Below are 109042 nucleotides of genomic sequence, written 5' to 3' on the forward strand. Positions count from 1 at the left end.
AGCCGTTCTGATTGAAGCCGGCCGCGTTGAAATTGCCGTTCTGGAAGGCATTGCCGCCATTGGCCGACATGCCCTGAACGACGGAAAACATGCGCAGGCCAAGACCGAGCGCCTGGGCCTGGTCGGGGTCGGAGGGCGCGAAGCCGATCGAAATCTGGCCACCGGCCATGGCAGGCGAAATGCCGATGAGAAGAGCGGTGACGGCGGCGGCGATGGTCTTGGTGAAGGTGGTGGTCATTTGTGTTTCTCCCAAAGTGTTTGGCGTTCCCGGTGCTGGTCTTCCAGCTCATGAAACGAGATTAGTCAGCGATGACTGAACCCATTCGGAGTGGCGCATTCAGACTTCGTTCACGGAAAATCCTGGGGCAAAAAAAGAGCCCCGGCCGGAGCCGGGGCAGGTCTTGGGTCAAGGGAAGGTCATCCTGACCCGCATCGTCGCGGGGCGCGACGAACTGGGATCTGCTCACGTCCGCGCTGCGGTCTGCGAACAGTCAAACGTCTTGCCATTGGCGGTCACAGTGAAATCCACGCTCACATTGGACCCGGCATTGACCATGACCTGACCGAGCGAGATTTCGGCATTCGGCGCGGCGGAAAACTGCCCGCCCTGGCTGATATTGGTCGAACCGCCGCCGCCGGCACTTTTCAGCGCAAAGCGATATTCGCCCGAAAGGGCAGTGGGGCTTTTGAGCGTTCCCTCCAGCGCGAGCATTCCGCCTTGGGTTGTGCTGATGACACCGCAAGCAAAATCGCTGCCTGCTGCATTGGCATTGGCGGCAAAACCTACGGCGGTGATGGCCGCGGCGGCCGCAAGCGTCGCTTGAATGAATGGGTGAAGCATGTCGTCCTCCTGATCAATGGAAGGGGCCGGCGGCGCCGGCCCCGTTTCGCAGAGGTTACGGGCAGGCCTGCACGAAGGCGGTCACATTGCCCGAGCCATGCTGGGTGACATTGGCGTTGCAATTATTGCCGACCTGCACGCCGGCTGCGATATTGCCGTTGCCGTCCTGGGTCACGACTGCATTGTGATTGTTGCCGAACTGGCCGACGCCGCCCTGGTTGCCCCAGCCGTTCTGATAGACGTCGCCATAGTTGTTATTGCCCTGCTGGCCGATGGCGGAGACGTTGTTGCCGCCATGCTGCTGGCTCACGGCGCTGTTCCACCAGCCGGTCTGCTTGGTGCCAAAAGTGTTGTTCCAGCCCGACTGGCTGCCACCGACCGAATTACCGAAACCGGTCTGGTCGATATAGATGCCGCCGGCCATGGCGGGGGCAGCGGAAGCCGCGATAACGGTGGCAGCGACGGCGGTGATGATGAACTTGCGGATCATTTGAAGTCTCCTGTTGCTGCGGTCCCTCCGACCGCGTCGTTGATGGAGACTGTTCTAGGCGGGTGATCCGGAACGGCATCTGAAGCAGGGATTCAGAATTCGTTCATCGGCAGGAATTTGCGGAAATGATTCCGGGGCGGGGTGTAAGTGGTTGGAAATGTTTGATTTTGATTGAACAAGAAGCCCGTGGCTCCCACACCCCCTCCCAGCCTCCCCCATCAAGGGGGAGGTGCCGGGCCGGTGGCTTTGGCAAGATTCTGCCCCAAACTCGATATGACACCTCCCCCTTGATGGGGGAGGCCGGGAGGGGGTGACGGCAGGCTCGATGTCTGCGCTTCAAACCCGCCCATACCGGCGCTTCAAATGCGCCTTGAAGAAATCAGCATTGAGAGGTTCGCCGGTAGCCCGGGTGATCAGATCCGGCGTCGAATAGCGCGAGGCGGCTTGCCAAATATTGTCCGAGCGCCACTGGTTGATCGCCCCGAATTCACCCTGCCGCATCTGCGCCCGGGCATCGGGCAAAACCTTCTCCATCGCCGCCCACTGCTGCGCCGCGATCATGGCGCCCAGCGTATAGCTCGGGAAATAACCAAAGGCGCCGCCCGGCCAGTGCACGTCCTGCATCGGCCCGTCCTTGGTGTCATTGATGGTCGAAATCCCAAGATATTCCGTCATCTTGGCGTCCCAGGCTTCCGGAATCTGGCTCGCTTCCAGCGTGCCGTTCACCAGGTCCTGTTCCAGTTCGTAGCGCAGGATCACATGCAGCGGGTAAGTGACCTCGTCGGCGTCGACGCGAATATAGCCGCGCTCGACATGGTTCACTTCATTCAGAATGTCAGCGATTTCCCAGCCGGGAATCGCATCCTCGCCCAGATGCTGGCCGACCAGTGGCAGCAGGTATTCCCAGAATTCGGGGCTGCGCGAGAGCTGCATTTCGACGAACAGGCTCTGGCTTTCATGCAGGCCCATGCCGCGCGCCTTGCCCAGCGGCCAGTGCGACCAATCCTTGGGCAGGCCTTGCTCATAAAGCGCATGGCCCGTCTCGTGCAGCACGCCCATCAGCGAAGACAGGAACTCATCCGTCCGGTAGCGCGTGGTCATGCGCACGTCCGTCGGTACGCCGCCACAGAAGGGGTGATGCGACACCGCCAGCGAGCCATGGGTGAAATCAAAGCCAACTGCGCGCATGGCGGCGAGACCCAGTTCGCGCTGCTTTTCAATGGGGTAGGGGGCATTGAGCTGCTTGCGCGGGCGCTTGGCCAGTCGCTCCTCCTGCACCGCCAGCGCCTCGGGCACGAAGTCCTTCAGGAAGCTCTTCAAATCCGCAAAGATCGGATCGATTCCGGTTACGCGATTTCCCGGATCATATTGATCCATAAGGGCATCATAGGGCGCGAGCTTGAGCACATCGGCGCGTAACTGCGCCTCTTCGCGCACCAGCGCCACGACGCCTTCGAGCGCGGGTAGAAACGTGTCCCAGTCCCCCTTGGCGCGCAGATCGCGCCAGAGTTGTTCCGAGCGCATGGTCGCCGCCGTGCGACGCTCGACGAATTCGGTCGGCAGGCACGTCGCATTGATATAGCTGCGCTCGAACTCGGCCACGGCCAGCTTCTGGTCGGCATCGAGATTTTCGCTCCGGGCCTTGGCAATCCACTCGCCGATTTCCGGCGCCGTTGCCTGCGCGTGATACATGCCGGCGAGATTCGCCATGGCCTCGGCGCGTTTGTCGCCGCCACCCACCGCCATATGGGTCGCCTCGTCGGCCCCGAGAATGGACAGCGCGTGCTCCAGCGCCTCCAGCTTGCGGCCGAGGGCGTCGAGTTTCTGGAAGGACATGGATCGGTCTCCTAAAGGTCGGGAGATGTTTTCCATAGGAGGGGCAGGGGATCAAGGTTCCCTGTGCGCACCCGAGGCCTTGCTTCAGTAGACCTCACCCTGAGGCGCGAAGCGCAGCGTAGCCTCGAAGGGCGAGGGCGTGCCCCGACGTCTCAACGCCCCGCCGTCGTGGTTCGAGGCCTTGCTCTCAAGGCACCTCACCACGAGGCTGCTGGAAGCACCTATTTGTTCCGCTGCCGAAACACCGCTCCGATCCCCGCGCCAATCGCAATTCCAATGCCAACGCCCAATGCCAGATTGTCGATCGCTATGCCGACCACGGCCCCAATACCGGTGCCGATCGCAATGCCCATGGCCATGCTCATGTCGCTCTCCTTTGGCCCTCGAAAGGTGAACCAGCCGCGTCCATCACGGTTCCCCAAAAAGGGCAGAGGCGCAGCCGGGGAGCTGCGCCTCATATAGGCCGTGTGGCTTCTGCCGATCGGCCGGGCGACCCTTCTGGGTCTGCCCGGGGGAACGGCGGCACGTAATGGGGACGACGGGCCGCCGAAGCTTTTTACTGCCTTAGAAGGGCAGGATGGCGTCGAGCACCTGCTGGCCGTAGCGCGGCTGCTGCACGTCGGTGATCTGGCCGCGGCCGCCGTAGGAAATGCGGGCTTCGGCGATCTTGGTCGAGGCGATGGTATTGTTCGCCTGGATATCCGACGGGCGCACGATGCCCGAGACGATCAGGTCGCGCACTTCGAAATTCACCCGCACTTCCTGGCGGCCTTCGATCACGAGGTTGCCGTTCGGGAGCACCTGAGTGATCACGGCGGCGATGGAGGTTTCGAGCGCTTCGGAACGGTTCACCGAGCCGGCGCCGGTATCGTTGATGCCCGAGGTCAGGTCGATTGCCTTCGAGGGGTCGATGGTGCCACCCGAGAGATTGTCCACCGCGGATCCGAAGATCCCGCCCATGCCCGCCGAATTGGTCGAGGAGCGGTTGCGGTTGCTCGAATTGCTGATCTTGGCGCGGTCATCGACGGTGACCTTGACGGTCAGAATGTCGCCGACCCGATGGGCGCGCTCGTCCTTGAAGAAGCCCCGCGCCGAGGTGCGGTAGAGCGAGTTCGACTGGTATGTGTCGGCCATGGGCTCGGGCATGGGCATGCGGACCGGCTGGTAGCCGGCGAGCGTTGTCGGATCCTGAATCTGCGTCAGCACCGGAGCATTCCCGACATTGGCGAGGCGATCCATTGTGTTGCAGGCGCCCAGGGCTGCCGTCAGCGTCAGAAGAGTGGCGATCTTGAAGGTCTTCATTTTTCGAATCCCGATTAGAGGCCGGCGAGCGACACGGGCCCACCGGTCACTTCGACCGTGCCCGGCGCTACGGCCGTCGCGCTGATCACGCGCTTGGACATGAGGTTGAGCACCTGCAGGCTGGAACCGCTGCTGGCGCTGGTGATGGCCTGGCCCTTGACCGTCAGGGTCATGGGGCCACGCCGGTAAATGATGGTCACGAGATCGTTCTTGGTGACGGCCAGCGGCGCGCTGACGTCGGAGAGACGCAGCAACATGCCTTCCCGGCTCTGGCGGTTGAGCGCCATGCCGACGAGTTGCTCGATGGGCACGAAAGCGTAAGCATTGGCCTGTCCTGCCGGCACCGGTTGCATGACGAGATGCTCGGGCAGGAGGATCGTGCCGGCCGGCAGGTTGGCTGCCAGATGCGGCATCTCGACGGTCATGTCGATCGTACCGGTCAGGTCGAGCACGCTTTTGTTGTCGGCCAGAACGAAGCGGGCCGAGAAATCGCGGCTACCGGCGGTATAGCGCAGGCCATCGAGCCGAACCGCAGGCCCATTGGTCGAAACCTGAATGGGATCGATGAAGCGCGAGAACTGCACCGTGGTGTTGACGCCGGGGCCAAGCAGGCCGCGGGCCGAAAGGTCCGCCATCACCAAGTCTTTGAGTTCGGCCTCGTCCACGATCGTGCCGGCACGGGTCACGTTCACTGCGCTAAGGCCGTTGGTGTCGAAGCTGGTGATGCCGATGCGGGACGCCGCAGCGCGGATGGCAGCAATGTCCACCTTGCCGGTCGTGCCCGGTGCCGGTGCGCTGAAGATCGCCGTCTCGGCCAGCGGGCCGGCGTCGTCGAACATGTCGGCTACGGTCACGACCTGGGTGGTCACCGTCACATTGCCGCGGAGCGCAGGCGCTGCCTCGGCAGTGGCGGCAGTGAGCGAAAGCATGCTCACCAGGGCCAGTTTGGAAAAATGGCTCATTGCGACCTCCTATCAGCGGAGCTGGCTTGTCGCCTGCATCATCTGGTCGGCGCCGGAGATGACGCGAGCGTTCATCTCGTAGGCGCGCTGAGCAGCGATCAGGTCGGCAATTTCAGTGACCGAGTTGACGTTGGCCATTTCCAGATAGTTCTGCATCAGGTTGCCATTGCCGTCGGTGTTTGCGACGCCGATCTGGGCGGGGCCGCTGGCGGGGGTTTCGAGGAACAGGTTGTCGCCCATCGATTCGAGGCCCGACTTGTTGACGAACCGTGCCATCTGGAGCTGGCCGAGCTGAACGGGCATGCCGGCAGTGCCCACAAAGGCTTCGACGGTACCATCGGGCGAGATCGACACGCCGGTCGCGTCGCCCGGAATGGTGATGCCGCCCGTGATCTCGTAGCCGCTCGAATTGACCAGCGTGCCATCGGGGCTACGCTCAAACGAGCCGTCGCGGGTATAGGCGGTGCGGCCATCCGGCAGGTTCACCATGAAGAAGCCTTCGCCGCGGATGGCGACGTCGAGCTCGCGCTCGGTCATGCTGACGCTGCCCTGGCTCATCACGCGGGGCGTTGCGACAGTGCGCACACCCGAACCGATTTCGAGGCCGGCCGGCACCAGCGTGCCCTGATCCGAGGTCTGCGACCCGGCGCGGGAAATCTGCTGGTAGAGCAGGTCTTCAAATTCGGCACGCTGGCGCTTGAAGCCCGGCGTACGCATGTTGGCGATATTGTTGGAGATGACTTCGACATTGCGTTCCTGCGCGCTCATGCCGGTCGATGCGATGTAAAGAGCTTTCATGGCGGGTCCTCAATGTCAGGCGGAAACGGAGCCGAGGCGCTTGATGGCATCGCGACGCATGTCGTCCTGCTTCTGGCCCAGCGAGGCGATGGATTCGTAGGCGCGGGTTACGCGGATCATTTCCGCCATTTCGGAGACGCCCGAGACGTTGGACTTTTCGGTAAAGCCCTGCAGCACGCGTGAATTGGTGGCCGCGATCGGTGTGCCGCCGGACATCAGGTTATTGCCTTCGCGAACGAGAGCCTGCTGCTCTTCGAATTCGACGATACGCAACCGGCCCTTGGCGCCGGCGCTGGAAGAGATCGAACCATCGGCACCGACGCGGATATCGCTCTCTTCAGGGCCAAACTGGATCTGGCCGCCTTCGCCTATGACGGGGTTGCCGGACAGGTCGACCAGCGTGCCTTCATTGTTGATCTGAAAAGCGCCACCGCGCGTCCAGCGTTCTCCGGCTGCCGTCTGCACCGCAAAGAAGCCGTCGCCGCTGATGGCGAGATCGAGGGGCGCATCGGTCTGAACCATGGCGCCGTCGGAGAAATCCTGGATGGTCGCCCAGTCCTGGACATAGGAAAGAGTACGATCGTCGCCCGAAAAATCGCCATGGGCCGCGACTGGCATCTTGTATTCTTCGAACAGAAGCTGTTCGGCCTTGAAGCCCGTCGTGTTGATGTTGGCTATGTTGTTCGCCACCATGTCCATGTGGCGCTGCAGCGCCATCTGTCGCGACAGGCCGATGAGTTGTGCGTTCTCGATCATCTCGATCCCCGGTTTCTTAAGTCCCCGAGATGGCCTGCTTCCCCAAGCCTGCCGCCTCGCTTCTCGAATTGCAGAAACCATGCCAGATGGACAATCTAAGCAAATTCAATTGGTTAGTGAGATTGCTGGGTTAATATTGCCGGGACGCATTCCGGCGTGGCGGCAATAACTGCCCGGCAGAACTTGCCGGGTTAGCCCCAAAAGTAACCAGTCGTTAACCAAGATGGCATTAGGTGGGCGTGGGGCCGGAATCGTCTGGTCTCAAGACTATCTCTTGCGGGGGCATTATGGCGACGGAAGCGGAAGTTGGCGGTGAAGCGCCAGCCAAGAAGGGCATCAACAAGCTCTTCATCATTATTGGTGCTGCGGCCCTCGTGGTACTTCTGGCAGGCGCCGGGCTCTTCTTCTTCATGTCCTCGGGTAGTTCCGCGCCAGCGGCTGATGCGCATGCCGCGCCAGCGGGTGAGCATGGTGCTGCTGCCGGTGAGCACGGGGCAGGGGCTGCCGATACCTTCATCTTCAATCTCGAACCGATGATGGTGAACCTGCAAAGCGTCGACGGCGTGCAGAATTACATGAAGCTCACCGTGGCGCTCGAAGTCGCCAATGAATCCATGATGACCGAAATCCAGCCGCGGCTCGCCAAGGTGGTCGATGCCTTCCAGGTCTATATGCGCGAATTGCGCAAATCCGATCTCGAAGGTTCGGCCGGCGTCTATCGCCTCAAGGAAGAGCTGCTGCGCCGCGTCAATCTCGCGGTCTACCCGGCGCGCATCGAAAGCATTCTCTTCAAAGAAATCCTGGTGCAGTGATGGCTGGTCCTTCCGATCAAGACAAACTCTCGGAAGACTGGGGCCTCGATACGATCGATGCCGCAACCTCTTCCTTCGATATTCCCGGCGAAGACGGCGGTGAAGAAGATTGGGCGGCCATGCTCAAGGCCAGCCAGGATGCAGCTGCCGATGGCGGTGTCGATCGTGTGCTCAATCAGGACGAGATCGACAATCTTCTCGGCTTTGATGCTGCCACATCAAGCAATGTCGAGCTGAGCGGCGTCCAGGCGCTGATCAACAACGCGCTCGTCAGCTACGAGCGTCTGCCGATGCTCGAAATCGTCTTCGACCGCCTTGTGCGTCTGGCGACGACTTCGCTGCGTAACTTTACATCCGACAATGTGGAAGTCTCGCTCGACTCTATCTCGTCGGTCCGCTTCGGCGACTATCTCAATTCCATCCCGCTGCCGGCCATTCTTTCGGTCATCAAGGCAGAGGAATGGGAGAACTATGGTCTCCTCACTGTCGACTCCAGCCTCATCTATTCGATGATCGACGTGCTGCTCGGCGGCCGTCGCAGTGGCGTCACCGTGCGCATCGAGGGCCGTCCCTATACGACCATCGAACAGGCCCTGGCCCAGCGCCTTATCGAGGTGATCCTCGAAGACACCAAGCGCGCCTTCGAGCCGGTCACGCAGATCAATTTCAAGCTCGAGCGCATGGAAACCAATCCGCGCTTCGCCGCCATTTCCCGGCCGAACAATGCCGCGATCCTGATCGAACTGCGCATCGAAATGGACGATCGCGGCGGCAAGGTCGAAATTCTTCTGCCCTACGCCACCATCGAGCCCATCCGCGAACAGCTGTTGCAGATGTTCATGGGTGAAAAATTCGGCCGCGACCCGATTTGGGAAGGGCATCTGGCGACCGAAATCTATCAGGCCGACGTCGAGATCGACGCGGTCCTCCACGAACAGGAACTGCCGCTATCGCGTCTTCTGGCGCTCAATGTCGGGGATACCGTGATGTTCGAGCGTTCGCCGAGCGATCCGGTCCTGCTGCGCTGCGGCGATGTCGAACTGACCGAGGCCATTATGGGCCATATCGGAAATTACGTTTCAGTGCGGGTCACCCGCCCCCTCAATCCGCCCAAGGTCACTATGGCGGCGTTTGAGGCTATTGATGAATCTATGGAAGGTCGATGATGTTGGGTTTGTCGATGGGATTGTTCGTTGAAGCTGCGGTCGCTGTGCTCATGGCGCTTACCCTGGGCTATTGCGTTATTCTCAACCGCCGCCTGGCACACCTTCATGCCGACCGCGAAGCACTTAAGCTGATGGTGGGCGATCTGGTGACGGCCACCAACCTTGCCAATCAGGCGATCAAGGAACTGAAGTCCACCGCCGTCGAAGCGGACATGACCCTGAGCTCCCGCCTTGAGGAAGCCGAGCGCTTCGGCATCGAGCTGGCCAACCACATCAATTCCGGCGCGGCCATGATGCAGCGCATCGTGCGCCTCACCAATGTCGCTCGCCAGCACCCTGTGCTCGCCACGCCCACTCAGGCGGCCGAGCAGGCTGACCGCATGGACGGCAAGCAACCCAACAAGGTCCGCGCCGCGCTCGAACAGCTTTCGACGCGCGTCAGTAATCGTGGAGTTGCCGCGTGAACCGGATTCGCCTGCTCCCTGTCGTCATCCTCGTGGTGGCGGCCCTTCTGGTCCTCAAGACCGTGGGTCTTGTGACCCAGGGGCACTATGCTCTCTCGGGCGTCACCCCGGCCATTGCGGCCGGTGGTGGTGGCGGCGAGGCTGCGGGCGGCCATGGCGGCGGCGCAGCAGCGCCCGCCGCAATCACAACCTTGCAGCAGCCGACGCTTTCGGATGCGGCTCCCACCATGGGCGATACGGCCCCTACAATCGGCCAACCGGCCGTAGCCGAGGCCGGAGACCACGGCGCGGCGCCCGCGCCCGCGCCCGAAGGTCAGGCTGTAGAGGTCGCCGAAGCCAATGTCGAAGGCGCTCCGTCCGGCGGCGAACATGGCGGCAGCAATAGCGTCGCCGATTTCAACGCCTGCGCGCCGCGCCCTGTTGGGGAATCCCAGGGTGGCCAACTCACAGTGGTAGGGGGCGATTGCCCGCCGCAGGTTGACGCCGTGCCGAAATTGTCGACGCCCACCGGCACTGTCGATATCGGCGGGGGCGATCCGACGCTCACCGAGCAGGTCCTCCTCGACCGTCTCGCTGCGCGCCGCACCGAACTTGAAACCTACGAGCAGGAACTGGCCCTGCGCGCTTCGCTCATCGACGCCGCCGAAAAGCGCGCCAACGAACGGACCGCCACCCTCCAGGCTCTCGAAGGTCAGATCGCCACCCTCGTCGAAGAGCGCAAGAAGCTCGAGGAGGAGCAGTTCACCTCCATCGTCTCCATGTACCAGACGATGAAGCCCAAGGACGCTGCCGGCATCTTCAACCAGCTCGAGATCGATATTCTGGTGCGCGTCGCCAAGATGATGTCGCCTCGCAAGATGGCGCCTATTCTGGCGGCCATGGACACGGCCCGGGCGCAGGAGTTGACGGTGCGACTCGCCTCCGAGACTTCGGAGAATCCCGAAGAGATGCGAGCGGCAGATATCGCGGCCCTGCCGCAGATCGTCGGGCAGTAGTTCGACCCCGAAGCCCGCAACCTTGAAATTGCGGGCTTTTTTCTTGGTCCTTGCCAAATAATCGTGGCCGTGGAGGCTCTTCCATCCCCTCCGCGTAATCGGACGTTAAGCATGCCCGATTAGGTTTGTGCCTAGTCTTTATGTCGTTGGTCTTTTCCGCATGCTGCGGGGTGCCAGCACTGCGTCGGGCAGGTGGAAGTCGTGAAAATGACCAGCAAACAGGGTTGGCTGAAGCCGCGGAATATTCTTGCCGCGGCATTGCTGTCGGTCAGCCTCTTGTCAGTTTCGGTCGCCATGGGTCAGGAACAGGCGCAGTTCTTCGCCACCCAGGAAGACGGCTACGGGCGTCTGGTCGTCAGCTTCCCCGATCGCGATACGATGCCTGCTTATGCCATGCGCATGAGCAATGGGGTCCTGTCGCTCGAATTTGAGGAGCCGGTTTCCCTCGTCCTCCCCGACGTCGCTTCGATCATGCCCGAATATCTGTCCGTGGCGCGGCTCGATCCGGCCGGCAAGGGCCTCCGCATCGGTCTTCGCACCACACTCAATTTCAACCGCACCGAAGCGGGTACCAAGCTGTTCATCGATCTCCTGCCGCCCGATTGGCAGGGCTCGCCGCCGGCCCTGCCGCAGGATGTTCTCGATGAAATGGCCGAAAAGGCCGAGCGCATCGCGCTGCGCGACGACCAGAAGCGCAAGGCGCAGGTCGTGGCCGAGCAGAAGCCTGTCGCCAGCCTCCGCATTGGTCGCAATCCGACCTTCATGCGCCTGCAATTCGACTGGACCATCCCAACTGGCGGTGCATTCGATTTCTCCGACGAGCACGGCCGCCTCGACTTCGAATGGCCGGTCAATATCGACCTGCGCGAATTACTGACCGATCTCCCCTCCGAGATCGTCTCGGTAAAAAATACCGTCACCCTTGATGGCAGCGCCGTCGAGATGGAGTTCGGCCGCGGCGTCGTCCCGCGTTTCTATTCGACCGGGCCAAACCAATATGTCCTCGATATCGACATGGACGGCGTTGGCCTGCCCGAATTTTCCGCTGCCGCGCTAGCCAGCGAAGCGCCGGCTGCCGAACCCGCCGCGACCGGAGAGGAGCCCGTCGCGCAGGCTGGCAGTGATCTGACCGCGACCGATCCTGCAAAGATCACGCCCTTCGTCACGACGCTGGGCAGCACCGTGCGCGTCGTCTTTCCCTTCGTGCAGGAAACGCCCTCGGCCATTTTCCGCCGGGGCGATTCCGTGTGGCTGGTCTTTGACACCCACAGCGCCATCCAGCTTCCCGAAGACCTCGAAAAGCTCTCGGCTGTTTCGAGCGAATTCGTCGTCACCACCGTCGATGACGCGCAGGTTGTCCGCATCGACCTAGCGCGGGATCGGCTGGCCACGGTCGGCTCGGAAGGCCAGGCCTGGGTGCTCTCGCTCGGCGACGTCATGATGGCGCCGACCGAACCCATGGAACTGACCCGCCGCCGCGACATGCGCGGCGACTTTGAAATGACTGCCAACATGATCCGTCCGGGTCGCGTTCACGACTTTCAGGATCCGCTGGTCGGCGATCATCTCAGCGTCATCACCGCCTATCCGCCCGCCCGTGGCATTACCCGCTCGCTCGACTATGTGGATTTTACCGCCATGCAGAGCGTCCATGGCCTCGTCATTCGCCCCAAGGCCGACAACCTTGACGTGGCGCTCGAAAATGCCCTCGCGGTCATTACCTCGGACGAGGGGCTTGAAGTGTCGTCCACCGACACGCTGCGGCAGGACTTGCCCCTGTCTGCGCCCACGCAGCGCGCCAGCTTCATCGATTTCGAGCCGTTGCAGCAGCCCAATTTTGCGCTCTTTGCCAAGCAGCGCGACGAGTTGCAGGCCACCGCCGCTGCCAGCGATGGACGGGCACGCGATACGGCCCGGCTCGATCTCGCCAATTTCCTGATCGCCAACGGCCTCTCCTATGAAGCGCTTGGCATCCTGCGGGTGATCAGCGAAACGCAGCGCAACGATGAAATGCTCGCCAAGGTTCAGATGAGCGAAGCTGTCGCCAATATCCTGGCCGGCCGTCCCAAAGACGCGCTGATGCGCCTCAATGGCTCGGGCATGGACCAGGATGTCGATGCGATGTTCTGGCGCGCCATTGCCCGCTCCGAGAATGGCGATTATCGCGGCGCCCGCGCCGACGCGATCCAGGCCTATTCCATCATCGGCAGCTACCCATCCTGGGCGCGCGAAACCTTCCTCCTCGCCGCCACCCGCGCTGCCGTCGAAGAGCATTATGCCGATCAGGCGCAGGAAATGATCGGCGACGTGGTTTTCGCCGCGCTCAATCCCGACCAGGTTGCCGAATTCAGCTTGCTCTCCGGCCGTATTGCCGAGGAACAGGGCCGTTTGGATGCAGCGATCGACATGTATGGCCAGACCATCGCCACCGAAATCCGCCCGGCCCGCGCCGAAGCGGTTTTCCGCACCCTCGGCATTCTCGACCAGCAGAAGCGGCTCGACGTAGTGCGTGGCGCCCAGACCCTTGCCGCCGAAGCGCTGCTCTGGCGCGGCGATGCGCTCGGGGCCAATATGCAGGGCATGCTGTCCGATCTCTATTTCCGCACCGGCGAATATCGCCAGGGTTTTGAATCGGTCATGGCCGCCGTCGCCAGCAATCCCGAAAGCCGCGATGTGCAGGCCCTCAGCGATCATGCCCAGCGCATGTTCAACGACCTGTTCCTCAATGGCCTGGCCGATTCCGTCGATCCCATCCAGGCGCTCGGGATCTACTACGATTTCCGCCAGCTGACGCCGCCGGGCGCCCGCGGCGACGAAATGATCCGCAACCTGGCGCGCCGCCTCGTGCGCGTCGATCTGCTGCCGCAGGCTGCCGAATTGCTGCAATATCAGCTCGACAATCGCCTCCGCGGCGTGGCGCGCACCGAAGTCGCCTCCGACCTCGCCGTCATTTACCTGGCCGAACACAAGCCGGCCGAGGCCATGCGCGTGCTCAACGATACGCGCCTGCCGGATCTTTCGGGCACGCTCGCCCGCCAGCGCCGCATTCTCGAAGCCCGTGCCCTCCTCGACGGCGGCCGCGACCAGCTCGCGCTCGACCTCGTGCGCGATCTCACCGGCCAGGATGTCGAACTCATGCGCATCGATGCCCACTGGCAGGCCAAGCGCTACGCCCAGGCCGGTCAGTTCATCGAGACCCTTTACGGCACCACGCCTGCCGGTGTGCCGCTCACCAAGGCCGCCCGCATGGGCATCCTGCAAGCCGGCGTCGGCTACGCCCTCTCCAACGACGCAGCCGGCCTCGCCCGTCTCCGCGCCAAATATTCCGACGCCATGGTCAACTCGCCGGAATGGCCGATGTTCGACTACATCACCGGCCCGATCGAAGTGACCAGCAACCAGTTCCGCCAGGTCGCCTCCCAAATCGCCGCCGTAGATGGCCTCGAAACCTTCCTCGCGGCCTATCGCGAAGTCTACGAAAGCCAAGGCGCCCTGACGCCGATATCGGCCACGGACGAGGGTGGCGGGTCAGTGGCATCGCTGAGCGAGTAGGGGGGGATGGTTGGCGGTGTGCGCGAGGCGTGATTTTCAGCCACGCTTTCCCAGGAAGGCCCTCGGCACGTTCTGGTGAATTTTGAACATGCCGAAGGCGACCATTCCCACCTTCCCTCTCTTTAATTAGTCAGACAGGGCAACACGTCCTCGTCAAAATACGGCTTCTGATCCACCCAAAACATGTAATTGACCTTGAGAAAGTCCGCCGCAAAAGCGTGCAGGGCCGGAACAAGGTTTTTTCGATCCTTCACGATCCGATCAGATCCGGTTTCACCGATATAGTTTCCGTCCTGAACCGCGATGCCGAGCGGCACGGCATACTGGCCTTCGTGCATCATAGCGAGGGCGTGGTTAAGCTGACCCTTTTTGGTGAACATGAGGTCCGGCGCGCCAAGGCCAACCCCGATCTCATTGCCGTATTCATAGATGCCGCGCAGGTAACCTTCGTCCTCGAATGGCAACCACTCGCCTGGCATGAAGTTGGCATAGACCATTGTCGTCGTGTCGGGAAAGGCCGCCTTGAGGGCCCGCATATTGGTCTTGATCGCATCCGCGTAGCGATCAGGGGTAAAGGTAGGATCGGTGTCCTGGGAAACGCCGATCGCCGTTTCCTGAAGATTGATACCTTCGATCGTCCCGTTGAATTCTTGGCCCAATGCCGTAAGCAGCGCCGCAAAGCGCGCCTGCACCTTGTCATTCCATCGCTTGGCGACCCAACCTTCTACTGCGCCGTCCTCGGAATATTGTTCGACCGCCCCACCACCATACTCGCCGCTTAACATATATTCGGGAACGGCCTTGTAGTTGGGCGAAAACGAAGCGTCCTGCAGCTGGACAAAGAGCTTTTTTCCGCTGGCCGCCAGGTAGTCGACATCGGCTTTGATAGCCGAAAAATCATACTGATTTTCGGCAGGTTCAAGGTCACGCCAGGAGTACATGATCTGGGCACCTGCAAATCGGGCGTTCCCCAGCAAGGCGTGACCATGGATCAACTCGCGATCGCGGCTGAAATATACAAAGTTCTTTATCTCATCGGCCGCAATCGGGCATTCAGCGGCCATGTACTGCCTGTGGGCGTCGATATAGCGGTCGGCCGGATTGTCCCACGCATGCGCAGGCGAGGAGGCGATGGCGATGGTGCTGACGAGAAAGAGTGCTAGGGCGTAGTTTGGTTTCATGGTTCCTTTTCCACCCCGAAACTGGGTAAAAATAAGGCCGCGATTTTGGAGGTCTATCTCGCTGTCCCAGCCGAACTGCGGCCCGAGATCTGCGCCCAGAAGGCGAAATCCTGCCTGCTTGCCAAAAGCACTTGTTCCAAAGCCGCCAGTCTCTTTCTCACCCTGGTCGCCCTCGCTCCTAACGCCCCGCCCTAACTCACAAAACTTCGCACCAACGACCCAACGACCAGATACCAACCATCCACAAGCACGAAGAAAATCAGCTTGAAGGGCAGGGAGATCACGACCGGTGGCAGCATCATCATGCCCATGCTCATCAGCACCGAGGCGACAACCATGTCGATGATCACAAACGGCAAAAACAGCAAGAATCCGATTTCGAAGGCGCGGCGCAGTTCGGAAATCAGGAAGGCCGGAATAAGCAGTTGCAGCGGAATGGCTTCCGGCTCGGCGGGAACTTCTGCTTCGGTCAGGTCGTAGAACAGCGACAGGTCCTGCTCGCGCACATTGGCGCGCATGAAGGCGTGGAGCGGCGCCACGGTGGGCTCGAAAGCCTCGGAAATCTCGATTTCGCCGGCCAGCAGCGGCGCGATGCCGTTATTGTAGCTCTGCTCCAGCGTCGGCTGCATGATGAAGAAGGTAAGGAACAGCGCCAGCGAGATCATCACCGAGTTGGGTGGCGCCGTCTGGAGGCCAATGGCCGTGCGGAGCAGCGAGAGCACAACCACGATGCGCGTAAAACTCGTCACCATCACAAGGATGGATGGCGCCAGCGACAGGATGGTGAGAAGGCCGATAAGCTGGATGGCGCGTTCGGCCAAGGCCGTGTCGTCGCCAAAGCCGATGGACAGTTCCTGGGCTTGGGCCACGCTGATGCCGGCAAGCGTCAGGCCTGCCGCTATCCCAAGTCCGATCAGGGCGCGCTTCTTGAGGCGCGCCCGCGCAGCACTAGTTTCGGTTGTTGTCGCCCTGCGCTTCGTGATCACGCGTTACGCTTTCGTTAACCGCTCGTTCTGCGTCTTCTGTAGCTGAGTCGGTCTCGGTCGCGGGCGAAATGTCCGGCTTATACCCGGCTGGCAGCGCCTCCTGCGCCGGGACGGGGCGCAGGAGGCCCGTGTGGCGCAGCGAGCGGCCGGGCGCCTGATCGCGCGCCTTGTTGGCCTCGCGGGCGCGGTCGATAACGGCGCCCGGGCCGGCGACGGTGGTTGCCGCGGCCGGGGCAGGCTTGGTTTCGACGGGCTTGGCATCATTGCCGGCCTTGCGGCCGATCATCGGCACGGGGCGGCGCGTCGTCTGCGCCGCGGGCGGCTCGGGCGGCACGATGCCGGATTCTACCACCAGGTCCTGATTGCCACCGGTGAGGATCAGATGCTCGACATTGTCGCGCCTGATGATGAGCAATTGGCGCTTCTGATCGACCACCAGGCTGTCCACAATGGCGAGGCGCTTGTTGCGGCCCCGCACGGCATTGCCCGATACGCGAAACAGCAGTTTTAGCAGCCACACGCCCAAGAGGATGAGGACGATGACGGCGCCGAGGGCGAAGAGTGCGGTCAGGTAGGTATTGCCGCTTCCGCCGAAGAGGCTGGTGATGAACTGCACTGATTCTAACTCCTGAGCATGCCCCCGAAAATGGTCGCCGGTTTCGGGCAAAGGCATGCGTAACAACAAAAGGGTAAAGCGTGGAGTGCGAATCGTTAGGGGATCGCGACGCGCTTTAGAGTGGCCACCCGACTCTGTCGGGCATTTTCTGCCCAGTCAAATCAGGCAATCATGCAGAATGCGAGGCATTTTAGGACAGTATGGGTGCGCTATTAACGGTTCTTTAACCCTGATTGGGCAGGTTTTGCCTATCTGACTTGGACTCGGGAGTAGTCGCGATGGGGTTGCTGGACATGCCGGTCTTTTCGGCGCTGACGGACAAGATGCGCTGGCATCAGGCCCGTCAGGGTCTATTGGCCGAAAACGTCGCCAATGCGGACAATCCTGGCTTCAAGGGACGCGACCTGAAGCAATACAATTTCGAAGACCGTTTCAGCGTCGTCCAGGCACCTGTCGTTAGCACGGCGACGACGCAGCCCCGGCACTTTTCGACCTCTATCGGCGGCGGCAACAGTTTTACCGACGATAAAATGGTCAATTTCGAGATCACGCCAAAGGGAAACGGCATCACGCTCGAAGACGAGATGATGAAGGTCACGACCAATATGATGGACTATCAGGCCGCGACCTCCCTCTACCAGAAATCGGTCAAGATATTGAAGACCGCACTCGGCAAGACCGCATAAGGGAAGGGCCCTAATCCATGGATTTCAATACCTCAATCGGCATTGCCGCCACGGGACTGCACGCACAGTCGGCCCGCATGCGCGTCATCGCCGAAAATATCGCCAACGCTGATTCCACCGCCTCGACGCCGGGCGGCGATCCCTACCGCCGCCGCGTTCCCACCTTTGAAACGGTGATGAACAACGAGCTCGGCGGCCGCGTCGTCACCATGGGCAAGCTGGCCTATGACCAGAGCGACTTCAACAATCGCTACGAGCCCGGCCATCCGGCCGCCGATGCGAAAGGTTACGTTCAATACCCCAACGTCAACACACTGATCGAGACGATGGATATGCGCGAGGCCCAGCGCAGTTATGAGGCCAATCTCAACGTCGTTTCCGTCACTCGTCAGATGCTCGGGCAAACGCTCGACATCCTGCGCGGCTAACGGTTCTGGGGGCAATTATCGTGGCGTCAACACCATTCAATATCGCAGCAGCGGCCTATGGCAATGCCAGCCGCCTCGCATCGCAGCTCAGCCGTCCCGAGGCGGAAGCCGCCATCGCCGGCGTTGCCGGCGGTCCAAACTTCGCGCAGATGCTGGCCCAGTCGGTCCAGTCCGTGACCGAAAGCGGCCGCGCCGCCGATCCAACCGCCATCGCCACGCTCAGCGACGCGGCAACCCGCATGCTGACCCAGGCCTCGATGCCGGGCGCCCAGCTCGGCACCAATCCGGGCAATGGGGGCAATGACTTCGCCGCCATGCTGGCCCAGTCGGTCCAGGGCGTCGTCGATCAGGGCAAGCATTCGGACCAGATGGCCATCGACATGGTCAACGGCAAGGCGAACGTCGTCGATATGGTCACCGCCATGTCGCAGACCGAATTTGCCATCGACAGCATCGTGACCATCCGCGACCGCGTGATCCAGTCCTATGAATCGATCATGAGCATGCCGATCTAAGGCGCCGGATACGATCTGACGCCATCCCCCTCTCGATGTCACCCCGGCGAAGGCCGGGGCCCATCTTGAGATCCGGGGATGGGCCCGGCCTTCGCCGGGGTGACATCGGTTAGTTGTGAGGCGCTCCGGCTTAGAATTCGCTGCCTATTCAGGAATCAGTTACCATTTGCGCGTGACCGCAAAGGAAATTGAGTCGTGACCGGCGCCGAAGTGCTCGACATTGCCAATCAGGGCATCTGGACGCTGATCATCGTGTCCTTGCCGATGATGCTCGTCGGCCTTATCGTCGGCGTGGTCATTGCGCTGTTTCAGGCGCTGACGCAGATTCAGGAACAGACCCTGGTCTTCGTTCCGAAAATCATCGCCATTTTCATCACCATGCTGCTGACGCTGCCGTTCCTCGGCGCAACCATGTCCACCTACATGTCGCGGGTCATCGACATGATCATCGTCGGCGGCTGATGTTGACGCTCAACCTCGACTGGGCACCCGCGGCGGCCTTTACCTATCTGATCCTCTTCGCGCGCATCGGCGCCATGCTGATGCTGCTGCCGGCCTTGGGCGAAGATACGATTCCGGCCCGCCTGCGTCTCGCGTTCGGCTTGATGTTCACCTTCGTGCTCTATCCGCTGCTTTCCACCATCATGCCCCCAATGCCCCAGGATATTCCGGGCATGGTGGCGTTGCTTTTCCATGAGCTTGCGGTCGGTCTCATCATCGGCGGCATCGTGCGCATCACCACCATGGCCACCCAGATTGCCGGCGCCGTCGTTGCCTTTCAGGCCGGTCTTTCCGGCGCCATGGCGGCCGATCCGACACAGCAGGGCATGCAGAGCGCGGTTTTTACCAGCTTCCTGTCGTTCCTCGGCATCACGCTGATCTTTGCCACCGACCTCCATCACATGGCGTTGGCGGCGATCTATGACAGTTATGACGTGTTTTCGCCGACCATGCCGATCATGTCGGAAGATGCAATGCAACTGGCGCTGAAAACGGTCGCCGGCGCCTTTTCCGTGGGCGTGCAGATGTCCGCCCCGTTCATCGTTTTCGGCCTGGTCTTCAACCTCGGCGCCGGCATTCTGTCGCGCCTGATGCCCCAATTGCAGGTCTATTTCATTCTCATGCCCGCCAATATCCTGGCCGGGCTGCTGCTGTTCGCGCTTTTGCTCATGATGATGATGGGGTGGTATCTCTCCGCCTTCGAAAATCATCTGGCCATGTGGCGGGGGTAGTCGATGTCAGAAGCCCCCGAGCAAGACAGCAAAACAGAAGACCCCTCCCAAAAGAAGCTTGAGGAAGCGCACAAGAAAGGCGACGTCGCCAAAAGCCAGGAGGTCACCACCTGGTTCATGCTGATCGGCACGACCATCGTCTTCGCCTCGATGGCACCCTGGGTGTCCTTGCAGATCAGCAATCCCCTGCAGGTCATCATGATGAATGCCGATCGCTTCGACGTTGAAGGAGCGGGCTTTTCGGCCTTTTTCAATGGCCTCGCCTTCGCCATGATCGGCGCGGTGCTTGCCCCGCTCGCCGTCCTCTATGTCTGCGGCATTCTCGCCAATCTGGTGCAGCATAAGCCGCTGTTCTCGGCCGAGCCGGTCACGCCGAAACTCTCGAAAATTTCCCCGATCGCGGGAGCAAAGCGCCTCTTTTCCACCGATGCCCTGGTCAATTTCGGCAAGGGCCTCATAAAGATCGCCGTGGTCGGCATCGTCGTCGTCATGGTGGTCTGGCCCGAGCGCGACCGCCTCGACACCATGATGACGGCCGACCCCATCATTATCCTGATGGATTTTCAGGAGCTGGGGGTGAAAATCCTCACCGCCGTGCTCATCGTCGTCACCTTCATCGCCGCCGCCGACTACTTTTACACCCGCCAGAAATGGTGGAAGCGGCAGATGATGACGGTTCAGGAAACGCGCGACGAATATAAGCAGATGGAAGGCGACCCGCATGTGAAGGGCCGCATTCGTCAGCTGCGTCAGGAAAAAGCCCGCAAGCGCATGATGCAGGCGGTGCCCGACGCCACCGTGGTCGTCACCAACCCGACGCACTATGCCGTCGCGCTCAAATACGACAAGGGCATGGGCGCCCCGCGCTGCGTCGCCAAGGGCGCCGATGCCGTCGCGTTGCGCATCCGCGCCGTCGCCAAGGAAAACGAGGTGCCGATCATCGAGAACCCGCCTTTGGCGCGCGCGCTGTTTGCCGCCGTCGATGTCGATCAGGATATTCCCGCCGATCACTACAAGGCCGTCGCCGAAATCATCGGCTTCGTCATGCGCCTCAAGCACGGCCAAAGCTGGAAGGCGCGGCAGTAAAGGCGTTTCGCAAGTGCCCGAGGTGCCCTAGCACGAAGTCGGCCCGCGCGGTGACCGACACTTTCGGCAGTTCCACCACGTCATAGCCGAGCGCGGGATAGTCCCGCAGCAGCCGCTCATATTCCTCGATCGCGGCATCGAGCCCATGCTGGCGCTCCGCGTCCTGCTGGTAGATTTCCGGCCAGGGCGGGGTCAAAAACACTTTGGTATTGAACCGCCATTGCCCGGCAAACTGCCGCAAGACCGGCTCGCCTGTTATCTCGCCCAATCCCGAAGCCGCATCGAGCAATCCCCGGTCGAAGAAAACCCGGCCGGGCAGGGCGCTCGCCCGCTCCAGATCTTCGAGCGACAGCGCGATGGCCTCGCGCAGGAATGCGTGGGCATCGATCCAGGGCAGTGCCTTGCCGTCTCCAGCGAGTTCCGCCGCGACGATGCGCCGCCCCGGCTCCTTGATTACCGAAAAGCCCCGGCGCGCCAGTTCTTCGAGCAGCGTTGATTTTCCGCCGCCCGAACAGCCTGAAATGATGGTGAAGCGATCGATTTTCCCTCTCCTCTCGTACAAATGGCGTGTGCAAGTCGCCTTCGGGCCGGTCTCGGGTGTTAAAAACCGCCTTCGCACTCCCATGGCGGCGACCCATTTGATAGACCAGTGGGAGTGTCCCGAATCGGGGCAGGTTGGGGACCCGCCGGCATTCAGTTGAATGAAGATTGGTCCCAGCGCTGGAGTTTTTCGACCCATGGCAACGACCCCGCTCGGCGAGGACAATTACCCCGATCCGCTGGTTGCTTCGCCCCGGGGCGGAGCCGGTCTCTGGCGCGTCGCCGCGCTTGGCCTCGTCATCATCGGCGCTGCCGCCACCTTTGCTCTTTTCGGCGATCGTCTGCCGCCCGAAGTGGTGATGATTTTTGTCGGCCTTCTGGCCGTGGCCGGGGTGTTTTTCCTCTTCGGTCTTGCTGCGGGCCTGTTCCGCTTCGCCGCCGCCGAAGAGCGCCGCACCATTGCCCGGGCTCTGGTCGATACGGTCGTCCGCGGCATCGTCGTTGCCGATCGCGACGGCAAGATCGCCTATGCCAATGCCCATTATGGCACGTTTGCCGGCGCGCTCAACAATGGCGTCCCCGTCAGCGTGCCGCGGCTCTTTTCCGGCCAGGCCGATGCCGGTGAGGCCATGTACCGGTTGACCCGCGCTGCCAAGGATGGCCGCAACGCCATCGAGGATGTCCGCATCGTCGGCGGCCTCGGCGGCTCGCAGACCGAAACCAACCGCGCTTTCTGGTATCGCGTCGCCGTGCGCCCGCTCCCCCAGACCGATGAAACCAGCAAGCCCGTCGTTGCCTGGACCGTCGAAGACATCACGCGTGACCGCGAAAACAACGAGACCGCCTTCCTCGATCTGCAACGCGCCATCGATTATCTCGACCATTCCCCCGCCGGCTTTTTCTCGGCCGATGCGCAGGGCCGCATTCAATATCTCAATTCGACCCTCGCCGATTGGCTGGGCTACGACCTCGCCGAATTCAATGCCGGCCACCTCAGCCTTGGCGATGTCGTGCGCGGCGATGGCGCGACCCTCCTCATGCGTGGCCGCCGCGATGGCGAGATCACCACCGAGATCATCGATATCGACCTCGTGCGCCGCAACGGCACCGCGCTGCCGGTCCGCCTGTTGCACCGCGCCGCCCGCCTTGCCGATGGCGAATTGGGCGAAACCCGCACCCTCGTCCTCGATCGCTCCAGTGCGCCCGAAAACGAGGAAGAACTGCGCGCCGCCGAAGTCCGCTTCTCGCGCTTTTTCAACGACACGCCCTTTGCCATCGCCACCCTCGACGGCGAAGGCCGCATCGTGCGCACCAATGCGCCCTTCGGCCGCATCTTCCGCTGGTCCGGCGAGGAAAAGAGCCTCGAACTCCAGCCGCTGCACGATCTCATCGGCGAAGGCAGCCGCGACAAGCTCGGCAAAGCACTCCTCGACGCCACAGCCCAGCGCACCGAGGTCGAGCCGGTCGATGCCCTCCTCAGCGTCGAAGGCGACCACGCCGTTCGCCTTTATATTTCCGCCTCCGAAGTCAGCGCCGGCTCGCCCGAGCAGGTCAATGTCTATGCTCTCGACATGACCGATCAGCGCAAACTCGAAGCCCAGTTCGCCCAGAGCCAGAAAATGCAGGCCGTCGGCCAGCTTGCCGGTGGCGTCGCGCACGATTTCAACAATCTGCTGACCGCCATCATCGGCTTCTCCGATCTCTTGTTGCTCAAGCACAAGCCGGGCGATCCCTCGTTCTCCGAGCTCATGCAGATCAAGCAGAATGCCAATCGCGCCGCTGGCCTCACCCGTCAGCTGCTGGCCTTCTCGCGCCGCCAGACCCTCCGCCCGCAGGTCCTCGAACTGCCGCTGATCGTCGATGATCTGACGGTGCTCCTCAAGCGCATGATCGGCGAGAAGAACCAGCTTTCGGTCGAACATGGCCGCAATATCTGGCCCGTCCGCGCCGACGTGGTGCAGCTCGAACAGGTCATCATCAATCTCGTCGTCAATGCCCGCGACGCCATGCCCGATGGCGGTTCGATCACCGTGCGCACCAGCAATGTCACCGAGGACGATACCCGCGAACTCAAGTTCGAGGGCATGGTCCCGGCCGACTATGTGCTGATCGACGTGCAGGATACCGGCACCGGCATGTCACCCGAAATCATGGCCAAGATTTTCGAGCCCTTCTTCACCACCAAGGAACTGGGCAAGGGCACGGGCCTCGGCCTTTCCACCGTCTACGGCATCGTCAAGCAGACCGAAGGCTTCATCTACCCGGTCTCGGTCCTCGGCGTCGGCACTACCTTCAAGATCTTCCTGCCGCGCTATGTTCCGACGGCTGAAGAAACCGCCGCCAAGACCATCGCTGCCGCCGCGCCCGCCAAGGACCTCACCGGCCACGAACGCATCCTTCTCGTTGAAGACGAGGAAAGCGTCAGGGCCTTCTCCGCCCGGGCTCTGCGCACGACCGGCTATGAAGTGTTCGAGGCCGATGGCGGCGAGGAAGCGCTCGAAGTGCTCGAAGACCTCGATTACAAGGTCGATCTCATCATTTCCGACGTGGTCATGCCCGAAATGGACGGCCCGACCATGCTCAAGGTCATTCGCGACAAGATGACGAATTTGAAGATCATCTTCGTCTCCGGCTACGCCGAAGAAAGCGTCCGCCGCGACATCGAGGACGACCAGAGCGTCGATTTCCTGCCAAAGCCCTATTCGCTCGACCAGATCAACTCCAAGGTCAAGGAAGTGCTCCAGCGCCAGGACAAGCTGGACGGGTAGGGTTTTGCCCCCTCGCTCCCAGTAGCCCTCATCCTGAGACGCGAAGCGTAGCGTAGCCTCGAAGGGCGAGGGCGTGGCACCGGGCCGCGTGGTCGGAAGCTCCACTTGCCACGTGCCTTTCCCAAGGGCTCCTGTGCTATGGTACTGGTCGATCGCAGATAATACGACTTCCCAGGAGCCTGCAGTGACCACTCAGCCCAATTTGGAAGGCTCCGAGGAATACAACGTCCTCGGCGAACTGCTGCAGCCCTGTTCCGACGATCCCCTGACCGGCTTCTTCCGCTCGGGCTATTGCGCCGCCGGTCCTGAAAACGCGGCAGTCCACATCATCTGCATCGAGGCGACGGCCGACTTCCTCGCTTTCTCGAAATCGGTCGGCAACGATCTTTCGACCCCGCGCCCGGAATTCGCCTTTCCCGGCGTCGTGCCCGGCAATCGCTGGTGCCTCGTTGCCGTCCGCTGGCTGCAAGCCCATGAAGCCGGCCGGGCCCCGCGCATCTATCTGCGCGCCACGAACCGCAAGGTTCTGGACCTGGTTCCCATTGAAATTCTAAAAGGTTACGCGCTGGACTTAAACTGACGTATCAGTCCGTTACCCGCAATTCCTCATACGACACCATCACATGCTCGCGAAACGCAACCCTCTGCGTCAGCGCCTGATAATAGCGCTCGATATTGGGCCAGTCCGGCCGCACAATGTCGATATCGAAGTAGCGATAGAGCACGTGACCGAATTGAATATCGGCAAGGCTTAGCGCCGGCCCGGCCAGAAAGGCATGCCGGTCCAGTTGCGCTTCAGCAATCGCCAGAATGGCGTTGAGCTTACCCAGCGCCGCATCGATGCCGGCCTGATCCCGCTTCGACGGCGCGGTCCGGACCACGCGCCAGAACACCGGCCCGGTGAATGACAGCGTGACATTGATCTTGGCCCATTCGGCCCATTGATCGATCGGCGCCCGCTCTGCCGGATCGCTCGGCCAGAAGTCCGGCGCCCCATAGCGCGCCGCGAGATAGCGCAGAATGGCTCCCGTTTCCCAGATCGGCTCCCCGATCCCATCCTGCAGCACCGGCACGGTGCCATTGGGGTTCATCGCCAGGAATTCCGGCGTATCATTGCCGCCAAAGCGATGGCCCACATCGTGGCGCTCATAGGCAAGCCCGAACTCGCCGATGCACCACATCAGCGCCTGAACGTTAGACGAGGTTTTGCGTCCCCAGACTGTCAGCATCGCACGCCCTAAAAGTGCCCGTTGCGGTAGTCCATGATGGTCACGGCAATCGCATAGCCGATCCAGAGCAAAAGCCCCAGCGAGATAAGCACCGCCAATTCGGACGGATTTCCGCTCTGGAACTCTTCAAACACGCTCGGCCGGCGGTTCATGAAGCGGCCCGGCCGATAGAAGAGATAGATGGCCGAACTCACCAGAACGAGCACGAGTTGAAGCGGCCCGCGCACCGGCGGATCGTACAAGTAGTGCAGGGGATCAAACAGCTTCCGCATGTCCTCGGCCTCCAGGCGCTTCATAGCATTGGAAGAGACCAGGCCTCATGCGGAATGCGTCTGAGGGTTAACGCGGCGCTGTCTGTTCGTCCGCCAGCAATCGGTCGAGGCCCTTGAAGCTGAATTCCATCCCCTCGGCCATGCCGGTCGAAACGACCAGGTCGCGATGCGCCATGGACGCGTAGGTGAGGCTGTTGACTACCAGCGTGCCGTGATCTTTCAGCCGAAATTCCAGTTCCGAACGGTAAGGCGGGCCCATCTCGCCGGCCTCGAACCGCTCCTCGGCATCGATATAGCGGATCGCATCGATGGCTGTGATATTTCCATCGACCGCCAGATACCCGCTGTCCGGTCCGTGCCATTCGAACCGATAGCCGCCGCCCGCCCGCGCGTCATAGGTGCAGACCGGCATGGTCCAGCCATCCGGCCCGGTCAACCAGCGCCGGATCAGGCTCGGTTGCGTATAGCAGGCATAAACGAGATGCGGCGGGGCGACGAAAGCCCGCGAGATCACCAATTGCGTATCGCTCGGCGAGGTCACCGAAAGCGGATCACCAAACTGCATCTTACTCTCCCTGTCTCTCACGCCTGTCCCGCAAACCGATACCCACTTTCGACGCTCGAACTGACGCAAAAGTAGACCTCATGGTGAGGTGCGAAGCGCAGCGTAGCCTCGAACCACGAGGGCGTGCCCGAATGACTTATGTCAACGGGCCCTAGTTCTTCCCCGCGAGCTTTTCGAGCTGCTGCAATTCCTCCAGCAGATCGTCGAGCCGCTCGAATTGCGCCTGCCAATATTTACGGTATTCGATCAGCCAGCCTGTCACCTCGGCCAGCGGCTGCGCTTCAAGATGCACCGGACGCTTTTGCGCATCGCGCCCGCGCGAGACGAGACCGGCCTTTTCCAGAACCTTGAGATGCTTGGAAATCGCCGGCTGGCTCATGGCGAATGGCTCGGCGAGATCCATGACCGTCACATCGCCCTCGCGCGCCAGTCGCGCCAGGATAGCCCGGCGCGTCGGATCGGAAAGGGCGTGAAAGGTTGCGTCCAGCCGCGTGGCATCGGCCATTCAAGTGCTCCTCTACAAAACTATTTGGTTATGTATAGCGGAGCTATTTGCGTCGCGTCAAGCGGTGCCGCCGGGAATAGGCGTGCCTTCCGCCAGCAGGCCCTTTGCCGCCAGGGTGGTCCAGAGTTCATCCGGAATTTTCGCGTCCCACCAGGCGAGAATGCCATCCAGCTCCTCGGGCGAGCGCGGTCCGGGCAGCACATTGCAGACTGCGGGATGGGTCAGCGGAAACTGCAAGGCCGCCGCCGGCAGCGGCACGCCGAATTCCCTGCATACCGCCTCGATGGCCCGCACGCGCGCCACCACATCATCCGGCGCCTTGGCATAGTTGAACTTGTCGCCACCAACCAGAATGCCGGAATTGAACGGCCCGCCAACCACCACCGAGGCCTTGCGCTCGATGCAGGTGGTCATGAATGGGGTCAGTGCGGTTTGTTCCAGGAGCGTATAGCGCCCGGCGAGCAGGAACACATCCCAATCACCCAACGCAAAGGCGTCCATCAACACCTGCCACTCATTGACGCCGAGACCGATAGCCCCGATCTCGCCGCTGTCGCGCAGTTCGCGCAGGGCCTTGTAGCCGCCAGCCGCCAGTTGCGCCCAGAGCGGCTTGTTGCCCTCGGCGCCATGGGTCGCGGTGCCGATATCGTGCACATAGAGAATGTCGATCTTTTCGAGCCCCAGCCGCTGCCGGCTGTCCTCGAAAGAGCGCATCACGCCATCATAGCTATAGTCATATTGCTGATCGAAGGGCAGGGGATCGACCCAATTGCCCTTGTCCTGCGTCGCCGGATCGACCGGGCGCAACAGCCGCCCCACCTTGGACGACAGCACCGGCCGCACCGGCGCCTCGCGCAGCGCGTCGCCCACCAGATGCTCGGAGCGCCCGAGACCATATTGCGGCGCCGTATCGACATAGTTGATGCCCATATCGAGTGCATGCCGCACCGTTGCCCGCGCCTGGTCTGCCGGTACGCCGGTAAAAATGCCGGCCAGCGAAGCGCAACCCAGCCCCAGCGTCGTGACCTCGAGTGCGGTCTCGCCGATCGGGCGCTTTTCGAAAGTACGGGTGGTCATGCGCGGGCTCCTCAATTCGCGGCAAACTAACTGACATGTTAGTTGCAGCGAGTAAAGGCGCCCGCGCCACCGACCTTAGTAGAGGCCGTTGATCACAACCGGCTTTTCGTCTTCCACATGCACCGGATTGCGCAGCGGCAGGCCGAACTGGCTTTCCTCGATCTCGAAAACGTCGCTTTCCCTGGTCGAAATGCCGTCGGCAAAGCTCAGCGTCGCCGTGCCGAAGCAGTGCACATGCACATCGCCCGGCTGGCAGAAGAGGTCATATTTGAAGTGGTGATATTCGAGATTGGCGATGGTGTGGCTCATATTGTCCTCGCCCGAGAGGAACGGCTTTTCCCAAAGCACTTTCCCATCGCGAACAATGCGCGACACGCCTTCGATATGGTTCGGCAGATCGCCCACGCGCAGTTCCGGTCCGAACGAACAAGCCCGCAGCTTGGAATGCGCCAGGTACAGATAATTGATCCGCTCGGTCACGTGATCGGAAAATTCATTGGCCAGCGCAAAGCCGAGGCGCCGCGGCTGTCCATTGGCATCGATCAGATAAATGCCGGCGATCTCGGGCTCTTCGCCCGCGTCGAGCGCAAAGGACGGGGAGGGGATCGGCTGGCCCGGATTGGCGACGATATGGCCGTTGCCCTTGTAGAACCATTCGGGCTGCACGCCCTTTTCGCCGCCCTTCGGCTTGCCGTTTTCCAGTCCCATGCGGAACATTTTCATGCTGTCGGTCAGTTCGCCCGCCGGCTTGTCGCCATTGGCCTTGTGCATGGCGTCACGCGTTGCGGCCGAACCAAGATGGGTCAGGCCCGTGCCGGTCACATGGAGATGGGTCGGATCGGGATGGTCGATCGGCGACAGCAGCCGTCCCTCGGCCAGCAAGGCCGCCTTGTCGACGATAGCGCCAAGCCCGCGTGCGGCAACCGCGGCAGCAAGCCCGCCGCCGCTCAGCGCTGCCTGCGCAAGCTCGTAGACGCTCGCCACGCCCTGCACCTGGCGGGTTTCCCCGTTCTGGGTCACGGCCACGGCGCGCGCGCCATTGGCGTCGAAATACTGGATAAGGTGCATGACTTTCCTTGCCTCCTGGGGCCTTCTCAGCGGCTTGGCGGCATAAAACGCAACCGGCCTCACCCTGTCCAGTCAAAAATCATACTTTTGCGAGTCGTCGTCTCCGTGTGCCGTAGAATCAGCATAAGGGAGGGAGGACGTCAATTGCAATGTTCTCTTTTTGTCCCTTGACAGGGCGAAAACAAAATGAGAACAAAATAAGCACAATGAATGGACATTGATCTCTCGACCCGCTGCGTTGCGTGGCCTTCGAGAGCGTGAAATAAGGAGAGAAATTATGGCTAGCTCGCCGCTTCGCGTTGTTGAGGGTGGATCGATGGATAAGGACAAGGCTCTTGCTGCGGCGCTGAGCCAGATTGAGCGCAATTTCGGCAAGGGCTCGATCATGCGCCTTGGCGAGGCCTCCTCGATCGAGGTGGAATCGATTTCGACGGGTTCGCTGGGCCTCGATATCGCGCTTGGCATCGGCGGCCTGCCCAAGGGCCGTATCGTTGAGATTTTCGGGCCGGAAAGCTCGGGCAAGACGACGCTGGCGCTGCATGTCATTGCCGAAGCGCAAAAGGCGGGCGGCATCTGCGCCTTTGTCGATGCCGAACATGCGCTCGACCCGATCTATGCGCGCAAGCTCGGCGTCAATGTCGATGACCTTCTTATTTCCCAGCCCGATGCTGGCGAACAGGCGCTCGAAATCACTGATACACTGGTCCGCTCTGGCGCCATCGACGTTCTTGTCGTCGACTCGGTTGCAGCGCTCACCCCGCGCGCCGAACTCGAGGGCGAAATGGGCGATGCGCTTCCAGGTCTGCAGGCACGCCTGATGAGCCAGGCCATGCGCAAGCTGACCTCGTCGATTTCCAAGTCAAAATGCCTCGTCATCTTCATCAACCAGATCCGCATGAAGATCGGCGTGATGTACGGCTCGCCGGAAACGACGACCGGCGGCAATGCGCTCAAGTTTTACGCCTCGGTCCGCCTCGACATCCGCCGCATCGGCGCGCTCAAGGATCGTGAAGAGATCGTGGGCAACCAGACCCGCGTAAAAGTGGTCAAGAACAAGCTTGCTCCGCCGTTCCGCCAGGTCGAATTCGACATCATGTATGGCGAAGGCATTTCCAAGACCGGCGAATTGCTCGATCTCGGCGTCAAATCCGGTATTGTCGATAAGTCAGGCGCCTGGTTCTCTTGGGATAGCCAGCGCCTTGGCCAGGGCCGTGAAAACGCCCGCCAGTTCCTCAAGGACAATCCCGAGATCGCCAACACGATCGAGCAAGGGGTCCGCGAAAGCTCCGGCCTCCTCGGCGAAGTCCTTCTCGTTGCCGGCGGCGGTGACGACGACGCATCCAGCGACGAATAACCTCTGCCGATCCCATGCAATCTCTCGACCCTCGCCAAAAGCGGGGGTCTTTTTGTAGATTTGGTTATGCACTGAAAGGTCGTCTAACGCCTTTCTCCCCTCTTGTGGAGAAGAGGTGAGGGTGGAGGTGTCAGTGACCATCGAACGTTCGCGGCAGCTTCGGAAATCAATGCCGGGACCGGAAGCGAAGCTTTGGTCCTTCCTCAGAGAATTGCGGACGCAAGGTCATCACTTCCGCCGGCAGGTTCAAATCGGTCCATACTACGTGGACTTCCTCTGCCACGGCTCAAAACTTGTCATTGAAGTTGATGGCGACACTCATTTTGTGGGCGGTGCCCAGGCATATGATGCGCGTCGCGATCAGCGAATTGCTGCTGATGGTTTTCGAGTTGTCAGGTTCACCAATTACGAAGTGACGGCAAATCTGGATGGAGTGATGGAAGCTATTATTTCCGCGCTTGCCGCCCCCCACCCTTGATCCCTCCCCACAAGGGGGAGGGAGACGAAAGAGCCGTTAGTCGCGCGGGGATTTCTGAGGTTGACGCGGGAAGAAAGCCCATCGCCTCCCTCCCCCTTGTGGGGAGGGATCAAGGGTGGGGGTACGGTATGCACGGTCGCTCTGGCTCCCGCCCACTTTCTCCCACCGCAATATTGCCGCAAAGCTGGACACTTCGGCGTTTTGCACGATAGAAAGCCACGTTTCTATTGGACGCGCGCCGTGTCCGTTCCGCATGAAAGCTAGTTGATGACCAGCGTAAACGATCTCCGTTCGAGCTTTGTCGATTACTTTGCCCGCAATGGCCACGAAGCCGTTGCGTCGGGCCCGCTCGTCCCGCGCAATGATCCGACGCTGATGTTCACCAATGCCGGCATGGTGCAGTTCAAGAACGTCTTTACCGGCGTCGAGAAGCGTCCCTATTCGACGGCGACCACGGCCCAAAAGTGCGTTCGCGCCGGCGGCAAGCACAATGATCTCGACAATGTTGGCTTCACCGCGCGCCACCACACCTTCTTTGAAATGCTGGGCAATTTCTCGTTCGGCGATTATTTCAAGCCGCAAGCCATCGAACTGGCCTGGAATCTTCTCACCAAGGATTGGGGCCTGCCGCGCGAAAGGCTGATGGTCACCGTCTACGAAGACGACGATGAAGCGCTCGAACTCTGGAAGAAGATCGCCGGTCTCTCCGAAGATCGCATCGTCCGCCTCGGCGCCAAGTCCAATTTCTGGCAGATGGGCGATACTGGTCCCTGCGGTCCGTGCTCTGAAATTTTCTTCGACCATGGTGACAAGGTCTGGGGCGGCCCGCCGGGTTCGGCTGACGAGGATGGCGATCGCTGGATCGAAATCTGGAACCTCGTCTTCATGCAGTTCGAACAGCATGCGGACGGCTCGCGCACTGGCTTGCCGCGCCCATCGATCGATACCGGCATGGGTCTCGAACGCGTCGCCGCCGTCATGCAGGGCGTTCACGACAATTATGACATCGATCTCTTCAAGGCTTTGATCGGGGCGGCGGCCCATGCCACCAATGCCGACGTCAACGGCCCGGGCAATCGAAGCCTGCGCGTCATTGCCGACCACCTGCGCTCGATGAGCTTCCTGATCGCCGAAGGCGTGCTGCCCTCCAATGAAGGTCGCGGCTATGTGCTGCGCCGCATCATGCGCCGCGCCATGCGCCACGCGACCCTGCTCGGCGCCAATGAGCCGACGATTTTCAAGCTGGTTCCGACCCTGGTCCGCGAAATGGGTCAGGCCTATCCCGAACTCAGCCGTGGCGAAGCCATGATCGCCGAAACCGTCCGTCTCGAAGAAGGCCGGTTTCTCAAAACGCTCGGCCGTGGTCTCCAGATTCTCGAAGCCGAAACCGCCGATCTCGGCGAGGGCGCCGTCCTCGATGGCACCACGGCCTTCATGCTGCACGACACCTATGGCTTCCCGCTCGATCTGACGCAGGACGCCCTACGCAATCGCAATATCACCGTCGATCAGGCCGGCTTTGACGCCGCCATGGCGCAGCAGAAGGCCGAGGCCCGCAAAAACTGGGCCGGTTCGGGTGAAGCCACCACCGACACGGTCTGGTACGGCCTTGCCGACAAGCTCGGCCCGACCGAATTCCTTGGCTACGAAACCGAGACCGCCGAAGGTGAAATCAAGGTTTTGCTTGTCGATGGCGCCGAAGTCGCTTCGATCGCTGCGGGCCAGGAAGGCGTCGTCGTCGTCAACCAAACCCCGTTCTATGGCGAGAGCGGCGGCCAGGTCGGCGATTCCGGCGTCATCAAGGGCGAAGGCTTTGCCGCCGAAGTTTTGGACACCGGCAAGCACCACGGCGTTTTCAGCCACAAGGTGAAGGTCACCGAGGGCACGCTCAAGCTCGGGCAAGCCGTCGAACTGATCGTCGATCACGAGCGCCGGTCCTCGATCCGCTCCAACCATTCGGCCACCCACCTGTTGCACGAAGCCCTGCGCCTCGTCCTTGGCGACCACGTCGCCCAGAAGGGGTCCATGGTTTCGGCCGATCGGCTGCGCTTCGATTTCGTGCACACCAAGCCGATGACCCCGCAGGAACTGGCTGAAGTCGAAGACATCGCCAACACCATCATCCTCCAGAACACCGCGGTCGAAACGCGGCTGATGGGTGTCGAGGAAGCCAAGGAATCGGGCGCCCGTGCGCTCTTTGGCGAAAAGTACGGCGATGAAGTCCGCGTCGTTTCCATGGGCGAGCCGACCGGCAACGGCCTTGGCTGGTCCGTCGAACTCTGCGGCGGCACCCATGTGCGCCGTACCGGCGATATTGGGTTGGTGTCCATCGTCACCGAGACGGCTTCGGCTGCCGGCGTCCGCCGCATCGAAGCCCTGACCGGCAAGGCCGCGCGCCATCGCGGCAATACCAATGTCAACATCGTTTCCGCCGCCGCGGGTCTTCTCCGTTCCGGCACCCACGAAGTGCTCGAGCGCATCGAGGCGCTGCAGAACCAGATCAAGAGCACCGAAAAGGCACTCAGCGATGCCCGCCAGAAGCTGGCGCTCGGCGGCAGCGGCGAAGGCGGCAGTGCCACCGAGACCGTCAATGGCGTCACCTTTGTCGGCCGTGTCGTCGAAGGCGTCGCTGCCAAAGACATCAAGACCGTCGTCGATGCCGAAAAGAAGCGCATCGGCTCGGGCGTCGTCGTCATCGTGCTCAAGGGCGAAGACGGTAAGGGCACCGTCGCGATCGGGGTCACCGACGATCTCACCGGCCGCTATGCTGCCGGCACGCTGATCAAATCGGCGACTGCTGCGCTTGGCGGCCAGGGTGGCGGCGGCCGTCCCGACATGGCCCAGGGCGGCGGACCCGACGCAACCAAGGCTGACGATGCCGTCGCGGCAATCCGTGCGCTGATCTAATTGGCGCACGGTGATCCGTGCGCTGATCTAGTCAGCGCCGATCGATGTTCGGATAGTGCAAGCCGCGGTCATGCCGCGGCTTTCGCATTTGGGACGCTCGATGCTAACAGTCTGCTAACCCAAGCCCGCCCTATTCGCCGATACGGAAGAAGAAAACACGCGGCTTCCAGCGGATCGGCCGCTTTTCGCTCAGCACGTTCATGAGCCCCGCGCCAACCACGATCAACATGCCGACAATGGCGATCCAGTCCGGATATTCGCCAAAGAACATTGCCCCAAAAAGGATGGCCCAGATCAGCTGGCTATATTGAACCGGGGCGATGAGATTGGCCGGCGTCTGCTTGCTTGCCTGGATCAGCAACAGGCCGCCAATGCCACCGAGAAGGCCGATCCCGAGCAGAATGACCAGTTGTTCCAGCGAGGGGATGACGAAGGTCGGGACCATCAGTATCGCATTGAAAATGCCCGAATAAAGCACCTGCAGGCCGACAAGGCTGACCTTGCGCTCCCTGGGCGCCACGTGCCGCAGAACAGTCGTCGTCACCGCGCCGAGCACGGCCGCGATCATCATCACGTAGTGCCCCAGTTCCAGCTCGCGCAGGCCCGGCCGGATCACCAGTACAACGCCCAGAAAGCTGATGAACAGCAATACCCAGCGGTGCACGGCCACGAATTCGCGCAGCAGCAGTACCGAGAGCAGCGTCACGAACAAAGGCGTTGTAAAGCCAATGGCATAGACATCGGCAAAGGGAATGTGGGTGAAGGCGAACATCACGCAAGCGGTGCCGAGAATCGCCGTCGTGCAGCGCAAATGCACCAGATAGGGGTGGTGCAGCTTGTAGATATCGCGCCAGCGCTCGCCGCGCTTGGTCAGCATGGCCGGGATGATCGAGAAGCTGGTGGTGAAAAAGGCGATCTCGAAGACCGACATGGACGGGCCCGTGGCCTTGATCAGGGCGTCGGACACGGAAAAAACGGCATAGGCCAAAAAGGCCAGAATGACGCCGACGGGCATCGCGGTACCACGAAAGTCAGAAATGGGAGCATTCGAGCGGGAATAGCGTTACCATACAAGCCATTTTCCCGTCCGTCATGACAATACGGCGCTAGTTCGCCCAGATTCCGCGCCCCAGCGCCGGCCCGATCACTTCGATGCGGTTGGTCCAGACATAGCCGGAGAAATCCCCGGGTACTTGTTCGAGTGTTATGATGTCGTCGATGCCGGCCGTGCCGGGATCGCCGGCGCCATAAGGCCCGAGCAGAATGACTTCGCTGCCGGCATCTTCGAGCCGGGCGAGAAGGAGGTTTGGCCAGCCCCAGAGGAAGGGCGCGACATTGATGGGAATCATCACCTGCGTGTTTTTGCACGCCCCCGGCACCACCCCGGCCCAGCCGAGGAGTTCGTATTGTACAAGGCAGTCGAGAAGACCGCGCCGCGACCAGACGTGGAGACCATCGATCAGCTCGGCGGCGCGAAAGGTTGGTTCATCGCCGCCATAGGCGCCCCAGACGGTGGGGCGCCATTCGGGATGATCCGTAAGCAGAGCTGCGAGGATGTCGCCCTCGCGGGCTTCCCGGCTTTTGAAATTGATGAGGAATTTTTCCTGGGGAAGGGCGGCGAAAACCTCTTTTAATTCAGGTATTTGCCCTGAGAATTTACCGCGGAACGGATAGGTTTCACCGCCGTCGGCAGTATAGCCATAGCCGATGTCGAGCGCCTTGAGTTCGGCCATGCTGTGGCCGCGGGTTTCGCCCATGCCTTCGGTGCGGCAATCGACTGCCCAGTCATGCATCACGGCAAACTGGCCGTCGATGGTTGGGTGCACGTCGAGTTCGACGATATCGGCCCCGGCGGCAAAGGCCGCCTGCATGGAAGCTATTGTATTCTCTAGATAATCATGACGCGGCGGATCGATTCTTTGGGCTGTGCAGGCGTCGTTTTCGAGGTCCGCCCGGTCAAAAGTCTGGTGCACGCCACGATGGGCGATCAGCCTGATGCCGCCGCCCTCCGGCATCGATACACGCCAACTCGCATTGAATAGATAGACTCCGGCAACCAGCGCCACCGGCAATAGCAGCCATCTTTTCCGCACGATTCTCTCTCCCCCAAAGATCAGATGCACGACATAGGCAAACTCTGGCAAGATTGCGCCGAAATCTGCCGCCTGCGGGCATGAACATCGCGTTCATTCCGCTTTCAGGCGCCAAGAGGCTAGCTGGGTTCGCGCGGCCCGAGGGCTGCAGTGTTGGAGGGCTATCACTATGCAGTTCTGGAAGAAATTTGCCTTGGGCGCCGTGGCGGCCATCGGCATGGCTTTGCCGGCCATGGCCGCAGAACGCGCCGTCATCGTGCTCGATGGATCGGGCTCGATGTGGGCGCAGATCGATGGCAAGGCGCGTATCACCATAGCGCGTGAAACCCTGGCCTCGGTGCTCGCCGATTTGCCCGATGATCTTGAGCTGGGCTTCATGACCTATGGTCATCGCGAAAAGGGCAATTGCGGCGATATCGAAATGCTGGTCGAGCCGGCGGCCGGCACCGGCCCCGCGATTGCCGCCGCTGCCGAAAAAATCAATCCCAAGGGCATGACGCCGATCTCGGACGCGGTGCGGCTGGCGGCCGAAGACCTGCGGTTCACCGAGGAAAAGGCGACGGTAATCCTGATCACCGATGGCCTCGAAACCTGCGAGGTCGATCCCTGCAAATTGGCAACCGAACTTGAAGGGCAGGGGATCGACTTTACCACCCATGTGCTCGGCTTTGGCCTCTCGGACGAGGAGGGGCAAGAGGTTGCATGCCTCGCCGAAAATACCGGCGGCCAATACCTGTCCGCCGCCGATGGTGCTGGCCTTGTTGATGCGTTGACGAGGACCGTAGCGCAGGTGGTTCAGGCCGAACCTGAGCCTAAACCGGCCCCCGAGCCCGCGCCCGAACGGGTAACGGCTTACAACCTCAAGCCAACCGTATCCTTCGCCGAGGGCGGTCCGGATATCGTTGACGAGACGCACGACATTGTCTGGAGCTGGTACAAACCAAATGCCGAAGGTGGCGAGGGCGAATATATCGGCACCGGCTACTATTCGAATTTTGAGGGCGCGCTGGAGCCCGGCAAATACATCCTCAAGGTCGAGATAGGTTCGGCGGCAACGACCCAGCCGATCACCATCCAGGATGGCAAGGTGGCCAAACCGCACTTCGTGCTCAACGCGGCGATCCTGAAGCTGCATCCGATGTCGAGCGAGGGCGCCGAAGTTTCCGAAGACGCGTCGACCGAGATCAAACTCAATGGCGAATATCTGGCCTATGACTATGGCGATGTGGACATTGTGGTCCCGGCGGGTGCGCTCGAAGCCATTGTAACCATTGGCGAAGCCTCGGTCAGCCGCACATACAATCCCAAGGCGGGCGAAACCATCGACGAGGACGTTATCCTCGGCACCGGCGTCGTGTTCTTCAGCACGGAATATGCGCCCGGTGCCAAGGTCGAGGACGACATCTTCATGGAAATTTTCGAGGCAAAGGTGGCGCTCGATGGTACCCGCAAATCTGTCGCCTATGGCTACAATGGCGAGCAGAATTACGAGCTGCCGGCCGGCGATTATGTGATGGATTACAAGCTCGGTGGCACCCGCGGGCAGGTTCCGTTCAGTGTCGCGACAGCCGAGCGCACCGATGTCCCGGTGCTGCTGGATGCCGGTGTGCTCTCGATCGTCACGCCGAGCGACGAGTATGTCGAAATCTTCAGCGCCGCCAAGGACATCGCCGGGAATCGCCAGTCCTTCGACTATGGCTATGGCCCCAATTTTCAGACCACGCTGGCGGCTGGCGACTACATGGTCCTCAGCAAGAAAGCGGATGTCGAAAGTGAAACGCCGGTGACGATCAAGGCGGGCGAACGGTTCGAGTTGACGATCGAGGCCGCGGCGGCTGGCGGGAAGAAGAAGTAGAGAAAAACCCCCACCTAACCTCCCCCTGGTAGGGGGAGGGACAGATTTGGGCTCACAGACCCTTCGGCAAACTCGATAAATCCCTCCCCCTACCAGGGGGAGGCTAGGTGGGGGTAGGCACCAAACAAAAAGGCCGGGTCTTGCGACCCGGCCTCATTCATTTCCGTCCGCTCAGAAAGGCTTACGCCATGGCCTTCTGCAGGTTCTGGTCGATGGCGTCGAGGAAGCCGATCGTCGAGAGCCAAGGCTGATCGGGGCCGACGAGCAGGGACAGGTCCTTGGTCATCTTGCCTTCTTCGATCGTGTCCACGGTGACCTTTTCCAGCGTCGAGGCAAACTTGACCAGCGCCGCATTGTCGTCGAGCTTGGCACGGTGGGCGAGGCCACGGGTCCAGGCAAAGATCGAGGCGGTCGAATTGGTCGACGTTTCCTTGCCCTGCTGGTGCTGGCGGTAGTGACGGGTCACCGTGCCGTGGGCGGCTTCCGATTCGACGATCTTGCCATCGGGCGTTGCCAGAACCGAGGTCATCAGGCCGAGCGAGCCAAAGCCCTGCGCCACGATGTCGGACTGCACGTCGCCGTCATAGTTCTTGCAAGCCCAGACATAGCCACCGGACCACTTCAGGGCCGAAGCGACCATGTCGTCGATCAGGCGGTGCTCGTACCAGATCTTCTTGGCTTCGAACTTTTCCTTGAATTCGGCGTCGTAGATTTCCTGGAAGATGTCCTTGAAGCGGCCGTCATAGACCTTGAGGATGGTGTTCTTGGTCGAGAGGTACACAGGCACGCCGCGGGCGAGGCCGTAGTTGAAGCTCGAATAGGCGAAATCGCGGATCGAGGCGTCCTGGTTGTACATGGCCATGGCCACGCCGGCGCCCGGAGCCTGGTAAACTTCGTGCTCGATGACCTTGCCGTCTTCGCCGGTGAACTTGATGGTCAGCGTGCCCTTGCCGGGGAAGGTGAAGTCGGTGGCGCGGTACTGGTCACCAAAGGCGTGACGGCCGACGATGATCGGCTGGGTCCAGCCAGGAACGAGGCGCGGTACGTTCTTGCAGATGATGGGCTCGCGGAAGATCACGCCGCCGAGAATGTTGCGGATGGTGCCGTTGGGCGACTTCCACATTTTCTTGAGGCCGAATTCCTCGACGCGCTGCTCATCGGGGGTGATGGTCGCGCACTTGATGCCGACGCCATATTCGCGAATGGCATTGGCCGAATCCACGGTCACCTGATCGTTGGTGGCGTCGCGGTTTTCAATCGAGAGATCATAATACTTGATGTCGAGATCGAGGTAGGGATGGATCAGTTTGTCCTTGATCGCCTGCCAGATGATGCGGGTCATTTCATCGCCGTCGAGGTCCACCACCGGATTGGCGACTTTGATCTTGCTCATCGGATAACTCCCTAAGATACCTTGGTTTGGCCCCTCGGCCGGTTTCGGTTGCCCCTATACCATCACCCGCGAAAAGCGCAAAGACGGGTCGGGCAAGGGGGCATGCCCGCTTGTTGCCTCTATTTTTGCGGCAGAGTTTGGACGAAGCGCAGGCAGCGTTGCAGCCATTCGCCGAGGTCGTCGTCATCCTCGAGCGCATCGCCCGAAACTACCACAAAACCGCCCATGCTGCGCCCGCCCATGTCCATGATGCTGGCGCCGGAGAGGGCCAATGCCTCGTCCATCCCGTCCTTGCCAACCCGCGCCAGCAAGCTGCCGTCCTTGAGTGGCACGACCAACATATTGCCGTGGTACATGAAGGCGATGCCGCCGAACATTCTCTTTTCAAGGCAATGAACGCGCGGCGGCAGCGCGGCCCGGATGCGCTCGGCCAGTTCTTCCGTTGCCATGCTCATGCCTTGTCCTCCTGCCGATACGTCTCGTGCCAGGGCAGGTGGTCGGCTACCAGGTCCCAGTTTTGATAGCTGCGCGAGAAAATCAGCTGGTTGGGTTTGAACCAGGCATTGTCCCCGGCAAAAATACCCACCGGCACGATGCGCAGTGCTGGGGCGCGCGAGCTTTGGGCAAAGATCGTCGTGCCGCATTCGGGGCAGAAATGGCGCGTGAAGGTGGCGCCCGAGGCGGCTGGCCGGGAGAACGCCTTGGTGGCGCCGACGACCCGCAGCGCTTCGGTGTGGAACAATGCAACTGAGGAATGGCCAGCGCCAGTGGCGCGCTGGCAGTTTTCGCAGGAGCAGTGAAACATGGACACGATGCGACCATGCGCATGCAGCACGATGGCTCCACAGTCGCAGCGGCCGCTCTGATTGAGTTCGTTCTTGGCTTGGCTGGTCATTTTATGAGGCTCGCATGCGGCCCGCGGCGCTGCAAGTCTTGCCAGAAGGCGCGTGGTCGAGGAAACTCCCGCGCCAAAACGAGGAGCCTCATGGCTTTTTTCCCCGACCTGCCGATCACCACGCCGCGCCTGACACTTCGCCCGTTTACCCGCGGCGATGTCGACGCTGTTCTGGACTATCGCAGCCGGGAAGACGTGGCGCTCTATCTCTTCGATGCGCCCCTTAGTCGCGAGGAATGTGCGCTGGCCATTCAGCAGCGCATTTTGCAGACCAGTTGGTCGGCCGAGGACGACAAGATCGTGCTGGCGGCCGTGGTGACCGAGTCGGATACGCTGATCGGAGAAATGTCGCTGATCCTACGCTCCGAGGATGCGAGACAGGGCGAAATCGGCTGGATTTTTCATCCGGATCATCACGGACGGGGTTATGCGACCGAGGCCGCCAGCGCGCTCTTTGATCTCGGCTTTCAAGGGGCTGATCTTCATCGCATTTTTGCCCGTTGCGACGCGCGTAACGACTCGTCATGGCGGCTGATGGAACGCCTGGGCATGCGACGCGAGGCACATTTTCGCGAGCACGCGCTGTTCAAGGGTGATTGGGACGAGGAATTCGTCTATGCTGTACTTCGTCGCGAATGGCGTAACGGCGGTTGAGCCGTAGTCGATTTTGTCGCGTTTTCCCTAGGTCTGTAGCGCCCGAGTCTTGCCGTTTGGCCGACCCGCGAGAGCGCTTTGTTCCCTCGCCTTTGAAATACAAATTTCATTAACGATGGCAGGAACTCCCGACCCGGCGTGCCGTTGTCTGCCTAGAGCGTTCAATCAGCTACACGGAGGGGTATTGACCATCATGACCGGACTCGAATTTCCCTTGGCCACCGAACGCCTGCAATTGCGGCACTTTGAGCGTGCCGATGTGGCGCTTGTCGGCCGCTATCACATGCTGCCGGCGGTGCAGCGCTATCTGGTGCGGCCCACGCGATATCCCGAAGATGTTGCCGCTGCGGTGGAAATCATGCGTGGCCAGGTCTGCTTGCAGCGTCCTGGCGATACGCTGACGCTCGCCATGCAGCGCAAGGGCGATAAGGCGGTGCTGGGACACGTGTCGCTGCATTGGTCTGATGCGACGGCGGGCCAGGGCGAGCTGCTTTTCGCCATTGATCCCGCCTATGCGGGCAATGGCTTTCTCACCGAAGCACTGACGGCGATGTTCGATCTGGCCTTTGGCCACTATCGTATTCACCGGGTTTTCGTGCGATGTGACGGCCGCAATCATCATTCCGCCAAGCTGATGCAAAAACTCGGCATGCGGCTTGAAGCGCATTATCGTGAACATGCGCTGTTTCAGGGCGAGTGGGACGAGGAATTGCACTTCGCCATTCTCGATCGCGAATGGCAGGCTTCGTCCAAGGTTCATCCGCTTCCCTTGCGTGAACGCGTCGCCTGATTTGCCCGAGGCGCACATTTGCGCTATGCCGCCCGCCAGTTTGGCTGGATGGCGGCAAAATGGCAGGCACCGATACTTCCGTACCCATCACGCTGGCCCCCGGGCCGGCGATTATTTTGTGCGAACCGCAACTGGGCGAGAATATCGGCACGGCGGCGCGCGCCATGGCCAATTTTGGCCTGTGGGACCTGCGCCTGGTGCGTCCGCGCGACGGTTGGCCCAATGAAAAGGCCGTAGCTGCCGCTTCGAAGGCAGACCACGTGCTTGAAAAGGTTCGCGTGTTCGAAACGCTCGAAGAGGCCATTGCCGACCTCAAGCTTGTCTACGCAACGACCGCTAGGTCGCGCGACATGCAGAAGGAAGTGCTCGGCCCCGAGGAAGCGTCCATCAATATGGCCCAGCACATTTCGGCCGGGCAGGGCGCTGGGCTGCTCTTCGGGCGCGAGCGCTGGGGGCTGCTCAATGACGAAGTCGCCATGGCCGACGCCATCGTCACCCTCCCGGTGGAGCCGGCCTTTGCCTCGCTCAATATCGCCCAGGCCGTGTTGCTGATGTCCTACGAATGGCGGCGGCATGGTGGGGCCGGCAAGGCCTTGCCGTTCAGCGAGGGTTTGGACGAAGCTGCGCCGCGCGAGGAGCTCACCGGGCTTTTCGAACATCTCGAAGGTGTGCTGGATGGATCTGGCTTTTTCACCACGCCGGACAAGCGGCCGAGCATGGTCAATAACCTGCGCACAGCCCTGACACGCGGACGCTTCACCAGCCAGGAAATCCGGACGCTGCGTGGGGTTATCTCGTCGATCGACCGGCGCCACGAGCGCCCCAATCCTAATCGACAGAAGCCGGCGACGGATAAACCTGCAACAGAGTAGGCCCTGGCGAACCGTTCGGTCCGATTCCGCCTTTGACCTTGTTGCGGCAAAGTGTCATGCCGGGGCATCATGAGCACGCCCCAGCCTACAGAGCCGTCGAAACTCGCCTTCACCTATATCGGTTTCCGCTTTTTCTGGCTCACCACGCTGCTGGTGAGTTTTGCGGTGCAGATCATGTCGGTGTCCATCGCCTGGCAGATTTATGACGTTACCGGCAATGCCTTCCTGCTCGGGCTGGTAGGACTGTGCCTCTTCCTGCCCGCGCTGCTGCTCATGCTGGTGACCGGGCTGACGGCGGATCGCTTCAATCGCCGCGGCATCATGGCGATCTGTCTCTGCATTGAACTCATCTGTGCGCTGGCGTTCCTGACCCTGGTCAATGCCGAAGCGCATGAAGTCTGGCCGATTTTCGTCGTGCTGATTTTCCTCGGCACTGCCCGGGCCTTCTGGGGACCCGCCGCGCAGTCGCTGGCGCCCAACTTGGTGCCGCCGCAAGCTCTCTCCAATGCCATCACCGTCAATGCCTCGGCCTGGCAGTTTGCCTCGATCACCGGCCCGGCCGCGGGCGGCCTGCTCTATGGCATCTCGCCGACCTTCGCCTTCGGCACAGGCGCCGTGCTGCTGCTCTGCGCCGTCGTAACCGTATTGCTGATCCCAAAGCCCTTGCAGCGCCAGTCGCATCAGGCGACGAGCCTTGAAACCATTTTCGGCGGCTTCCGCTATATTTTCTCCAACAAGGTCGTGCTCGGGGCCATCTCGCTCGACATGTTCGCCGTGTTGATGGGCGGCGCCGTGGCGCTGCTTCCGGTCTATGTGAAGGACATCCTCCACGCCGGTCCGGTCGAACTTGGTCTGCTGCGTGCCGCGCCGGGGATCGGCGCCATCCTCATGGCGCTTTACCTGACCCGCTTCCCCGTGCGCGATCATGCCGGCAAGATTCTCTTCCTTTTTGTCGGCCTCTTCGGCGCCTTCACCGTGATCTTCGGGTTTTCGACCACGGTCTGGGTTTCCATTCCGGCGCTGGCGCTGGTTGGTGCCTCCGACATGGTCAGCGTCACTATTCGCGAAACCATCATGCAGCTCTGGACGCCCGAAGAGGTGCGCGGTCGCGTCAATGCGGTCAATTCGGTATTCATCGGTGCTTCGAACGAACTAGGCGAATTCCGCGCCGGAACCGTGGCCCATCTCCTTGGGCCCGTGCCTGCGGTGGTCATCGGCGGCTTCGGTGCCATGATCGTTGCCGTCGTCTGGAGCCGCATCTTCCCGCAGCTGCGCGAACAGCGGCATATCGACAAGCGAATGGCTTGATCCGGCGGGTAAAAACCCCCGGAATGCTTGACACATTCGGTCGTCCCCACTATCAAGCGGCCACCTATCCGGCCTTCGGGTCTATAGGCGCACCCGGGATCTCCTGAATTTTTAGGAATCTGTCGGCTCTTGGCGACAAGGGCAAAGGAGGGCGCGATCCATTCTAACAAAGAAAGGGATACGCGATGTCGAAGCGTCATTCTGTAAAGTACAAGATTGACCGCCGTCTTGGCGAGAACATCTGGGGCCGTCCGAAGTCCCCTCTCAACGCACGTGCCTATGGCCCCGGCCAGCACGGTCAGCGTCGTAAGGGCAAGCTCTCGGACTACGGTCTGCAGCTGCGCGCCAAGCAGAAGCTGAAGGGCTACTATGGCTCGATCACCGAAAAGGGTTTCCGTCGTCTTTATGACGAAGCCAACCGCCGTAAGGGCGACACTGGCGAAAACCTGATCGGTCTGCTCGAAAGCCGCCTGGACGCCATCGTCTACCGTGCAAAGTTCGTTGCCACCGTCTTCGCCGCCCGTCAGTTCGTGTCCCATGGCCACGTTCTCGTCAACGGCAAGCGCGTGAACATTCCGTCCTATCAGGTCAAGGTCGGCGACAAGATTGAAGTGCGTGAACGCTCCAAGCAGCTCACCGTCGTTCTCGAAGCCGTCCAGCTCGCCGAACGCGACGTGCCGGATTACGTGGAAGTCGACCATAACAAGTTGACCGCCACCTACGCCCGCGTGCCCGCTCTGTCGGACGTGCCGTACCCGGTCCAGATGGAACCGAACCTCGTCGTCGAATTCTATTCGCGTTAAGCGAGACGGATTTGAAATTGAAAGGCCGCCCCTCGGGGCGGCCTTTTTTGTTTGGCATTAGCAGAGCAGAAGACCGCCATCGCCGCCCGGTTTTCCAGGCGGCGACGACATTGTTCTAAAGTCCTGCCGGTACGCCTTCCTTGCCGCCGTCGTTGTCTGTCGGCAGCGGAGCGAATTCGGCATCTGTTGCCAGATAGCGCGGATCGTCATAGTCGACGCCCGAAATGGCGTCCGGCGGGATATTGGCTTCAAAGGTCCGCAGGCGCTTATAGACCGAGATCAGCGAAATGATCGTGGTCCACGAGTTAGCGAGGAACCGGAACGAATCCTCCACCTGGCTGAAAGCGTTGCTCACCTGCTGGAAGAGGCCGAATGTCAGGGCCCCGGCCGCGATGGATGGAGCCATGGCGATCAGCGGCACGAAATTGGCGCCCTGCAGGTAAACGTAGCGGGCCACGTTGAAATAGAGGTAGTGCCCATAGAGCCGGAAGTAATTCCGCTGCACGCCGAGGAAGAATTCCTTGGTGTCGAGCGGTCGGGCCCGCTCATGATGGTCTTCACCGTAAACCAGCTCCTTGCGGAGTGCCGCCTCGACGCGCTGGTTCTGGAATTCGAGCCCCGGCAGCTTGATACCGACAAGACCGAGCAGCACCGTGCCCGCGGCGGCGGAAATCAGCGCGACCCAGACGAGGCTGCCATTCACCTGCCCGACGATCGGCAGTTCAGTGATGTGCTGCGACAGCTCCCACAGCAGCGGCAGGAAAACCAGCAGGGTCATGACCGACCCGACCAGCGAAACGGCGAGGCCTTCGACGATATTGGCAAAGCGCTGGGTGTCTTCCTGAACGCGCTGGGAGGCGCCTTCGACGCCGCGGAGCCTCGGCCAGTGGCTCATGTAGAAGAAGGTCATGGCCCGGCGCCAGCGGAAGAGGTAGTGCGCAATGAAGAAGGCATTGAGCACTAACACCGCGATGCGGGGCAGGAGCACGTAGAGCACGGTCCAGAGTTCGCCGTAGATCTGGTCTAGCGTAATGGTACCGGGTGCGGTCAACGCGCCCTGGATCATATTGAAGAAGTCGCCGTACCAGGCGTTCATCCAGGCGCCGATCTGCACGTCGAAGAACACGACTTCGATGATCGTGACCGAGCCTACGACCGACCACCAATACCAGCGACGATTATTGCCGATCCAGTACCAGGGGATGCAGAACAGATATCCCGCCATAAGCACGTATTGGTAGAGCCAGACCTTGTCGGGCGTAAGGAACACGTCCGGATTGGCCTCGGTAGGGACCTGACCCAGGATCGGGCCGAGGCTGATGAGGTTTGCCAGCGTTGGTCCGGCCACGAACCAGATGGCCATGGCGAGCGCCGTCCAGGCCAGGGCGGATGTAAAGAAGAGCTTGGGCTCGGGGAAAAAGGAGCGAAACACCGGGAGACTCCAGGGTGCCAGGAAGATGTGTCATCTAACTGTGGCAATAGGCGTAAAACAAGGACGCGAAGTTAAGGTTTGGTAAGGTTGGCCTTGGTCGCTTTCGCTTCCCCTCGCGGCCATGAGGCGTTATCAGCTACGGAAAGATTTCAGAGAAAGTTTCGCCATGACCGCGGTGATGGAAGCCCCCGCCACGCCGGATGATGACAGCGTTGTCGGCGCACACCCGATCTACGCGAATGCGCCCCGTTCGGTCGAATTCAACAAGCTGCGCAAGCGCCTGATCCGCAATACGCGCGAGGCCCTCGAAAAGTTCGCCATGGTGCGTCCGGGCGAGAAGTGGCTGGTCGCGCTCTCTGGCGGCAAGGATAGCTATGGCCTCCTGGCGCTGCTGCTGGACCTCAAATGGCGTGGCCTGCTGCCGGTGGAACTGCTCGCCTGCAATCTCGATCAGGGCCAGCCGAATTTTCCAAAACACATCCTGCCTGAATTTCTCACCGGCCTCGGCATAGAGCACCGCATCGAATATCAGGACACCTATTCGATCGTGACCGACAAGCTGCCGGCCGGCGCGACCTATTGTTCGCTCTGCTCGCGCCTCCGCCGCGGCAATCTCTATCGCATCGCCCGCGAAGAGGGCTGCACCGCCTTGGTGCTCGGCCATCATCGCGACGACAGCCTCGAAACCTTCTTCATGAACATGTTCCACGGCGGCAAGCTGGCGGCCATGCCGGCAAAGCTGGTCAATGACGAAGGCGATCTCGCGGTGCTACGGCCGCTGATCTACTGCGCCGAGGAAGACCTGCAGAAATTCTCCGATGCCATGCAGTTTCCGATCATTCCGTGCGACCTCTGCGGCTCGCAGGATGGCCTCGAGCGCAATGCGATGAAGGCCATGCTCACCGATATCGAAAAGCGCATGCCCGGTCGCAAGGACGTCATGATCCGCGCGCTCGGCAACATCAATGCCAGCCATATGCTCGACCCGAAACTTTTCGATTTTGCGGGCCTGACACTGAACCAAAAGGAAGCAGACGTATGAATATCGAACGCTTGGCCGCCATTCTCCGTCAGGCCGCCAAGGACGAAATCGTGCCGCGCTTCCGCCGGCTCGATGACGGCATGGTGCGCTCGAAAGCCAATGCCTTCGATCTCGTGACCGAAGCCGACGAAAGCGCCGAACGCGCCATTACCGCTGCGATATCAGCTCATTCGCCCAATACGGTCGTGATCGGCGAAGAGGCCGTCTCGGCCAATCCGAACCTGCTCAACGTTCAGTTCGAAGATCGCACCGTGATCTATGTCGATCCGGTGGATGGCACCTATAATTTCGCCTCCGGTCTGCCGCTCTTTGCGGTCATGGCGGCGGTGGTCGAAAATGGCGAGACGGTTGCCGGCGTCATCTACGATCCGATGGGCGACGATTTCCTGATGACGGAACGTGGCTGCGGCACCTGGCAGGTTTTTCCCGACGGCCGCCGCGTGCGCCAGAAATTTGCGGAGCCAACGGCGCTTGCCGAAATGGGCGGTCTCGCCTCTGTTTCTTATTTGCCCACTGAAGTTCGCAGCAAGGTTCTGGGCAATCTCGCCAAGGTGAAAATGTTCGCCAACTATCGTTGCGCTGGCCACGAATACCGCATGGCCGCCGGCGGCCACGCGCATTTCCTGATGTATAACAAGCTCATGCCCTGGGATCACGTCGCCGGGGCACTGATGATGCGCGAGGCCGGTGCCCATGTCGCCCGCTTCGATGGTTCGGAATACAAGGCAAGCCACATCGATGGCGGGCTGCTCATAGCTCCGAACAAGGAGAATTGGGACGAACTGCGGCGCGAGGTTTTTGCCGTCTAGGCCTTTCCAAAAGTCTTCGCCGCGGCTTCGACCGCTCCGGCGCCATGAGGGATGTCGAGCGCCGTCAAACCGGCCTCGATACTCGCCAACACACCAAGGACCATATGGGCATTCACATGTCCCATATGGCCGATACGGAAGAAGTCGCCATAGGCGGGCTCGTGCGACATGGCCATGCCAAGGCCAACGCCAAGTGTCACGCCTGCCTCGGTCTCCAACCAGATCCGGAGCCGCTTGGCGCCGCCATTTGCGAGGCGCGCGGCGGTCACCGAGTGGCCGCGCGCGTTTGGCACGGCAATGTTAAGCCCGATATCGGCATTGCCGGCGCTCCAGGTGTCCATGGCGGTCCAAACCGAGCGGGCGAGGCGCGCGTGCCGGGTCCAGACCTTTTCGAGGCCTTCCTCGTCCAGAATCATCGTCAGCGCCTCGCGCATGCCGAAGAGGTGATGCGTCGGCGCGGTGCCACCGAAATAAAGCCAGAATTCGGCGCCGGCGGTGCGCGGCTCCCAATCCCAGTAAGGCGTCTTGAGGTCACCCGTGGCGCAGCGCTGCCGCGCCTTGTCCGAGAACCACAGGAAGGCCATCCCCGGCGGCATCATCAGACCCTTCTGGCTGGCGCCGACCAGGAGATCGATGCCCCATTCGTCCATGCGCAGCTCGTCGCAACCAAGGCTGGCGACGGCGTCAACGGCCAGGAGGGCAGGGTGGTCCGCGTCGTCCAGCGCCTTGCGCATGGCGGGCACATCGTTCTTTGCGGATGAGGCCGTATCGACGTGGGTCACCATCAGCACCTTGATGCTATGCTCCTTGTCGTCACGGAGCCGCTGCGCCACGAGCGCGGGGTCAGCAGCGCCGGATTTGCCGCAGTCGAGCACTTCCACGTCCACGCCCATGCGCTGGGCGGAACCAGCCCAGCCCCAACCGAACGTGCCCGTTGCCACCTGCAGGGCCTTGTCGCCGCGCGAAAAGAGGTTGGCATTGGCTGCCTCCCAGGCGCCATGGCCATTGGCGATATAGATGGCCGCATTGTGCCGCGTTAGCGCCACCCGGCGCAGGTCGGCCATCAGCGTGTCCATCATCTCGACCACCTCGCCCTCATAGATATTGGGCGAGGCGCGATGCATGGCGTTGAGCACACGTTCAGGAACGACCGAAGGGCCGGGAATAGCGAGATAGGTGCGACCAGTCATGGGAGAATCCGGAAGGAAGGTGCACCCAGCCTAACGTCAGTCCCGCCGCCCGCAACCCTCTTGTCACGACTCATAAGTCCGTGCTTATGTATGTGCATGAACGAAGCAGAGATTTTCAAAGTCCTGGCCGATCCGACGCGCCGCGCGATTCTCGAGCGGCTGTCGGGTGACGAGTTGACGGCAACCGACCTGCGCGAAGGCTTTGCCATTTCGCAGCCCGCACTGTCGCAGCATATCGCCGTGCTCAAGGGCGCGGGATTGATCAGCGAGCGCCGCGAGGGGCGGTTCGCGCATTACCGCGTCGATGCCAGTGGCTTTGCGCCTCTGCACGGCTGGCTGGCGCGCTACCGCGACTTCTGGCCGAGCCGTATCGATAGTTTGAAGGACCTGCTCAGGGAGATGGATCAATGAAGGACGAGGCCGATACGCTGGTGTTCGAAACCGCGCTCGATGCACCGCCTGAAAAGGTGTGGCGCGCGCTTTCCATTCCCGAATATCTCGAACGCTGGCTACAGCCGCCGGCCGACGCGGAAATTTCCGTTGTCGCGGCGGACGAGAATCGGAGCCTGACCTATCGCTGGCGCGAGCCAGGCGAGTCGCCCGAAGAAAGCCTCGTCACCTTCGAGATTTCGCCGCGCGAAGATGGCGGCACCTGGTTTCGGCTGACGCATGCGCCGATGGCTCTGCCAGCTCCAGCTAATAGCAACGAACCGGTCATGATGCTGGCCGCCTGAGGCCCGCGCCCCGCCGAACAATTCCAAAATTCCAACAGAACGGAGGTCGCCTATGCGCGACATGATGCAACTCGTCCCTATGGTCGTGGAACAATCGAGCCGCGGCGAACGATCCTTCGATATTTATTCCCGGCTCCTGCGGGAGCGGGTCATTTTCGTCAATGGCGAGGTCGAGGACACCATGGCTTCGCTTGTCTGCGCCCAGTTGCTTTTCCTCGAAGCAGAGGCGCCGACCAAACCGATCTACATGTACATCAACTCGCCCGGTGGCGTCGTGACCTCGGCGCTTTCGATGTATGACACGATGCAATTCATCAAGGCGCCGGTCGGAACACTCTGCATGGGCATGGCCGCGTCTGCCGCGACACTGATCCTCGCCGCGGGTGAAGCGGGCCATCGAGCCAGTCTTCCAAGCACATCAATCATGCTGCACCAGCCGTCGGGTGGCTATCAGGGCAAGGTCACGGACATCATGATCCATGCCGAAGAGAGCCTCCGGCTCAAGCGGCTGACCAACAACATTTATGCGAAACATTGCGGACGGAGCTACGAAGAGGTCGAGGCGGCCCTTGAGCGTGATCGTTACATGGCCCCGGAAGACGCAAGGGCCTGGGGTCTCGTGGATCACGTCTATTCCGACCGTAGCCAGCTGGAAATACCAACGGCCAATCCGACGGATTAGCTCAACAAAAAAGCCACCCGGCGGACCGGGTGGCTCCAAACTCAGTGCGCGTCCATCACGGGTTCGCTGCTTGGGTGCGCATATTGCTCACCGACCCCAAAGAGCCGGCCTTTTTCGGCAATGAGAATGCAGATCAGTGCGAGCGCGCCCATGGCCAGATAGCCCGACGCGGCCGGCACCGTGGTGCCATCGAAGTGCTGGCCGGTATAGCCGCCGATCAGCGCGCCGCCGACGGTCTGGATGAAGCCGAAGACCGAGGCGGCCGTGCCGGCGACCTTGCCCAGCGGCTCCATCGAAAGCGAATTCATGTTCGACGAGGCCCAGCCGAACGAGAACATGATGATCGCGAGCAGGCTGAAGAACAGCCAAAGCGGCATGAAGCCCATCAGCGCCAGGGCCAGCCAGATGCCGGAACCGATGGTGAAGACCAGAATGGCGCCATGCGACAGGCGACGCATGCCAAGCCGGCGAACTACGCGCGAATTGGTGAACGACGACACGGCCATCAGACCCGCCATGGCGGCGAAGGCCACGGGGAAATAGACGCCGAGCCCATAGATATCGACGTAGATCTGCTGGGACGAGGTGATGAACCCAAAGAGAGCGCCGAAGAGGAACATGCCGGCGAGGCCGTAGAAGAATGCCACGCGATTGGTGCAGACGATGCGGAAGCTCTCGATGATACCTGTGAAGCTCAGGGGCCGGCGCTGGTCGACCGGAAGCGTTTCGGGCAGGCGATAGTAGGTCCAGAGCCAGAGCGCCAGGGCCAGCACACCCATGAAGATGAAAATGGTCTGCCATGGCCCCGTCAACAGCAGGACCTGGCCAATGCCCGGCGCGATAATCGGCACGGCCATGAAAACCATGAAGGTCAGCGACATGACTTCGGCCATTTCGCGGCCAGAATACCGGTCACGCACCACGGCGGTGGCGATAACGCGTACGCTGGCAGCGCCCATGCCCTGGATAAAGCGCAGAAGAAGGAGCGTTTCGAAATTGGGGGCAAAGGCGGCGAGCACCGTTGCGACCACATAGACCCCGACACCTGCGAGAAGCGGCGCGCGGCGGCCAAAACGGTCCGTCAGCGGGCCGAATCCGAGCACGGCAATGCCCATGCCCAGCATATAGGAGGAGACGACGAACTGACGTTCGTTCTCGTTAGCGATACCCAGAGCCTCGCCCATATAGGGCAGGGCCGGCAGCATGACGTCGATGGCAAGGGCATTGAGCGCCATCAGCGCCGCCATTAGGGCAATGAATTCGGGGCGCGAAAGCACCCGAGTGAAATGGTCTGACATGATTATTGCTCAGTATAAGGGCGCCCAGGGGGAAGGGGCGGCAGAATTACGGCCGGACCATGAACCTGTCCGGCCGCATTGGCAAGTCTCTATCGGCAAATGCCGATAATTGGAAATTTATCCTCAGGCCGCTTTGAGAGAAAAATTCGGAACGCTGCGCTCATTGATAGGAATATGGAGCGCGGCCGAGGCAAGGCCGAGCGCAATGCCCAGATACCAGACAAGACTATAGTCTCCCGTCGCATCAAAAACGAACCCGCCGAGCCACACGCCGACAAAGGAGCCGACCTGGTGGCTGAAAAAGGCGATGCCGTAAAGCATGCCCAAATAGCGGGCGCCGAAGAACAAACTCACCAGACCGGCGGTCAACGGTACCGTGGAGAGCCATAGGAGGCCCATGGCAGCGCCAAAAATGTAAGTCGTCGTGGGGTTGGGCTCCGTAAAGACAAACGCTGCGATAGCGATGGCTCGCAGAAAGTAGATAGACGCCAGCAGCATTTGCTTGGGCAGGCGAGAACCGAGGTAGCCGGCCAGCAAAGACCCCGCGATGTTGAACAGGCCAATGATCGCGATTGCCCAGGACCCGACTTCGGGAGACATCCCGCAGAGCACCAGATACGCAGGCAGGTGCACGTTGATGAAGGCCAGGTGAAAGCCACACACAAAAAAGCCGATGACCAGCAGTCGATATGACCCATGGCCCCAGGCCTTTGCCAATGCCTCCATGAAAGGCAGGTCAGCGTGGCCGACAGGGTTTTCCGTGCGACCGCGCAGGGCGTAGCTGAGCGGAATGATCAGCAACAGCGCCATTCCAAGATAGATCAAAGCCGACTGCCAGCCGAAGGCGTTGATAAAGCCCTGGCTGATCGGCGCAAAGGCGAACTGGCCGAACGAAGACGCCGCGGTGGCGACGCCAAAGATCAGCGAGCGCTTTTCGGCCGGCACCGACCGCCCAAAGGCGGCCATGACCACGGAGAACGAACAGATGGCAATGCCAACGCCCGTAACGACGCCAGCCGTCAGGGTGAGCCAGCCGGCATCGGGCGAAAATGCCATGGTGAAAACGCCCAGCGCGTAGATGGCTGCGCCCACGGCAATCGTCCGGCCTGTACCCACACGGTCCGCGTAGGCGCCGGCGAAGGGTTGAGCAATGCCCCAGGCGAGATTCTGGATCGCCATGGCCATGCCCCAACCTTCGCGGCTGAGCCCCAGGTCACCTGTCATCGGCAGGGTGAAAAGGCCAAAGCTGGTGCGGACGCCATTGCCGATAGCGGCGATGACGCAGCCGGCGATGATCAACACGAGCAGCGGCACGGCGGGGCGAAGGGCGGAAGTATTCATGGGGAGCATCCGGACGATAGCCCCTTTTAGTACGCCCGGGCCGTCATCACGCAAAGTGATATTCTCGAATGGGCTCCATCAGTTCGAGTGATGGGTTGACGCTGGCGGCGGGGGATGGGAACAAATTGCATGAACCTTTTCGAACTTGATCCGAAAGACTACCAGCGCGTCAAAAACCTCGGGGCCGCAGCCGGCGAAATTCACCTGAGCGTTGCGGCAGTCATCGAAGGAGCTGCCGAGGGCGAGATTCACGTCGATGATGAGGAGCATCCAACTCTTTGCGTAGTCGAGGGGCCTGAAGGCACATATCTGCTCTCTGAGGGCGCGTTGTCGCCCGATGCCGCAGAGGCCTTGGCCGATCACCTCGATGACTGGGTGTATCTCCATGTCGCGGGCGGTGAGCCACCACAAACGGCTCTGCCGAATGCCTATATGCTCCGGCATTCAAGACTGGTGTTTTCGCTGCCGCTCGATGCGTCGCCGCCGCAGGCCCTGCCATCTGGCTACGCCGTGGTTCAGGAGGCAGACGATTTCGGCCATCGGATCTATTTCGGCGAACAGGAAGTCTCGCGCTGCCTGCCCGATGTCATTTCGGGAAGTCGGGCCGAAATCGGCGTCTGGACGCATGCCGATCATCGCCGTCGCGGGCTAGCCAGCCACGCCCTCGGTGCCACTCTTCGTGCTGCAGGCGCTGCCGGAATTGCCCATATGGGTTGGCACTGCCACGCATCCAATGCTGGATCGATCGCGCTTGCCAGGAGCATGGGCGCGGGAGACCCTAAATCGACCCTCGCCTACAGCGCATCGCTGCCGGCCGAAAACCAGGGCGATCTGACAGAGGGCGAGTGGCTCGACCTGGCCCAGCACTTCCTCGCCGGACGGGACGAGATCGGCTGGCTCGGATTTCACGCGGCCTGCGCGTTTGCGTGTGCGGGTGAAACGGACCTTGCGCTTGATGCTGTTGATCGCCTGGTTGACGACCGCTGGCACGGCAGTCCGTCGTGGTTGATCAACAACTGGGCTCTGGCTGGCCTTGTCACGCATCCGCGCATGCTTGCCGCCGTCGCTCGGCTCGAACGGCAAAAGGCCCCGCCGGTTTAGGGCGGGGCCTTCAAATTCTCGAAAAGCGAGCGATCAGGCGCTCTGCTTGACCTCGATGCCGGCCTGCTGGAGATGCGTCTGCAGCTCGCCCGACTGGAACATTTCGCGGGTGATATCGGCACCGCCGATGAACTCGCCCTTCACGTAGAGCTGCGGAATGGTCGGCCAGTTGGAATAGGCCTTGATGCCGTCGCGCAGTTCGGCGCTTTCGAGCACATTGGCGCTGTCGTATTCGATGCCGAGATAGCCGAGGATCTGGACGACCTGGCCAGAGAAGCCGCATTGCGGAAAATCAGGCGTGCCCTTCATGAAGAGGAACACGTCGTTGTTCTTCACCTTGTCGTCGATAAAGGCGTTGATATCGGTCATGGGGAGGAGCCTTTCAGTAAACCGGGGTCAAGGCCCGGGGGAACTCGCACATTAAATAGGACAGGACTGTGGCGCTGTCGAGATCAGCCATCGGCGTCTGACGATGTTTGTTACTGCGTGGCGTCAAGGCGTTCGGCGATCCAGGGGTGGGTCCGGAAATCTGTGATGTCGTTATAGAGCACCGTCTCCCAACCATAGGCGCGGCTACCCTCAACGACCGCGGGGGTGTCATCAAAGAAAAGTGGCATCTCGGTCAGTTTGCCCATCCGGGCCTCGGCAAAATCGAAGAAGGCCTTTTGCGGCTTCCTGACGCCGGCGCGCGCCGAGTAGAATATGTCCTCGAAAATCTCGTTGAGACCCAGCGTGAACCAGAGCCATTGCGCCCGCATATGGTCCTGATTGGTCGCGATAAAGAGACGAATATCGGCAGAAGCCTTCAACCGTCTGATGTCTTCGAGCAGTTCGGTGTTGAGCTGGCTGTCGTGGCTCAGCCAATAATGAGCAAAGGCCATGGAAGAGCCCTTGTAACCAAGGGAGGGAAGCCGCCGGTCGAGCGCATCAACCAGTGCGGTTTTTCCGATAACGACCTTCTTGATGAAGATGTCGTAGACGAATTCGTCCCGAAACCTGTCGGGATCGACGCCAAGATCCTGGAGCAGGTTTACGTCCCAGCGCTGCTGCAGCTCGGGCCTTGCGTGATAGCCGTGGACCAGCACGCCGTCGACATCGAAGATCACGGCACGCGTCATGCTTGTCGCGCCGGCTTGGCTCCGAGGCCCACGAGAACGTCGCCTGGAATGGCGAGTGCTTGTATGACGTCTGTGTGCCGGCGGAAGCCGACCAGTTCGCGCTGCACGAAATAGGACCACACGGCATCGCGCGCATCGTCGAGCGCGACCTCTCGATTGGACGCTGCTTCAGCCAGCGCCTGCAACGTGTTGATGACGCGGGCTTCTGCCGCGCCGAGCGAACTGGCTCGCTCGGCCGCGATTTCATGGTCGAGCGCGGTTGTGCCGGCCTCCGGCCGAACCATGCGGATGAGGTCGAGCGACTCGCGAAGGCCCGGCATTGCGCTTATTCGGGGACGCTGGTCTGGAGGGCCAGCGCGTGCAGCGCCCCGCCCATATCGCCCTGCAGGCTGTCATAGACCATCTTGTGCTGCTGCACGCGGGTCTTGCCCCGGAAACTCTCCGATTTTACGGCGGCCGCCCAGTGGTCGCCGTCGCCGGCAAGGTCGCGAATTTCGATTTCGGCATCGGGCAGGGCAGCCTTGATGCGGCGCTCGATCTCGTTGGCGTCCATTGGCATGTGCAGTCTCCCGTGCTCGTTTCTGCCGTTTCCGGCGCATGTCCTTGATATGGCACGCGAGTGCGGCAGCTTCAATATCGGGCGGTGCTATTGCGCGGGGGCTGGCTCCGTTTCGGCGGTGGCACCGATACAGCATTCCGCGTCGGAACGCGTGGCGAAATTCGCCACGATGAAATCGACGACCGGGCGAATCTCTTCGGCAACGGAGGTGGCGTAGATGCAGTCGAGCGCATAGCCGCGGCCCGAGGCGACCGTCTCGGTGTGCATCAGCGTGACCGGCACATTCATGGGCGAGCTTTCGCTCGTGCCTTCATAAAAGAGCGCGGTGGCGTCCTGATATTGCGTCGTGCCGCTCTGGCCAAGCGCGAAGCCCGGGAAGGTTTCGGCCCACGAAGCGGTCACTGCCGCCGCATCGATTTGCGAGAGAGCCGCCTCCGCGGTCCATTGCGTGTCTTCCACCGGCACGATGGAGAGATCGCATTGCAGCGGCGCGTTTGGATGGTTGATGACCAGTGGTTCGCCCGCGCCGCCGCTGGCGGTCATGACGTCTGGATAGATCAGGGTATAGGGCTGATCTGCGAAAATGGAGCGGGTGACGCTGACGCTCTGTCCAAGCGCTGCAACTGGCATGGCCGCTGCGCCCAATCCCACCACGATCGCCAGAATACGCTTCGATCTCATCAGACGCTCCAGAAAAACTACGCCGCCCTTTGGGATACCAAAGAGCGGCGATCATATGGCATTGCCCGGCTAAGGGCCAATCACGCCGACATATAGTTGGGGAACCAGCTTTCGTGGGCGGAGGTGAGCGCGGCCACCGAAACCGGCTTGGCTTTGCCCAGAACAAGGTCCGTGCCGCCGGTCGTGCCGATCCATGGTGCCTCGATACCAAGCGCCTTGGCCTCTTCCCATAGCGCCGCAATCTCTGCGCCCTGCGGATCGAGATTGAGGGTCACGAGATAGCGGCCCTGGTCCTCACCGAAATATTGCAGCAGGGGATCGTGGCCTTCGATATCGACCACAGTCGCGCCAAGGCCGCCCGAAATCGCCATTTCGGCCAAGGCAACGCCGAGGCCGCCATCCGAGAGATCGTGGCAAGCCGTAACCACGCCCGAACGGATCAGCTTGCGCACGAAGTCGCCGGTTTTGCGTTCGGCCGCAAGGTCCACATGCGGCGCGTCGCCATCGCGACGATCAAAGAGATCGCGGAGATAGATCGACTGGCCAAGGTGCGTACCGCGCAGCGCCTGACCACCGACGAGCAGGATCGGCTGGTTCGCGGCGGTGAAGCCAATCCGAACACTCTTCTGCCAATCGGGCAGCAGGCCAACGCCGCCAATGGTCGGGGTCGGCAGAATGCCGCGGCCATTGGTTTCGTTGTAGAGCGAGACATTGCCCGAGACGATCGGGAAGTCGAGCGCCCGGCACGCATCGCCAATGCCGCCCACGGCCTTCACCAGCTGCCCCATGATTTCGGGGCGTTCGGGATTGCCGAAATTGAGGTTATCGGTCGCCGCCAGTGGTTCGGCACCGGTAGCGGTCAGGTTACGCCAGCATTCAGCCACGGCCTGCTTGCCGCCCTCATAGGGATTGGCTTCGCAATAGCGCGGATTGACGTCCGAGGTAAACGCAAGGCCCTTCTTATCGTGGCCGAGCACGCGGATCACGCCTGCGTCGCCACCGGGGCGCTGGATGCTGTTACCCTGGATCAGCGTGTCATATTGCTCATAGACCCAGCGGCGCGACGAGCACTGATGCCCGCCAACAAGCTTGAGCAGCGCCTCGGCCACGTCCATCTGCGGCACGTCATCGGTAGCCAGCGCCGCCGGAATTTTGGGCTCGACCCAAGGGCGATCATATTCCGGAGCTTCGTCACCCAGATCCTTGATCGGCAGATTGGCGACTTCCTCGCCCTGCCAGAGCACGCGGAACCGCAGGTCGTCAGTAGTCTTGCCGACGGTGGCAAAATCGAGTTCCCACTTTTCGAAGACCGCACGGGCTTCCGGCTCTTTTTCCGGGTGCAGCACCATGAGCATGCGCTCCTGGCTTTCCGACAGCATCATTTCATAGGCCGTCATGTTCTCTTCGCGCACCGGCACCTTATCGAGATTCAGCTCGATGCCGAGGTCGCCCTTGGCGCCCATTTCGACAGCGGAGCAGGTGAGGCCCGCCGCGCCCATATCCTGAATGGCAATGACGGCGCCGGTCGCCATCAGCTCAAGGCAGGCTTCGAGCAGGCGCTTTTCGGTGAAGGGGTCGCCAACCTGCACGGTCGGACGCTTTTCCTCGATATCGTCGCCGAATTCGGCCGAGGCCATTGTGGCGCCACCAACGCCATCGCGGCCGGTCTTGGCGCCGAGATAGACGACAGGCAGGCCGACGCCTTCGGCCTTGGAATAGAAAATCTTGTCAGTGTCGGCGAGGCCCGCGGCGAACGCGTTGACGAGGTTATTGCCATTGTAGCGCGCGTCGAATTCGACTTCGCCGGCCACGGTCGGCACGCCGAAGGAATTGCCATAGCCGCCAACGCCGGCTACGACGCCGTGCACCAGATGCCGGGTCTTTTCGTGCTCGGGCGCGCCAAAACGCAGCGCGTTCATCGCCGCAACCGGACGCGCGCCCATGGTGAAAACGTCGCGCAGAATGCCGCCAACGCCTGTTGCCGCGCCCTGATAGGGCTCGATGAAGCTCGGGTGGTTGTGCGATTCCATCTTGAAGACGACCGCCTGGCCATCGCCGATATCGACAACGCCGGCATTTTCGCCCGGACCCTGGATGACGCGCGGGCCTGTCGTTGGCAGCGTGCGCAGCCACTTCTTCGAACTCTTGTACGAGCAGTGCTCGTTCCACATCGCTGAGAAAATGCCGAGCTCGGTATAGGTCGGCTCGCGACCGATCAGGTCGAGAATCTTCTGATATTCATCCGCCTTGAGCCCATGGTCGGCGACCAGCTGCGGGGTGATTTCGATGTCGTTACGAAGGGTCATCGGGTCGTTCCGTAGGGGGGCTCGGGGTAGTATTCCATGGCGCGCTGCGTTTCGTGCGCAAGGTCGTGACCGAAGAGGTGGCCGACGAACCACAGCGACATGTCAATGCCGGCGGAGACGCCGCCGCTGGTCACGACGCTGCCATGGCGCACATAGCGCTCATCGGCCGTGAAGTAGGCTTTGGGGGCCATGCTGCGCACCCAGTCCATGGCGGCGTGATTGGTCGTCGCGCGCTTGCCGTCGAGAAAGCCGGTCTGCCCCAAGAGGGCCGCGCCGGTGCAGACCGACGCCTGCCATTTGGCCGCCGCGAGGTAGTCGCGCAGCGTGTTGATGAAAGCGTCATCCATGATGACGGTGCGCGTGCCCTGGCCGCCGGGCACGATTACCAGATCGGCGCGCGGAGCATCGGAAAAATCATAGTCTGCCTCGATGCGCAGGCCCTTGGCGCAGCGCAAGGCCTTTTCGGGCCAGGCGAGCGTGAAGGCATTCAGCGGCGCGTCGAGCTTGGCGGCCATGGTGAAAACTTCCCATGGGCCAACAAAGTCTAGTTCCTCGACACCGGGGAAGACGACGATGCCGATATTGAGCGGGTTGTTCGCGTCAACCATGGTTCACTCCTGCCTCATAGTGAGGCCGCGCGGTTCAGGCTGCCTTGTCGAGAAGGGCGGCAAACAGCGCCCGTCCATCCACGCCGCCATGGGCGCTCTCGATGAGGTTTTCAGGGTGTGGCATCAGGCCGAGCACGTTCTTTTCCGCGTTCAGAATCCCGGCGATATTATTGATCGAGCCATTGGGATTGGTGCTCTCGGCATAGCGGAACGCGACGCGGCCATCGCCTTCGAGCGCAGCCAGCGTTTCGGCATCGGCGAAATAATTGCCGTCGTGATGCGCGACCGGGCAGCGGATGATCTGGCCCTTGGCATAGCCGGAAGTGAAGACGTTATCAGTATTGGTGACTTCGAGCTTCACTTCGCGGCAGACGAATTTCAGCGAGGTATTGCGCATCAAGGCGCCGGGCAAGAGGCCCGCTTCGATCAGAATCTGGAAGCCATTGCAGACGCCCAAGACCTTGGTGCCCCTGGCGGCGCGTTCGCGCACCTTGTCCATCATGGGCGAGCGGGCGGCGATGGCGCCGCAGCGCAGATAGTCGCCGTAGGAGAAACCGCCGGGGATGACGATCAGGTCGACATCGGGAATGTCGGCATCCTGGTGCCAAACCACGGCAGGCGCCACGCCCCCGATCTTGGTCAGCGCCGCGATCATGTCGCGGTCGCGATTGAGTCCGGGAAACACGATGACGGCGGCCTTCATCGGGCGATCCTTGCTGTGTCTGAACTGATGCGAGGCCCTTGTGATCAGTCTTGCTCGAAAAGGCAAGGGGGCAGGGCGCTTCCCCATGATTTTGTGACAGCCTAGTCACCATCGAGGACCACCGTCCGTCGCTTTCTCCACCCACGATGTCATTCCCGCGGAAGCGGGAATCCCCGTTCAGATGCTGGAAACAGAGATCCCCGCTTTCGCGGGGATGACGTCGTGCATGTGGATGGGAGTACTATTCGGCTGGAGCGGCCACGGGTCTCGCCGCTTGGGACCCCGGCAGATGTGCCCAGGCGGGCCGTTCGAACAGGAACTTGCCGAAGCCGACCTTCTCCGTGATCCACCACAGCACCAGCGGCGAGCCAATCGCCACGACCATGATGATCAGGCTCACAAGGTTGGGCTCCTCGATGCCAAGGGCCAGCAGCAGTGTGCGGGCAATGCCCATAGGCAGCACGAAGGCGACATAGACAACGAGCGACTTGCCGCCCATCCAGCGCAGCCAGTTCATCCAGGGCAGCCGCACCAGAAGGGCCGAGGCAATGCAGATCGCCACGGCGCCGGCCAAAGCCGCAAGAAGGTGCACGCCGGGCAGGGCGCCCCAACCCATCTGGATGTGTACAGGATCGAGCCGGAAGCCCGGCGAAAAGACAAGAACGGCATTGACCACGGCCCATACCGCCAGCACGCCAAGCGCCGCGCCGACATTGCCAGCCGACCAATCCGCAATCCGGAAGATCTGCGGCGCGAAGACGTAACCAGCGTAGAAATAGACGAAATAGGCGCAGAACTGATCGATGAGATAGCTCCCGGTATGAACCGCCGCCATCTGCAACACCGCGCCAACCAGCAGCGCCGCCCAATGCGGCACCTTGAACTGGTGCAGAACCTTGCTGATGAGCCCAAAAATGCCGAGCATGTAGATGAACCACAGCACGCCATAGGGTTCCACCACGGCCCAGGCGAGATAACTCAGTGCGCCAACGGGATCGCGGCCAACCAGCGCCACCTTGAAGACGATGTGGATCACCGCCCAGAGCGCGTAGAAATAGAAGTAATGCAGCACACGCCGGTCGGCATAGGCGCGCCATGGACGATCGATCACCTGGCTCAGGAAAAGTCCCGAAATCAGAAAGAACTCGGGCATGCGGAAGGGCATGGCGAACGCGATCGTCCAGTGCAGGAAACCGGTCTGCCCGGTATCCTCGCCCACGCTCGATGCGCAATACATGATAACGACCAGAAAAATGGACAGGCCCTTGGCCATGTCCACCCAATCGAGTCTTTGCTTGCCCACAATCATTGTCGCGCTCCCATGCGATTTGGACGCACGATAGCAAAAGCCTGACACCAGCCCGTTAAGGTCTGCGATCAGCTTCTAGACAATTGCAGGCTTGGTAAGAAATGCCCTAAGGGCGCTTACACCGGCACCGACGCATAGGCTGCGAACAGCAGGCCGAGCGAGGCGAAAAACATTACGGAGAGAGCAATCTGGGTCTTACGCATATGCATACGGTCCTGCGCCATGTTGGCGCGTAAGCAGTTATCGCAATTAAGCGTTAATTAGAGATTTCGATCTGGTAGTTTTCGATCACAGTGTTCGCCAGCAGCTTTTCGCACATGCCGGTCAGCTGTGTCCGGGCGGCTTCAACATCGGTGCCGTCGAGAACCAGATCAAAAACCTTGCCCTGGCGGACGCCTTTGACGCCGCCAAAGCCGAGGGAAGCCAGCGAGCCTTCGATGGCCTGGCCCTGAGGATCGAGAACGCCAGCCTTGAGCGTGACGGTAACGCGCGCTTTCATGGTGTCTTCCCGAATTTTTACTGAACGAGACGCGGACCGGTGGTCAGCGCATTGTCGTTTTCAACGAGGATGCCGAGGCGCTGGGCCACTTCGCGATAGCTTTCGACGAGACCGCCGAGGTTTTCGCGGAAGCGATCCTTGTCCATCTTGTTGCGGGTCTTGATGTCCCACAGGCGGCAATTGTCGGGGCTGATTTCGTCAGCCAGCACGATGCGCATCAGGTCGCCCTCATAGAGACGGCCGCATTCGATCTTGAAGTCGATCAGCTGAATGCCGACGCCCATGAACAGTCCGGTCAGGAAGTCATTGACGCGGATGGCAAGGCTCATGATGTCGTCGAGCTCGGCCGGGGTAGCCCAGCCAAAGGCCGTAATGTGCTCTTCCGAAACCATCGGGTCCTTGAGCGCATCGTCCTTGTAGTAGAATTCGATGATCGAGCGGGGCAGTTGCGTGCCCGCTTCGAGTCCAAGGCGCTTGCAGAGCGAGCCGGCGGCATAATTGCGCACGACCACTTCGAGCGGGATGATCTCGACTTCCTTGATCAACTGCTCGCGCATGTTGATACGGCGAAGGAAGTGAGTCGGGATGCCCATGGTGTTGAGCTTGGTGAACACGAATTCGGAGATTCGGTTGTTCAGCACGCCCTTGCCGTCGATGATTTCAAGGCGAGCGCCGTCGCCGGCCGTGGTGTCATCCTTGAAATACTGGACCAGAGTACCGGGTTCAGGACCCTCGAAAAGGATCTTGCCCTTGCCCTCATAGATTTTACGTCGACGATTCATGGGGGTTCCGCTGCCGTGAAAAAGTGCACCGTTTAGGCGCGCTTCATGCGCCAGAATGGCACGGAATAGCAAGCTCTTTCGTGTCGGCCCCATTGGCGCCGCACCTGATTGTGGTAACCGCCACACAAGGTCGCATGTCAGCCGCTTGCCGTTGATTTGCGTGGCTCAACCGCCTATGTCGGTGGAGAACGGCCGGGCGACCGGCAGGCAAGCCAAATGGGAGAGACCATGAGCGGGTTCGACGATCGTCAGAAGGGCCAGGAAGCCAAGTTTGCTTTCGATTCTGAGAAGAAATTCAAGGCCGAAGCACGGCGCAACAAGCTGCTCGGCATCTGGGCGGCCGAACTGATGAGCCTTTCGGGCGACGACGCCAAGGCCTATGCGGCCGAAGTGGTTGCTGCCGATTTCGAGGAAGCGGGCGACGAGGACGTGTTCCGCAAGGTGTCAGGCGATCTCAAGGCCAAGGGCATTTCCGTCGGCGAAGACGTGATTCGCCAGAAGATGGCGACTTTGGTTGCCGTCGCCAATGAGCAGATCGCCTCCGAAGGCTGATCTGACTGCGCGTGGAAATTGAAAGGGAGCCGGCTTTGCCGGCTCCCTTTTTTATTTATCCGATAGTGACGTTGCTCGCCTGATAGGCGCTCCCGTTCATCTTCCAGTGCACGGTTACCTTCTCACCGGCCTTGAGGCCTGGGTCCTTGAAAGTGGCTGGCAGCTGGTAAATCTTCCCGTCCGCCAGGGTCAGGGTATGTCCCTTGAGGTCGAACGCTTTGACCGTGCCCGAAATGGACTGGTCGGCCTGCGAGGTTACCGCGGGTTTTGGCGCGGGGGCTGCAGTCGTGGCCGCAAAAGCGGCGCCAGGTGCAGCGGCAACAAGAGCGATGAGAAGGGGAGCGACGAACTTACGCATGATTTTCTCCATGCGAACGTTGGGCGAAATGCCCAGATAGCTGGTTTTCCGGAGACGTCGCGTCGCGAATGTTTTCGTCATTCGCCGGCGTTTCCAAACCAACGAGGACTGGTTTAGGTCCGCGCCAATGCCTTCTCAAGTTAAGAAGATTTAATTCGGATAGGCGTTTTTCGGTCTTTCTTTCAGTGAGTTAGGCAAAATGTGGGCCGATTTCCGGCGCCCCTGCCAAAGTCGCGCCACTATGGCCTGATGATGCGTTTTGCCATGCCGATCGAGGCCGGCATGACGGGCTCGAAGCCATATTTGGCATAAAGGTGCCGCGCATCGCCGTCGGCGATAAGGCTGACATATGCGCCATCAGGAGCCTCGCCGTTCAGCTTGTCCATCAATGCCGCCATGATCCGCTTGCCGAGGCCCTTGCCCTGATGCGCCGGCTCCACGGCAATATCGACGATCTGAAACGCCGTGCCGCCGTCGCCGATGATTCTGCCCATGCCGATGGCGCGGCCATCGAACATCAGGGTGACGCCGAACCAGCTATTTGGCAGGCCAATGCTGGCGCCTTCGCGGGTTTTGGGGCTGAGACCGGCCACAACGCGCAGGCGGAGATAGTCATCGACGGCCGGTATTTCGGCCACAAGGCGATAGGCGTCGGTCATAGTCGCTGCATCAGGCGCGTGAACATAAGCAGGCCTTCGGGCCAGGGGCCGTGGCCCGATTGAACATTGATATGTCCCGCCTCGCCGGCCTGATGAAAATCCGAACCCCAGCAATTGGCGAATTCCACTGCGCGTTCGAGGCTCACATAGGGATCGTTGCTTGAAGCCACGACCATGGATGGGAAAGGCAGGGGATCGCGCGGAATCGGCCGGAAGACATGCGTCGCCTCGGGCGCTGCCGGGCTCAATTCGACGTCGGTCGGCGCGACGAGAAATGCGCCGCGAACATTGTCCGGGAGCCGGGGCGCGGCATGCACCACGGCCGATACGGAGGTCGAATGCGCCACAAGAACGACTGGCCGTACCGTCAAGCGGCAGGCCTGGTTGATTGTCTCAACCCAGTCGTCCGCATCGGGCTCCCACCATTCCGCCTGCTCGAGAATCGCGGCGGTCGCCATCTTCTCGGCCCAGCGCATTTGCCAGTGGCCCGCCTTCGAGCCGCCGAGACCGGGAAGAATCAGAATATCGGCTTCGGCTATTCTCATGCCCCGAAAACCCGGGCAAAGATCGTGTTGACGTGCTTGAGGTGGTAAGCGTCGTCGAACATGTCGTCGATCTGCGCATCGCTCAGCGTCACATCCGCATCGGCCTTGAGGTTTTGCGCAAAAAGACCAGTCCGATCGCCCCGGTGTTCCCAGACCTTCATCGCATTGCGCTGCACTGCCGCATAGGAATCCTCGCGGCTATAGCCCGCTTGCGTCAGCGCCAGCAGCACGCGCTGCGAATTGTGCAGCCCGCCAAGCAGGTCGAGATTTCGACGCATGTTTTCGGGATAAACGACCAGCTTGTCGATGACATTGGTCAGGCGTGCCAGGGCAAAGTCGAGCGTTACCGTCGCGTCCGGCCCGATCATGCGCTCGACCGAGGAGTGCGAAATATCGCGCTCATGCCAGAGCGCCACGTTTTCGAGCGCCGGAACAACCATGCCGCGCACGAGGCGGGCAAGGCCGGTGAGATTTTCCGTAAGCACCGGGTTACGCTTGTGCGGCATGGCCGACGAGCCCTTCTGGCCCGGCGAGAAGTATTCCTCGGCCTCCAGAACTTCGGTGCGCTGCAGGTGGCGGATTTCCACGGCCACGCGCTCGATCGACGAAGCGATCACGCCCAGCGTCGCAAAGAACATGGCGTGGCGATCGCGCGGGATCACCTGTGTCGAGACGGGCTCGATCGAAAGCCCGAGCTTTTCGGCGACATATTCTTCGACCTGCGGGTCGATATTGGCAAAGGTGCCGATCGCGCCCGAGATCGCGCAGGTGGCGATTTCATCGCGTGCCGCGACGAGACGCGCGCGGTTGCGGCTGAATTCGGCATAGGCTTCAGCCAGCTTCACGCCAAAAGTCGTCGGCTCGGCATGGATGCCGTGGCTGCGGCCGATGGTGATGGTATTCTTGTGCTCAAGCGCGCGGCGCTTCAAAGCGGCCAGCAGCGCGTCGATATCGGAGAGCAGGATATCGGCGGCCCGCTTCATCTGCACCGAAAGCGTGGTGTCCAGAATATCCGACGAGGTCATGCCCTGGTGCACGAACCGCGCATCGGGCCCGACGATTTCCGACAGGTGCGTCAGGAAGGCAATGACGTCGTGCTTGGTGGTGCGCTCGATCTCGTCGATGCGCTCGACGTCAAAGCCATAGTCACCCTTTTCCGCCTTGCGGGCGTTCATCACGTCCCAAATCTTGTCAGCGCTTTCCTTGGGCACGACGCCCAGTTCGGCCAGTTTGCTCGTCGCGTGCGCTTCGATTTCGAACCAGATGGCAAAGCGGGTCTCGGCCGACCAGTTGGCAACCATTTCGGGACGGGAATAGCGCGGAATCATGGGCTTAGCCTCGGCAGTTCAAAAGTGGAGTCAGGCGACACGACCGGTGGCCGCATCACGAATGGCCGCAATGCGGCTGGCATAGGTTTTGGGATCATTGCCGCCATAGACGGCAGAACCAGCAACGAGCACGTTGGCCCCGGCATCGACAATGGCGCGGGCGTTCTCGGCGCTCACGCCGCCATCGACCTCAAGATCGATATCGCGCCCGCCGATCAGCGCTTTGGCTTGGCGGATCTTGCTGATCGCTTCAGGAATAAAGCTCTGCCCGCCAAAGCCGGGATTGACACTCATGATCAGCACGAGGTCGACATCGCCGATCACATGCTGGATTGCCGAAACCGGCGTTGCCGGATTAAGCGCCACGCCGGCTTTCTTGCCCAGGCCCCGAATGGCCTGCAGCGAACGGTGAAGATGTGGCCCGGCCTCAGCGTGGACGGTAATGATATCCGCGCCACCTTTGGCGAAATCCGCCAGATAGGCATCGGTCGGCGAGATCATCAGATGGCAGTCGAAAACCTTGTCCGTTATCCCACGGATCGACTTCATGATCGGTGCGCCAAAGCTGATATTGGGCACGAAATGGCCGTCCATCACGTCGATATGGATATAATCAGCGCCGCCGGCGACAATGGCTGCCACCTCGTCTCCAAGCCGCGAGAAATCGGCGGAGAGGATCGAAGGGGCGATGCGAAGAGGACGGGCCGACATCAGGAGGCACCTCAGCGACAGAGCGTTTTCAGGCAATCGGTCTGGCTATAGGGCGGCAGGCGCGCTTGGGCAAGAGAACTCTGGCTAGCCTTTGGTGGCAGTGCCGGTTCCGGGCCTTTGCGAGCCCATAGCTGTTGAAAAGGCGGAGCTTCGGCAGGACTCCGGCGCCGTTGGCGGTTCATATCCATACTTGCCTGCCCGCGTGAGGACCGATCATGGAATGGAACCGCCTGATTTCCGAGGAACGCCTTGGCGACAAGACGCCTGCATCCGGGGTCAGCCGGTCGATTTTTGTGCAGGATCACGACCGCATCATCTTTTCCGCGCCTTTCCGTCGCCTCGCCAACAAGACCCAGGTTCAGCCGCTCTACGAGCATGATCATGTCCATCACCGCCTGATCCACTCGATAGAGGTGAGCAGCGTCGGCCGGTCGCTCGCCATGCGCATCGGGCACTGGCTGGCCGAACAGCACCTCATCAAGCCCGGCGAAGAGCACAACCTCGCCAATATCGTGCAGGCCGCGAGCGTTGCTCACGACATCGGCAATCCGCCCTTCGGCCATTCCGGCGAAGACGCCATGGGCGCCTGGTTCGCCGAGCAGTTTGCCGCGGGCAGGGGGCTTGCCGGTGATGTCGAAACGGAGCTGCAATCGGAATTCACCGCCTTTGAAGGCAATGCCCAGGGTTTCCGCATCCTCGCCCGCCTCGAAATGCGCCGCAATGACGGCGGCATGCGCCTGTCCAAGGCGACGCTCGGCGCCTTCATGAAATATCCCGTGACGGCCAAGACCCGCGCCGCAGTCAAGGCGAGCGGCGATGCCGGCTATGTCGGCCTCAAGAAGTTCGGCGTGTTCAGCAGTGAGTTTTCGCTCTTCGAGGACGTCGCAACCTCGCTCGGCCTTCCCCAGGAAAATGTCGGCCCCGAAAAGTGGTGGCGCCGCCATCCGCTGGTGTTCGTCGTCGAGGCCGCAGACGACATCTGCTACAATATCGTCGACATCGAAGATGCCTTCACCACCGGCGAGCTATCCTACAAGGAGGTCGTCGAAATTCTGGTAGCGGCCGCCAAACCGCGTGACGCGAGCGCCGGAGACAGAAGCCAGGCCGAGCATGTTGCTATGCTGCGGGCCATGGCCATCGGCAAGGCCATCGATAGCTGCGTCGAGGCCTTTCAGATCCACCACGAGGCGATATTGGCGGGCACCTTCTCCGGCGCGCTGACTGAAGTTTGTGAAATGGCGCCGATCTTTGACAACATGCGCAAACTCTCCTCGGACCATATCTTCACCGCCCGGCGCAAAACCGAACTCGAAATCTCGGGCCGCCGGATCATCAACAACGTCATGTCCGGCATTCTGCCAGTCTTTGAGGACCTCGCCGCAGTGGGTTGGAACGCCGATCGTCTCGGTTCGCGGTCGCAGCAACTGGTGCGCGCCCTTGATCTCGACCTGCGCAATCTATCCACCCCAGCAGAGGCCCTCCACTCCCTGGCCGACTACACATCGGGCATGACCGATCGCTACGCCCTGCGCATCTCGAAAATGCTGTCGGGGCACTGAAGCCGTCTCGATCTCAGGCGCCCGGGTCTTATTTTCGACGCGCGGTCACTGTGCCGCTGCGAACACCGGGGGAGGCGCGCGGTCGGCCGCGCTTCTGTCCGGCAAAGCCAGGGACTGAAAGCCCAACTTTTCCCCTTGCCATTGGGCGACTTCCCGCCGGCAATGCGAGCATCCAAGAACTGTGCCCACCGGTAGAGTATCTGTCGTAATCGAATTGATATGGCCGCAATGCGGGCAATTGATCGTCAAAACGGAAAATGAGCTCACGACGCCACCTTCGGTTGCGTGGCGGCAGCTTGATCCTCTTGGGGGCGCTTGACTGTCGTCGCTGAAGCCACGTTAGGGGCAGCGACTGTTGAACCCTATTCCTCGAGATATAGTGTGTCATCCACAATCTGAAAATCGATGCGAACCGGTCCGCTCACTTCCCTGCGATGCGACCGGAAGGCTCATTGCTTTATGCCGCTGCCGCGCTACACAGGGCGCCAAGTAAGGAGCGTCGCCTTGGAATTTTCTCTGCCTCTGGTGATCGGTGCGGGTATTTTGAGCTTTCTCAGCCCCTGCGTCCTGCCGCTTGTGCCGCCCTATCTCACCTATATGAGCGGGGCCAGTTACGACCAGTTGCGGGCCGATGCCGATACCGGCGCGGGCAAGCTGACCTTCAAGGTCGCGATCACCTCGCTCTTCTTCATTCTCGGCTTTTCGGTCGTCTTCATTGCCCTCGGCGCCACTGCGACCGCCTTCGGCCAGGTTTTCCGCCAGCTCCTGCCGATCATGACCCCGGTTGCCGGCGTCATCATCATTGCCATGGGCCTCCATTTCCTCGGGGTCTACCGCATCGGTTTTCTTGACCGGCAGATGCGGCACAATGGTCCCGGCGTCGCTTCCGGCCCGCTCGGCGGTTTCCTTCTCGGCCTTGCCTTCGCCATCGGCTGGACGCCGTGCATCGGCCCGGTGCTCGCTGCCATTCTTTCGGTTGCCGCCAGCCGCGAAACCGCGTGGGAAGGCGCCTCGTTGCTCGGGCTCTATTCGCTCGGCCTCGGCATTCCGTTTTTCCTCGCCGGCATCGCCATCGGCCCGTTCTTGACCTTCTTCCAGTCCTTCAAGCGCCACCTGCACACGGTGGAAAAGGTCATGGGCGGTCTGCTGGTGGTCACCGGCATCCTGTTCCTCACCGGCAACTTCACCCGTATTTCCTTCTGGTTCCTCGAAACCTTTCCAGTCCTCGCGAACTTCGGCTGAAACAGGGTTTCATTAACCGTCGAAAACTTTCCGCAGGTATGAGAACAATTTCTGCGTGATCTTCAGGCCCGATTTACTCCATTAGGCCAAGACTGGTGGAGTCATTTGGACGGGGAAGATGGACACGGCCAACGTGGGAAACCAGCCATTGTTGCGCGCGCTCGCCGAAAACGGTGAAGCAGCCGGTCTTCCGGCCGGCGTTTTTGTGCGTCCGGGCACCGTCATGACGGCTCGCCGCACCCATGATATTGGTGAGGTTGAAGCGGTCTGGCGTGCGCTCACTGCCGAGCGCATCGAATCCCCCGGCCAGAGCTTTGATTTCATCCGCCTTTGGATCGCCGATCGCGGCATTGCGCCCAAGGATCAGTGCTTCGTCATCGGCGAGGTCGATGGCGAGCCGGTGGCGCTCTTGCCGCTACACCGCCGCCGGCATTTCGGCGTCACCGTCTACACGTGGTTCCCGCGCTCGCAGGTCGGCTGCTACGCGCCGATTTCCGACTATAACAAGCTGGCATTGCTCGGCCCCGAAGGCCGCGTGCAGCTCTGGCAGACCATGATCGCCCAACTCGACGATGCCGACGCAGTCTATCTGCGGTCCATCCCCGGGGAGATCACCGGGTTCGGCGGCCTTTTCGATGAACTGGGCAACCCGCTCGCGGTGGACACGCTTTACCGCTCCGAATTCTCCTCCTGGGAAGACTGCGACAAGCTCCAGCGCAGCCGTAGCCGCCGCAAGCATGATCGCCAGCAGGGCGACCGCCTCGCGGCGCTTGGTGAAACCGGTTTCGAACTGGTTACCGAACCCGTGGCCGGTAAAGCCGCGATCGACGTCATGTTCCACCAGCGCTCCGCCCGTTTTCGGGCACAGGGCATTCGCGACACGTTCGTTTGCGATAATCTCGTCGCGTTCTACCACAAGGCCATGCAGCCCGGTTCCGGCCTCGACATCCGGCTCCACGTCCTGCGGCTCAACGGCGATATCGTCGCCGTGCGCTACAATGTGGTCCATGGCGAGCGCATGTTCTGCCTCATCTCCTCGATGAGCGATGATCCAGCCATTCAGGCGGGCTCACCGGGCAAGCAATGCCTGCTGCGCGTCATGCAGACGGTGTTTGATTCGGGCTTTGCCATGTTCGACATGGGCTCGGGCTTTACCGACGAAAAGCGCCACTGGTGCAATGTGCAGACCCCGCTCCGTCAGCATTATATCGGCCTCACCATGAAGGGGCGGCTTTCGGTTGGCGTCCACCAGCAATTCCAGAAGCTGCGTGCCCAGGCCAAGGCCAGCCCGAAGGTGAAGTCGGCGCTGCGCCACTTCCGCCAGTTCACCGACAAGCTTTTCGGCCGCAACCAGCAGCAGCAACCGTCAGAATAGCTTCAGCCCCCGCATCGAGGCGTGCCCGGCGCGCCCGATGATAATGTGGTCGTGGAGCGTAATCCCCATCTGCTTGGCAATCTCGGCGATTTCCCGCGTCATCCGTACGTCGGCCGCCGATGGCGAGGGATCGCCGGAGGGATGGTTATGCACGAGGATCAGCGCCGAGGCCGACAGCTCCAGCGTCCGCCGGATCACTTCGCGCGGATAGACCGGCGTATGATCCACCGTCCCCACCTGCTGCACCTCGTCGGCAATCAGCCTGTTTTTCTTGTCGAGAAAGAGAATGCGAAATTGCTCGACGCTTTCATAAGCCATGGCGCTGCGGCAATAGTCGATCAGCTCGGACCATGATGAGAGGATCGGCTTTTCGATATCGATCTGATCGCGCCCATAGCGCTGCGCCACGGCCTGCACGACCTTGAGGTGTGTAATCGAGGTTTCGCCAAGGCCCTTGACCTCGGCGAGCCGGGCAGGGGACGCCCCCAGCACTTCGGAAACCGACCCGAAGCGCCCGAGGAGGTCCTTGGCCAATGCCTTTGTGTCGCGCTGCGGCAGGATCATGTGGAGCAGCAATTCAAGCAGTTCGTAGTCGGCCAGCGCATCGCCGCCCACAGTATTGAACCGGTCGCGCGCCCGCTCGCGATGCCCCAGATAATGCGGCTTTATAGGCGCTTCCGCCATGCCATTGGGTCTGCTCTCGGGCTTGTCGCTCAAGACTACTTCCGCGTTGCGAGTGGATTGAAGAGACCGCCCGGCGAAAGCGTAAACACCTCGTTCCCGGTTTCGGTAATGCCGATGGAATGTTCGCACTGCGACGATAGCGTCCGATCGCGTGTAACCGCCGTCCAGCCATCCGCCAAAATCTTCACATGCGGCTTGCCGAGATTGATCATCGGCTCGATGGTAAAAATCATGCCCGGCTTGATCGGAACCCCCGTACCCGGCGTACCAAAGTGCAAAATATTCGGCTCGTCATGAAACAGCCGCCCGACGCCGTGCCCGACGAAATCGCGCACCACGCTCATGCGTTCGCCTTCCGCCACGGCCTGGATAGCCGCGCCGATATCGCCCGTCGTATTGCCCGGCTTGGCCGCAGCAAGTCCCGCTTCGAGCCCGGCATAGGTAACTTCGATCAGCCGCTCGGCCTTTCGCGAGATTTCGCCCACCGGATACATGCGGCTCGAATCGCCATACCAGCCATCGACGATCAGCGTCAGGTCGACATTAACGATATCGCCCTCGCGCAGCCCGCGCTCATCGGGAATGCCATGGCACACCACGTGGTTGATCGAGGTGCAGACCGAATGCCGATAGCCCTTGTAAAACAGCGTCGCCGGCACCGCGCCATTGTCACGGGCAAATTCATAGGCGATCTGGTCGAGCTTTGCTGTCGGCACGCCCGGCTCGACATATTCGGTCAGAATATCGAGCGCCTGCGCCGTCAGCGCCCCGGCCTTGCGCATGCCCGCAAAGCCTTCCTCGCCATGCAGCGGGATAACTCCGGGGGTACGGCGAGATTTGGCGGATGCGTCGACGTAGGTAACCATCAAGGACTCCAAGGGATCGCATCAAACCTAGTCAGTTGCTCGCCCGATTGAAAGAGCTTCGCCAGCTTGACGGCAGACAATGCCGGGGGCATTCCTCTTCGTTCATAGAACCGGAAAAATCCATGTCGACCCAAACTCGTGTGACAGCCGGCCTTTTGGTGATCGGCGATGAAATCCTGTCCGGCCGGACCAAGGACGTGAATATCGGCGCCGTCGCCGATTTTTGCACCGATCTCGGCATCGACCTGACCGAAGTGCGCGTCGTCAGCGACGTTGAGGAGTCGATCGTCGAAGCCGTCAACGCCCTGCGCCAGCGCTACACCTATGTCTTCACCACCGGCGGCATCGGCCCGACGCATGATGACATCACTGCCGACGCTATCGCCAAGGCATTTGGCGTCGCCCTGCCGATCAACGCCCAGGCCCGCGCCATGCTCGAGGCGCGCTGGAAGGAAACCGGCACCGAGGTCAACGAAGCGCGCCTGCGCATGGCGCGCATTCCCGAGGGCGCCGACCTCATCGTCAATTCCGTCAGCGCTGCGCCCGGTTTCCGCATCGGCAATGTGCATGTCATGGCCGGCGTCCCCGTCATCATGCGCGCCATGCTCGAAGCCCTGACTCCCACGCTCAAGGGCAGCAAGAAGGTGCTCTCCGTCACGGTCAAAGCCGCCGTCGGCGAAGGCACGCTCGGCGGTCCGCTCGGCGCGCTGCAAAACGAATACCCCGACGTGAAAATGGGCTCCTATCCACAGATGGGCCACGGCCGGATCATGACCGAACTGGTTCTGCGCTCCTCCGACGAAGCCTTATTGGCCGAAGCTGGGGAAAAGGTCCGCGCCATGGTCGCCGCGGCCCATGCAAAGGCGGGAATCGCGCCTCCCGACGGGGAATGATTGGCGTCGGGCTCGTCCTTTGATAAGGACGGTGCCTCACAAAGAATTCGGCGCCCGCCGCCCCTCCGGAGATCAATGCGTTGAGCAATCCCAACCAGAAGTCGTTTCCCGTCACCTGGGACCAGTTTCACCGCGATAGCCGCGCGCTCGCCTGGCGCCTCGCCGGCATGGGCACTTTCGACGCCGTCGTCGCCATCGCCCGCGGTGGCCTCGTCCCTGCGGCCATTGTCGCCCGCGAACTCAATATCCGCACGGTCGAAACCGTCGCGGTAAAAAGTTACGATCACCAGAGCCAGAGCGGCATCAAGGTTCTCAAAGAGATCAGCCAGCCCGTCCTCGACCTCGCGAAAAATGGCGGCAAGGTGCTTATTGTCGATGATCTCGTCGACACCGGCGCCACCGCCCGCGTCGTCCGCGAAATGCTCCCCGGCGCCCATTTCGCCACCGTCTACGCCAAGCCCAAGGGCCGCGAACTGGTCGACACGTTTATCACCGAAGTCAGCCAGGACACATGGATTTTCTTCCCCTGGGACCTCGACGTAGCCTACGTCGCCCCGATCTCCGGCGGCACCGACTGATCTATCCCGCTTATCCCCGCCCCAAGCGGCCATGAGACCCTGCCTCCGCATCAAAGCGGGGGCAGGATATGGCTGGACTTTCGAAGAAACTCGAAGAGAAGCGAGCTGAGCTCGCCAGACTGATCGAGCGCAAGGCGTTCGACGCTTATGTCAGGCATGGCGCCGTGCCCGACGATCTCCATAGGCTCGCCGAGACCGCAGCCGACAGCCATAAATTCCTCGACCTCTACGCCGGGCTCTCCATCAAGGCTCTCCCGAACGGTCGTCCAACCACTCATTACACCTGGCGCACGGCCGCCGACGATCGCGTCCGCCACGCACACGCTGCCCTCGAAGGGCAGGTCTTCGCCTGGACCAACGCTCCATCACAAGGCCATCCCGGCTCCGCACCCAACTGCCGTTGCTGGGCCGAGCCCTACTATGGCAATCCGGCACTGCCGGATGCATTTCTGACATTGCAGTCCGAGCGGCGAGTGTCGAGCAATCCAACCGAACTCTGGGCCAGCATCGACACGCTGAGCAGGCCGGACGGGAGTGTGGCGGCTTCTCACATCCGGATGACGGACGGAACATCAGTACAGTCGACGTTTTCAGGAACTAACACCTCGCAGGTGGTTAGCTTGCCTGATGGTGGCTTCTATCAATTAGACAGTGCTGGCGCCTCAAGGCAGATTGCCGTGGGGCAGAACGGTCAAGCCGCGATCAAAGTCGCCTGGCTCCGCCAAAGCCTTGTTCCGCGCCTGATTGCCCCGCCTCCTGCCGGAACGATCATACTACCGGACTACGACCCGAACGTTCAGTGGGACGTGCTCGTTACACCGGCCGCCTTGGTTCTGCGTGGTGCGGCTGTTCTCTACAACCTGGCAGTCGCGGCGCCCAAACCCCTGGGTTTGGGCGAGGACGATCTGCCGGTCCTCGCCTTCAAGGTTTGGAGCGGTAAAAACCGGGGCGACACAAGTACGTTCGCTCTGGAAACGCTTACTGCGGAGCAGGTGGCACAAACCTGCAAGTCTCTGCTGGATGTTCAGACGTGGACCACTCAGGCGGCCGCTATTTTGTTGCCGCAGCGGCCTACAATGTCAGCTTCCGCCTGGGGAACCGCCGTGCACTTCAGTGTTCATGGCCAAGTGGAGGCGCATAAGGAGATGTTCCCAGAGAAGTACGCAAACGTTTTCTCGGAACTGACAGTACTGGATGGACGCGATGGCCGAGATGACGATGGCCCGTACTATGGACAAAGCGGCAGTAGCCGGTTGGATGTTGTTGAAAAGGTCAGCTCAAATTTGTTCTGTGTGATAGATGTAAAGACGGGACGATCCGGACTGACGACAAGTCGCATACGTGAAATTCTATCGAAATTGCCCAAGGATGTGCAGGTTTTTATCTTGGAGGTGAGGCCCTTCTTATGACGACAATTGCTCAGGTTAAGTCATTCTCGCAACCTTTCCTCTCGCGCAACCCAGACTTCGCCATGGTTGGGCGCAAACTGATCCGCTTACCCATCGGCCACGTCATCACGGGCTTCAACCTGCAGCGAACCTCGCTTGTCACTCATATACGCACCACCTGGTTTTCCGGGCCGATGTTCACTCCCCCCTTCTGTAGTGCCGGCATGGGGAGCGAAAACGGTATCATGTCGGGGGACATCGATGATCCGCTCTATCCCTCCAAGTTTCTGTCCGAACTCGAGCGCACGAACAGCGACCTTCTCGACAAGATAGGCACCATTCAAGGGATACTCGATCACCCCCACGAGCCATTTTATACTTTCGGTATCAGACCGGAAGCTGAGGCGGTGTTGTTGACTGGTCTTGGTCGTTTCTCCCAGGCACGCGCCTCACTGGAGGAGCTTTTCGCGTCCGAGCGCAGGGCGTCCGACGCCCATCGCAGGGAGATAGAGCAGATGCAAAGGGATGGCAGGAAAGTTTGGGTGTGGGCAAACGTCGCGGGAGGCTGGCATGAGAAGCGAGTAGCGCATTTGAAAGAACTTCTGGCCGTTCTCACCCATGGAGCGCCGGGACCAATTTCCGCCCTCCTGCATCAGTGGGAAGCCATCAAGGCTAAAGAACTGAAGCTCGAAAAATTATGGACGCCGACTCCATTTGCCTTCGAAAATTAGGTGGAGCGCTAACCCCGCTTCTCGCCCAGCCAGATCACATGGCGCGCGCCCTTGCCGCCGCTGCGCGCCCGCACCTTCACTTCATCCACCGCAAAACCCGCAGCAGCCAGTCGCTTGGTGAACGGCTCGCTCGGATGCGCCGACCAAACCGCCAGCACGCCACCCGGCCGCAGCGCCGCCCATGATTTCCTGAGCGCCGCCAGCCCATAGAGCTTATCGTTCTGTTCCCGGCTCACGCCATCCGGCCCATTGTCGACATCGAGCAGGATGGCATCGTAAGCCTCTTTGCCCGCCGCGATCACCTTGCCGACATCGTCATTGATGATTTTTACCCGCGGATCATCAAGGCAGCTGCCGAAAACCGGAGTCAGCGGTCCGCGTGCCCAGGCGATGATCTCGGGCACCAGTTCGGCCACGACAAGCTCGCTGTCCGCTCCAAAGCAGTCCTGCGCCGCGCGCAGGGTAAACCCCATGCCGAGCCCGCCGATCAGCACCCGCGCCTTGGCCCTGCCGCCGATGCGTTCGGCGCTGAGCGTTGCCAATGCTTCTTCCGAACCGCTGAGGCGGCTGTTCATCAGCTCGTTGGTGCCGAGCATGATGGAGAATTCATCCCCACGCTGCATCAGTTTCAGCTGGGTTTTGTCGCCCGGAACATTTGCCGTATCGAGATGGATCCACGGTCTCATGAGCGTCTCGAACGTTGCTTGGGGGAATGGTGCGGGCGACGGGAATCGAACCCGTACAGCGTTAGCCGAGGGATTTTAAGTCCCTTGTGTCTACCAGTTTCACCACGCCCGCTTGGCTCGGTGGCCCGTGTTTGTCACAAGGCGGTGCGCAAGACAATTGCGCCCAGACGATTCTCAACTCCGGAGACGAGATGATCGAACGCATCGAAACCGGCATCGCGCCATCCTCCGCGCCGATCAATGACGCCGTGCGCGCCGGCAAGCATGTTTGGCTCGTCGCCATCGCCGAAGATCCGGTTACCGGCGATATCGTCGAAGGTGGCATCGAAGCGCAGGCGCGCCGCTGCATCCAGAACCTCGAGATCGGCGTCAAAGCCGCCGGGGGCACGCTCGCTAATCTCGTCATGGTGCAGATTTTCCTTGTCGACAGCGCCGATGCGGCGGGCATGAACGCGGTCTATCGCGAATTCTTCACCCAGCAGCCGTTCCCGGTGCGCGCGACCATCGTCGTCAAGGAATTGCTTGCAGCAGGCCTCAAAATCGAAATCACAGCCACGGCGGTTCTGGACTAATGCTGCTCAAACTTTCGCTTCTCGAAGACATCAAGGCCGGCAAGGTCGACGTCATTTTCCGCCGCTGGAATCGGCCTACAGTGAAGTCAGGCGGCACGCTCAAGACCAAGCTCGGCCCGCTCTCGATCCTGTCGGTCACCGACATGAGTGCCGACGACGTTACCGATGCGGACGCAAAACGCGCCGGCTTCAAGGATGTGGCTGATTTCCGCAAATGGCTCGACACGATGAAGGAAGGCAGCATTTTTCAGCGCATCCAGGTCGCGTTCGAGGGCGAGTGAGGTTCGTGCCACGCCCTTGTGGTTCGAGGCTTTGCTTGCGCAAAGCACCTCACCATGAGGGCTGTTTGGAAAAGCTGATACCCCAGTAGACCTCACCCTGAGGCGCGAAGCGTAGCGGAGCCTCGAAGGGCGAGGGCGTGTTGCTAGAACGGCGTCGGCGCCACGAAGGTCATGAATTCATTGGTGGTCGGATGGGTAAAACCCAACTCCGCCGCATGTAGCTGCAGCCGGTCCGCCGCCTTGAAGTCTGCCTCTTCGGCATAGAATGCGTCGCCGAGGATGACGTGGCCAATCGCCAGCATGTGCACGCGCAACTGGTGCGTGCGCCCGGTCAGTGGCACGAGTTTGACCCGCGTCGCACTGGCCTCGCGCTCGATCACTTCCCATTCGGTCTTGGCGTGGCGGCCATTCTCGAAATCGACCCGCTGGCGCGGCTTGTTTTCCCAGTCCGTCGCCAGCGGCAGGTCGATGACGCCCCTGTCTTCCGCGATAATCCCCGAAACGCGCGCGATATAGCTCTTGGTCGTCTGCCGGTGCTCGAACTGGCTGCCGATGCGGCCATGCGCGCGCTTATTGAGCGCCAACGTCAGAACGCCCGAAGTGTCCTTGTCGAGCCGATGGCACATGCCCGCCGTCGGCCAGGTTTGCCGCGCGCGATATTCGATGCAGTCCCAAAGGCTCGGGTCCTTGCCGGGCACACTCAGCAGCCCGCTCTGCTTGTCGACCACCAGAATATCGTCGTCCACGTGGAGCACGTTGAGATAGGGATCGGTGGGCGGGAAATAGTCGAGCAAAGTGGGCATGGGACCGGGCATATCAGCCCTCTAGCAGAGGTTTTGCCATTTGACCAAGCGTTTGCCGCGCCCCGGCCCGCGCGCTATGATGGCGCCATGTACAGCACCACCTTCGCAACGGCGCTCGGCGAATTTGCCCTGGTCTGGACGGACCGCGGCATCAAGCGCGTCTTCCTGCCCGGCGGCGAAGCTGCGGAAGTTGAACAGCGTCTTGCCAAACTGGGCGCCGCGCCCAGTGTCCCCGATCGCGCCATCGCCGCCATTCTCGACCAGATCGAAGACTATGCCGAAGGCCAGCAGATCGATTTTTCCGCTATTGCCCTCGATCTCGACGGCGTGCCGGATTTCCATCGGCGCTGCTACGACATTCTTCTTACAATCGGCTGGGGCGCAACCAGCACCTATGGCGATATAGCCCGCCAGCTTGGCGATGTCGGCCTGTCGCGCGCCGTCGGCCAGGCCATGGGCGCCAATCCGATCCCGCTCATCATTCCATGCCATCGCGTCCTGGCCGCCGGGGGCAGGGCAGGTGGCTTTTCCGCTCCGGGCGGAACGTCGGCCAAACGCACCATGCTGGCGCTCGAAGGGGTCAGCATGGGCGCCGCTCCCGGCCAGATGCAGTTCGCGTTCTGAGCAGCCATGAGCTTCTCCTTCCGCCAACGCCGCCGGGTGGCCCATCAGGTGCGCGAAAACGCGGCGAGGCAAGTCGAAGCCGCGCTGGCGGAAAGCCGGGCAGGCGGCGATTTCGACAAAACGGTCCATAAGCTGCGCCGCCGCTGCAAGAAAATCCGTGGCCTCCTGCGCCTGGTCGAGCCCAATTTCCGTCATTTCGAGAAGGAGGATGCCGCGTTCCATGACGCCGCCGACGCGCTCTCCGCCTCCCGCGATGCTACGGTTATTCTCGAAACGTTCGACAGGCTTGAGAAGCAAAACGTGCCGCCGGAAACCACGCAGCGATTGCGCCGCGACCTCGAAGAAAACGCCCGCCATGTGGCCCGAGCGGAGGATCGCGCGGCGCTGCTCATCGGCTTTGGCGATGCCATGGTGGCGGCGCAGGTGCGTGTCGAGGGCTGGACCTTCAAGGCGAAGGGTTTCGCCCTCCTCGAACCCGGCCTGGGCGATACCTATGCGCGCCTCCGCGAACGCATGAGACACGCGCGGCACACAGGCGGCGACGAGGCCTTTCACGATTGGCGCAAGGTCACCAAGAGCCACTGGTTTCATGTTGCCCTGTTCAAAGCCGCCGCCCCAGAAAGACTCGGCGCGCGAAAAGATCAGTTCGACGCCATGGGTGAGTTTCTCGGCGATCATCATAACCTCGCCGTGCTGAGCGAGCGGCTTGTGGCGCTCGGTGGCCCGCTTGACGAAACGCTGGCAAAGGTGATCGAGGAGCGTAAAGCCAGCCTCGCCGCCAAGGCCTTCGCCCTGGGCCGGCAACTGACCGTCGAAAGCCCCGCTGAACTCGTCGCTCAGTTCAAGAAATTCTGGCAGCTGCTTCCAAAGGATACCTGACTATGGCCCAGGAAATCGAGCGCAAGTTCCTCATATCCGGCGATGGCTGGCGGTCGAACGTGCAAAGCTCCTCCCGCCTGCAGCAGGGCTATCTGTCGACCAGCGCCAAGGCCACTGTCCGCGTGCGCATCTATGACGACCGCGAGGCGGTTCTTACTCTCAAGGGAAAGCCCGAAGGCATTGCCCGCGCCGAGTTCGAATATGCCATTCCGCTCGAAGACGCGCGCGAACTGATGGAAATGGCGCGGCCAAACGTCATCGAAAAGCGCCGCTACAAAGTGCCGTTCGAGGCCCATACCTGGGAGGTCGATGTCTTCGAGGGCCACCACGCTGGCCTGATCCTCGCCGAGGTGGAGATGGCCTCGACCGACGAGCATGTCCATCTGCCCGATTGGCTTGGCCGCGAAGTGTCGGACGACGATCGCTACGCCAATGCCAGCCTGTCGCGAAATCCCGGCATTCCCTCCTGAATCCCGGATCGCACTTGCGGGGCAGGGTGCGCGCGCTTAGACAGGGCACACCCTCCGCCTTGTGACCCCGCCTCATGCCCAAGCAGAATATCGCGGCCGCCCTCTGGCTATCGACGGGCGGCCTTGCCGTCATGTCCGCCATGTCGGCCGCCATCCACGAAGTTGCCGGCGAAGTGCCAACCGGCCAGATCATCTTCTGGCGCAGTTTTGTCGCCCTGTTGCCGACCCTGACCTATCTCGCCGTTCGCCGCGAACTCGGTCAGTCGATCCGCACGCGCTATCCGCACAAGCATCTGGTGCGTGGCCTTTTGGGCTGTGCGGTGATGTTCTTTTCCTTTGTGTCACTGCGCTATCTTTCCGTCGGCCTGGCGACAGCGCTCACCTATCTGGCGCCGATCCTCTCGATTGCCGCCGCTATGCTTTTCCTGCGCGAGCGGCCGGGGGCAACCATATTTCTCGGCGTCGTCCTCGGCTTTGCCGGCATCGTGCTCATGCTGTTCCCGGCTCTGGTCGGCACCGAGCTGCGCGATGGTACGCTGACCGGTGTTGGCGCCGGCATCGCCATGGCGGCCACCAATGCGCTCTCCCGCGTGCAGGTCAAAGATCTCACCCGCACCGAACCGCCCGCCAGCATAGCGCTCTCCTTCGCGCTGATCTGCTCGCTGGTTGGCCTTGCCTCCTCGCTCCTCGGCTGGGTCGAGTTGACCTCGACCCAGTTTGCGCTCCTCGCGGGAGCGGGCCTCTTGGGCGGCCTCGGCCACGTGCTGATGATGGAATCGGTCGCCCGTGCGCCGGTTTCCGTGCTCGCGCCCTATGAATATACCGGCATCATCTGGGCCTTCGGCTTTGACCTCGTGCTGCTCGGCATCGTGCCGTCGGCCTGGGCGCTGGCCGGCGCATTGGTCGTCGTCGCGGCGGCCGCATTGGTTGCCTATGGCCAGGGCCGTTTTGGACGAAAGGCTATTGCCAGCGCTTGAAACTTTTCAGGTGGCTGAGTGAGCCGGTTACCGTGGTGACGATGCGGTTCACCGGGTCCGTAACCGGCACCAGAAGCACATTCTCACTTGCCGGGTCCGGCACTTCCAGCGTCGCGAACTGGCTGTCGAGCAGGCTCGTCGGCATATATTCGTGGCTGCGCTTGGCCATGCGCTCGGCGATCACTTCCCGGCTGCCGTCGAGATAGACGAACAACACCGGCTCGCCGGCCTTCTCGGTGATGAAATCGCGATAGGCCTTCTTCAAAGCCGAGCAAGCGCCAACCGCCACGCCCTTCTTCTTCTCCGCCGCTTCTTTCAGCGCCGCTGCCAACGCTTCGAGCCAGGGCCAGCGATCTTCATCGGTCAGCGGTGTGCCGGCGCGCATTTTTTCGACATTGGCTTGCGGATGATACTTGTCGCCATCGAGAAACGGCGCATGCAGCGCCCGGCCCAACTCGGCGCCCACGGTCGATTTTCCCGACGAGCTGACGCCCATCACGATGATGATTCTGGCCGGTTCAAACGACTGCGGTAAAGGCGCCATCGACATAAAGAATGTGTCCGTTCACAAAACTGGAGGCATCGGATGCGAGGAAAATAGCGGCGGGCCCCAATTCCTCTACCTCACCCCAACGCCCCATTGGAGTACGCTGTTCCACCCAGGCATTGAAGGCCGGATCGGCGATCAGTGCCTCGTTGAGGTCGGTCTTGAAATAGCCCGGTGCGATGGCGTTGACGTTGAGGCCCTTGCGCGCCCAGTCCGCCGCCATGCCGCGCGTCAGGTTGGCAATAGCTGCCTTGGCCGCGCCATAGGGGGCTGCGGTCGGCCGTGCATGATCGGTCAGGATCGAGCAAATATTGATGATCTTGCCGCGCCCGCGCTCGATCATGCCCTGCACCACGGCCTGGCTGACCGAAAAGGTCGCGGTCACATGCGTCGCCATGATCTTTTCGAAATCGTCGTGCCGGAAGGTTTCGAGCGGCCCGCGAATCTGCATGCCGGCATTGTTGACCAGAATATCGATCGGCCCGATTTCGCCCTCGCAGTGGCGCACAGCCTCGCCGACGCTTTCCGGGCTCGTCACATCGAAGGCGAGGGCGGTTACATCCGCCCCGGTTTCCGCCAGGTCCGCTGCCGCCGCGCCGAGCGCCACCTCGTCGCGCGCATTGAGCACAATCCTGGCGCCCGCACCCGCCAGCGCCTTGGCCATGGCAAAGCCCAGTCCGCGGCTCGATCCTGTCACCAAGGCGCGCCGTCCCGTCAGGTCGAATGGCGAACGTTCGCCCATGGTCATTTCCTCCGCGCTTCCTGCCTTCTTAGCCAACCGTCGCGCCGCAAGGCAAGTCGGGATGAAATCTTCCATACAAGAACTTGAAATGGTCGAAATTTGCGCGATCCGCACTTTCATCATCTGTCGCTTTGTGGTCATTGTCGCCTCCGAGTGCTATGCACCCTGCGCATGGCCCAAAACGCCTTTAGTGGCGACGAAGACCTCGGAAGGAATGCTTCATGGCAACTGCGGATATCGGGCTGATCGGCCTGGCCGTTATGGGTTCGAACCTGGCGCTCAACATCGCCGAAAAAGGCTACACCGTTGCCGTGCATAACCGCTCGGCTGGCCGCATCGACGAGTTCGTCGCGGAAGCCAAGGCGCAGGGCCTCGACCAGAATACCATCCCGAAATACGATCTTGCCGATTTCGTGCAGACGGTGAAGGCACCGCGCTCGATCATCATCATGGTCAAGGCCGGCAAGCCGGTCGACGAAATGATCGAACAGTTGCTGCCGCATCTCGAAGCCGGCGACGCGATCATCGAATGCGGCAATTCGCTGTTCACCGACACGCAACGCCGCTTCGACTATCTCAAGCCCAAGAATATCGGCTATCTCGGCGTCGGCGTTTCCGGCGGTGAAGAAGGCGCCCGCCATGGCCCCTCGATCATGGTCGGCGGCTCCAAGGAACAGTGGCACAATGCCGAGGCGGTCCTGACCGCCATCGCGGCAAAATTCAACGGCGAAAGCTGCTGCGCCTATCTCGGCGAAGGCGGCGCCGGCCACTTCGTGAAAACCATCCACAATGGCATCGAATACGGCGACATGCAGATGATCGCCGAAGTCTATGGCGTGATGCGCGATGGCCTCGGCATGAATGCCGCCCAGTGCGCCGACGTCTTCAAGGAATGGAACAAGGGCCCGCTCAATTCCTACCTTATCGAGATCACCGGCCACGTCCTCGCCGCTGTCGATCCCGAAACCAATTCGCCGCTCGTCGATCTCATCCTCGACAAGGCCGGCCAGAAGGGTACCGGCGTGTGGTCCGCCATCGTCGCCCAGCAGATGGGTGTGCCCGCGACCGCCATCGAAGGCGCCGTCGCTGCCCGCTCGATCTCCTCGCGAAAATCCGAACGCGTTGCCGCTGAAGCCATCTATGGCAAGCCGAACCGCGCCAAGACCGATGTGACCCTCGCCGATCTTGAAAAGGCGCTGCTCGCTGGCAAGATCGTTTCCTATGCCCAGGGCTTTGCCGTCATCGCCAAGGCTTCGGAAGAAAACGGCTGGGCCCTGCCGCTCGCCACGATCGCAAAAATCTGGCGCGCCGGCTGCATCATCCGCTCGCGCTTCCTCGATCAGATGTCCTCAGCCTATGCCAAGGGCGAAGCCACCAACCTGCTGGTCGTTCCCGACTTCGTCGCGATCATGAAGGACGCCCACCCGAGCCTTCGCAAGGTCGTCGCGGGCGCCGCCATCGGCGAATTCCCCATGGTCTGCCTCTCGGCTGCCCTCAGCTATTTCGACAGCTACCGCCAGGCCAAAGGCACAGCCAACCTGATCCAGGGCCAGCGCGACTTCTTCGGCGCCCACGGCTTCGAAATCGAAGGCCGCGGCGGTGACCTCCACGGCACCTGGCCGAGCACTCTCGGCAAGTAAGAAAAAGAAAGCCCCGCTTCGGCGGGGCTTTTTTTTATGGTCTTTCCTCAGACTCGCCAGCACCCACTGGATGTCAGCGCTGGTGAATCACGCCGGCTGCCGGGAGCGTCTAAACCAGCATCTTGAACATCACAAAACTGTCCACATACCCATGGACCGGATGCTTGAACGCCTTGGGCAGCGTGCCGACAATTTCAAATCCCAACCGCTGCCATAGCGCCACGGCCCGCACATTCGCCGAAACCACGTGGTTGAATTGCATCGCCCGGAAACCGTGTTCTTTGGCCACCACTTGCGAATGCTCACACATAGCGGCTGCAACGCCTTTGCCCTGCGCCTTGTCCGAAACCATATAGCCGCAATTGGCCACATGCGCCCCGCCACCGCGCTGGTTGGCTTGCAGATAATAGGTCCCGAGGATGCCGCCCGCGTCCTCGGCCACGAAAACCGCATGCGCGGGCAGAAACCAGTAGTCCCGCATTGCTGCGTCGCTGAGGTCGCTGTCCACGGCATAGGTTTCGCCCGCCCGCAAAACCGGCGTCACGATTGCCATGATGGCGGTCTCGTCGGCCTCAGCGGCGGGGCGGATTATCATCGGGATCATCCTCGATCGGCGCGACGCGCAATTGTCCCGGCGGTGGCAGATCCGGCGCCACCGGATGATCGGCGACGGACGGACGATGCGTCAGTTCGAACTTCCACGCCGCAATGCCGAAGACCAGCAGCGCGACGAGCACGGCAATGCCGCAGGCAACGAACGGCGCGCCGGGGAAGTAATGCGCAGTTTCGGGCGCGCTGTAATAGGAGAATATCTGCGTCGCCCCGAGCGGCCCGATGATCGTCGCCAGCGAACTCGCCGCATTCACCGCGCCCTGCAATTCGCCCTGGCTATTGTCCGGCACCTGACGCGACAGCACGCCATTGATCGCGGGCGGCGCGAGGCCACTCACAGTGCCGACCGCAATGAACAGGTAAAGCTGGTAGACGTCGGCCGAAAAAGCGATGCCAGCAAAAGCCGTCGCCGCAAACAACAGACCCACGATCCCCACGGCCGGTTCGCCGATGCCCTTGGAGAGCGGACCCGCCAGCACCGCCTGACTGAACGCAAAACCGATGCCGAAGGCGCCGAGCGTCCGGCCGATGGTCGAGGAGGTGAAACTGAACACTTCCACCGTGAAATAGCTGAAGATCGTCGGTAGGGCCTGCGTCGCGAGCTGCAGAAAAAACAGCACCGCCAGCAGCCACAGCACCGACGGATATCGCTGGAGCGCCATCACGGCACCCAGAGGATTGGCCCGCTTGATGTTGAACTTGCGCCTGTTAGCCTTGGGCAGGCTTTCGGGCAGCACCAGCAGCCCGAACAGGAAATTGGCAAAGGCGAGACCGGCCGCTGCAAAGAAGGGCACGCGCGGCCCCAGTTCACCCAATTCACCGCCAATGACCGGCCCGATGATAAAGCCCAGCCCGAACGCCGCGCCGATCAAGCCAAACCGATGCGTGCGCTTATGCGGCGGGGTGATGTCGGCCATATAGGCCGTGGCCGTCGCCAGCGCCGCGCCCGCGATACCGGCGATGATGCGGCCGATGAACAGGTACCAGACGAAGGGCGCGATCGACATCATCAGATAATCGAATGTCAGCCCCAGCAGCGAAGCCAGCAAGACAGGCCGCCGCCCGAACCGATCCGAGAGATTGCCCAAAATGGGCGAGAAGACAAACTGCATGAACGCATAGGCAAAGACGAGATAACCGCCGATAACAGCCGCGTCCGCAACTCCCCCGCCCGTCAGCTCCTCCAAAAGCTCGGGCAGTACGGGCACGATGATGCCCACGCCGATCATGTCGAGCAGAATGGTGGTGAGGATGCAGGCAAGGGTCAGTCGGGAGCGTGTCGCAGCTTGCATGCGGTATTCCGTTCCCTTTCAACCAGTCAGCCCTTGTGCGCGCAATTGACACGGGCCGCCCCCGCAACGCAAGGGCGTTGGGATCTATTGCTTTTGCTCTTCCGGCGCCACGTCGTAGCCGTAAACCCAGCCCAGCCGATCGAGATGCGCGCGCGGCCCCTGTAGCCGCATGACAGCGTCCCGCGCGAGTGATAGCGGCCATCCCATATGAAAAATACGGCCATTGCTGGCCGAAAGTTTTGCGACCCGGGCTACGCGATTTTGCCGGACAGCCGCGTAACGCGCGAAAGCGGCTTCGGGTTCGGCATGTTCGGCCAACAATGGCCCGAGCACCGCGGCATCCTCGATGCCCATGGCGGCGCCCTGCGCCTGGAACGGCACCATGGCATGCGCCGCGTCCCCGATGAGGCCGATATTGCCTTTGTGCCAAAGAGCCGTCGTTACCGTATAAAGCGGCCAGGGCGTCCAGCTGTCGCCCGCCGCAGCCAGAATCACACCCAGCGCGCCCCTGCCTTTAAGTTTTGGCGTCCTTGGATTGTCGCCGGCCTTGCCCGGCAAAAACAGCGCAAGATTGACCTGTTTCCGATGCGGCAGCGGATAGCAGACGAGGTGATGTCCTCTGCCGAAAAACACCGACGCGCGGTCCATGGCAATCTGGCTTGCGACCGAGTCGGCCGGCACCAGCGTCCGCCAGGCCACCCGCCCGCCAAATTGCGCGTCCGGCCCCTCCAGCACGCGTCGGCGCGTATGGGAGTGGACACCATCGGCGCCGATGAAGGCATTGGCGCGCGTCGTCCGCGTCTGGCCATTGGCCTCGTCCACCACAACGGTCACGCCACGGGCGTGCGAAACCACGTCCCAATTGCGAACCCCGAAAATGATGTCGATATTGGCAAAGCGTCGCGACGCCTTGTAGAGCGCATCAGCCAGATCGGCCCGGTGCATCACGGCATAGGGCGCGCCAAAGCGCTGCTCCATGATCGCGCCGAATTCCATGCTGAAAAACGGCTTTGATTGGCCGTGCCGATAGGTATCGAGAGCCGCCGGCTCGAGCGCAGTTCGGGCGAGAGAATCGGAAAGCCCGAGCCGGTCGAGAATACGGCGCGCATTGGGACTGATCTGGAGGCCGGCTCCGGCCTCCTCCATCGTCGCATGGCGTTCGAGCACAACGACCGTCGCCCCGAACTTGGCGAGGGTCAGCGCCAGCGTAAGGCCGGAAATACCTGCCCCGGCAATGACATAGTTACGGCCCGTAGCGGGCATGGTCAAACTCAGGCAGCGTGCGCCGTAAAGATCGCGGAAGCCGGGTTGGCGTTACCTTCGCCGAGCTCGGGCTTATAGATGTAAAGCGTCGAGCAATAGGGGCAGACCGCTTCGCTGTCCTTGCCCATGTCGATAAAAATATGCGGATGGTCAAATGGGGGCAGGGCGCCGACGCACTGGAACTCCTTGGAGCCAACCTCGATGCTGCGGAGGCCTTCAGTGTTGTGGAAATGGGGCGTCGTGCCGTGTGCCATGGTCAAACCTGTGGGGTCGATATTTTGCGCCGGACCATAGCCAAGAGAGGCTGGGAAGGAAAGAGGCGGTCGGCCGCAGGAGCACGAGAAGTGTGTTGGCCCAAAGCTCAGCCCCCTCCTAGTAGCCCTCATGGTGAGGCGGGAGGCGTAGCCGACCCTCGAACCACGGGGGCGTGCCCCAGTGCTGCAACGCCACGCCCCCGTGGTTCGAGGCTTTGCTTGCGCAAAGCACCTCACCATGAGGGCTACTGCGGGACGGCTCCTGAGCACTGGCCTCATCCGATTGGTCGGGCTAAACACTCCCCAAAAGGAAGCCGCCATGCCCCAATTTCAATCCAGTGGATATTCCCTCGCTTACGAATCCGCCGGCGAAGGTCCCGCAGTCCTCTGCATCCACGGCTTCGCCTCAAGCGGCAAGGTCAACTGGATCGACACCGGCTGGGTCGAAACCCTCACCGGGGCCGGGTACCGCGCCATCACTTTCGATCATCGCGGCCATGGCCAATCAGACAAGCCGCACGACCCTGAAGCCTATTATCCCGAGCGGATGATGGACGATTCCATCGCGCTTCTCGATCATCTCGGCGAGAAGCGCGTCGCCGTGCTGGGCTATTCCATGGGCGCCCGCGTCGCCGCCTTCCTCGCCTTCCACTATCCCGAGCGGGTGGCATCAGCCATTTTCGGCGGCATGGGCATGAACCTGATCAATGGCCTGACCGACGGCAATGACATCATTGCCGGGCTGCGCGCCCCGCGCCTCGCCGATCTGACCCATCCGACGGCCCGCCAGTTCCGCATCTTTGCCGATCATACCGGCTCCGATCGCGAGGCGCTGGCTGCCTGTATGGAAACCTCGCGCCAGCCCATGGCCCGGGCTGATGTCAGGCGAATCGAGGTTCCGGCGCTCGTCGCCGTGGGCGAAGCCGACGAAATGGCTGGCCCCCCGGAGCCGCTGGCCGAATTACTCCCCAAAGGCGAAGCCTTCACCATTCCCAAGCGCGATCACATGCGCGCCACGGGTGACGCCAAATTCAAGGCCGCGGCCCTCGAATTCCTCAGCAGAACTTTTCCCGTTTCCGCGAAACCGTGAACCAAAGTGCTTGCGAGGGCTTTGTGTTGAACAACCAAATGCCTTATATCGGTAAGTCTCGATAAAGCGGAGTTGGACGCTATGAGCGGCAGTGCCCATAAGTCGGCGCAGATCAAATCGGTCGATCCCGTGTGGGAAGCCGTGCGCGTCGGTGCCCGCCAGATCATCGATTCCGATCCCGCCCTGGGGCAGATGGCGCTGACCACGGTACTCAATCACGATTCCTTCGAGGAAGCGCTGGCCCATCGCCTTGCCTCCCGTCTCGACCATGAAGACGTCTCGGCCGACATCATCCGCCAGACCTTCGCTGAAGTCCTCCGCGACAGCCCTTCCATCGGCGAATCCGCGCGCGTCGACCTCGCCGCGACGCTTGAGCGCGATCCGGCCTGCCATCGGGCCATCGAGCCCTTGCTCTATTTCAAGGGCTATCAGGCCATCCAGACCCATCGCTTCGCCCATGCTCTCTTCAAGGCCGGACGTCGCGATTTCGCGCTCTATCTCCAGAGCCGCGCCAGCCAGGTTTTTCAGGTCGATATCAATCCCGCCGTCGTCATGGGCAAGGGCATCATGCTCGATCATGGCACCGGCCTCGTCATCGGTGAAACCGCCGTCGTGGGCGACAATGTCTCAATGCTGCAGGGCGTCACCCTCGGCGGCACCGGCAAGGCCGATCAGGATCGCCACCCCAAGATCGGCAATGGCGTCCTTATCGGCGCGGGCGCCAAGGTTCTGGGCAATATCCGCGTCGGCGATTGCTCGCGCATCGGCGCCGGCTCGGTTGTCCTCAAGGAAGTGCCGCCACGCACCACCGTCGCCGGCGTGCCGGCCAAGGTGATCGGAGAAGCCGGCTGTGCCCAGCCCGCGCTCGTCATGGACCAGATGGTGCTGGTGCACGACAACGGCTGACCGGCGGGGCAAGTCTCTGAGGCAGGTTGTCACCGCTAAAATGACAGTGCCGGGGGTTGCCAGCAGCCCGTGACGGACTAGATTGCGCGCCAACCCAACAGCAGGACGATTGCCGTGAACCATCCCGAGATCATCAAGCTGCAGAAATTCCTGCAACGCATGTTCAACAACAAGAACATCGATGTCCGCCCGCGCGCCAAGCTCAACGACTCTGTCGAAGTGTTCGTCGGCGACGAGTCGATCGGCCTGATCCACGTCGATGACGAAGACGGCGACAAGTCCTACATGTTCTCGATGTCGATCCTCGATATCGATCTGGACGATATCGACTGACGGCGCCTAGGGCATTTCCCAGTAGCCCTCATGGTGAGGTGCGCAGCGTAGCCTCGAACCACGAGGGCGTGGCTGGATGTTTCAGCGTCCCGCCCACTAACTCGATTGTCACCCCGGCCTAAAGCCGGGATGACAATCGAAATTTCAGCAGGAGCCGTCATATCCAGGCGGCGAAGCGCCTTAATTAGCGCCGATCCTCTCCAGCCATTTCCCCATTTCCGCGTCGAAATCGCGCCAGGCCGGCAGCAGCGTCTCGTCAAAACTGTAGATGGCCGCCAGGCCGCTCGCCAGATGCACCGTGCGGACGCATTTGTCCGGCGCTTCGGCCTCGATGGCGTCTATGCACTTGGCGACAAAGGGTTTTGGCGCCAGCGCGTCATACCAGATCGTTTCCCCAGCATATCCATTGCCCTCGAGCTTCTGCCCGATAAGCCCCGGCACGCCCGTTTCCGTGCCCTTGGCGAATTGGTGCACATAAACACTGTCGAGCAGTTCGCTGCTGGACTTGGCTCGCGAGCGCGGCAGCAGCGTCACATCGACCTTGCCAAGCGGAAATTCCACCGAAAGATCGATCTGGCTGACGAAGCCGCTTTGCATCTGTTCGCCGAAGCGAAACCAATTCTTTGGAATCGTCAGTTCGCGCCCGCCAACCGTCTGCGCTAGCGCCTCGCCGTCATTGAGCGAAGGCGCCTTGCGGCCGTCCGAGCGGCCCGCTTCATCCACAAGATAGGCGATGCCCAGCGCTGCCAGCATCACCACCAGCGCAATGCCCGCAAGGTTCTGCATCAGTGCGGGGGAGCGGGGGGCGGAGCGCGGCAAAGCAGTCATGGCCAGCGTTAACCAGTTTTCTGAAGCGGAGGTGACACATCACTTCAGCCGCAATATGGTTACCAAAGAATTAACATTGCCGAGGGTCGGCGGCAGAGGAGGCAGGGATGACGCGCGAACTTTTGCTTGCGGCGTTCATCATGGGCGTGGGGCTGTGCATTGCCGGCGCCGGGACGCATCTTTATCAGGCGCTGTCCCGCCAGCAGGCCATGCTCCGCATGGATGGACGAAGCCTCGCTGGCGCTGCGGGGCATCTGGTCATGAGTATGATCTGTGGGCCCTACATCATGCTGCACATGGGCTGGCAGCGTGAAGACAGCAGCACGCTGTCGATGACGTCGGCACTGATCGGCGCGCTGGTCGGGTTTAGCTGGGCCTTCGTCACCGGCCTCTTTTTCATGAGCCTCTACGTCGTCGCCATCCGCTGACGCGCAGGCGCTTCTGAATACAACAAGGCCGGCCTCGCTGTAGCGAGAGCCGGCCTTGTTCATCAGGTCCCTATCAGGGTTTAGTCGGGGCAGGACCCGGAAAGCTTAATTGTTGGCCGCCACGATGGTCATGCGATCATCGAGCATATCGACCCACTGGCCGGCATGGGCCTGGGACTGGCGCTTGAGGTATTGATAGGGCGTCTCGTTCCAGACGCGCACCGCGCTTTCCTGGTTGTCGAGCACCAGATCGCCGCGATCGGTCCGCACCATCAGCACGGCATGGCCGCTGCCATCGCTCTGGCGCACCACGGCAATAAGCAGCGTGCTGGGGGACCAGCCGGCCTCGATCAGGGCCTGGCGCTTGGCGAGCACGAAATCCTCACAGTCGCCATAGCCGCTCGTGGGGTAGGTCCAGAACTCTTCGACCTGATAGAGTTCCTGATCCGTCACCGGAATAATGGTCTGGTTGAAATGCGCGTTGATGGAAACGAGCTGCTGCCAGTTGCTGTCCGTCAAGGTCACGGCCGCTTCGACCGTGCCATTGGCCTGGCATTCGCCGGGCCGCGACCGGCAGAAATCGAGATGCCCCACCGGAATGGACGTATTGGTGCTGGCAACCTGCACATAGGCTGCATTGGTAAAGTCGATAGCCGCACTGGGTTGAGCCCAGATTGCGAGCGTCGCTGCAGCCAGGCCGGCCACCATCAGACGCTTATTTCGGATTGCCATAACGCGATCTCCCTGATGGAGACCACGCTAAAGGCGGCCGATTGCCCCGGTCCGAAAACTACCGGGCAGTTTTTATGCGTGTTTTAGCCGGTGGAGTAAGGGTGCGTTTACGCTAACCGCGCGGGTGGCCCATCAGGCTCAGTTCATGACCCGCAGGTTCTGCTGCACGACATTGAGCATTTCCTGCGCCGCCGCGAACTCCACGGCCACCCCATTCTGGAAGTGCCGCACGACGCGGGCGCGCATGCGGCCAAGCGTGATCGGGGTTCCCATGGCGGGGCGCACATCGAGTTCGATGGCCGCGCCCGAGAGCGAAATGTCGATGATCTTGCAATTGTAGCGCCGGCCATCGTCCAAAACGACCGTCGAGTGCCTGAGATCGGGCACGACGCGTTCGTGCCGGCGATCTTCGGGCAGGTTGAGCACGTCCTTGTTGGCAAGCCAGGTGAGCTGCGCCGCCATCTTGTCGCGTTTGCGCGCCGTCGCAGCGATATCCATCAGGAAGCCACCATCCACCTGCTTGAGGATAGTGCCTTCGATACGGCCCATATGATCGAGATAGGCAATGATGCGCTCGCCCTCGATGCCCGGCACCGGCGCAATCACCACGGCATCGCCGGGCGACATTTCGAGAACCTGACAGGGAAATTCGCGCCGATCGGCCAGCATGTAGCGGCCAAGGATGGAAACCTTGACGCGCTGAAACCGCCCTTCCTGTGCCCGAGGCTGGGAAGGGGAGGGAATGCGTGCTGAATCGAGATCGTCACTGAGCATGCGTTCACCGGTCCCCGCCCGCACATAATTGTGCAAGCATCGTAACGATTCTCGGTTAACGCTTGGTTGGTGCGGAAGCGACCGGGCCGGCCGATCGCGCAAGATTTAGTTCCGGCCGCCGTCGATTACGGCGAGGTGGGCATAGCGTCGGGCGCTGCGGCCATAAATGGTCGTCTGCATCGCCATGCTGGAGGCTGCCGGGGCAAAGCCGATGTCGTTCACAACGCTGGCCGCGACTTCCGGCATCGAGTCTTCGCGCGGCATTTCATCCGGCCAGATCAGACGAAGGCCGGTGATCCGCTGCTCGGCAATCGGCTGCACGCCAAGCCAATAGGGCTCTTCCGTTGCCGTCATGCCGCCAAGAATGCGCGTGTGGCTCGAGCCGTTGTGACGCAGCGGCATCAGGATCATCTCGAAGGATGTCTTGGTGTGGAGCGCGGTCGAGCCCTGGAAAGTTACGAGCGCCACGGCATGATCTTCCGTCACGGCGCGGATCAGCGTTTCCATTGCGTCCTGGTCACGGTCGTGCCAGAGCGCGGAGAAGGAGCGGCCCTTGAGTTCACGGCAATAGCTGGTGCAAAGCTGCGAACCGGCCAGGCGGAAGGAGAATTTATCCTCGTCATTGAGTTCGAGGATGAACGTATTGGCCAGAGCCTCGCGGATGCGGGTCGGATCGATGTCCTTGCGGTCGGGCGCGCTGCGGGCACCACGAATCGTGTTCCAATAGGTATAGAGCGTATTGGTGCTCGGCATCTGCATGGTAGGACCCGCTTGTTTAGAAGCGGCATCCGATCTCCGTGAGAGAGTCTCGCCGCACCGACGACAATGACAAATCGGCAGGGCGATTGCCCGCTTAAACATTAATTAAGGTTAACGCGGCTGTCCCAATGTGGAAAAGCTTTGCGGAAGCCAGGGAATGCAGGGTTTTAGGGAGAAAACGATGAGTGAACCCGAGCAGAACCCCGGTTCCCAAGGCCGCCCGCCGCGCGAGCCGATCTTCCTCCTGCCCACGGCAGTGACGGTTCTTGTCGGTATTCTCGTTGCGATTCACCTTGCAGCAACCATGGTGCTTAACGAGGCGGGGCAGACTCAGCTCTACTTCTGGTTCGCCTTCCAGCCCCTGCGTATCGTTCTGGCACCGCAGGATATCTCGGTCGCGATTCCCTTGCTCTGGACGCCATTCTCCCATGCCTTCCTCCATGGCGGCTGGGATCATCTGTTCGTCAACGTAGCCTGGCTCGTCATCTTCGCCAGTCCCGTCGTGCGCCGTTATGGGGCAGGGCCCATGCTCGCCATCTTTCTCGTTTCGGCCGCCGCCGGCGCCGCGTTCTTCGCCGCCACCTCGCTCTATTCTGGCGCTTATCTCATCGGCGCCTCCGGCGGCATCGCGGGGCTAACGGGCGCCGCCGTCCGGTTCATCTTCCAGCCGGTGCTCTATGCGCAGCACCCCGAAACCGGCCAGCGCGTCGTTCTCGGCCGGCGCCTCGCCACCCTGCGCGAAGTCTTCGTCAATCCGCGCTCGCGATTCTTCACCCTGATCTGGCTGATCCTCAACGCCGCCGTCCCCCTCGCGCCGCTCCTCATGGGCGCCAGCCTCGGCATTGCCTGGCAAGCGCATCTGGGCGGCTTCTTCGCCGGCCTGCTGATGGTCGGGCTTTTTGAGCGCAAGCATCATCAATAGGTCTCGCATGTGACGAACTGCGGCCCTCCGGGGCGCCATTCGTCACACCACTTGCATTTGCCTGCCCGAAAATAGGCCTATATGCCTTGTCTATGAGACTGTTGGGCGGCACGGTGCAAACGCCGCCAGCAACCGGGAGAAAAACATGTCTTTGAACGTCGTCACCAGGCGCGGCCTGGCCGGGATCGCCGCAGCATGTCTGGTCAGCGTCGCGCTACCTGCTGCTCCCGCCATGGCCCAGAAGGTGAAAACCAAGCCCACTGAGCAAACGGCAACGGCCGAGCCGCCGGTATTCTCCGTTTCCATTCCCACCGTCGAAGCCGTCGATTCCAGCATCGATGCCGATACCATCAAGGCGATTCTGAGCGGCGCGCTGGTGGAAAACGCCGATGCGCTTGCCGGCCTCAACGCCACCAGTATCACGGTTCCCGAAATCATCCTGACGGTCACCTCCACCGTCGATGGAGTGAAGGAAGACGGCGTTCTTACCTTCAACAACCTGGTGCTCGAAAACGTCGTCGATGGTGTCGCGGCCAGTGCCCGTCTTGAAGGCTCGAACTTCGATGTCGAGGACGGCCATGCCGAAATGGGCAGCACCTCGGCCACCAATTTCAATATTGGCGGCATGCTCGGGGTCTATGGCCTTGTCGATGCCGGTGGCTCCACCGAGATGCAGACGCTTTACGCCGATTTCCTGATGGAAGGCGGCACGTTCGAAGCCGAAGACGTCAGCTGCGATTTCGGCCCGGTCAGCGGCGCCGAAGTGCGCGGCCGCCCCATGGAGACGTCGTTCCTCGAAATCATGACGCTGGCCCAGCAGATGGAGGACGACCCCGAAATGGCCGATCCGGTCTTCATGGGCAAGTTCATGCGCATGTATGCCGACATCCTGACGGCCTTCGAGAGCTCCGAATTCACCTTCGACGGTTTCTCCTGCGCCGGTACCGATGACGAAGGCCGCCCGATGGCCGTTGAAATCGGCAATGTCATCATGGCGGGCATGTCGCCGGGCATCTATCCGCAGATTTCCATGGATGACTTCGCGATCAAGGTCGAAGGCGACGGCTCGATCACGCTTGGCAATTTCACCATCAAGCAATTCGATCTGTCTGCAACGATCGCGGCTCTCGCCAATGCGCCCGAAGAAGTCGACGAATCCTGGCTCGAAACCAACGCCCGCGCCCTTATTCCGGCTTTTGACGGCTTCTCCTTCTCGGGCCTTGCCATCGATATTCCCGATCCGGATGCCGACGGCGAACGCATCGTCGCCGATATCGACGATTTCGATCTGTCGCTCTCCAATTATATCAACGGCATCCCCAGCGCCGTCGATACCTCGGCCAGCGGCATCCGCGCCGCACTGCCGGAAGACACTCAGGATGAGCAACTCCAGCAGCTGATCGCTCTTGGCATCACCAAGATCGATGCTGCTTTCCGCCTCGCCGCTGCCTGGAACGCTGACACCAACAGCATCGATGTGGAAGAAGTTTCCGTCTCGGGCGTTGATCTGGCGAGCGTCGTGCTCTCGGGCACCATCGCCAATGCCACCGAAGCCCTGTTCTCGCTCGATGAGAACGAAGCTCTGATGGCCGGCATGGGCGTCGCCATCAAGGCGCTCAACCTCGACGTGACCGATAGCGGCCTCTCCGACATTATCCTCGCCGTCGCAGCCGCCGATCAGGGTGCCGACCCGGCAACCCTGCGCCCGGTCTTTGCCGGCCTCGCCGAAGGCACGATCATCGGCATGATGGCCGGCGCCGCCGATGCCGCCAAGCTCGGCTCGGCCGTCAACCAGTTCGTCAGCGGCACCGCCAAGTCCCTCAATATCGGCATCGAGGCCAAGACCGATCCCGGCCTCTCCATGGTCGATTTCATGACCGCCGAAGAAGACCCGACCAGCCTCATCGGCAAGGTCAACATCACCGCCTCGGCGAAGTAATCAAACAAAAGGGGCGGCCACTGGCCGCCCCATCTTATTGCGCGTTGGATTTCCAACAAACTCGATTGTCACCCCGGCGAAGGCCGGGGCCCATCCTGAGATCTCAAGATGGATCCCGGCCTTCGCCGGGATGACAGCTGGTGGTTGGCTTACCGCACCGCCTTCTCCAACGCCGCCATCGACCACTCCAACAATTCCGTCGCCCGCTCCGCCGTCCCTGCCTCGACATAGGCCCGCAGTTCCGGCGCATTCCCCGAGGCCCGGAAATGCACCGTTTCCCCGCCCGTCAGATGAAATTGCAACCCATCGATCGCGTTGACCGCAGCGATGCCATGCTGCGCAAACACCTCAGCGGCAAAAGCCCCATCCGTCCGCAATCGCTCCAGAAACGCCGCGCTTCGCTCGCCCGGCACATCCTGCAACCGATCCGCCACAGCCACCTGTAGCGGCAGCTTCGCGACCAGTTCCGCCACCGAAATCCCGTCCTTGGCCGCCAGCCCCAGCACTGCAATCACAGGCAGAATCGCGTCCCGCGTCGGCAATGCCGTCAGCTCAAAACCGCCCCCGACAAACGTTCCGCCATTGGCCTCAAAGCCCACAACCGAATCTGCGGTCGCCATTCCCGCCACGACGAAGGGCGAACCCACGCGCGTCCGCACCACGTCCTCAAAATATCCGGTGCGCTCGATCGCCGAATTGGACGTTACCGGCGTCACCACCACCTTGGCCCCAAGAAACCGCGCCGCCAGCAGTCCCAGCGCGTCCCCGCGCACGAAATTGCCCGCGCCGTCCATCACCAGTGGCCGATCCGCATCGCCATCGGCGGACACAATCGCATCCAGCCCATGCTCGCGCACCCAAAGGGGCAGGGGCGCAAACAGCGCGTCCGAAAACGCCTCCGTATCCACAGGCACGAACACATCGCTTCGCCCCAGCGCAACAATCTCGGCGCCCAGATCCGCCAGCACCTGCCCCAGCAGATCGCGCGAAACGGTGGAGTGCTCGAAGACCCCAATTTTCCACCCACCAAGCGCCCCCTTGGGCAGCAGCGCCACGCACCGCGCGGCATAGGCCGTCATCGCCTCCGCATGCTCATCCTGCGCGCGGAACGCCGTGTCCAGCACATCCGCATCATCAAGCGCAGCAACAATCCCCGCCTCGTCGTCCTTGCTGATCTCTCCGGCCGGCTTGTAAAATTTCAGCCCATTGCGATCCGCCGGAATATGGCTCCCGGTGATCATCACCGCCGCGCTACCCGTCTTCATTGCCTGCAAGGCCAGCGCCGGCGTCGGCACCGCGCCGCAATCGACCGGCTCGAATCCCGCCGCCGCAATCGCATTGAGACAGTCGGCAGCAATCGCCGGGCTCGATGGCCTCAGGTCATAACCCACCAGTACACGCCCGCCCGCCATTTGCCCGGAAGTCTGCAAATGCCGCAAAAACGCCGCCACATAGCGCCGCGCCGGCTGCCCTTGCAGGTCCGTCACAAGCCCGCGCACGCCGCTGGTTCCGAATTTGAGGCTCATGGAAAAGTCCTTGAATAACTAGTCGTCGACCCGCGGCCGCCCACGGCCCTGCTTCACGCCCGAACGCGTCGTCTTGGCATCGAGCCGCCGCTTTTGGGAGGCGAGGGTAGGGCGCGTCGCAATCCGCGGCTTGGGCACATAGGCGCCCGCTTTCAGCAGTTCCACCAGCCGCTCCAGCGCGTCGGCGCGGTTCATCGGCTGGTCGCGGTGATTGTTGGCGACAATGACGATGACGCCATCCTTGGTCAGCCGGCTGCCCGCCAGCGTGCCCACGCGCCGCTTCATCGCATCGGAAATATTGGGGGAATTGGCGAGATCGAAGCGCAGTTGCACCGCGCTCGCGACCTTGTTGACGTTCTGCCCGCCGGCACCGGTGCCGCGGACGAACGTTTCCTCGATCTCGCTGGGATCGATGGAAACGGTGCGGGTTATGGCAATGCGTTCAGCCATCAGCCCGCACCGTTCTTAGGTCGTGTGGACAGTTGAGTCATAGCGCGACGAAAATGGTGATTTTCGAGAACCGGAGCGGAGCGTACGTTTGGGTACGTGAGCACCGGAAGCGGAGAAAATTGCCATTTGCAGACCGATATGACCAAGTGTCCGCATGACCTAGCGCTTCCAGCGCCCGGTGAAGTAGACCTCTTCATCGTGGATGATGCGGCCTTTTTCGGTCGTCCGGAATTTACCCGGCTCGGCTTCTTCCACCCATTTTTTCTTCAGCATGCCGGCAAAGGTCTTTTCGCCGATATCCTTGAAGTCATCCGGGCCGAGGACATTGTCCTCGCCCAGATGATAGAGCGCTTTCATTTCGCGGTTGGACGGACGCTGCGGCATTCTTAAGCTGCCTGCGCCTTGTCCTTCAGGTCCGGCGGGGTCGCCTCGGCCAGAAGCGATACGATCGCTTCCATCGATGGCAGAACCTGCTGGCCCTCGGTGCCGAGACGTCGCACGGAAACCGTGCCTTCCTCGGCCTCGCGCTTGCCCACGACGAACATCAGCGGCACCTTCTGTACCGAATGCTCGCGCACCTTGTAGTTGATCTTCTCGTTGCGCGTATCAAGCTCGGCGCGAATGCCCACGGCCCGCAGCTGGTTGACCAGCTTCTGACCATATTCATCCGCTTCCGACACGATGGTCGCCACGACGACCTGGATCGGGGCCAACCACATCGGCATCTTGCCGGCATGGTTTTCGATCAGAATGCCGATAAAGCGCTCGAGCGACCCGAGGATCGCGCGATGCAGCATCACGGCAAACTGCCGCGAACCATCCTCAGCCACATAAGTCGCGTTCAGGCGCTCGGGCAGCACATAGTCGAGCTGCAAGGTGCCCACCTGCCAGGACCGCCCAATAGCATCCTTGAGATGGAACTCCAGCTTCGGCGCATAAAACGCGCCTTCGCCCTCGGCGATCTCGAAGTCATAGCCGGTCGCGCGCAGGGCATCGCCCAGCGCCTTCTCAGCCGCGTCCCAACGCTCCACGGTGCCGCCGAACTTCTCCGGCCGCGTCGCGAGCTTGATGACGACATTCTCGAAGCCCAGATGCCCATAAACCGAGTAGAGCAGGTGCACGAAGTGCTCAGTCTCGCTCTGGATCTGGTCTTCGCGGCAGAAGATATGCGCGTCGTCCTGAGTCATCTGCCGCACGCGCATCAGGCCATGAAGCGCACCATGGGCCTCGTTGCGGTGACAGCAGCCAAACTCGGCCATGCGCAGCGGCAGGTCGCGGTACGACTTGATGCCCTGATTAAAAATCTGCACATGCGCCGGGCAGTTCATAGGCTTGAGCGCCAACAGGTCGCCTTCGTTTTCGAAGATCGGCTTGTCGTCTTCCGTGTTCGGCACCTGATCGGGCACGACGAACATGTTTTCGCGATACTTGCCCCAGTGGCCCGACTGCTCCCAGAATTTGGCATGCATCAGCTGCGGCGTCTTGACCTCGACATAGCCCGAATTGTTCAGGCGCCGGCGAATGTAGGCTTCCATCTGGTTGTAAATGACAAAGCCACGCGGATGCCAGAAAACCGACCCCTGCGCTTCTTCCTGGAGATGGAACAGGTCGAGGTCGCGGCCAATCTTGCGATGGTCGCGCTTTTCCGCCTCTTCCACCATGAGGAGGTAAGCGTCGAGCTCCTCTTTGGTCGGGAAAGCCGTGCCGTAGATGCGGCTCAGCACCGGGCGATTGCTGTCGCCACGCCAATAGGCGCCTGCCACCTTGGTCAGCTTGAACGCCTGGCCGACATCTCTAACGGTCCGCATGTGCGGGCCGCGGCAAAGGTCTTTCCACTGGCCCTGCGCATACATCTTGATCGACTGGTCAGCCGGAATCGCATCCACGAGCTCGACCTTGAAAGCCTCGCCCTTGGCTTCGAACCAGTCTTTCGCCTGGTCGCGCGTCCACACTTCCTTGGTGAAGGCCGCGCCACGATCGATGATTTCGCTCATCTTTTTCTCGATGACGCGCAGCTCGTCTTCCGTGAACGGCCCGGCCTGACGGTAGAAGTCGTAATAAAAGCCGTTCTCGATCACCGGACCGATGGTCACCTGCGTATCGGGCCACAGCTCCTGCACCGCCTCGGCCAAAACGTGGGCCGCGTCATGACGAATGAGTTCGAGCGCGTCCTTGGACCCAGAATCGCGCGTCACGAACTCGATCTTGCCATCGGCCTCGAGCGCATCCGAAAGGTCGGACACGACGCCGTTCCAGCGCATGGCAATGGTCTTTTTGGCCAGGCTCTTGGAGATCCCTTCGACCACGGTGGTGCCGGTGGTGCCGCGCGGATATTCGCGAGCTGCACCATCGGGGAACGTCACCTTGATCGACATTTTCAGTCTCCAGAAATTGGGATTCTGCAGCGCCAATCGCTGCAAGGCGGCTTGAATAGCACGCTTTTCGCCTCCTGCCAGCCCTTAGGAGCTCCGCAGTAAGCCTCCAATCAATTCACCGCGTCATTCCCGCGAAAGCGGGAATCCCTCTTTGGCCCGGGGAGATTCCCGCTTTCGCGGGAATGACGCCGTGCGGGAGGCCTCTACCTCCACCGCCCATAAGTCCAAGGCACATACCATCGTGCCTCGCTGGGCACCGCCTCCGGCACCGGATCGTAGCCATGCGTCCCGCCCGGCCGGCAGCGTACAAACCTTGAAAGCCCCATCCAGCCGCCCGGCCAGAACCCAAATTGCCAGATCGCGTCCCGCGTATATTCCGAACAGGTCGGCAAGTGGCGGCAGGTCCGCCCGGCAAAGGCGGAGAGCGTGTAGCGGTAAATGGTGATCAGCAGAATGGCTGCGATCTTGAATGGAAAATCCAGCACCCGCAGCGCGGTTTGCATGATGTTTTGCATCAGGAAACAGCTTTAGTGGCTTGTTCTAAAACGGCTTTACCTATCGCATCGGCCACAGCATCAAACACCAGCAGCGTCGAAGCATGCCGCGCCGGAAATTCCCGCACCGGTTCGAGATAAGCCAGGTCTGCCCATTTTCCGTCCGGCGGCGTGCCTTCGGCCTTCAACATGTCGCGCATCTGCAGCGCCAGCGCCAAAAAATCGTCAGCCCGCGTCCCGACGATTTCGCGCGCCACGATCGCCGCCGAAGTCTGTCCCAGCGCACAGGCGGAAACCTCGTGTCCATAGCCGGTGATCACGCCGTCAGTGACAACGATATCCACCTCGATCACCGAGCCGCAGATACGGCTGACCTTTCGCGCCGAAGCGTCCGGCGCCGGCAAGCGGCCAGGCTGCAACGCGTTTCCGGCAATATCGAGAATTTTGTCCGAATAAAGCTCGCTTAGCGCCATCTAGGAAATCTGACTTCTTGTTCCCGTCTTGTACGCCTTCTATATAGATGGTCCGACAGGGATCGCCAGAGACACGCACTTTGGAGTGGTCCAAATCGTCGGTGAAACCGTAGTGCCTCCGGTTTCCGAGTGAGGAGTAATCCATTGGACGCGACCGTAAAGCTACCATTTCCCGCACCTGGTTCGTCCACGGCCCTGCCGCGCCCGACCCGCGAAGAAGCCGAAGCGGCGGTTCGCACGCTGATCGCCTGGGCGGGCGATGATCCGACTCGTGAGGGTCTGCTGGAAACGCCGGCGCGCGTGGCCAAGGCCTATGGAGAGCTGTTCTCCGGCTACGCGCAGGACCCCAAGGAAGTCCTCTCAAAAATGTTCCGCGAGGTCGGCGGCTACGACGATATCGTCTTCGTGCGCGATATCCCGTTCTATGCCCATTGCGAACATCACATGGTGCCGTTCTTTGGTAAGGCGCATATCGCTTATCTGCCGCATGACGGCGTCGTGGGCCTTTCCAAGCTGGCGCGTCTCGTCGAAGTGTTCGCCCGCCGTCTGCAAACGCAGGAAACAATGACGGCGCAGATCCTAGACGCCATCAATGAAAATCTCGGTCCTCGCGGCGCTGCGGTGATGCTCGAAGCCGAACACATGTGCATGACCATGCGCGGCGTTCGCGCTCATGACGTAAAAACGATCACCCATCGCTTTACCGGCGTTTTTGCCGAGGATCGCGTCGAGCAGGACCGTTTTTTTGCAATGATTTCCCGCCGCTGATTGCTGGTTTCACCGGCAGCTATCCTCCAACCACGATTCTCACCCCGGCGTAGGCCGGGGCCCATCCTGAGATCGGGAGATGGCCCCCGGCCTTCGCCGGGGTGACAGCCGGTTGAGTCGTCTCCCGATGAAACAACGGCCGACGACAAGCGCGATCAAATGCGCTTGTCCCGGTTATGGCATAGACTACCCGTCTCAAGCGGGTACGTGCCATGTCAGTTGTCTCCAAAATGCTCTGGGTTCTCGAAAGCCGCTCGCGCGAGCCGCTGGGGCTCGATGAGCTTGCAGAGGTGACCGGGCGTTCCAAAAGCTATCTCTCTCGCCTCTTTCCCCTGGTGACCGGCTATTCGGTCACGGCCTATCTGCGGGCAAGGCGCCTGAGCGATGCGGCACGTCAATTGGCCGAGGGGGCGCCCGATATTCTGTCGGTCGCGCTCGATGCCGGCTACGGCTCGCATGAGGCATTCACCCGCGCTTTCCGCGATCAGTTCGGCGTTACGCCGCAAGTGGTTCGCCAAAGGCGCAGTCTCGAAGGGATCACCCTTGTGGAGCCTCAAAGAATGGATATTCAAGCCCAAGTCACCATCGAGCCGCCCCGGTTCGAAAACCGTCCCGCCATGTATTTCGCCGGCATTGCCGAGCGTCACAGCATGAACAATCCTGCGGGTCTTCCGGCCCAATGGCAGCGCTTTCAGCCCCATATCGGCCATATCGACGGGACCATTGCGGGTGCCGCCTACGGCATCATCGGCGAGATTGCCGATGATCGGTTCGAATATGTCGCCGCCATGGAAATGCGCGCGGGAGCCGACGCACCCTCCGATCTCGAGCTGGTTGCCGTGCCTGCGCTCAAATGGGCGCGCTTCGAGCACAAGGGCGATCTTTCCACTATACGCCAAACCATCGGCGGGGGAGAAAAGTGGCTGACCGCCAATGGCTACGAAGTGAGCGAGGCGACCTACAGCTTCCTCGAATATTACGGGCCGGCCTTCGATGGTCGCAGCGGCAGCGGCGATATTGAAATCTGGTTCGGCCTCAAGAGCTGAAGCACTGGCATTCGGACGTGATGCGCGCTAGAGGCTCAAAGCCTGAGCCAGAGGTGCGCATCATGACCACTGCTTTCGCCGACCCCAAACTGCTGAGCCACGAAGACCTCGAAGAAGGCACGATCTTCGCGCCACGCTTCGACGCTCATGGCCTCATCACCGTCGTGACCGTGGAGGAGGGCACCAAGGACGTGCTCATGGTCGCGCATATGAATACCGAAACCCTCGGCCTGACGCTCGAAACCGGCATCGCGCACTATTGGTCGCGCTCGCGAAAAGCCATCTGGAAAAAGGGCGAAACTTCAGGCGAACTCCAGGAAGTCGTCGAGCTGCGCACCGATTGCGATCAGGATTGCCTCGTCATGACCGTCCGCCAGACCGGCCGAGGCGCCGCCTGCCACACCGGCCGCAAAACCTGCTTCTATCGCAGCGTCGAAACCGAAAACGGCATCGCGCGGCTTGAGGATACCGGATTGCCGAAACTGTTCGATCCGAAGGACGTTTATCGCTAACCTCAGTAGACCTCATCCTGAGGCGCGGAGCGAAGCGAAGCCTCGAAGGGCGAGGGCGTGCCCGGATGCTTTTGTGCCACGCCCTGGTGGTTCGAGGCTTTGCTCTGCAAAGCACCTCACCATGAGGGCTACTGCTACGTCAGCTAAACCTTAAAACGCCCGAGGCGGCCATGAAGCCCTTGATTTTTCACCGTGTCATCCCCGCTTTCGCGGGAATGACGTCGTGGAGCAGTGCCCCTCAACCCCCATAAACGCTCGTCAGCACTTCGATTTCGCGCGATCCGCCCGAAACCACCTGCACTTCGCGGTTATAAACCTTCTCGCCCTGCTTGGCGAAAATCAGATATTCGCCCTCGGCCAGCACCGTCGACGGGAATGCGCCGCGATCGGTAAACACAGTGGCGCCGTCCGGCGTCTTCACGGTCCACTCGACGTCGGCAATGGCCTCGCCGCCTTCTTCCGAGACCAGTCGGAACGAAACTTCGCTCGCGTGATGATAGAGCGTCGCGTCCGTCAACTGCCCGGCCTCGACGCGCAGATCGGCCCGCACTACGGCGTTGATGGCGCCGAAATGGGAGACGATGTGGTAGGTCCCGGCATTGAGCGTCACGATGTCGTTGGGCGGCAGGTTTTCCGCGATCATCACGCGGCTGCTTTCTTCGCCGGCGGTGAAAATATCGAAGCGCAACTGGGTCGGCGCGATTGGGATATCGCCGGTCACGGCCGAGTTGAGCCGCAAGGCGCCAGCTTCGAGATCGACGACCTTTTCATTTTTTCCCGGCACCACCGAGAGAGCTTCGCTCAGTTGCGCCCGTCCATAGGCGGCGTGCACCACATATTCGCCCGGCGGCAGATCGAGCCGCGCCGTCGCGTCTTCCGATTTGGCGACCAGCGTCATATTGCCCTGCGCATCCGGCACGCTGTCGAATATCCGCCAGACGACACCTTCGGGGATCGACGGGCCTTCCTCGGTAATCCGGGCCGTCAACGTCACCGATTGCGGAACGCTCGTCACGGCCGCAATCGCGTCAGCCGCCGTACCCGTGCCCGGCACAGCCGAAGATGACGGCATATTGTCGCGATCAGGCCGCGGCCGGGGCAGGGGCGGGATCTCGGCGCTCTCTTGCGCAAAAGCCACGGGCGCTGTGCTAACTGTCACGCTCGCAAGACCGAGAATGGCACAGGCAATCAGGCGATAGACAGGCAGCATGGTTGTTCGGGCCATTAAAAAAGGTCAGGGCGCCCCGACTCTTTTCAAGTTAGAGCGCGATTAGGGAAAAGCTGTGTCACACTCGGACCGGCTTGAAAACCGGTGCCGGTTTGGGTCAAAGCATTTTCGTCAAAGCATGTCCCTCGAAAGTGAGTGCCGGTTTCGGGATAAGGACATGCATCGACAAAGCGAGCCGAAGCGCATGGAGCGGAATCTACCGCGACGCGCTTTGGCCCCGCTCGTTTCAAGACGCCTTCAAGGATAGACCATGCCCGCCAACCAAGCCTTGCTCGACCACCTTCTTACGCGCCGCTCCGTCGGTCAGGCCTTTCTTGCCGAGCCCGGTCCAACTGGCAATGATCTCCAGACGCTGCTCACCATCGCGACGCGCGTTCCCGACCATGGCAAGCTCGCGCCCTGGCGTCTGGTCCTCTTCTCCGGCGACGCTCGCGCCGCCGCTGGTGAAAAGCTCGCCGAAATCGCCAAGCGCAAGCGCCCGGAACTCGACGAAGCCGGTCTCGAAATCGAACGCCGCCAGTTCCTGCCCGCGCCCTTGGTCATCGGCGTCATCTCGACTGCCAAGCCGCATGTGAAAATCCCAGAATTCGAGCAATTGCTTTCGGCCGGTAATGTCGCGTTCAACCTCGTCCACGGCGCTTATGCACTAGGCTATGCCGCAACCTGGATCACCCGCTGGTACACTTTTGACTCCGAGGCCGCGGCCGTTCTCGGCGCCAAAGAGGGCGAGAGATTTGTCGGTTTCGTCCATATCGGAACCCCCACGACATCGATCGAAGACCGTCCGCGTCCAGATTTGGCCGAAATCGTAACAGATTGGCGTCCGTGACAATCTCGATGTTAACAGTCTGTTAGCCATAATAATGCAGAGGTTAACGCAATCATCGCGCTAACCTCAGGCTGCTAATGGGCGTCCAGTCCATCTCCGTACCGCAGAATCTGGCCACCGCATTGACCGCGGCGGGCAATCGCAGCGGCGTGGATTTCTCCTACCTGCTGCAGACTGCGATGCGCGAAAGCAGCCTCAATCCGTCTGCAAAAGCCAGCACTTCGTCGGCCGTTGGCCTCTTCCAGTTCCTCGAAGGCACCTGGCTGCAAGTGATGAAGCAGCAGGGGCCGCGGCTTGGCTACGGCAATATTGCCAATGAAATTCAACAGCGTAGCGATGGCAGCTACACCGTTGCTGACCCCGCGCGCAAAGCCGAAATTCTTAAACTCCGCGAAGATCCACAGATCGCCGCCGACCTCGCCGCCGCCTTCACCCGCTCGAATGGCGAGTATTTGAAATCCCGATTCGGCCGCAAGCCGAGCGCCGGCGAACTCTACATCGCACATTTCCTTGGGGCAGAAGGGGCCGAGCGCATGTTCAAGGCCGGCCTCGAAGATCCCGACCAACTCGCGGTCAACCTCTTCCCGCGCCAGGCCGACGCCAACCAGGCAATTTTCTACAGCAACGGCCAGCCGCGCACCATCCGTGACGTCTATCGCACCCTCGTCGCCAAGCACGAAGGTGTTGGAAATGCTGCGTTTTCTACCCAGCAGATGGCCGGGCAGGGCGCCAGCCAACCCGCGCCATTACCCGTCGTTCCGTCGCGATTCTCACAGGACAACATGTCCTTCACCGGCCTTTTCAAGACCGTTCCCGAAGAGTCCGAAGCTCCGCCAGCCGGCGGTTCCGCTTTCTTCACCCAGCTTTACGCTCGCTGAAAAGCGTTAAATTCTATGGTGAACGGTTCCTTAAATAGTCTTCGCTAGGCTGTCTTCGCTCGGGTGTGGAGAGAGTAATGATCGAGTATAGCGAGTTCGTCCGGCTGTCCCGGTCCAATGATAGCGATGAGCGCGGCCACGCGGCCCACCTCGCTGCCTTGGCCTTTCTCGACCATCAAGGTCCCGCCGACGAACATGCGGCCCTCTATGCAGCCCTGATCAATTTTCTTGACGATCCGTCGGTAAAAGTACGCGCCTCGCTCGCCTATGGGCTGCTCCATTCCTTGGATGCGCCTCGTCCGATCATGATTGCCCTGCTGCAGGACAGTCCGATCATTTCGCGCGCGATTCTGCAGTATTCTCCGATACTTATCGATGCCGACCTGCTCGGATGCGTCCGCAACGGCGATCAGTCCATCTGGCTGGCGATAGCCCAGCGCGCAACCCTCTCGCCGCGTATCGCAGCTGAACTGATCGCTCGCGGGGATCGCAATATTACCCAGCACGTGCTGCGCCGTGCAGACATTGCGATCGATGCCGGCCTTCTGGTCGAACTCGCTCGCAGCGACGGCCAGGATGCACAAATGCGGGGCGCCTTGCTGTCCCGGCCGGACCTGCCGGCGCCGGCGCGTCTGATCCTCGTTCAGCGCGTCACGGAAGCTCTCAGGGAATTGCGCCTCGTCCGCGGCGCCCTGGCGCCGGATCGTTTGGCCCGTCTGCTCCGCGATGGCTCGGATACGGCTCTGTCCTCGATCGGCGAAAACGAGGCGTGTCAGCAAAAACGTGATTTCGTACAGGGCCTTGTCGGCTCAAGCCAACTCAATTCGCGCATCCTGATCCATGCTGTCGTCACCGGCCACGTCATGTTCTTCGCCGCCTGTGTGGCAGAATTGGCCGAGGTTTCGCGCGAGAAGGTTTTTACCCTCCTCGAAAGCGGCAGCCGCGCTTCGCTATCGGCGCTTTTCATGAGGGCAGGCCTGCCGTCAGAACTCGGCAAGGTGCTGGTTCAATTGGTGCTTTATGCGCGGACTGCTGATCTGGCCGACGATATTACGGCCCGGCACTACGTCGTTACAGCGCTTACCGAAGAGCTCATCACCAGCCATGACGGCGTGATTCCGCCGGCTCTCGAAGAGACCTTTGCCTATCTTAGCGAGCAGAATATTGCGCTGGCGCGAAAGGCTGCGCGGGGCGTCATGCGGGCCTTTGCCGAAACAACCCACCTCGCGATGGCGCTTCCGCCTGCCGAGGAGTTGCTGGCACTGCCGGCTGCCTAGAACTTGAACTGTTCGCTCAGCACACGCTCTTCGAGGCTCTTGCCGGGGTCGAAGAGCAGCGTAACGCCATTCGAGCGATCCTCGCGCACCGTAACCTCGCGCACATTCTGAATTTCGATATTGTCCGCCACGGCACTGACAGGCCGTTTTTCGGCCTCGTTCAGCACGAAACGGACTTCTGCCCGATTGCTGAGTATCGCGCCGCGCCAGCGGCGGGGCCGGAAGGGCGAGATCGGGGTCAGCGCCAGCAGTGGTGCCTCGATCGGCAGAATCGGGCCGTGGGCGGAGAGATTGTAGGCGGTCGAGCCCGCGGGTGTAGACAAGAGAATGCCGTCGCAGATCAGTTCATCGAGGCGGATTTCATTGTCCACGGCGATCTGGATCTTGGCCGCCTGATGGGTCGAGCGGAAGAGCGAAACTTCGTTGAGGGCCAAGGCGATGCGGCGCTTGCCGGATGCATCGAGTACTTCCATAGACAGCGGATATATCTTCGTGCGCTGCGCCGATTGCAGGCGCTGGACGATATCGGTCTCGGAGAAGTCGTTCATCATGAAGCCGACCGAGCCGAAGTTCATGCCGTAGACCGGCGTGCCATGCGGCATGACGCGGTGAAGCGTCTGCAGCATCAGGCCATCGCCCCCAAGGGCAATGACGTAGTCCGCATCATCGATGGAAACATCGCCCAAGACGCGACGGAGGCTCGCCGCAGCGATTTCGGAGCCGGGCGTTTCATTGGTCACGACGGATACGCGAGGAAGTGCCGAACCGCTCACATTGCTCCCCAATCGAATGCAGGCAGTGCCAACCGGCACATCTTTATCACGGCTTTTCGTCCTTGGCGCATCGTTGCCACCAGGTGCGAGAAGCCGCTGGAATATGGGGCCGCTAGTAGCAAAGGCAAGACTGAAAGGCGAGCGATAGCTTGCGGACGCAAAACTTTGGGCTGCTTGTGCTACGGTCGAGGCGGAACCTCAACGACGCTTGCGGGTTGCTCTCCACAAGATGGAGGTGTCCCGCCATGGAAAAGCAAAAGTCTCCGC

General features: G+C 61.3%; 122 protein-coding genes and 1 tRNA gene (2 of these 123 cut by a window edge). 56 read left to right on the forward strand and 67 right to left on the reverse strand.

Features of this window, described 5'->3' with window-relative positions; all coding sequences use genetic code 11:
- The 9 genes from ASD83_RS01590 to flgF form a co-directional block, all read right to left on the reverse strand.
- Positions 1-238, reverse strand: partial view of a hypothetical protein gene (locus ASD83_RS01590; RefSeq protein WP_056307308.1) — the 5' portion only. 170 nt of this gene lie to the left of the window's left edge; only the first 238 of its 408 coding nucleotides appear in the window; its start codon is at positions 236-238; the stop codon falls past the left edge of the window.
- 225 nt (positions 239-463) lie between these two features.
- Positions 464-841, reverse strand: a complete 378-nt coding sequence (gene csgH, locus ASD83_RS01595; RefSeq protein ID WP_056307310.1) for a curli-like amyloid fiber formation chaperone CsgH — start codon at positions 839-841, stop codon at positions 464-466.
- 55 nt (positions 842-896) lie between these two features.
- Positions 897-1331: a curlin gene (locus ASD83_RS01600; RefSeq protein WP_056307312.1), complete on the reverse strand. Its 435-nt coding sequence runs from the start codon at positions 1329-1331 to the stop codon at positions 897-899.
- 336 nt (positions 1332-1667) lie between these two features.
- Positions 1668-3167 (reverse strand): carboxypeptidase M32, encoded by a 1500-nt coding sequence (locus ASD83_RS01605; RefSeq protein ID WP_056307314.1) that lies wholly within the window; start codon positions 3165-3167, stop codon positions 1668-1670.
- 221 nt (positions 3168-3388) lie between these two features.
- Complete coding sequence (locus ASD83_RS20840; protein WP_156385684.1) at positions 3389-3532, reverse strand: hypothetical protein; 144 nt, start codon at positions 3530-3532, stop codon at positions 3389-3391.
- A gap of 199 nt (positions 3533-3731) precedes the next feature.
- Complete coding sequence (gene flgH, locus ASD83_RS01610) at positions 3732-4469, reverse strand: flagellar basal body L-ring protein FlgH (protein ID WP_056307316.1); 738 nt, start codon at positions 4467-4469, stop codon at positions 3732-3734.
- Positions 4470-4483: 14 nt separating this feature from the next.
- Positions 4484-5431 carry a flagellar basal body P-ring formation chaperone FlgA gene (gene flgA, locus ASD83_RS01615; RefSeq protein WP_056307318.1) on the reverse strand — a complete coding sequence of 316 codons (948 nt, stop codon included), beginning with the start codon at positions 5429-5431 and terminating at the stop codon, positions 4484-4486.
- A gap of 12 nt (positions 5432-5443) precedes the next feature.
- A complete protein-coding gene (flgG, locus tag ASD83_RS01620) occupies positions 5444-6229 on the reverse strand; it encodes a flagellar basal-body rod protein FlgG (protein ID WP_056307320.1) in 786 nt (261 codons plus the stop codon).
- Positions 6230-6244: 15 nt separating this feature from the next.
- On the reverse strand, positions 6245-6985 hold the full coding sequence (gene flgF, locus ASD83_RS01625) for a flagellar basal-body rod protein FlgF (protein ID WP_244489077.1): 741 nt from the start codon (positions 6983-6985) through the stop codon (positions 6245-6247).
- A gap of 287 nt (positions 6986-7272) precedes the next feature.
- Here flgF and ASD83_RS01630 point away from each other — a divergent pair, with 287 nt between their 5' ends.
- From ASD83_RS01630 to ASD83_RS01650, 5 genes are all read left to right on the forward strand, one after another.
- Positions 7273-7797, forward strand: coding sequence for a flagellar basal body-associated FliL family protein (locus ASD83_RS01630; protein ID WP_056307323.1), 525 nt, complete (start codon positions 7273-7275; stop codon positions 7795-7797).
- Complete coding sequence (gene fliM, locus ASD83_RS01635) at positions 7797-8963, forward strand: flagellar motor switch protein FliM (RefSeq protein WP_056307325.1); 1167 nt, start codon at positions 7797-7799, stop codon at positions 8961-8963. Before ASD83_RS01630 ends, fliM begins: the two co-directional genes overlap by 1 nt.
- Complete coding sequence (locus tag ASD83_RS01640; RefSeq protein WP_056307327.1) at positions 8960-9427, forward strand: DUF6468 domain-containing protein; 468 nt, start codon at positions 8960-8962, stop codon at positions 9425-9427. Before fliM ends, ASD83_RS01640 begins: the two co-directional genes overlap by 4 nt.
- Positions 9424-10422 (forward strand): MotE family protein, encoded by a 999-nt coding sequence (locus ASD83_RS01645; RefSeq protein ID WP_056307328.1) that lies wholly within the window; start codon positions 9424-9426, stop codon positions 10420-10422. The genes ASD83_RS01640 and ASD83_RS01645 overlap by 4 nt, the downstream gene beginning before the upstream one ends.
- A 207-nt stretch (positions 10423-10629) precedes the next feature.
- Positions 10630-13974, forward strand: coding sequence for a tetratricopeptide repeat protein (locus ASD83_RS01650; RefSeq protein WP_156385685.1), 3345 nt, complete (start codon positions 10630-10632; stop codon positions 13972-13974).
- 122 nt (positions 13975-14096) lie between these two features.
- On the opposite strand, the gene ASD83_RS01655 is transcribed toward ASD83_RS01650, so the two are convergent.
- From ASD83_RS01655 to ASD83_RS01665, 3 genes are all read right to left on the reverse strand, one after another.
- Entirely contained in the window at positions 14097-15155 is a 1059-nt protein-coding gene (locus ASD83_RS01655; RefSeq protein WP_056307332.1) for a hypothetical protein, read from the reverse strand.
- 191 nt (positions 15156-15346) lie between these two features.
- Entirely contained in the window at positions 15347-16138 is a 792-nt protein-coding gene (gene fliP, locus ASD83_RS01660; protein ID WP_056309781.1) for a flagellar type III secretion system pore protein FliP, read from the reverse strand.
- Positions 16104-16757, reverse strand: coding sequence for a flagellar biosynthetic protein FliO (locus tag ASD83_RS01665; RefSeq protein ID WP_162249108.1), 654 nt, complete (start codon positions 16755-16757; stop codon positions 16104-16106). Before ASD83_RS01665 ends, fliP begins: the two co-directional genes overlap by 35 nt.
- A 278-nt stretch (positions 16758-17035) precedes the next feature.
- Here ASD83_RS01665 and ASD83_RS01670 point away from each other — a divergent pair, with 278 nt between their 5' ends.
- From ASD83_RS01670 to flhB, 6 genes are all read left to right on the forward strand, one after another.
- On the forward strand, positions 17036-17443 hold the full coding sequence (locus ASD83_RS01670; protein WP_056307336.1) for a flagellar basal body rod protein FlgB: 408 nt from the start codon (positions 17036-17038) through the stop codon (positions 17441-17443).
- Positions 17444-17460: 17 nt separating this feature from the next.
- The gene (gene flgC / locus ASD83_RS01675) at positions 17461-17871 is read left to right on the forward strand and encodes a flagellar basal body rod protein FlgC (RefSeq protein WP_056307338.1); all 411 of its coding nucleotides are present in this window, start codon (positions 17461-17463) and stop codon (positions 17869-17871) included.
- A gap of 20 nt (positions 17872-17891) precedes the next feature.
- Positions 17892-18386, forward strand: a complete 495-nt coding sequence (locus ASD83_RS01680) for a flagellar hook-basal body complex protein FliE (RefSeq protein ID WP_056307340.1) — start codon at positions 17892-17894, stop codon at positions 18384-18386.
- 195 nt (positions 18387-18581) lie between these two features.
- Positions 18582-18848 (forward strand): flagellar biosynthesis protein FliQ, encoded by a 267-nt coding sequence (gene fliQ / locus ASD83_RS01685; protein WP_056307341.1) that lies wholly within the window; start codon positions 18582-18584, stop codon positions 18846-18848.
- Positions 18848-19618, forward strand: a complete 771-nt coding sequence (gene fliR, locus ASD83_RS01690) for a flagellar biosynthetic protein FliR (protein WP_056307343.1) — start codon at positions 18848-18850, stop codon at positions 19616-19618. The genes fliQ and fliR overlap by 1 nt, the downstream gene beginning before the upstream one ends.
- A gap of 3 nt (positions 19619-19621) precedes the next feature.
- Positions 19622-20704: a flagellar biosynthesis protein FlhB gene (gene flhB / locus ASD83_RS01695; RefSeq protein ID WP_056307345.1), complete on the forward strand. Its 1083-nt coding sequence runs from the start codon at positions 19622-19624 to the stop codon at positions 20702-20704.
- On the opposite strand, the gene ASD83_RS01700 is transcribed toward flhB, so the two are convergent.
- Entirely contained in the window at positions 20670-21245 is a 576-nt protein-coding gene (locus ASD83_RS01700; RefSeq protein WP_056309783.1) for an AAA family ATPase, read from the reverse strand. The two genes, flhB and ASD83_RS01700, sit on opposite strands and share 35 nt — an antisense overlap.
- A gap of 196 nt (positions 21246-21441) precedes the next feature.
- Between ASD83_RS01700 and cckA the strand changes: the two genes are divergently transcribed.
- Complete coding sequence (gene cckA / locus ASD83_RS01705; protein WP_056307347.1) at positions 21442-24012, forward strand: cell cycle histidine kinase CckA; 2571 nt, start codon at positions 21442-21444, stop codon at positions 24010-24012.
- Positions 24013-24196: 184 nt separating this feature from the next.
- On the forward strand, positions 24197-24592 hold the full coding sequence (locus ASD83_RS01710; RefSeq protein WP_244489078.1) for a DUF2237 family protein: 396 nt from the start codon (positions 24197-24199) through the stop codon (positions 24590-24592).
- A gap of 4 nt (positions 24593-24596) precedes the next feature.
- On the opposite strand, the gene ASD83_RS01715 is transcribed toward ASD83_RS01710, so the two are convergent.
- The 6 genes from ASD83_RS01715 to araD1 form a co-directional block, all read right to left on the reverse strand.
- Positions 24597-25241: a glutathione S-transferase family protein gene (locus ASD83_RS01715; RefSeq protein ID WP_056307351.1), complete on the reverse strand. Its 645-nt coding sequence runs from the start codon at positions 25239-25241 to the stop codon at positions 24597-24599.
- A gap of 8 nt (positions 25242-25249) precedes the next feature.
- Complete coding sequence (locus ASD83_RS01720; RefSeq protein WP_156385686.1) at positions 25250-25513, reverse strand: hypothetical protein; 264 nt, start codon at positions 25511-25513, stop codon at positions 25250-25252.
- Positions 25514-25580: 67 nt separating this feature from the next.
- Complete coding sequence (locus ASD83_RS01725) at positions 25581-26078, reverse strand: SRPBCC domain-containing protein (RefSeq protein WP_056307354.1); 498 nt, start codon at positions 26076-26078, stop codon at positions 25581-25583.
- A gap of 151 nt (positions 26079-26229) precedes the next feature.
- Complete coding sequence (locus ASD83_RS01730) at positions 26230-26583, reverse strand: ArsR/SmtB family transcription factor (protein WP_056307356.1); 354 nt, start codon at positions 26581-26583, stop codon at positions 26230-26232.
- 57 nt (positions 26584-26640) lie between these two features.
- Positions 26641-27660: an aldo/keto reductase gene (locus tag ASD83_RS01735; protein ID WP_056307358.1), complete on the reverse strand. Its 1020-nt coding sequence runs from the start codon at positions 27658-27660 to the stop codon at positions 26641-26643.
- Between the two features lie 75 nt (positions 27661-27735).
- Positions 27736-28728, reverse strand: a complete 993-nt coding sequence (araD1, locus tag ASD83_RS01740; protein ID WP_056307360.1) for an AraD1 family protein — start codon at positions 28726-28728, stop codon at positions 27736-27738.
- Positions 28729-29005: 277 nt separating this feature from the next.
- Between araD1 and recA the strand changes: the two genes are divergently transcribed.
- From recA to alaS, 3 genes are all read left to right on the forward strand, one after another.
- Positions 29006-30082, forward strand: a complete 1077-nt coding sequence (recA, locus tag ASD83_RS01745; protein WP_056307363.1) for a recombinase RecA — start codon at positions 29006-29008, stop codon at positions 30080-30082.
- A gap of 133 nt (positions 30083-30215) precedes the next feature.
- Positions 30216-30560 (forward strand): endonuclease domain-containing protein, encoded by a 345-nt coding sequence (locus ASD83_RS20560; RefSeq protein WP_156385687.1) that lies wholly within the window; start codon positions 30216-30218, stop codon positions 30558-30560.
- Between the two features lie 267 nt (positions 30561-30827).
- On the forward strand, positions 30828-33467 hold the full coding sequence (alaS, locus tag ASD83_RS01755) for an alanine--tRNA ligase (RefSeq protein WP_056309785.1): 2640 nt from the start codon (positions 30828-30830) through the stop codon (positions 33465-33467).
- Between the two features lie 130 nt (positions 33468-33597).
- Here alaS and ASD83_RS01760 read toward each other — a convergent pair whose 3' ends face one another.
- Together ASD83_RS01760 and ASD83_RS01765 are read right to left on the reverse strand one after the other, a co-directional pair.
- Positions 33598-34482, reverse strand: a complete 885-nt coding sequence (locus ASD83_RS01760; RefSeq protein ID WP_056307367.1) for a DMT family transporter — start codon at positions 34480-34482, stop codon at positions 33598-33600.
- Positions 34483-34573: 91 nt separating this feature from the next.
- Positions 34574-35560 carry a glycerophosphodiester phosphodiesterase family protein gene (locus tag ASD83_RS01765; protein ID WP_056309787.1) on the reverse strand — a complete coding sequence of 329 codons (987 nt, stop codon included), beginning with the start codon at positions 35558-35560 and terminating at the stop codon, positions 34574-34576.
- Between the two features lie 169 nt (positions 35561-35729).
- Here ASD83_RS01765 and ASD83_RS01770 point away from each other — a divergent pair, with 169 nt between their 5' ends.
- Positions 35730-37415, forward strand: a complete 1686-nt coding sequence (locus ASD83_RS01770; RefSeq protein ID WP_056307369.1) for a vWA domain-containing protein — start codon at positions 35730-35732, stop codon at positions 37413-37415.
- A 181-nt stretch (positions 37416-37596) separates the two neighbouring features.
- Here the strand turns inward: ASD83_RS01770 and ASD83_RS01775 are convergent, their stop codons facing one another.
- The 3 genes from ASD83_RS01775 to ASD83_RS01785 all read right to left on the reverse strand — a co-directional run bounded on the left by ASD83_RS01775 (position 37597) and on the right by ASD83_RS01785 (position 39703).
- Complete coding sequence (locus tag ASD83_RS01775) at positions 37597-38808, reverse strand: NADP-dependent isocitrate dehydrogenase (RefSeq protein ID WP_056307371.1); 1212 nt, start codon at positions 38806-38808, stop codon at positions 37597-37599.
- A 119-nt stretch (positions 38809-38927) separates the two neighbouring features.
- Positions 38928-39263, reverse strand: a complete 336-nt coding sequence (locus ASD83_RS01780; protein ID WP_200946443.1) for a TfoX/Sxy family protein — start codon at positions 39261-39263, stop codon at positions 38928-38930.
- Complete coding sequence (locus tag ASD83_RS01785; RefSeq protein WP_056307376.1) at positions 39260-39703, reverse strand: GFA family protein; 444 nt, start codon at positions 39701-39703, stop codon at positions 39260-39262. The genes ASD83_RS01780 and ASD83_RS01785 overlap by 4 nt, the downstream gene beginning before the upstream one ends.
- Before the next feature lie 90 nt (positions 39704-39793).
- Between ASD83_RS01785 and ASD83_RS01790 the strand changes: the two genes are divergently transcribed.
- The 5 genes from ASD83_RS01790 (at position 39794) to rpsD (ending at position 44130) form a co-directional block, all read left to right on the forward strand.
- Positions 39794-40357 carry a GNAT family N-acetyltransferase gene (locus tag ASD83_RS01790; protein WP_056307378.1) on the forward strand — a complete coding sequence of 188 codons (564 nt, stop codon included), beginning with the start codon at positions 39794-39796 and terminating at the stop codon, positions 40355-40357.
- Between the two features lie 193 nt (positions 40358-40550).
- On the forward strand, positions 40551-41147 hold the full coding sequence (locus tag ASD83_RS01795; RefSeq protein ID WP_162249109.1) for a GNAT family N-acetyltransferase: 597 nt from the start codon (positions 40551-40553) through the stop codon (positions 41145-41147).
- 59 nt (positions 41148-41206) lie between these two features.
- Complete coding sequence (locus tag ASD83_RS01800; RefSeq protein ID WP_056307382.1) at positions 41207-42019, forward strand: RNA methyltransferase; 813 nt, start codon at positions 41207-41209, stop codon at positions 42017-42019.
- Positions 42020-42088: 69 nt separating this feature from the next.
- A complete protein-coding gene (locus ASD83_RS01805) occupies positions 42089-43327 on the forward strand; it encodes an MFS transporter (protein WP_056307384.1) in 1239 nt (412 codons plus the stop codon).
- Between the two features lie 185 nt (positions 43328-43512).
- Positions 43513-44130 carry a 30S ribosomal protein S4 gene (gene rpsD, locus ASD83_RS01810; protein ID WP_056307386.1) on the forward strand — a complete coding sequence of 206 codons (618 nt, stop codon included), beginning with the start codon at positions 43513-43515 and terminating at the stop codon, positions 44128-44130.
- A 115-nt stretch (positions 44131-44245) separates the two neighbouring features.
- Here rpsD and sbmA read toward each other — a convergent pair whose 3' ends face one another.
- Positions 44246-45562: a peptide antibiotic transporter SbmA gene (gene sbmA, locus ASD83_RS01815; RefSeq protein ID WP_056307388.1), complete on the reverse strand. Its 1317-nt coding sequence runs from the start codon at positions 45560-45562 to the stop codon at positions 44246-44248.
- A gap of 178 nt (positions 45563-45740) precedes the next feature.
- Here sbmA and ttcA point away from each other — a divergent pair, with 178 nt between their 5' ends.
- Together ttcA and ASD83_RS01825 are read left to right on the forward strand one after the other, a co-directional pair.
- A complete protein-coding gene (gene ttcA / locus ASD83_RS01820) occupies positions 45741-46604 on the forward strand; it encodes a tRNA 2-thiocytidine(32) synthetase TtcA (RefSeq protein ID WP_162249139.1) in 864 nt (287 codons plus the stop codon).
- Complete coding sequence (locus ASD83_RS01825) at positions 46601-47413, forward strand: inositol monophosphatase family protein (RefSeq protein WP_056307392.1); 813 nt, start codon at positions 46601-46603, stop codon at positions 47411-47413. The genes ttcA and ASD83_RS01825 overlap by 4 nt, the downstream gene beginning before the upstream one ends.
- Here ASD83_RS01825 and ASD83_RS01830 read toward each other — a convergent pair.
- A complete protein-coding gene (locus ASD83_RS01830) occupies positions 47410-48603 on the reverse strand; it encodes a pyridoxal-phosphate-dependent aminotransferase family protein (RefSeq protein ID WP_056307394.1) in 1194 nt (397 codons plus the stop codon). The two genes, ASD83_RS01825 and ASD83_RS01830, sit on opposite strands and share 4 nt — an antisense overlap.
- Positions 48604-48699: 96 nt before the next feature.
- Between ASD83_RS01830 and ASD83_RS01835 the strand changes: the two genes are divergently transcribed.
- The 3 genes from ASD83_RS01835 to ASD83_RS01845 are packed head-to-tail and all read left to right on the forward strand — an operon-like array spanning position 48700 to position 50019.
- Positions 48700-49014, forward strand: a complete 315-nt coding sequence (locus ASD83_RS01835) for an ArsR/SmtB family transcription factor (protein WP_056307396.1) — start codon at positions 48700-48702, stop codon at positions 49012-49014.
- Entirely contained in the window at positions 49011-49337 is a 327-nt protein-coding gene (locus ASD83_RS01840; protein WP_056307398.1) for an SRPBCC family protein, read from the forward strand. Before ASD83_RS01835 ends, ASD83_RS01840 begins: the two co-directional genes overlap by 4 nt.
- A 52-nt stretch (positions 49338-49389) precedes the next feature.
- Positions 49390-50019 carry an ATP-dependent Clp protease proteolytic subunit gene (locus ASD83_RS01845; RefSeq protein WP_056307400.1) on the forward strand — a complete coding sequence of 210 codons (630 nt, stop codon included), beginning with the start codon at positions 49390-49392 and terminating at the stop codon, positions 50017-50019.
- Between the two features lie 41 nt (positions 50020-50060).
- Here ASD83_RS01845 and ASD83_RS01850 read toward each other — a convergent pair whose 3' ends face one another.
- Together ASD83_RS01850 and ASD83_RS01855 are read right to left on the reverse strand one after the other, a co-directional pair.
- On the reverse strand, positions 50061-51317 hold the full coding sequence (locus tag ASD83_RS01850; RefSeq protein WP_056307402.1) for a multidrug effflux MFS transporter: 1257 nt from the start codon (positions 51315-51317) through the stop codon (positions 50061-50063).
- Between the two features lie 123 nt (positions 51318-51440).
- Positions 51441-52658, reverse strand: a complete 1218-nt coding sequence (locus ASD83_RS01855) for an MFS transporter (protein WP_244489079.1) — start codon at positions 52656-52658, stop codon at positions 51441-51443.
- Between the two features lie 129 nt (positions 52659-52787).
- On the opposite strand from ASD83_RS01855, the gene ASD83_RS01860 reads away from it, so the two are divergent.
- Entirely contained in the window at positions 52788-53759 is a 972-nt protein-coding gene (locus ASD83_RS01860; protein WP_056307406.1) for a GNAT family N-acetyltransferase, read from the forward strand.
- A 33-nt stretch (positions 53760-53792) separates the two neighbouring features.
- Here the strand turns inward: ASD83_RS01860 and grxD are convergent, their stop codons facing one another.
- From grxD to purC, 11 genes are all read right to left on the reverse strand, one after another.
- Entirely contained in the window at positions 53793-54128 is a 336-nt protein-coding gene (gene grxD / locus ASD83_RS01865) for a Grx4 family monothiol glutaredoxin (protein WP_056307408.1), read from the reverse strand.
- 110 nt (positions 54129-54238) lie between these two features.
- Positions 54239-54877: an HAD family hydrolase gene (locus tag ASD83_RS01870; protein WP_056307410.1), complete on the reverse strand. Its 639-nt coding sequence runs from the start codon at positions 54875-54877 to the stop codon at positions 54239-54241.
- Positions 54874-55197: a DUF6665 family protein gene (locus ASD83_RS01875; RefSeq protein WP_244489080.1), complete on the reverse strand. Its 324-nt coding sequence runs from the start codon at positions 55195-55197 to the stop codon at positions 54874-54876. Before ASD83_RS01875 ends, ASD83_RS01870 begins: the two co-directional genes overlap by 4 nt.
- Positions 55198-55202: 5 nt before the next feature.
- On the reverse strand, positions 55203-55436 hold the full coding sequence (locus ASD83_RS01880) for a BolA/IbaG family iron-sulfur metabolism protein (protein ID WP_056307412.1): 234 nt from the start codon (positions 55434-55436) through the stop codon (positions 55203-55205).
- Between the two features lie 87 nt (positions 55437-55523).
- Complete coding sequence (locus ASD83_RS01885) at positions 55524-56117, reverse strand: hypothetical protein (protein ID WP_056307415.1); 594 nt, start codon at positions 56115-56117, stop codon at positions 55524-55526.
- Positions 56118-56197: 80 nt separating this feature from the next.
- On the reverse strand, positions 56198-58423 hold the full coding sequence (gene purL / locus ASD83_RS01890; protein WP_056307417.1) for a phosphoribosylformylglycinamidine synthase subunit PurL: 2226 nt from the start codon (positions 58421-58423) through the stop codon (positions 56198-56200).
- Complete coding sequence (locus tag ASD83_RS01895; protein WP_056307419.1) at positions 58420-59031, reverse strand: DJ-1/PfpI family protein; 612 nt, start codon at positions 59029-59031, stop codon at positions 58420-58422. The genes purL and ASD83_RS01895 overlap by 4 nt, the downstream gene beginning before the upstream one ends.
- A gap of 34 nt (positions 59032-59065) precedes the next feature.
- Positions 59066-59734: a phosphoribosylformylglycinamidine synthase subunit PurQ gene (purQ, locus tag ASD83_RS01900; RefSeq protein ID WP_056307421.1), complete on the reverse strand. Its 669-nt coding sequence runs from the start codon at positions 59732-59734 to the stop codon at positions 59066-59068.
- Between the two features lie 241 nt (positions 59735-59975).
- Positions 59976-61043 carry an acyltransferase family protein gene (locus ASD83_RS01905; RefSeq protein ID WP_056307423.1) on the reverse strand — a complete coding sequence of 356 codons (1068 nt, stop codon included), beginning with the start codon at positions 61041-61043 and terminating at the stop codon, positions 59976-59978.
- A gap of 256 nt (positions 61044-61299) precedes the next feature.
- Positions 61300-61542 (reverse strand): phosphoribosylformylglycinamidine synthase subunit PurS, encoded by a 243-nt coding sequence (gene purS / locus ASD83_RS01910; RefSeq protein WP_056307425.1) that lies wholly within the window; start codon positions 61540-61542, stop codon positions 61300-61302.
- 17 nt (positions 61543-61559) lie between these two features.
- Positions 61560-62324: a phosphoribosylaminoimidazolesuccinocarboxamide synthase gene (gene purC / locus ASD83_RS01915; RefSeq protein ID WP_056307427.1), complete on the reverse strand. Its 765-nt coding sequence runs from the start codon at positions 62322-62324 to the stop codon at positions 61560-61562.
- 228 nt (positions 62325-62552) lie between these two features.
- Here purC and ASD83_RS01920 point away from each other — a divergent pair, with 228 nt between their 5' ends.
- A complete protein-coding gene (locus tag ASD83_RS01920) occupies positions 62553-62876 on the forward strand; it encodes a DUF1476 domain-containing protein (RefSeq protein WP_056307429.1) in 324 nt (107 codons plus the stop codon).
- Positions 62877-62931: 55 nt separating this feature from the next.
- Here ASD83_RS01920 and ASD83_RS01925 read toward each other — a convergent pair whose 3' ends face one another.
- From ASD83_RS01925 to rpe, 5 genes are all read right to left on the reverse strand, one after another.
- Entirely contained in the window at positions 62932-63315 is a 384-nt protein-coding gene (locus ASD83_RS01925; RefSeq protein WP_244489081.1) for a DUF1344 domain-containing protein, read from the reverse strand.
- Between the two features lie 158 nt (positions 63316-63473).
- On the reverse strand, positions 63474-63893 hold the full coding sequence (locus ASD83_RS01930) for a GNAT family N-acetyltransferase (RefSeq protein WP_056307432.1): 420 nt from the start codon (positions 63891-63893) through the stop codon (positions 63474-63476).
- Positions 63890-64438 carry an RBBP9/YdeN family alpha/beta hydrolase gene (locus tag ASD83_RS01935; RefSeq protein WP_056307434.1) on the reverse strand — a complete coding sequence of 183 codons (549 nt, stop codon included), beginning with the start codon at positions 64436-64438 and terminating at the stop codon, positions 63890-63892. Before ASD83_RS01935 ends, ASD83_RS01930 begins: the two co-directional genes overlap by 4 nt.
- Positions 64435-65766, reverse strand: a complete 1332-nt coding sequence (gene purB / locus ASD83_RS01940) for an adenylosuccinate lyase (RefSeq protein WP_056307436.1) — start codon at positions 65764-65766, stop codon at positions 64435-64437. Before purB ends, ASD83_RS01935 begins: the two co-directional genes overlap by 4 nt.
- Positions 65767-65796: 30 nt before the next feature.
- Positions 65797-66477: a ribulose-phosphate 3-epimerase gene (gene rpe / locus ASD83_RS01945; protein ID WP_056307438.1), complete on the reverse strand. Its 681-nt coding sequence runs from the start codon at positions 66475-66477 to the stop codon at positions 65797-65799.
- Between the two features lie 215 nt (positions 66478-66692).
- Between rpe and dgt the strand changes: the two genes are divergently transcribed.
- From dgt to ASD83_RS01960, 3 genes are all read left to right on the forward strand, one after another.
- Entirely contained in the window at positions 66693-68036 is a 1344-nt protein-coding gene (dgt, locus tag ASD83_RS01950; RefSeq protein ID WP_056307439.1) for a dGTP triphosphohydrolase, read from the forward strand.
- A gap of 504 nt (positions 68037-68540) precedes the next feature.
- Complete coding sequence (locus ASD83_RS01955; RefSeq protein ID WP_244489082.1) at positions 68541-69278, forward strand: cytochrome c biogenesis CcdA family protein; 738 nt, start codon at positions 68541-68543, stop codon at positions 69276-69278.
- A 118-nt stretch (positions 69279-69396) separates the two neighbouring features.
- On the forward strand, positions 69397-70653 hold the full coding sequence (locus ASD83_RS01960) for a GNAT family N-acetyltransferase (protein ID WP_056307443.1): 1257 nt from the start codon (positions 69397-69399) through the stop codon (positions 70651-70653).
- Here ASD83_RS01960 and radC read toward each other — a convergent pair.
- Positions 70645-71337 (reverse strand): RadC family protein, encoded by a 693-nt coding sequence (gene radC / locus ASD83_RS01965; protein WP_082561047.1) that lies wholly within the window; start codon positions 71335-71337, stop codon positions 70645-70647. The two genes, ASD83_RS01960 and radC, sit on opposite strands and share 9 nt — an antisense overlap.
- Positions 71338-71372: 35 nt before the next feature.
- Positions 71373-72203, reverse strand: coding sequence for a type I methionyl aminopeptidase (gene map, locus ASD83_RS01970; protein WP_056307447.1), 831 nt, complete (start codon positions 72201-72203; stop codon positions 71373-71375).
- A gap of 122 nt (positions 72204-72325) precedes the next feature.
- On the opposite strand from map, the gene ASD83_RS01975 reads away from it, so the two are divergent.
- The 4 genes from ASD83_RS01975 to ASD83_RS01990 all read left to right on the forward strand — a co-directional run bounded on the left by ASD83_RS01975 (position 72326) and on the right by ASD83_RS01990 (position 75793).
- Complete coding sequence (locus tag ASD83_RS01975; protein WP_056307449.1) at positions 72326-73096, forward strand: competence/damage-inducible protein A; 771 nt, start codon at positions 72326-72328, stop codon at positions 73094-73096.
- A gap of 71 nt (positions 73097-73167) precedes the next feature.
- The gene (gpt, locus tag ASD83_RS01980) at positions 73168-73674 is read left to right on the forward strand and encodes a xanthine phosphoribosyltransferase (RefSeq protein ID WP_156385688.1); all 507 of its coding nucleotides are present in this window, start codon (positions 73168-73170) and stop codon (positions 73672-73674) included.
- Between the two features lie 68 nt (positions 73675-73742).
- A complete protein-coding gene (locus tag ASD83_RS01985; RefSeq protein ID WP_056307452.1) occupies positions 73743-75083 on the forward strand; it encodes a phage minor head protein in 1341 nt (446 codons plus the stop codon).
- Positions 75080-75793, forward strand: a complete 714-nt coding sequence (locus ASD83_RS01990) for a hypothetical protein (protein ID WP_056307454.1) — start codon at positions 75080-75082, stop codon at positions 75791-75793. The genes ASD83_RS01985 and ASD83_RS01990 overlap by 4 nt, the downstream gene beginning before the upstream one ends.
- 8 nt (positions 75794-75801) lie before the next feature.
- Here the strand turns inward: ASD83_RS01990 and ASD83_RS01995 are convergent, their stop codons facing one another.
- Positions 75802-76479: a hypothetical protein gene (locus tag ASD83_RS01995; protein WP_056307456.1), complete on the reverse strand. Its 678-nt coding sequence runs from the start codon at positions 76477-76479 to the stop codon at positions 75802-75804.
- 27 nt (positions 76480-76506) lie between these two features.
- Positions 76507-76591, reverse strand: a tRNA-Leu gene (locus ASD83_RS02000).
- Between the two features lie 79 nt (positions 76592-76670).
- On the opposite strand from ASD83_RS02000, the gene ASD83_RS02005 reads away from it, so the two are divergent.
- Both ASD83_RS02005 and ASD83_RS02010 read left to right on the forward strand, forming a co-directional pair.
- A complete protein-coding gene (locus tag ASD83_RS02005; RefSeq protein ID WP_056307458.1) occupies positions 76671-77051 on the forward strand; it encodes a RidA family protein in 381 nt (126 codons plus the stop codon).
- Positions 77051-77332, forward strand: a complete 282-nt coding sequence (locus ASD83_RS02010; protein WP_056307460.1) for a hypothetical protein — start codon at positions 77051-77053, stop codon at positions 77330-77332. The genes ASD83_RS02005 and ASD83_RS02010 overlap by 1 nt, the downstream gene beginning before the upstream one ends.
- 143 nt (positions 77333-77475) lie before the next feature.
- On the opposite strand, the gene ASD83_RS02015 is transcribed toward ASD83_RS02010, so the two are convergent.
- On the reverse strand, positions 77476-78147 hold the full coding sequence (locus tag ASD83_RS02015) for an RluA family pseudouridine synthase (protein WP_056307462.1): 672 nt from the start codon (positions 78145-78147) through the stop codon (positions 77476-77478).
- Positions 78148-78222: 75 nt separating this feature from the next.
- Here ASD83_RS02015 and ASD83_RS02020 point away from each other — a divergent pair, with 75 nt between their 5' ends.
- From ASD83_RS02020 to ASD83_RS02035, 4 genes are all read left to right on the forward strand, one after another.
- Complete coding sequence (locus ASD83_RS02020; RefSeq protein WP_056307464.1) at positions 78223-78759, forward strand: methylated-DNA--[protein]-cysteine S-methyltransferase; 537 nt, start codon at positions 78223-78225, stop codon at positions 78757-78759.
- Between the two features lie 6 nt (positions 78760-78765).
- Positions 78766-79638 carry a CHAD domain-containing protein gene (locus tag ASD83_RS02025; protein ID WP_056307467.1) on the forward strand — a complete coding sequence of 291 codons (873 nt, stop codon included), beginning with the start codon at positions 78766-78768 and terminating at the stop codon, positions 79636-79638.
- Positions 79639-79640: 2 nt separating this feature from the next.
- Complete coding sequence (locus ASD83_RS02030) at positions 79641-80108, forward strand: CYTH domain-containing protein (RefSeq protein WP_056307469.1); 468 nt, start codon at positions 79641-79643, stop codon at positions 80106-80108.
- Between the two features lie 74 nt (positions 80109-80182).
- The gene (locus ASD83_RS02035; protein WP_056307471.1) at positions 80183-81085 is read left to right on the forward strand and encodes a DMT family transporter; all 903 of its coding nucleotides are present in this window, start codon (positions 80183-80185) and stop codon (positions 81083-81085) included.
- Here ASD83_RS02035 and ASD83_RS02040 read toward each other — a convergent pair.
- The gene (locus ASD83_RS02040; protein ID WP_056307473.1) at positions 81069-81635 is read right to left on the reverse strand and encodes a gluconokinase; all 567 of its coding nucleotides are present in this window, start codon (positions 81633-81635) and stop codon (positions 81069-81071) included. The two genes, ASD83_RS02035 and ASD83_RS02040, sit on opposite strands and share 17 nt — an antisense overlap.
- Positions 81604-82374: a glucose 1-dehydrogenase gene (locus ASD83_RS02045; protein WP_056309791.1), complete on the reverse strand. Its 771-nt coding sequence runs from the start codon at positions 82372-82374 to the stop codon at positions 81604-81606. Before ASD83_RS02045 ends, ASD83_RS02040 begins: the two co-directional genes overlap by 32 nt.
- 221 nt (positions 82375-82595) lie before the next feature.
- Between ASD83_RS02045 and gndA the strand changes: the two genes are divergently transcribed.
- Positions 82596-84014 (forward strand): NADP-dependent phosphogluconate dehydrogenase, encoded by a 1419-nt coding sequence (gene gndA / locus ASD83_RS02050; protein WP_056307475.1) that lies wholly within the window; start codon positions 82596-82598, stop codon positions 84012-84014.
- A 109-nt stretch (positions 84015-84123) separates the two neighbouring features.
- Here gndA and ASD83_RS02055 read toward each other — a convergent pair whose 3' ends face one another.
- The 4 genes from ASD83_RS02055 to ASD83_RS02070 form a co-directional block, all read right to left on the reverse strand.
- Positions 84124-84609, reverse strand: coding sequence for a GNAT family N-acetyltransferase (locus ASD83_RS02055; protein WP_056307477.1), 486 nt, complete (start codon positions 84607-84609; stop codon positions 84124-84126).
- Complete coding sequence (locus ASD83_RS02060; RefSeq protein ID WP_056307479.1) at positions 84587-85918, reverse strand: TCR/Tet family MFS transporter; 1332 nt, start codon at positions 85916-85918, stop codon at positions 84587-84589. Before ASD83_RS02060 ends, ASD83_RS02055 begins: the two co-directional genes overlap by 23 nt.
- 84 nt (positions 85919-86002) lie before the next feature.
- Positions 86003-87181 (reverse strand): FAD-dependent monooxygenase, encoded by a 1179-nt coding sequence (locus ASD83_RS02065; protein ID WP_156385689.1) that lies wholly within the window; start codon positions 87179-87181, stop codon positions 86003-86005.
- An 8-nt stretch (positions 87182-87189) separates the two neighbouring features.
- A complete protein-coding gene (locus ASD83_RS02070; protein WP_056307483.1) occupies positions 87190-87435 on the reverse strand; it encodes a zinc-finger domain-containing protein in 246 nt (81 codons plus the stop codon).
- A 319-nt stretch (positions 87436-87754) separates the two neighbouring features.
- Here ASD83_RS02070 and ASD83_RS02075 point away from each other — a divergent pair, with 319 nt between their 5' ends.
- The 3 genes from ASD83_RS02075 (at position 87755) to ASD83_RS02085 (ending at position 89764) form a co-directional block, all read left to right on the forward strand.
- Positions 87755-88525, forward strand: coding sequence for an alpha/beta fold hydrolase (locus ASD83_RS02075; protein WP_056307485.1), 771 nt, complete (start codon positions 87755-87757; stop codon positions 88523-88525).
- Between the two features lie 81 nt (positions 88526-88606).
- A complete protein-coding gene (gene cysE / locus ASD83_RS02080; protein ID WP_056307487.1) occupies positions 88607-89431 on the forward strand; it encodes a serine O-acetyltransferase in 825 nt (274 codons plus the stop codon).
- A 114-nt stretch (positions 89432-89545) separates the two neighbouring features.
- A complete protein-coding gene (locus ASD83_RS02085) occupies positions 89546-89764 on the forward strand; it encodes a DUF3126 family protein (RefSeq protein WP_056307489.1) in 219 nt (72 codons plus the stop codon).
- Positions 89765-89944: 180 nt separating this feature from the next.
- On the opposite strand, the gene ASD83_RS02090 is transcribed toward ASD83_RS02085, so the two are convergent.
- Positions 89945-90592, reverse strand: a complete 648-nt coding sequence (locus tag ASD83_RS02090) for a hypothetical protein (protein ID WP_156385690.1) — start codon at positions 90590-90592, stop codon at positions 89945-89947.
- A gap of 107 nt (positions 90593-90699) precedes the next feature.
- Here ASD83_RS02090 and ASD83_RS02095 point away from each other — a divergent pair, with 107 nt between their 5' ends.
- Positions 90700-91020, forward strand: coding sequence for a DUF6949 family protein (locus ASD83_RS02095; protein WP_056307493.1), 321 nt, complete (start codon positions 90700-90702; stop codon positions 91018-91020).
- Between the two features lie 105 nt (positions 91021-91125).
- On the opposite strand, the gene ASD83_RS02100 is transcribed toward ASD83_RS02095, so the two are convergent.
- The 3 genes from ASD83_RS02100 to ASD83_RS02110 all read right to left on the reverse strand — a co-directional run bounded on the left by ASD83_RS02100 (position 91126) and on the right by ASD83_RS02110 (position 93285).
- Entirely contained in the window at positions 91126-91752 is a 627-nt protein-coding gene (locus ASD83_RS02100; RefSeq protein WP_056307495.1) for a transglutaminase-like cysteine peptidase, read from the reverse strand.
- Positions 91753-91890: 138 nt separating this feature from the next.
- Positions 91891-92526 (reverse strand): PilZ domain-containing protein, encoded by a 636-nt coding sequence (locus ASD83_RS02105; RefSeq protein WP_056307497.1) that lies wholly within the window; start codon positions 92524-92526, stop codon positions 91891-91893.
- A gap of 105 nt (positions 92527-92631) precedes the next feature.
- Complete coding sequence (locus tag ASD83_RS02110; protein WP_056307498.1) at positions 92632-93285, reverse strand: PAS domain-containing protein; 654 nt, start codon at positions 93283-93285, stop codon at positions 92632-92634.
- Between the two features lie 181 nt (positions 93286-93466).
- On the opposite strand from ASD83_RS02110, the gene ASD83_RS02115 reads away from it, so the two are divergent.
- Positions 93467-94207: a rhomboid family intramembrane serine protease gene (locus ASD83_RS02115; protein WP_056307501.1), complete on the forward strand. Its 741-nt coding sequence runs from the start codon at positions 93467-93469 to the stop codon at positions 94205-94207.
- A gap of 145 nt (positions 94208-94352) precedes the next feature.
- A complete protein-coding gene (locus ASD83_RS02120) occupies positions 94353-96146 on the forward strand; it encodes a hypothetical protein (RefSeq protein ID WP_156385691.1) in 1794 nt (597 codons plus the stop codon).
- Between the two features lie 149 nt (positions 96147-96295).
- Here the strand turns inward: ASD83_RS02120 and ASD83_RS02125 are convergent, their stop codons facing one another.
- The 6 genes from ASD83_RS02125 to ASD83_RS02150 all read right to left on the reverse strand — a co-directional run bounded on the left by ASD83_RS02125 (position 96296) and on the right by ASD83_RS02150 (position 101464).
- Entirely contained in the window at positions 96296-97672 is a 1377-nt protein-coding gene (locus ASD83_RS02125) for a phosphomannomutase (RefSeq protein ID WP_056307505.1), read from the reverse strand.
- Positions 97673-97690: 18 nt separating this feature from the next.
- Positions 97691-98122, reverse strand: coding sequence for an alternative ribosome rescue aminoacyl-tRNA hydrolase ArfB (arfB, locus tag ASD83_RS02130; protein WP_056307506.1), 432 nt, complete (start codon positions 98120-98122; stop codon positions 97691-97693).
- 159 nt (positions 98123-98281) lie between these two features.
- Positions 98282-98506, reverse strand: a complete 225-nt coding sequence (locus ASD83_RS02135) for a hypothetical protein (protein WP_056307508.1) — start codon at positions 98504-98506, stop codon at positions 98282-98284.
- 2 nt (positions 98507-98508) lie between these two features.
- On the reverse strand, positions 98509-100497 hold the full coding sequence (thrS, locus tag ASD83_RS02140) for a threonine--tRNA ligase (protein WP_056309792.1): 1989 nt from the start codon (positions 100495-100497) through the stop codon (positions 98509-98511).
- A gap of 203 nt (positions 100498-100700) precedes the next feature.
- Positions 100701-101000 carry a membrane protein insertion efficiency factor YidD gene (gene yidD / locus ASD83_RS02145; RefSeq protein WP_244489083.1) on the reverse strand — a complete coding sequence of 100 codons (300 nt, stop codon included), beginning with the start codon at positions 100998-101000 and terminating at the stop codon, positions 100701-100703.
- Between the two features lie 11 nt (positions 101001-101011).
- On the reverse strand, positions 101012-101464 hold the full coding sequence (locus tag ASD83_RS02150; protein WP_056307512.1) for an iron-sulfur cluster assembly scaffold protein: 453 nt from the start codon (positions 101462-101464) through the stop codon (positions 101012-101014).
- A gap of 144 nt (positions 101465-101608) precedes the next feature.
- On the opposite strand from ASD83_RS02150, the gene folE reads away from it, so the two are divergent.
- The 3 genes from folE to hisI all read left to right on the forward strand — a co-directional run bounded on the left by folE (position 101609) and on the right by hisI (position 103790).
- Positions 101609-102232, forward strand: coding sequence for a GTP cyclohydrolase I FolE (folE, locus tag ASD83_RS02155; RefSeq protein WP_056307514.1), 624 nt, complete (start codon positions 101609-101611; stop codon positions 102230-102232).
- A 212-nt stretch (positions 102233-102444) separates the two neighbouring features.
- Positions 102445-103278: an AraC family transcriptional regulator gene (locus ASD83_RS02160; RefSeq protein WP_056307516.1), complete on the forward strand. Its 834-nt coding sequence runs from the start codon at positions 102445-102447 to the stop codon at positions 103276-103278.
- 62 nt (positions 103279-103340) lie between these two features.
- A complete protein-coding gene (hisI, locus tag ASD83_RS02165; protein ID WP_056309794.1) occupies positions 103341-103790 on the forward strand; it encodes a phosphoribosyl-AMP cyclohydrolase in 450 nt (149 codons plus the stop codon).
- A 238-nt stretch (positions 103791-104028) separates the two neighbouring features.
- Here hisI and ASD83_RS02170 read toward each other — a convergent pair whose 3' ends face one another.
- On the reverse strand, positions 104029-105015 hold the full coding sequence (locus ASD83_RS02170) for a hypothetical protein (RefSeq protein WP_156385693.1): 987 nt from the start codon (positions 105013-105015) through the stop codon (positions 104029-104031).
- Between the two features lie 253 nt (positions 105016-105268).
- Between ASD83_RS02170 and ASD83_RS02175 the strand changes: the two genes are divergently transcribed.
- The 3 genes from ASD83_RS02175 to ASD83_RS02185 all read left to right on the forward strand — a co-directional run bounded on the left by ASD83_RS02175 (position 105269) and on the right by ASD83_RS02185 (position 108002).
- Positions 105269-105847: a nitroreductase gene (locus ASD83_RS02175; protein WP_056307520.1), complete on the forward strand. Its 579-nt coding sequence runs from the start codon at positions 105269-105271 to the stop codon at positions 105845-105847.
- A gap of 77 nt (positions 105848-105924) precedes the next feature.
- Positions 105925-106725: a transglycosylase SLT domain-containing protein gene (locus ASD83_RS02180; protein WP_056307522.1), complete on the forward strand. Its 801-nt coding sequence runs from the start codon at positions 105925-105927 to the stop codon at positions 106723-106725.
- 77 nt (positions 106726-106802) lie between these two features.
- Complete coding sequence (locus ASD83_RS02185; RefSeq protein WP_056307524.1) at positions 106803-108002, forward strand: DUF2336 domain-containing protein; 1200 nt, start codon at positions 106803-106805, stop codon at positions 108000-108002.
- On the opposite strand, the gene ASD83_RS02190 is transcribed toward ASD83_RS02185, so the two are convergent.
- Positions 107999-108775 (reverse strand): NAD kinase, encoded by a 777-nt coding sequence (locus tag ASD83_RS02190; RefSeq protein ID WP_056309795.1) that lies wholly within the window; start codon positions 108773-108775, stop codon positions 107999-108001. The two genes, ASD83_RS02185 and ASD83_RS02190, sit on opposite strands and share 4 nt — an antisense overlap.
- Positions 108776-109020: 245 nt before the next feature.
- Here ASD83_RS02190 and ASD83_RS20845 point away from each other — a divergent pair, with 245 nt between their 5' ends.
- Positions 109021-109042, forward strand: the 5' end (the start) of a protein-coding gene (locus tag ASD83_RS20845; protein ID WP_156385695.1) for a hypothetical protein. 134 nt of this gene lie beyond the right edge of the window; 22 of the gene's 156 nt are visible here — the first part of the coding sequence; its start codon is at positions 109021-109023; the stop codon falls past the right edge of the window.

This window comes from Devosia sp. Root685, assembly GCF_001427875.1.
GTDB lineage: Bacteria > Pseudomonadota > Alphaproteobacteria > Rhizobiales > Devosiaceae > Devosia.

What these genes read in the sequence shown, in the direction of transcription:
- gndA (WP_056307475.1), top strand. Translation starts at nt 82,596, where the DNA reads ATGGCAACTGCGGATATCGGGCTGATCGGCCTGGCCGTTATGGGTTCG.
- ASD83_RS02110 (WP_056307498.1), bottom strand. Translation starts at nt 93,285, where the DNA reads ATGCAGATGCCGAGCACCAATACGCTCTATACCTATTGGAACACGATT.
- ASD83_RS01985 (WP_056307452.1), top strand. Translation starts at nt 73,743, where the DNA reads ATGGCTGGACTTTCGAAGAAACTCGAAGAGAAGCGAGCTGAGCTCGCC.
- ASD83_RS01650 (WP_156385685.1), top strand. Translation starts at nt 10,630, where the DNA reads ATGACCAGCAAACAGGGTTGGCTGAAGCCGCGGAATATTCTTGCCGCG.
- ASD83_RS01935 (WP_056307434.1), bottom strand. Translation starts at nt 64,438, where the DNA reads ATGAGAATAGCCGAAGCCGATATTCTGATTCTTCCCGGTCTCGGCGGC.
- ASD83_RS01640 (WP_056307327.1), top strand. Translation starts at nt 8,960, where the DNA reads ATGATGTTGGGTTTGTCGATGGGATTGTTCGTTGAAGCTGCGGTCGCT.
- ASD83_RS02030 (WP_056307469.1), top strand. Translation starts at nt 79,641, where the DNA reads ATGGCCCAGGAAATCGAGCGCAAGTTCCTCATATCCGGCGATGGCTGG.
- ASD83_RS02025 (WP_056307467.1), top strand. Translation starts at nt 78,766, where the DNA reads ATGAGCTTCTCCTTCCGCCAACGCCGCCGGGTGGCCCATCAGGTGCGC.
- thrS (WP_056309792.1), bottom strand. Translation starts at nt 100,497, where the DNA reads ATGTCGATCAAGGTGACGTTCCCCGATGGTGCAGCTCGCGAATATCCG.
- araD1 (WP_056307360.1), bottom strand. Translation starts at nt 28,728, where the DNA reads ATGCACCTTATCCAGTATTTCGACGCCAATGGCGCGCGCGCCGTGGCC.
- dgt (WP_056307439.1), top strand. Translation starts at nt 66,693, where the DNA reads ATGGAATGGAACCGCCTGATTTCCGAGGAACGCCTTGGCGACAAGACG.
- ASD83_RS01840 (WP_056307398.1), top strand. Translation starts at nt 49,011, where the DNA reads ATGAAGGACGAGGCCGATACGCTGGTGTTCGAAACCGCGCTCGATGCA.
- ttcA (WP_162249139.1), top strand. Translation starts at nt 45,741, where the DNA reads ATGGAAGCCCCCGCCACGCCGGATGATGACAGCGTTGTCGGCGCACAC.
- arfB (WP_056307506.1), bottom strand. Translation starts at nt 98,122, where the DNA reads ATGGCTGAACGCATTGCCATAACCCGCACCGTTTCCATCGATCCCAGC.
- ASD83_RS01845 (WP_056307400.1), top strand. Translation starts at nt 49,390, where the DNA reads ATGCGCGACATGATGCAACTCGTCCCTATGGTCGTGGAACAATCGAGC.
- flgA (WP_056307318.1), bottom strand. Translation starts at nt 5,431, where the DNA reads ATGAGCCATTTTTCCAAACTGGCCCTGGTGAGCATGCTTTCGCTCACT.
- ASD83_RS01655 (WP_056307332.1), bottom strand. Translation starts at nt 15,155, where the DNA reads ATGAAACCAAACTACGCCCTAGCACTCTTTCTCGTCAGCACCATCGCC.
- ASD83_RS02160 (WP_056307516.1), top strand. Translation starts at nt 102,445, where the DNA reads ATGTCAGTTGTCTCCAAAATGCTCTGGGTTCTCGAAAGCCGCTCGCGC.
- ASD83_RS01790 (WP_056307378.1), top strand. Translation starts at nt 39,794, where the DNA reads ATGGCTTTTTTCCCCGACCTGCCGATCACCACGCCGCGCCTGACACTT.
- recA (WP_056307363.1), top strand. Translation starts at nt 29,006, where the DNA reads ATGGCTAGCTCGCCGCTTCGCGTTGTTGAGGGTGGATCGATGGATAAG.
- ASD83_RS01805 (WP_056307384.1), top strand. Translation starts at nt 42,089, where the DNA reads ATGAGCACGCCCCAGCCTACAGAGCCGTCGAAACTCGCCTTCACCTAT.
- radC (WP_082561047.1), bottom strand. Translation starts at nt 71,337, where the DNA reads ATGGCGGAAGCGCCTATAAAGCCGCATTATCTGGGGCATCGCGAGCGG.
- ASD83_RS01930 (WP_056307432.1), bottom strand. Translation starts at nt 63,893, where the DNA reads ATGACCGACGCCTATCGCCTTGTGGCCGAAATACCGGCCGTCGATGAC.
- ASD83_RS01720 (WP_156385686.1), bottom strand. Translation starts at nt 25,513, where the DNA reads ATGCGGAAGCTGTTTGATCCCCTGCACTACTTGTACGATCCGCCGGTG.
- ASD83_RS02125 (WP_056307505.1), bottom strand. Translation starts at nt 97,672, where the DNA reads ATGAGCCTCAAATTCGGAACCAGCGGCGTGCGCGGGCTTGTGACGGAC.
- ASD83_RS02070 (WP_056307483.1), bottom strand. Translation starts at nt 87,435, where the DNA reads ATGGCACACGGCACGACGCCCCATTTCCACAACACTGAAGGCCTCCGC.
- ASD83_RS02135 (WP_056307508.1), bottom strand. Translation starts at nt 98,506, where the DNA reads ATGCCGCAGCGTCCGTCCAACCGCGAAATGAAAGCGCTCTATCATCTG.
- ASD83_RS01880 (WP_056307412.1), bottom strand. Translation starts at nt 55,436, where the DNA reads ATGCCAATGGACGCCAACGAGATCGAGCGCCGCATCAAGGCTGCCCTG.
- ASD83_RS01770 (WP_056307369.1), top strand. Translation starts at nt 35,730, where the DNA reads ATGCAGTTCTGGAAGAAATTTGCCTTGGGCGCCGTGGCGGCCATCGGC.
- ASD83_RS01975 (WP_056307449.1), top strand. Translation starts at nt 72,326, where the DNA reads ATGTCGACCCAAACTCGTGTGACAGCCGGCCTTTTGGTGATCGGCGAT.
- fliM (WP_056307325.1), top strand. Translation starts at nt 7,797, where the DNA reads ATGGCTGGTCCTTCCGATCAAGACAAACTCTCGGAAGACTGGGGCCTC.
- ASD83_RS01775 (WP_056307371.1), bottom strand. Translation starts at nt 38,808, where the DNA reads ATGAGCAAGATCAAAGTCGCCAATCCGGTGGTGGACCTCGACGGCGAT.
- grxD (WP_056307408.1), bottom strand. Translation starts at nt 54,128, where the DNA reads ATGACCGATATCAACGCCTTTATCGACGACAAGGTGAAGAACAACGAC.
- purS (WP_056307425.1), bottom strand. Translation starts at nt 61,542, where the DNA reads ATGAAAGCGCGCGTTACCGTCACGCTCAAGGCTGGCGTTCTCGATCCT.
- ASD83_RS01850 (WP_056307402.1), bottom strand. Translation starts at nt 51,317, where the DNA reads ATGTCAGACCATTTCACTCGGGTGCTTTCGCGCCCCGAATTCATTGCC.
- ASD83_RS02020 (WP_056307464.1), top strand. Translation starts at nt 78,223, where the DNA reads ATGTACAGCACCACCTTCGCAACGGCGCTCGGCGAATTTGCCCTGGTC.
- ASD83_RS01760 (WP_056307367.1), bottom strand. Translation starts at nt 34,482, where the DNA reads ATGCCCGTCGGCGTCATTCTGGCCTTTTTGGCCTATGCCGTTTTTTCC.
- ASD83_RS02100 (WP_056307495.1), bottom strand. Translation starts at nt 91,752, where the DNA reads ATGGCAATCCGAAATAAGCGTCTGATGGTGGCCGGCCTGGCTGCAGCG.
- ASD83_RS01715 (WP_056307351.1), bottom strand. Translation starts at nt 25,241, where the DNA reads ATGCTGACAGTCTGGGGACGCAAAACCTCGTCTAACGTTCAGGCGCTG.
- ASD83_RS02055 (WP_056307477.1), bottom strand. Translation starts at nt 84,609, where the DNA reads ATGATAATCCGCCCCGCCGCTGAGGCCGACGAGACCGCCATCATGGCA.
- ASD83_RS02010 (WP_056307460.1), top strand. Translation starts at nt 77,051, where the DNA reads ATGCTGCTCAAACTTTCGCTTCTCGAAGACATCAAGGCCGGCAAGGTC.
- ASD83_RS02180 (WP_056307522.1), top strand. Translation starts at nt 105,925, where the DNA reads ATGGGCGTCCAGTCCATCTCCGTACCGCAGAATCTGGCCACCGCATTG.
- ASD83_RS01730 (WP_056307356.1), bottom strand. Translation starts at nt 26,583, where the DNA reads ATGGCCGATGCCACGCGGCTGGACGCAACCTTTCACGCCCTTTCCGAT.
- flhB (WP_056307345.1), top strand. Translation starts at nt 19,622, where the DNA reads ATGTCAGAAGCCCCCGAGCAAGACAGCAAAACAGAAGACCCCTCCCAA.
- ASD83_RS01780 (WP_200946443.1), bottom strand. Translation starts at nt 39,263, where the DNA reads ATGAGCATGGCAACGGAAGAACTGGCCGAGCGCATCCGGGCCGCGCTG.
- ASD83_RS01785 (WP_056307376.1), bottom strand. Translation starts at nt 39,703, where the DNA reads ATGACCAGCCAAGCCAAGAACGAACTCAATCAGAGCGGCCGCTGCGAC.
- alaS (WP_056309785.1), top strand. Translation starts at nt 30,828, where the DNA reads ATGACCAGCGTAAACGATCTCCGTTCGAGCTTTGTCGATTACTTTGCC.
- ASD83_RS02040 (WP_056307473.1), bottom strand. Translation starts at nt 81,635, where the DNA reads ATGTCGATGGCGCCTTTACCGCAGTCGTTTGAACCGGCCAGAATCATC.
- ASD83_RS01885 (WP_056307415.1), bottom strand. Translation starts at nt 56,117, where the DNA reads ATGAGATCGAAGCGTATTCTGGCGATCGTGGTGGGATTGGGCGCAGCG.
- ASD83_RS02170 (WP_156385693.1), bottom strand. Translation starts at nt 105,015, where the DNA reads ATGGCCCGAACAACCATGCTGCCTGTCTATCGCCTGATTGCCTGTGCC.
- csgH (WP_056307310.1), bottom strand. Translation starts at nt 841, where the DNA reads ATGCTTCACCCATTCATTCAAGCGACGCTTGCGGCCGCCGCGGCCATC.
- ASD83_RS02060 (WP_056307479.1), bottom strand. Translation starts at nt 85,918, where the DNA reads ATGCAAGCTGCGACACGCTCCCGACTGACCCTTGCCTGCATCCTCACC.
- ASD83_RS02175 (WP_056307520.1), top strand. Translation starts at nt 105,269, where the DNA reads ATGCCCGCCAACCAAGCCTTGCTCGACCACCTTCTTACGCGCCGCTCC.
- cckA (WP_056307347.1), top strand. Translation starts at nt 21,442, where the DNA reads ATGGCAACGACCCCGCTCGGCGAGGACAATTACCCCGATCCGCTGGTT.
- rpe (WP_056307438.1), bottom strand. Translation starts at nt 66,477, where the DNA reads ATGTCGGCCCGTCCTCTTCGCATCGCCCCTTCGATCCTCTCCGCCGAT.
- ASD83_RS02185 (WP_056307524.1), top strand. Translation starts at nt 106,803, where the DNA reads ATGATCGAGTATAGCGAGTTCGTCCGGCTGTCCCGGTCCAATGATAGC.
- ASD83_RS02015 (WP_056307462.1), bottom strand. Translation starts at nt 78,147, where the DNA reads ATGCCCGGTCCCATGCCCACTTTGCTCGACTATTTCCCGCCCACCGAT.
- ASD83_RS01895 (WP_056307419.1), bottom strand. Translation starts at nt 59,031, where the DNA reads ATGGTTGACGCGAACAACCCGCTCAATATCGGCATCGTCGTCTTCCCC.
- ASD83_RS01960 (WP_056307443.1), top strand. Translation starts at nt 69,397, where the DNA reads ATGGACACGGCCAACGTGGGAAACCAGCCATTGTTGCGCGCGCTCGCC.
- ASD83_RS01875 (WP_244489080.1), bottom strand. Translation starts at nt 55,197, where the DNA reads ATGCCGGGCCTTCGCGAGTCGCTCGACCTCATCCGCATGGTTCGGCCG.
- ASD83_RS01990 (WP_056307454.1), top strand. Translation starts at nt 75,080, where the DNA reads ATGACGACAATTGCTCAGGTTAAGTCATTCTCGCAACCTTTCCTCTCG.
- ASD83_RS01835 (WP_056307396.1), top strand. Translation starts at nt 48,700, where the DNA reads ATGAACGAAGCAGAGATTTTCAAAGTCCTGGCCGATCCGACGCGCCGC.
- flgH (WP_056307316.1), bottom strand. Translation starts at nt 4,469, where the DNA reads ATGAAGACCTTCAAGATCGCCACTCTTCTGACGCTGACGGCAGCCCTG.
- cysE (WP_056307487.1), top strand. Translation starts at nt 88,607, where the DNA reads ATGAGCGGCAGTGCCCATAAGTCGGCGCAGATCAAATCGGTCGATCCC.
- ASD83_RS01830 (WP_056307394.1), bottom strand. Translation starts at nt 48,603, where the DNA reads ATGACTGGTCGCACCTATCTCGCTATTCCCGGCCCTTCGGTCGTTCCT.
- ASD83_RS20840 (WP_156385684.1), bottom strand. Translation starts at nt 3,532, where the DNA reads ATGAGCATGGCCATGGGCATTGCGATCGGCACCGGTATTGGGGCCGTG.
- flgG (WP_056307320.1), bottom strand. Translation starts at nt 6,229, where the DNA reads ATGAAAGCTCTTTACATCGCATCGACCGGCATGAGCGCGCAGGAACGC.
- ASD83_RS01920 (WP_056307429.1), top strand. Translation starts at nt 62,553, where the DNA reads ATGAGCGGGTTCGACGATCGTCAGAAGGGCCAGGAAGCCAAGTTTGCT.
- ASD83_RS01870 (WP_056307410.1), bottom strand. Translation starts at nt 54,877, where the DNA reads ATGACGCGTGCCGTGATCTTCGATGTCGACGGCGTGCTGGTCCACGGC.
- ASD83_RS01995 (WP_056307456.1), bottom strand. Translation starts at nt 76,479, where the DNA reads ATGAGACCGTGGATCCATCTCGATACGGCAAATGTTCCGGGCGACAAA.
- fliR (WP_056307343.1), top strand. Translation starts at nt 18,848, where the DNA reads ATGTTGACGCTCAACCTCGACTGGGCACCCGCGGCGGCCTTTACCTAT.
- ASD83_RS01855 (WP_244489079.1), bottom strand. Translation starts at nt 52,658, where the DNA reads ATGAATACTTCCGCCCTTCGCCCCGCCGTGCCGCTGCTCGTGTTGATC.
- ASD83_RS02075 (WP_056307485.1), top strand. Translation starts at nt 87,755, where the DNA reads ATGCCCCAATTTCAATCCAGTGGATATTCCCTCGCTTACGAATCCGCC.
- yidD (WP_244489083.1), bottom strand. Translation starts at nt 101,000, where the DNA reads ATGCAAACCGCGCTGCGGGTGCTGGATTTTCCATTCAAGATCGCAGCC.
- ASD83_RS01860 (WP_056307406.1), top strand. Translation starts at nt 52,788, where the DNA reads ATGAACCTTTTCGAACTTGATCCGAAAGACTACCAGCGCGTCAAAAAC.
- purB (WP_056307436.1), bottom strand. Translation starts at nt 65,766, where the DNA reads ATGATTCCGCGCTATTCCCGTCCCGAAATGGTTGCCAACTGGTCGGCC.
- ASD83_RS01670 (WP_056307336.1), top strand. Translation starts at nt 17,036, where the DNA reads ATGGGGTTGCTGGACATGCCGGTCTTTTCGGCGCTGACGGACAAGATG.
- ASD83_RS01905 (WP_056307423.1), bottom strand. Translation starts at nt 61,043, where the DNA reads ATGATTGTGGGCAAGCAAAGACTCGATTGGGTGGACATGGCCAAGGGC.
- ASD83_RS02090 (WP_156385690.1), bottom strand. Translation starts at nt 90,592, where the DNA reads ATGACTGCTTTGCCGCGCTCCGCCCCCCGCTCCCCCGCACTGATGCAG.
- ASD83_RS02005 (WP_056307458.1), top strand. Translation starts at nt 76,671, where the DNA reads ATGATCGAACGCATCGAAACCGGCATCGCGCCATCCTCCGCGCCGATC.
- ASD83_RS01600 (WP_056307312.1), bottom strand. Translation starts at nt 1,331, where the DNA reads ATGATCCGCAAGTTCATCATCACCGCCGTCGCTGCCACCGTTATCGCG.
- ASD83_RS01725 (WP_056307354.1), bottom strand. Translation starts at nt 26,078, where the DNA reads ATGCAGTTTGGTGATCCGCTTTCGGTGACCTCGCCGAGCGATACGCAA.
- map (WP_056307447.1), bottom strand. Translation starts at nt 72,203, where the DNA reads ATGGTTACCTACGTCGACGCATCCGCCAAATCTCGCCGTACCCCCGGA.
- rpsD (WP_056307386.1), top strand. Translation starts at nt 43,513, where the DNA reads ATGTCGAAGCGTCATTCTGTAAAGTACAAGATTGACCGCCGTCTTGGC.
- hisI (WP_056309794.1), top strand. Translation starts at nt 103,341, where the DNA reads ATGACCACTGCTTTCGCCGACCCCAAACTGCTGAGCCACGAAGACCTC.
- ASD83_RS01605 (WP_056307314.1), bottom strand. Translation starts at nt 3,167, where the DNA reads ATGTCCTTCCAGAAACTCGACGCCCTCGGCCGCAAGCTGGAGGCGCTG.
- ASD83_RS01795 (WP_162249109.1), top strand. Translation starts at nt 40,551, where the DNA reads ATGACCGGACTCGAATTTCCCTTGGCCACCGAACGCCTGCAATTGCGG.
- ASD83_RS01630 (WP_056307323.1), top strand. Translation starts at nt 7,273, where the DNA reads ATGGCGACGGAAGCGGAAGTTGGCGGTGAAGCGCCAGCCAAGAAGGGC.
- ASD83_RS02105 (WP_056307497.1), bottom strand. Translation starts at nt 92,526, where the DNA reads ATGCTCAGTGACGATCTCGATTCAGCACGCATTCCCTCCCCTTCCCAG.
- ASD83_RS02035 (WP_056307471.1), top strand. Translation starts at nt 80,183, where the DNA reads ATGCCCAAGCAGAATATCGCGGCCGCCCTCTGGCTATCGACGGGCGGC.
- ASD83_RS01825 (WP_056307392.1), top strand. Translation starts at nt 46,601, where the DNA reads ATGAATATCGAACGCTTGGCCGCCATTCTCCGTCAGGCCGCCAAGGAC.
- ASD83_RS01925 (WP_244489081.1), bottom strand. Translation starts at nt 63,315, where the DNA reads ATGACGAAAACATTCGCGACGCGACGTCTCCGGAAAACCAGCTATCTG.
- flgC (WP_056307338.1), top strand. Translation starts at nt 17,461, where the DNA reads ATGGATTTCAATACCTCAATCGGCATTGCCGCCACGGGACTGCACGCA.
- purC (WP_056307427.1), bottom strand. Translation starts at nt 62,324, where the DNA reads ATGAATCGTCGACGTAAAATCTATGAGGGCAAGGGCAAGATCCTTTTC.
- flgF (WP_244489077.1), bottom strand. Translation starts at nt 6,985, where the DNA reads ATGATCGAGAACGCACAACTCATCGGCCTGTCGCGACAGATGGCGCTG.
- ASD83_RS01800 (WP_056307382.1), top strand. Translation starts at nt 41,207, where the DNA reads ATGGCAGGCACCGATACTTCCGTACCCATCACGCTGGCCCCCGGGCCG.
- ASD83_RS02095 (WP_056307493.1), top strand. Translation starts at nt 90,700, where the DNA reads ATGACGCGCGAACTTTTGCTTGCGGCGTTCATCATGGGCGTGGGGCTG.
- purL (WP_056307417.1), bottom strand. Translation starts at nt 58,423, where the DNA reads ATGACCCTTCGTAACGACATCGAAATCACCCCGCAGCTGGTCGCCGAC.
- ASD83_RS02065 (WP_156385689.1), bottom strand. Translation starts at nt 87,181, where the DNA reads ATGCCCGCTACGGGCCGTAACTATGTCATTGCCGGGGCAGGTATTTCC.
- ASD83_RS02150 (WP_056307512.1), bottom strand. Translation starts at nt 101,464, where the DNA reads ATGGCGCTAAGCGAGCTTTATTCGGACAAAATTCTCGATATTGCCGGA.
- ASD83_RS01735 (WP_056307358.1), bottom strand. Translation starts at nt 27,660, where the DNA reads ATGACCACCCGTACTTTCGAAAAGCGCCCGATCGGCGAGACCGCACTC.
- ASD83_RS02115 (WP_056307501.1), top strand. Translation starts at nt 93,467, where the DNA reads ATGAGTGAACCCGAGCAGAACCCCGGTTCCCAAGGCCGCCCGCCGCGC.
- purQ (WP_056307421.1), bottom strand. Translation starts at nt 59,734, where the DNA reads ATGAAGGCCGCCGTCATCGTGTTTCCCGGACTCAATCGCGACCGCGAC.
- ASD83_RS02045 (WP_056309791.1), bottom strand. Translation starts at nt 82,374, where the DNA reads ATGGGCGAACGTTCGCCATTCGACCTGACGGGACGGCGCGCCTTGGTG.
- ASD83_RS02120 (WP_156385691.1), top strand. Translation starts at nt 94,353, where the DNA reads ATGTCTTTGAACGTCGTCACCAGGCGCGGCCTGGCCGGGATCGCCGCA.